Consider the following 115,343-nt stretch of genomic DNA (forward strand, 5'->3'; position numbering starts at 1 on the left):
CCAGTTCATGCAGGCACTCAATGCGGCCGGCGGGTCTTATGCATTAGCCGAAGCCGCTAGCGCCGCGCCGCTGGACGCCGCCGGACAGGCGGTCTTCGGGGTGATCAACGCACCCACCCAGTTACTGCTCGGCCGTCCGCTGACCGGTGACGGCGCCGCCGGCGGAACGGTCAACGGGATCGGGCAGGCCGGCGGTGCCGGTGGCTTGCTGTTCGGCAACGGCGGCGCCGGCGGAGACAGCACTGCCACCGGAGTGGCCGGGGGCTCGGGTGGCAGCGCAGGTCTGCTGGGCAACGGCGGAGCCGGCGGCCGGGGCGGGCTGGGTGCTGTGGGCGGCGCCGGCGGCGCCGGCGGCTTGCTCTACGGCAACGGTGGCGCCGGCGGCACCGGTGGGGCCGCGGTTGCCGGTTTCAACGGCGGTCTGGCCGGGATGGGCGGCAGCGGCGGCAACGCCGCGGTGTTCGGCAGCGGGGGTCACGGTGGTCAGGGCGGCCAGGGACTGGCCGGAACCAGTGGCGTGAACCCCACGCCCACCGGACAGACGGCAGCGACCGGCGCCTTCGGCACCTTCAATTCAACCGACGGCGGAACGACCATCATCAGCGGCGGCGGCACCGGCGGCACCGGCGCAGCGGGAGGCCCCGGAGTCGGCGGCGGCACCGGCGGAGAGGGTGGTCGAGGCATCGCCACGAGCAGTTCAGGCAGTGGAAAGGTCATGATCGGGCTAGGCGGCGCCGGTGGTAACGGTGGCGAGGCTGGCGCCGGTGCAGCTGGCGGTGCGGGGGGCGACGGTGGCCTTGGCTTCATGAATGACAACGCCGGCACGTCGGGTCTCGCCGTGGCGACCGGCGGTCGGGGCGGATTCGGCGCACCGGGCGGGGTATACGGCGGCCAAGGTGGTGACGGCGGGGCCGGCGGCGACGCGACGGCTACGGCGAATTACTTCACGCGGCCGACCGGCGGCGACGGCGGTGACGGCGGTTTCGGCGGGACGGGCATGTCCGGCAGCGCCGGCGGCGTCGGCGGCACCGGAGGCAGTGGCGGTCGCGGCGGACTGTTGATCGGCAACGGTGGCAACGGGGGTGCGGGCGGCCTCGGCGGTAGCGGAGGTGGTGGCGACTTCGGCGGCAACGGCGGCAACGGTGGCAACGGCGGTGCCGCCCAAATCAGCACCACCGGCAACCCGGTGGCAGGTGACGGCGGCGATGGTGGTGACGGCGGCGCCGGTGGAGCGGGTGGCGACGGCGGTGCCGGCGGAGCGGGAGGTCAGGGCGGCGGCGCCGGACTGCTCGCCGGCAGCGGCGGCGCGGGCGGAATCGGGGGCGTTGGCGGTAATGGAGGAACCGGCGGGGTGGGTGGCGACGGCGGCAACGGTGGTGCCATCGGCACCAACGGCACCGGCGCAACCGCCGGAAGTGGCGGCGATTTCGGCGCGGGCGGTCGCGGTGGCGCGGCGGGTGCGGCCGGCAGCGGCGGCAGCGGCGGAGCCGGTAGCGCCTTGAGCGGCAGCACCGGCGCGACGGGCGGCACGGGTGGGCCGGGTCAGGTCGGCGGCGACGGACAGAATGGCTCGCCTGGCAACAACGGCTAGCCAAGGACCGCCGTCGCCAAGAATCCTTTGAGGATCCGCCAAGGATGCGGTCCGAGGCTATGCCGCATGCTGCGTCATGACCACGGCACCTCGCTCGCCGTCGACATCTTGTTGCACTATCCGATCGGTGGTGACGGCGCACCACCCGCCGAAGTCGATCTCGAACTGGTGCGCCCGATCCCGTTTCATTCCCTGTGCGAAGAGCACCTGCTGCCGTTCCACGGTGCCGTGCACATCGGCTACCTGCGCAGCGGAAAGCCGTTGAAGCATCCGGAATTCACCCGGATCGTCGATGCGTGCTCGAGTGGGATCCAGGTCCAGCAGCGCATGGCGACGCGGATCGGCCTGTGGGTGCACCACGAACTCGCCCCGTACGGGGTGGGCGTGTTGGTCGAGGGCGCCTACGCGTGCGCTGCGCCGCACGCCGACACCACCACCCTGGCGTTTTACGGCGCATTGCGGCACAGCGCCGAGCGCCAGCGCGACTTCCTCACCCGCACCAGACAAGAGCTCGTCAAATTAGCGGCCGAATGACCATGACCGATCTAGCTGTTGCTGAAACCGTCCATACCGCCACGATGCATCGTGACGACGCCCCGATCGGCCGGGTGGCGCGGTCTCATCTGCGGAAGCGGTTCGGTGCCTTGTCGTGCTGCCGTCGTTCCTGGTCCGACGACGGCAAGCACCTGTTCCTGCACGGTTTCGAGCTCGCGTTCGACATCGAATTCGCTTGCGCTGGAACCGAACCGGCACTTGACTGGCAGGTGCTCCAACACATCCGCGCCGCGCTGCGACGGCAGTTCGGCCACACCACCCTGATCGCCGCCAACGACCCGCAACGCGACTTGTTCGAACTGCTGGCCGACCGCGGTGTGGTCGACATCCGGATCGTGGAAAGCACCGCCACCGAAGCCTCGGCAGCCTGGACGTTCGACACCGTGGAGCGGACCCTCGCGCACGCCACCGGCGGCCGGACCTGGGTGTCGCGCATCGCCGCCCGGGAGAGCGGCAACGAGGTGATCACGCTGACGGCGCTGCCTGCTCAGAACGCTCAGCGCTAGCCAACGGGTTCCCTGCCGCGCGGAATACCAGTGACGGCCGGGATAGTTGTGGTGTATCACTGAAAGCCACAAATCTCCGACGGCACTTCACAGGGCGAAAAGGCGGCGCAGGTGAGCGAGGAAGCCCAGTCAACTGACCTGGCAGCAGCGGCGCGCGACAACCTCGCTGCCGAACTGGACCGGCTCAGGCAGCGGCGCGACCGGCTGGAGGTCGAGGTCAAGAATGACCGCGGCATGGTCGGTGACCACGGCGACGCCGCCGAGGCCATCCAGCGTGCCGACGAACTGGCCGTGCTTGCGGATCGGATCAACGAACTGGACCGACGGTTGAAGGCCGGGCCGGCCGACACCGATCCGTCGGATGCGTTGCCGGCCGGAACCGAGGTGACCCTGCGGTTCGCCGACGGTGAAGTGGTGACGATGCACGTCATCTCGATCGTCGAGGAGACGCCGGTGGGTCACGAAGCCGAGACGTTGACCGCCCGCAGCCCGCTGGGCCAGGCACTGGCCGGCCGCCAAGCCGGCGACACGGTGACTTATTCCACCCCGCAGGGCCCCACCCAGGTGGAGCTGATCTCGGTGAAGTTGCCCAGTTGACGACGCTCCCGCCCGAACCTGACGCCGTGCCGGCCAGTGAGGACCAGCACAAATATCTGCACCTGACCACCCAGGCGCTGCGCTTCGTCATCACCGGCGTGTTCGCGGCCATCGTCGACTTCAGCGTCTACGTGGCGCTCTACAAGGGTGTGGGTCTGCAAGTTGACCTGTCCAAGTTCATCAGCGTGGTGATCGGCACCATCACCGCCTATCTGATCAACCGGCGGTGGACGTTCCAGGCCGCGCCGAGCCGTTCCCGGTTCGCCGCCGTCATGGCCTTGTACGGAGTCACCTTCGCCGTGCAGGTCGGTCTGAACCACTTGTGCCTGGCGCTGCTGCACTACCGCAGCTGGGCGATCCCGGTCGCGTTCGTGATCGCCCAGGGTGTCGCGACGGTCATCAACTTCGTGGTGCAGCGCACCGTGATCTTCCGCGTTCGCTGAGCCGGCTTCAGCGTTCGATTCGCCGCCGCACCCGGACGCTCGCGTCCCGCATCGTCGTCACCCGGGCTCGCGGTACCCTCTTGGACGATGTTCAGCGCTGATATCCCGACCACCCCGACCCGGCTGACCGGGTTCGGCCGCACCGCGCCGTCGGTGGCCGATGTGCTCTCGACCCGTGATCCCGAAGTGGTGGCCAAGGCAGTCGCCCGCGTCGCCGAAGCCGGCGGCCGCGGCGTGATCGCCCGCGGCCTGGGTCGGTCCTACGGCGACAACGCACAAAACGGCGGCGGCCTGGTGATCGACATGACGGGGCTCAACCGCATCCACTCGATCAGCGCCGACACTCGGATCGTCGACGTGGAGGCCGGCGTAAGCCTCGATCAGCTGATGAAGGCGGCGCTGCCGTTCGGGCTCTGGGTCCCGGTACTGCCCGGAACCCGACAGGTCACCGTCGGCGGGGCGATCGGTTGCGACATCCACGGCAAGAACCATCACAGCGCGGGCAGCTTCGGCGACCATGTGCGGTCGATGGACCTGCTCACCGCGGACGGGCAGATCCGCCGCCTCACTCCCGACGGCGAGCAGGCCGAGTTGTTCTGGGCGACCGTCGGCGGCAACGGCCTGACCGGCATCATCCTGCGGGCCACCATCGAGATGACACCGACCGAGACGGCGTACTTCATCGCCGACGGCGTGGCGACCAAGGACCTCGACGAGACCGTCGCCGTGCACCTCGACGGCAGCGAGAACAAGTACACCTATTCCAGCGCCTGGTTCGACCTGATCAGTCCGCCGCCGAAGCTCGGCCGGGCTGCGGTCAGCCGCGGCAGTCTGGCGACGCTGGATCAACTGCCCCCGAAGCTGGCCAAGAATCCGCTGAAATTCGATGCACCGCAACTGCTTACGGTGCCGAACGTGTTTCCGGTCAGTGCGATGAACAAGCTGTCCTTCATGGCGATCGGCGAGGTGTATTACCGGCTGGGTGGCACCTACAGCGGCAAGATCATGAACCTGTCGCAGTTCTACCACATGCTGGACCTGGTCAGTGGCTGGAACAATGCTTACGGGCCAATGGGTTTCGCGCAGCATCAGTTTCTGGTCCCACCTGATGCGATGGACGAGTTCAAAGCGATCATCCGCTGGATCCAGACCCAGGGCCACTACTCGGCGCTCAACGTGTTCAAGCTGTTCGGCCCCGGCAATCGCGCACCGCTGAGCTTCCCGATGGCCGGCTGGAACGTCGCGATGGACTTCCCCAACAAGCCCAGCATCAATGAGTTCCTCAACGAACTCGACCGCCGGGTACTGCAATTCGGTGGCCGCGTCTACACCGCCAAGGATTCCCGCGTGAGCGCCGAGACGTTCCACGCCATGTATCCACGCATCGACGAATGGATTGCGGTGCGCCGCAAGGTTGACCCGTCAGGGGTGTTCGCCTCTGACATGGCCCGACGTTTGGAGCTGCTCTAGATGGTGCTGGACGCTGTCGGTAATCCGCAGACCATCCTGCTGCTCGGAGGCACCTCCGAGATCGGGTTGGCCATCTGCGAACGCTATCTGCGCAACGCTGCCGCGCGAATCATATTGGCGGACTTGCCCGACCATCCCCGCAAGGCGGAAGCCACCGCCGCGATGACGGCGGCCGGCGCCAAATCCGTCGAATGGATCGACTTCGACGCCACCAGCACCGACAGCCATCCCGGAGTCATCGACCGAGCCTTCGCCGGCGGCGACGTCGACGTCGCCATCGTGGCGTTCGGCCTGCTCGGCGACGCGGAGGAGCTGTGGCAGAACCAGCGCAAGGCGGTTCAGATCGCCGAAGTCAACTACACCGCAGCGGTTTCGGTGGGTGTACTGCTGGGCGAGAAGATGAAGGCCCAGGGCTTCGGCCAGATCATCGCGATGAGCAGCGCCGCCGGGGAGCGGGTGCGGCGGTCGAACTTCGTCTACGGCTCCACCAAGGCCGGCCTGGACGGTTTCTATCTCGGGCTCGGAGAAGCACTGCGCGAGTTCGGCGTCCGGGTGCTGGTGATCCGTCCCGGCCAGGTTCGCACCACCACGACGATCGCATACTGGCAGGCGACCGGCGCCAAAGAAGCGCCGCTGACCGTCGACAAGGAGTACGTCGCCGACCTCGCGGTCACCGCTGCCGCTAAAGGTAAGGAATTGGTTTGGGCGCCGGCAACATTCCGCTACGTGATGATGGTGTTGCGGCACGTCCCGCGGAGCATCTTCCGCAAGCTGCCCATCTGACCATGCGCAATGCGCTGGCCACCGTGGGCCAGATGGCCGCTGCGGCCTTCGTGGCGATTGTGATAGCGGTCGTGTCGCTGTCGGCCATTTCGCGGGTGCAGTGGCCGGCGTTCCCGTCGTCCAACCAGCTGCACGCGTTGACCACCGTCGGCCAGGTCGGCTGCCTGGCCGGGCTGCTTGCCGTCGGGCTGGTGTGGCGGCACGGCCGGTTCCGCCGGCTGGCCCGGTTGGGCGGATTGGGGTTCGTCTCGGCGTTCACCGTTGTCACGCTCGGCATGCCGTTGGGAGCCACCAAGCTGTACCTGTTCGGGATCTCCGTCGACCAGCAGTTCCGCACCGAATACCTGACCCGGCTGACGGACAGTCCGCAGCTGCGCGACATGACCTACCTCGGGTTGCCGCCGTTCTACCCGCCGGGCTGGTTCTGGATCGGCGGACGGGCGGCGGCACTCACCGGGACGCCGGGCTGGGAAGCGTTCAAGCCGTGGGCGATCACCTCGATCACTGTCGCGGTTGCTGTCGCGCTGGTGTTGTGGTGGCGGATGATCCGCTTCGAGTACGCGCTGCTGGTCACCACCGCCACCGCGGCGGTGACGCTGGCCTACAGCTCCCCGGAGCCCTACGCCGCGATGATCACCGTGCTGCTGCCGCCGGTGCTGGTGTTGACCTGGTCGGGATTGCGGGCGGCTGCCCGCCCCTCGGTCGAGCGTCACGCTGGCGTGACGTTCGACGACGACAGCCACGCTGGCGTGACGCTCAGCGGGACAGCCGGCGGGACAGTCGACGGGAGCCACGCTGGCGTGACGCTCGACGACGAAAGCCACGCTGGCGTGACGCTCGGCGGGACAGCCGGCGGGACAGTCGACGGGAGCCACGCTGGCGTGACGCTCGACGGCGAAAGCCACGCTGGCGTGACGCTCGGCGGGACAGCGGGCTGGGCGGCCGTCGTCGGCGCCGGATTGTTCCTCGGCTTCACCGCCACCTGGTACACCCTGCTGTTCGGCTACACCGCATTCGCGGTAACGCTGATGGCGCTCGGCCTGGCCGCTGCGCGATGGCGCACCGACAAGAGAGCCGCCCTGGACCCGCTGTACCGACTGGCCGTCATGGCCGTCATCGCGGCGGTGATCGGATCCATCACCTGGGTGCCCTTCCTGTCGCGCGCGCTGCGCGACCCGGTCAGCAACACCGGCAGCGCCCAGCACTACCTGCCGGCCGACGGCGCCCAGCTGACCTTCCCGATGCTGCAGTTCTCGCTGCTGGGCGCGATGTGCCTGCTGGGCACGCTGTGGCTGGTGATCCGGGCCCGCAGCTCGGTGCGGGCCGGCGGGCTGGCCATCGGCGTGCTGGCGGTTTACCTGTGGTCGCTGCTGTCGATGCTGACCACCCTGGCGCGGACCACCCTGCTCTCGTTCCGGTTGCAGCCCACCCTGTCGGTGCTGTTGGTCGCGGCCGGAGTCTTCGGATTCATCGACGGCGTGCACGCGCTGACCAGGCGCCGTCGCGCGTGGTTCCCGGTCGCCGCGGCGATCGGGCTCACCGGGGCCATCGCCTTCAGCCAGGATATTCCCGACGTGCTGCGGCCCGACCTGACCATCGCCTACACCGACACCGGCGGCGACGGCCAGCGCGGCGACCGGCGCCCGCCCGGCGCGGAGAAGTACTACGCGGCCGTCGACGCCGCCATCCAGCACGTGACCGGCAAACCGCGCGATCAGACCGTGGTGCTCACCGCCGATTACAGCTTCCTGTCGTTCTATCCCTACTGGGGCTTCCAGGGTCTGACGTCGCACTATGCGAATCCGCTGGCGCAGTTCGACAAGCGGGCCGGCGCGATCGAAAGCTGGTCCCAGCTCAAGACCGCGGACGAGTTGATCCGGGCACTGGACACGCTGCCCTGGCCACCACCGACCGTCTTCCTGATGCGCCGCGGCGCCGGCAACACCTACACGCTTCGCCTGGCCGAGGACGTCTACCCCAACCAGCCCAACGTCCGTCGCTACACCGTGGACTTCAAAGCGGCGCTGTTCAGCGATCCGCGCTTCGCCGTCGAGACCATCGGCCCGTTCGTGGTGGCCGTCCGCAAGCCGAGCGGCTGATGGCGACCGACACGGCACCCGCCGCCGCTCAACAACTAGCATCTACCTCCGTGAGCGAACCGGGAGCAAACTACCGAATCGCTCGGCTCGTCGCCGTCGTCGCGGGTCTGCTGGGAACCGCCCTGGCCCTGGCAACGCCGCTGCTACCGGTCAAGCAGACAACCGCCCAGCTCAACTGGCCGCAGAACGGCACCTTCGGCAGCGTCGATGCGCCGCTGATCAGTTACGTGGCCACCGACCTGAACATCACCGTGCCCTGCCAGGCCGCCGCCGGGCTGGCCGGTCCGCAGAACGCCGGCAAGACGGTCCTGCTGTCCACAGTGCCCAAACAGGCCCCCAAAGCCATCGACCGGGGGCTGCTGCTGCAACGCGTCAACGACGACCTGGTGCTGATCGTGCGCAACGTGCCGGTGGTCACCGCCCCGATGAGCGAGGTGCTGGGACCGTCCTGCCAGCGCATGACGTTCACCGCGCACGCGGACCGGGTCATCGGCGAATTCGTGGGACTCAAGCAGGGTCCGACGACCGAGCATCCCGGCCAGCCGCTGCGCGGCGAGAAGAGCGGGTACGACTTCCGGCCGCAGATCGTGGGGGTGTTCACCGACCTGTCCGGGCCGGCGCCACCGGGTCTGAGCTTCTCGGCGACCGTCGACAGCCGCTACAGCACCAGCCCGACGACGCTGAAGATGGCCGCGATGGTCCTGGGGCTGCTGATGACCGCGGCCTCGCTGATCGCGCTGCACATTCTGGACACCGCCGACGGCACCCGCCACCGTCGGTTCCTGCCGTCGCGGTGGTGGTCGGTCGGCGGGCTGGACGTGCTGGTCATCGCGGTGCTGGGGTGGTGGCACTTCGTCGGCGCGAACACCTCCGACGACGGCTACATCCTGACCATGGCCCGGGTGTCCGAACACGCCGGCTACATGGCGAACTACTACCGCTGGTTCGGCACGCCCGAGGCGCCGTTCGGCTGGTACTACGACCTGCTGGCGATCTGGGCGCACGTCACCACGGCCAGCATCTGGATGCGGCTGCCGGTCCTGGTGATGGCGCTGACCTGCTGGTGGGTGATCAGCCGGGAAGTCATCCCCCGACTGGGTCACGCCGTCAAGAAGAGCCGGGCCGCAGCGTGGACGGCGGCCGGGATGTTCCTGGTGGTGTGGCTGCCGCTGGACAACGGCCTGCGGCCCGAGCCGATCATCGCCCTGGGCATCCTGCTGACCTGGTGCTCGGTGGAACGCGCGGTGGCGACCAGCCGGCTGCTGCCGGTGGCGATGGCGTGCATCATCGGCGCGTTGACGTTGTTCTCCGGACCGACCGGTATCGCCTCCATCGGTGCGCTGCTGGTGGCGATCGGCCCGCTGCGCACCATCCTGCACCGGCGCTCCAAGCAGTTCGGGATCCTGCCGCTGGTGACGCCGATCCTGGCCGCCACCACCGTCACCGTGATCCTGATCTTCCGCGATCAGACGCTGGCCAGCGAGATGCAGGCCAGCCTGCTCAAGCAGGCGGTGGGGCCGAGCCTGAAATGGTTCGACGAGCACATCCGCTACGAGCGGTTGTTCATGCCCAGCCCGGACGGTTCGGTGGCGCGCCGTTTCGCGGTGCTGGCGCTGCTGGTCGCGCTGGCGATCGCGGTGGCGATGTCGCTGCGCAAGGGCCGCATCCCCGGCACCGCGGCCGGCCCGAGCCGCCGCATCATCGGCATCACCATCATCTCGTTCCTGGCGATGATGTTCACCCCCACCAAGTGGACACACCACTTCGGGGTGTTCGCCGGGCTGGCCGGTTCGCTGGGCGCGCTGGCCGCGGTGGCGGTGACCGGCGCGGCGATGCGGTCTCGGCGTAACCGCACCATGTTCGCGGCCGTGGTGATCTTCGTGATGGCCATGTCGTTCGCCAGCGTCAACGGCTGGTGGTATGTGTCGAACTTCGGTGTGCCGTGGTCGAATTCGTTCCCGAAGTGGCGCTGGTCGCTGACCACCGCGCTGCTGGAACTCACCGTGGTGGTGTTGCTCATCGCCGCGTGGTTCCACTTCAAAACCACCGACGACGACCGGCCCGGCAAATTCCAGCAGACCCGCGTCGGCGCTCCGATTTCGCGAATCCTGCAGTCCCCGTTGGCAGTTGCGACGTGGTTGCTGGTGTTGATGGAAGTCGCCTCGCTCACCTCGGCGATGATCTCGCAGTACCCGGCCTGGACGGTGGGCCGCTCCAATCTGCAGGCGCTGACCGGCCGCACCTGCGGATTGGCCGAAGACGTACTGGTGGAACTGGACCCCGTGGCCGGGATGCTGGAACCGGTGAGTGCGCCGGTCGCCGACGCGCTGGGTGCGGGTCTGTCGGAAGCCTTCACGCCCAACGGAATTCCCGCCGACGTCTCTGCCGACCCGGTGATGGAACGGCCGGGCGACCGTAATTTCGCCAGCGACGACGGTGTGGTCACCGGCAGCGACCCCGGCACCGAGGGCGGCACCACCGCCGCGCCGGGCATCAACGGTTCCCGGGCGAGCCTGCCGTTCAACTTGGAACCGGCCCGCGTCCCGGTGCTGGGCAGTTGGCGCTCCGGAATCCAGGTGCCCGCCACGTTGCGCTCGGGCTGGTACCGGCTGCCACCGAAGGATCAGCGCAGCAAGACGCCGCTGCTGGTGGTCACGGCGGCCGGCCGGTTCGACCCGCGCGAGGTCCAGGTGCAGTGGGCCACCGATGAACAGGCTGCCGCCGGAAAGCACGGTGGCTCAATGGGATTCGCGGATGTGGGCGCGGTCCCGGCCTGGCGCAACCTGCGTACGCCGTTGTCCGCGATCCCCGACTCCGCCACGCAGATCCGCCTGGTGGCCGACGACGACGACCTGGCCCCGCAGCACTGGATCGGCCTGACCCCACCCCGGGTCCCGAAGCTGCGCACGCTGCAGGACGTGGTGGGCCCCAACGATCCGGTGTTCCTGGACTGGCTGGTCGGGCTGGCGTTCCCGTGCCAGCGGCCGTTCGGCCACCAGAACGGCGTCGTCGAGGCGCCCAAGTGGCGCATCCTGCCCGACCGGTTCGGCGCCGAAGCCAACTCCCCGGTGATGGATCACCTCGGCGGCGGCCCGCTGGGAATCACCGAACTGCTGGCCCGCGCGACCACGGTGGCGAGCTATCTCAAGGACGACTGGTTCCGGGACTGGGGCGCGCTGCAGCGGCTGTCGCCGTTCTACCCCGACGCCGTGCCCGCCCGCCTCGAACTCGGCACGGTCACCCGCAGCGGCCTGTGGGATCCGGCGCCGCTGCGCAAGAGCTGACCGCGTTCACGCCCTCGCGCTGTCGGCGGCGTCGGACGGCTTCGGCTGGTCCGCACGGTGCAGGTGCAGGCTTCCGCCGCCGGACCGCTTCGCTTCGTACATGGCTGCGTCGGCTTTCCGCAGCAGATCATCGAGGGAGAAGTACGGATCCTGGGCGGCCGCGTGCGCCGCGACGCCGACGCTCGCGCTCAGGGAGACCGCGTCGATCCGGGTGAACGTCATAGCGTCGAGCCGGTGCAACAGCGCAGCCATGTCATCGGTCTCGTTTCCGAAAACGACGAGTACCAGCTCGTCGCCGCCGATCCGTGCGGTGATCTCCTCGGCTCGTGCGATCGACCGCAGCTTCAGAGCCAACGCGATCAGGGCGGCATCGCCGACCGAGTGGCCGTGCGCGTCGTTGAGGGCTTTGAACCGGTCGATGTCACACACCGCGACGGCCACCGTGGCGCCCGGCGGCTGTCGTCGAACCGCGACCTCGAACGAGGCATTCAGTCCGCGTCTGTTGCGCAGCCTGGTCAGCGGATCGTAGTGCGCTGAGCGCGCCGTGCGGCGGATCGCCCGGCGACCACCTTCGATCAACACCACGCCGGTCAGGGGCACAACGACCACCCAGGTCAGCGCGGGCATGTAGTAGACGAACAGGCCGAAGGCGTCGGCGTCGTCGACGATCACCGCCCAAACGGTGATCCCCCCGATCACCCCGGTGGCGAATCCGCAATGCCATAAGAGCGCAGCCGTACCCAGCAGGAACGCGGCGAAGACAGCGATCAGACCCAGATACAGCGTGGCGCACAGGCGCGATTCGGGCGTCGCCATGGTCGCGGCCGCAACGGCAATCGCCACGTCCCCCCACATCGCGAAGGCCAGCGCCTGCCGGTATCTCGGCCAGTGGCCGAGCAGCCACACCACGCCGTAGGCGACACCGGTGCAGGCGATACCGAGTTGCACCCAGCTGGCGAGCGGCCCCGCGGGACCGCTCGGCACGAACTGAACCGCCACGACCAGACCGGCCAGACAGAAGCAGCACGCCGCGGCGGCCGCTCGGAACGGCCTCATCAAGCGTCCTTCACGCAGCGCACGCGTGGCGAAACGGTATTCGCTCCTGCCCACGTCGTCCCCCAGGGTGCTCTGCCGGTAACCGAAGACTAGCGGTTAGCCGTCGACGACGAGGCCGCATTGGCGTCAGGCACAGAGCCCCCCAGCGGCCCTGCATCCTCAACGCACTGACCGGCGTCGCCTACGATCGAGCCTCGTGTCCCCCGACGGTAATGAGCGATCCCACCGGATCGCCAGGTTGATCGCCGTCGTCGCCGGGGTCACCGGTCTGCTGTTGTGCCTGCTGGTCCCGCTGCTGCCGGTGCGGCAGACCACCGCGACCATCCGGTGGCCGCAGGGCACCCAGGACGGCAACATCAGTCAGATCACGGCGCCGCTGGTCTCCGGCGCACCTCGGGCACTCGACATCTCCATCCCCTGCTCGGCGATGGCCACCCTGCCCGCTGACGGCGGGCTGGTGTTGTCCACCTTGCCGGCGGACGGCTTCCAGACCGGCAAGCACGGCCTGTTCGTCCGGGCCAACAAGGACACCGTCGTCGTCGCGTTTCGCGACACCGTGGCCGCCGTGGCGCCGCGGGCGGCCATCGCCGCCGGCGGCTGCCAAGTGCTGCATGTCTGGGCCGACGCCGGCGGCGCGGGCGCGGACTTCGTCGGAATCCCCAACGCGGCGGGCAAGCTGCCCCCGGAGAAGAAGCCGCAGGTGGGCGGTATCTTCACCGACCTGAAAGTGCCGCCCCAGCCCGGTTTGTCGGCCCGAGTGGACGTCGACACCCGGTTCATCCTGGCGCCCACCGCGCTGAAAACCGTCGCGATGGTGTTGGGAGTGCTGGCCGTCCTGGTAGCCATCGGCGCGCTGGGCGCGCTGGACCGGCTCGGCCGCGGCGATTCGGTACGGCATTGGCGCTCGTCGGTCGCCTGGTTGGCGCGCTACCGCCCACGCGGGCAGCGGCCCCGGACCGGGCGGGTCGGGCTGGCCACCTGGATCGCCGATGCCGGGGTGATCGCGACGCTGCTCGGCTGGCATCTGATCGGTGCCATCACCTCCGACGACGGCTACAACCTGACCCTGGCCCGGGTGGCGCCGAAGGCCGGTTACGTCGCCAACTACTACCGCTACTTCGGGACGACGGACGCGCCGTTCGACTGGTATCTGAGCGTGCTGTCCACGATGACGCAGGTGAGCACGGCGGGGGTCTGGATGCGGCTGCCCGCCACCCTGGCCGGCATCGCCTGCTGGCTGATCATCAGCCACTGCGTGTTGCGCCGGCTCGGGCCGGGCGCCGGCGGACTAGCCGCCAACCGGGTTGCGGTGTGGACCGCGGGCGCGGTGTTCATCGCCGCGTGGTTGCCGTTCAACAACGGCTTGCGGCCCGAGCCGCTGATCGCCCTGGGTGTGCTGATCACCTGGATGATGGTGGAACGGTCGATCGGCCTGGCCCGCCTGGCGGCGGCCGCGGTGGCCATCATCGTCGCGGTGTTCACGGTGACGCTGGCCCCCCAGGGGTTGATCGCGGTCGCACCGCTGCTGACCGGAGCCCGCGCCATCGCGCAGACCATTCGCCGGCGCCGCGCCGTCGACGGCGTGCTGGCCCCGCTGGCAGTGCTGGCGGCGGCGTTGTCGCTGATCACCGTGCTGGTGTTCCGGTCGCAGACGTTGGCCACGGTGGCCGAGTCCGCCCGGATCAAGTACACGGTCGGGCCGACGATCGCCTGGTACCAGGACTTCCTGCGCTACTACTTCCTCACCGTGGAGAGCAACGCCGACGGTTCGATGGCGCGCCGGTTCGCCGCGTTGATCCTGCTGCTGTGCATGTTCGGGATGTTGTTCGTGCTGTTGCGGCGCGGCCGAGTGCCCGGACTGGCCTCCGGACCGGCCTGGCGACTGATCGGCAGCACGGCGATCGGCCTGCTGCTGCTGACGTTCACCCCGACCAAGTGGGCGATCCAGTTCGGCGTCTTCGCCGGGCTGGCCGGCGCGCTGGGTGCGGTCACCAGCTTCAGCGTGGCCCGGATCGGCCTGCACAGCCGCCGCAACCTGGCCCTGTACGTCACCGCGCTGCTGTTCGTGCTGGCGTGGGCTACGTCGGGCATCAACGGCTGGTTCTACGTCGGCAACTACGGCGTGCCGTGGTACGACATTCAACCGGTCGTGGCCAGCCACCCGGTGACGTCGATGTTCCTGACGTTGTCGATTCTCACCGGCCTGCTGGGCGCCTGGTACCACTTCCGGATGGACTTCCGGAAAGTCTCAGCCGGACACACCGAGGTCAAGAACAACCGGCGCAACCGGGTGCTGGCCTCCACACCGCTGCTGGTGGTGGCGGTGATCATGGTGCTGGGTGAGGTCGGTTCGATGGCCAAGGGCGCGGTGTTCCGCTATCCGCTCTACACCACGGCCAAAGCCAACCTGCGGGCCTTGGAGTCGAGCAGCAGCTGCGCGATGGCCGACGACGTGCTGGCCGAACCCGACTCCAACGCCGGCATGCTGCAGCCCGCGCCGAACCAGCAGTTCGGGCCGGACGGTCCGCTGGGCGGGCTCAACCCGTTCGGCTTCAAACCCGACGGCGTGGGCGAGAATCTGCAATCCGACCCCGTGGTCAGCAAGCCCGGGGTGGTCAATTCCGACGCCTCCCCCAACAAACCCAACGCGGCCATCACCGACTTGGCGGGCACCGCCGGCGGCAAGGGACCCGTCGGCGTCAACGGCTCCCACGCCGCGCTCCCGTTCGGGCTGAACCCCGCGACCACCCCGGTGATGGGCAGCTACGGCGAGAACAACCTGGCCGCGCGCGCCACCTCAGCCTGGTACCAGCTGCCGGCACGCAGGCCGGACCGGCCGCTGGTGGTGGTCTCGGCCGCCGGGGCCATCTGGTCTTACAAGGAGGACGGCGACTTCATGTACGGCCAGTCGCTGAAACTGCAGTGGGGTGTGGCCAAACCCGACGGCAACATCGCTCCACTCGGTGAGGTGTTCCCCATCGATCTCGGGCCGCAACCGGCCTGGCGTAACCTGCGCTTCCCGTTCGCCTGGGCCCCGCCGGAGGCGAACCTGGCGCGCATCGTGGCCTACGACCCGAACCTGAGCTCCGAACAGTGGTTCGCGTTCACCCCGCCCCGGGTGCCGGAACTGCAGCCCCTGCAGCAGCTGATCGGTTCGCAGCGGCCGGTGCTGATGGACATCGCGACCGCCGCCAACTTCCCCTGCCAGCGGCCGTTCTCCGAACATCTCGGCATCGCCGAACTCCCGGATTACCGGATCCTGCCCGACCACAAACAGACCGCGGTGTCGTCGAACCTGTGGCAGTCCGCCCAGACCGGCGGGCCGTTCATGTTCACCCAGGCGCTGCAGTGGACGTCGACGATCTCGACGTACCTGAGCGGTGACTGGTATCGCGACTGGGGATCGGTGGAGCAGTTCCACCGGCTGGTCCCGCCGGACCGGGCGCCGGATGCCGTCGTCGACCAGGGTGTGGTCACCGTCCCCGGCTGGAGCCGGCAGGGACCCATCAGGGCGCTGCCATGACCGCCGCGAACCCCGGCGCAGACCCGGGCGCGAGCCACGTGAAAGCGACCCGGTGGGTGGCGACCATCGCCGGGCTGATCGGGTTCGTGTTGTCCGTCGCGACACCGCTGCTGCCGGTGGTGCAGACCACCGCGATGCTCAACTGGCCGCAGAACGGTCAACTGAATAGCGTCACCGCACCGCTGATCTCACTGACACCGGTCGACTTCAAAGCCTCGGTGCCGTGCAGCATCGAACGCGACATGCCAGCTGAGGGCGGCGTGATCCTGGGCACCGCGCCCAAGCAGGGTAAGGACGCCAACCTCAACGCGCTGTTCGTGGTGGTCAGCGCCAAGCGGGTGGACGTCACCGACCGCAACGTGGTGATCCTGTCGGTGCCGCGCGAGCTGATGCGTTCCCCCAACTGCGAGCGCATCGACATCTCCTCCACGCACGCCGGCACCTTCGCCCAGTTCATCGGGCTCAAAGATCCCGGTGGCGGGCCGCTGCGAGGCGGTTTCCCCGACCCGAACCTGCGCCCGCAGATCGTCGGGGTGTTCACCGACCTCAGCGGGCCGGCGCCGCCGCAGCTGAAACTCTCGGCGACCATCGACACCCGGTTCTCCACCACCCCGACCACCTTAAAGCTGCTGGCGATGGTCGGCGCCATCGTGGCCACCATGGTCGCGCTGATCGCGCTGTGGCGCCTCGACCAGCTGGACGGTCACCGGATGCGCCGCTGGATACCGGCGAACTGGCGCACGTTCACTCTGCTCGACGGCGTGATGATCTTCGCGTTCCTGCTGTGGCACGTGATCGGGGCCAACTCCTCGGACGACGGCTACATCCTGGGCATGGCCCGCGTCGCCGACCGGGCCGGTTACATGTCCAACTACTTCCGCTGGTTCGGCAGTCCGGAAGACCCGTTCGGCTGGTACTACAACCTGTTGGCGCTGATGACCCACGTCAGCGACGCCAGCATCTGGATGCGGCTGCCCGACCTGTTCGCCGGGCTGGTGTGCTGGCTGCTGCTGTCCCGCGAAGTGCTGCCCAGGCTCGGTCCGGCGGTGGCGGCCAGCAAACCCGCCAATTGGGCCGCAGCGATGGTGCTGCTGACCGCGTGGATGCCGTTCAACAACGGCCTGCGGCCGGAGGGCATCATCGCACTCGGCTCGCTGGTCACCTATGTGCTGATCGAGCGGTCGATGCGCTACAGCCGGTTGACCCCGGCGGCGCTGGCCATCATCACCGCGGCGTTCACCCTGGGTGTGCAACCCACCGGGCTGATCGCGGTAGCCGCACTGGTGGCCGGTGGCCGGCCGATCCTGCGGATCCTGGCCAAACGCCGGCGCATGGTCGGCGGCACCCTGCCGCTGCTGGCGCCGATGCTGGCCGCCGGCACCATCATCCTGACGGTGGTGTTCGCCGACCAGACGCTGTCAACGGTGTTGGAAGCCACCAGGGTTCGCAGCAAGATCGGACCGAGCCAGGCCTGGTACACCGAAAACCTGCGCTACTACTACCTGTTCCTGCCGACGGTGGACGGGTCGCTGTCGCGTCGGTTCGGGTTCCTGATCGCCGCGCTGTGTCTGTTCACCGGGGTATTTATCATGTTGCGCCGCAAGCGGATTCCCGGTGTGGCCCGCGGGCCGGCCTGGCGGCTGATGGGCGTCATTTTCGGCACCATGTTCTTCCTGATGTTCGCCCCCACCAAGTGGGTGCATCACTTCGGCCTGTTCGCTGCGGTGGGTGCCGCGATGGCCGGGTTGACGACGGTGCTGGTGTCGCCAACGGTGCTGCGCTGGTCGCGTAACCGGATGGCTTTCCTGGCTGCGGTGTTGTTTGTGGTGGCCCTGTCCTTCGCCACCACCAACGGGTGGTGGTATGTGTCCAGCTACGGCGTGCCGTTCAACAGCACCATGCCCAAGATCGCCGGAATCACCGTCAGCACAATGTTTTTCGTGCTGTTCGCGCTGGCCGCGGTGTACGCGGCATGGCTGCATTTCGCGCCCCGCGACAGCGGCGAGGGCAAGCTGGCCCGGTTGCTCACCACCGCTCCGGTGTCCCTGGCAGCCGGCTTCATGGTGCTGGTGTTCGTCGCGTCGATGGGCATCGGGATCGTGCGCCAGTACCCCACGTACTCCAACGGCTGGTCCAACCTGCGTGCCTTCACCGGCGGTTGCGGACTGGCCGACGACGTACTCGTCGAGCCGAATCCCAACGACGGTTTCATGACGCCGCTACCCGGCGACTACGGACCGTTGGGTCCGCTGGGTGGCACCGATCCCGTCGGCTTCTCGCCGAACGGGGTGCCCGAACACACCGTCGCCGAGGCGGTGGTGATGAAGCCCAACCAGCCCGGCACCGACCATGACTGGGACGCGCCCACCAAGCTCAAGACCCCCGGCATCAATGGTTCGACGGTGCCGTTGCCCTACCAACTCAATCCGGCGCAGGTGCCGCTGGCCGGCACCTACACCACCGGCGCCCAACAGCAGAGCAAACTCGCTTCGGCGTGGTACTCGCTACCCAGACCCGATGATGGTCATCCGCTGGTGGTGATCACCGCGGCGGGCAAGATCACCGGCAACAGCGTGCTGCACCACTACACCACCGGCCAGACGGTGGTGCTGGAGTACGCCCGTCCCGGCGCCGGCCCGCTGGTCCCGGCCGGGCGACTGGTGCCCGACGACCTGTACGGGGAGCAGCCCAAGGCGTGGCGCAACCTGCGGTTCGCCCGCGACAAGATGCCCGCCGACGCCATCGCGGTGCGGGTGGTGGCCGAGGACCTGTCACTGACCCCGGAGGACTGGATCGCCATCACTCCGCCGCGGGTGCCCGAACTGCGCTCCCTGCAGGAATACGTCGGCTCAACGCAGCCGGTGCTGCTGGACTGGGCGGTCGGGCTGGCGTTCCCCTGCCAGCAGCCGATGCTGCACACCAACGGCGTCACCGAGATCCCGCGGTTCCGCATCACCCCGGACTACAACGCCAAGAAGCTGGACACCGACACCTGGGAGGACGGCACCAACGGCGGCCTGCTCGGCATCACCGACCTGCTGCTCAACGCGCACGTGATGGCCACGTACCTGTCCCGGGACTGGGCGCGGGACTGGGGGTCGCTGCGCAAGTTCGACACTCTGGTCGACGCGCCGCCGGCACGGCTGGATCTGGGGGAGGCGACGCGCAGCGGGTTGTGGTCGCCGGGACAGATCCGGATCAAGCCGTAGCCCGGACTGATCCACCGAGCCTGTACTCAGGTCATGCGCCGTCCGCGTGTCGGCGCCGTGAATTCAGGCTCGGCGCCGTGGATTCAGGCTCAGCGCCAGACCAACGCGCCTAACGTCCCCGCGGGAGCGGCGGCGACTCGCCGACGACGGCGCCGGCCGCGTCCAGCGCCGCAGCCGGTAATACCCGTCAGCCTTGGCGCCTAACGGAATCGGTGTGTCGTAGCCGGTCCAGTCCACGGTGGCCACCTCCATCATCGCGTCACTCAGCGGCCCGTGCAGCAGTCGCCACCGCGCCACCCCGGTGGCGCCGTTCCAGCTGGCGCGGACGCCGCTGTCGGTGAAGATCAACTGCGGCGGGCCGACGGGGTCGCCCATCCAGACGTCGAGGAAGGCGCGATAGGTGCCATCCAGCAGCGTGGCGTCGTAGATCAGCTCCCCGGTCGGCCCGAACTCGGCGAGGTGTCCGGCGGTACCCCAACCGGAGAAGGTGTTGCCGCCGGGCAGTTGCTGCAGGTTGCCCATGGCGCCGGCGCTGAGGTTGCCGGGGTGTGGCTGGGCGCGGATCAGGCTGGCTTTGCGCGCGGCGAAGTCCAGGTGGATCCACTTGAGGCTGCTCGGGACCGATCCCCCGCCGGGTTGGGCGCGGCTACCTTCGAAGTGGTTGTCGAACAAGGTCAGCGTCTCCGCGTCCGGCATCTCGGCGTCGTGCTGGAAGGCGAACTCGACACCGTCGCCGAGTTCGAAACTCGAGTGCTTGCCGCCGAGTTGCCAGTTGATCGCCCCGGTGCGCGGGTCGACGTTGAATACGGTGGACAGCGCCCGCATGCTGAGCAGCAGGTTGCCCGCGGGATCCAGCGCGATCGAGTTCAGGTGGTAGGGGTCCAGCACTTGGCCGGCGGTGTATTTGGCGGGTGAATCGGCCACCGGCACGCGGCTGAGCGCGTCCCACCGGAACAGCGTCCGCTTGGACTCCACGTCGACCACTGCGGCGACGCAGTTGTAGATCCTGCCGTCTTTGGGACCGCCGATGGCGGTGAGGTCGGTGGTCACCTCCTGGTAGCAGCTGATCAGGGCATGGCCGTCCGGGGTGAGCCGAAATTCGTGAATGTCCGACGCGAGGTCTCCGCCGGGGGTGAGAGTGTCGATTACGTTGTAGTGCTCGTCGGCGATGTAGTTGACGCCGGCACCGTGGCTGCCGACTCGGGTGCCCTGCCACCAGGTGAGCACCGGCCGCCCCCGCCAGGTCTGCACCCGTAGGTTGCCCGCGGTCTGGTCGGGCGGCAGTTCACGGTGCCAGACCACCTTCCCGCTGCGATCGGCGACGACGAGCACCACGGTGCGGCCGGCTCGGGCGCCCGGGTCAGCGGCCGTGGTGCCGGCGACGAAGAACAGGTAGCCGGGTGCGCCGCCGGGCTTGTTCACGGTGACGGTGTAACCCAATGATCGGGCCGAGACCTCGGCGCCGCCGGGCGGCGGTGGCGTGGACGGTGTGGCCGTCGGCTCGTCCTGATCGGACCCGCACGCTGCGACGCTGCCGGCGGCCATGACGCCCGCCGCGACACCGAACCGCCGCCTCGATATCCCGTAGCGCACCCGGTCATTACACCAGGGGTGTTGATCGGGTCCGGATGTAACACTGGGCTGCATGTGGTCCGCTCGCCTGGTCATCGCCGCACTGGTGGGCTGCGTGTGCCTGGGTTGCGCCCCGCCGCCGCCGGCCGGCCCCGGTTCGGCCGCACGGTCGCGGTACGTGGCTTTGGGCGACTCGTTCGCGGCGGCGCCCGGCGTGCCGGAGCAGGCCGCACCGCTGCGCTGCCACAAATCGACCAACAATTACCCGGCCGTGTTGGCGCGACGGCTGCGTGCCGCCACATTTCGCGACGTCACCTGCAGCGGGGCGACGACCGACGACATCTACAGCCGGTCCCAGCAGACCGCCCAGGGTCCGGTCGACCGTCAGCTCGATGCCGTCGCCCCCGATACGGAACTGATCACGATCACGGTGGGCGCCAACGACGTCGGACTGGCGGGCGACGCGGAATCCTGCGAGGCGACCGGCGCGAATCCGAGTCCGTGTACCGGCAAGTTCGTCGTCGGCGACGTCGACCGCATCTCCGGTCTGATCAACGCCCAGATACCGGTATGGGCGGCGATGATCGACGCGGTGCGGACCCAGGCGCCCCGAGCGCGGATCATCCTCGTCGGATACGGGCTGTTGATGCGGGCCGGTGGTTGTTATCCCGAACAGCCCATCCTGCCGCACGACGCCAACTATCTGCAGGCCAAAATCGACGAACTCGGCGACCGGCAACGACGCCTCGCGGCGGAGAAAAGAATTGAATATTTCGACACCCGTCAACTTTCGGCCGGGCACGACATGTGCGCAGTGCCGGCCGAACGATACGTCGAGGGTTACGTGACCCGGAATCGGGCGGTGCCGCTACATCCCACCGCCCTGGGCGCCATGACGGTGGGGAATGTCCTTACCGATTATCTGGTGCTGTCCGAAAATCGTTAAATTGACGGACCCGGCAAAAAGCCACATTAAGTTAGTTTTGTAAAGCAAATTCCAGGGACCGTTTACCTATCGAAGCCGCAGTTCAGCGCCCTGATTTTGCTCGAAAAACGTTGAGATCCCACTGAATTGGATATGTGCGACGCCGGAAAATCAGGACCGCTGCCACAATTGCGCCGAACCGCCAGAAATTGCAGGATTGAACTGGACGAATCTGGTCAATAGATAAGTCCTGGATCGGGCTCATCGGGTACGACATGGTGGTGGCAAATTGCGCATACTGAACCGGTTGGGTTTTTCCGCCGCGACAATAACGATTCTGGGCGCTTCGCTCGTGTCGCTGGGGACAGGAACGGCGTCGGCCGCCTCACGCGTACCACTTAACCCTGACCTGCGTAATTGCGATTTCAGCCTCATCTCGACCGCCTTGATCAGGCCGAAGACAATACTCGGGCACGGCGTCGCCAACTTCAAAACCTCCGGGTCCACCACGGTCGCCGATATCGACATGGTGATCGCGACCGCTCCGGGCACACATTTCGACGTCGGCCTGATCCAGGCGCCGAGACCGTCGTCGGCTACCTGCGGTCCGGGCGACCCCGGCACCACATTCGCCGGTCTGGACACCGACGCATCGGGTCAGGGGCACGTGACCATCACCGCTCCCCTGCGACCCGGCACCACCGGCGTGTGGGTCATCGTCGAGACGGCGAATCCGCACGATCAGATACCAGGCGAGTTCTACACCAGCGAGTTCGTGTCACCCGTGTAGGCGGCGCCGGCGAGTTTCTGTAATACGGTCGCGGCATGACCGAATACGACCTCGAGGCCGTGGACCGGCTGCCGTTCTGGACACCGGAGAAGTCGCAGCGGTATCGGACCGAAAACTACAGCGGGGCAACCGGACTCAACTGGTATCTGACCGACCCCACGCTGCAGTTCACCATGGCGTACTACCTCACGCCGGACGAACTGGCGATCGCCGAGCCACACCTGGCGAGCATCGGCGCGCTGATGGGCGGCCCGGTGACCCGCTGGGCCGACGAAACCGACCGCAACCCGCCGCGGCTGGAACGTTACGACCGGTGGGGCCACGACGTCAGCCGGGTGGTCATGCCCGAATCGTTCCTGCAGTCCAAGCGGGCGGTGCTGGATGCCCAACGGGCACTGCGCACGGCCTCGCGTGGGGCGGGGTTCAATTCGTCGCTGCCGATGTTTGCCGCCAACTACTTGCTCGACCAGGCCGACATCGGCATGGGTTGCGCGCTGGGCACCGGCGGCGGGATGGTGCAGTCGCTGGTGGCCGCCTACGCGCCACCGGATGTGCGCGATCATGTGCTGGCCAAGTTCGACTCCGGTGAGTGGGCCGGCGAAACCGCGCAGTTGCTCACCGAACGCACCGGCGGCTCGGATCTGGGTGCGCTGGAGACCACCGCCCGCCGGGCCGGTGACGCCTGGCTGCTGAACGGTTTCAAGTGGTTCGCGTCGAACTGTGCCGGCGAGGCGTTCGTGGTGCTGGCCAAGCCCGACGGCGCACCCGACTCCAGCCGGGGCGTCGCCAACTTCCTGGTGCTGCGCACCCGTCGGGACGGTTCCCGCAACGGGGTCCGGGTGCGGCGACTGAAGGACAAACTCGGCACCCGGTCGGTGGCTTCGGGCGAGGTCGAGTTCGTCGACGCCGAGGCCTTCCTCCTGTCCGGGGAACCCGCCGACCACGCCGGCCCATCCGACGGCAAGGGCCTCGGCCGGATGATGGAGTTGACCAACGCGGCCCGCCTCGGCATCGCACTGTTCGCGCTCGGCAACGCGCGTCGCGCCCTGGTCGAATCCCTGTGCTACGCCACGCAGCGCCACGCCTTCGGCGGCCCGCTGATCGACAAGCCGCTGATGCGCCGCAAACTCGCCGAACTGATCGTCGATGTCGAAGCCGCTCAGGCGCTGGTGTTCGACGGCATCGGCGCCGCCAATCACCGCCAGCCCCGCCGCATCCGGCAGCGCATCGCGGTGCCGGTCACCAAACTGAAAGTCAGTCGGCTGGGCATCACCGCCGCCTCGGATGCCATCGAAATCCACGGCGGCAACGGCTACATCGAAACCTGGCCGGTGGCAAGGCTTTTGCGCGACGCGCAGGTCAACACCATCTGGGAGGGCCCGGACAACATCCTGTGCCTGGACGTGCGGCGCGGGATCGTGCAGACCCGCGCCCACGAAGCCCTGCTGACGCGGCTGCGCGACGCGGTGTCGGTGTCCGACGACGATGCGACGACGGGTCTGGTCGCCGAGCGGATCGACGACCTGGACGGCGCGATCACGGCGTGGGAGAAGTTGGACGCGCCGGTGGCCGAGGCGCGACTGTTCCCGCTCGCGCAGTTCATGGGTGACGTGTACGCGGGTGCGCTGCTCACCGAGCAGGCGGCCTGGGAACGGGAGACCCGCGGCGCCGAGCGCAAGGCACTGGTGGCGCGGTTGTACGCGCAGCGCTACCTGGCCGATCGAGGGCCGCTGCGTGGCCTCGACTCCGACACCGACGAAGCGCTGGACCGCTTCGACGAACTGGTGGACGGCGCCCTGGCACGCTGAGCCGTTGCCGGGTCCGGCATGTCGCTCAGCTGGGCAGCACAGCACCCACTGGCTGCTGCTCGGGCGAGGGCGAAGGCGAGGGCGAGGGCGAGGGCGCGCGCCGGGTCTGAACCGCTCGGGAGCGGACCACCTGCGGCCACCAGAACCACCGGCCCAGCAGCGCCGCGATAGCCGGCGTCATGAACGACCGGACGATGAGGATGTCCGACAGCAGCCCGATCATGATCGTGGTGCCGATCTGCCCGATGACGCGCAGATCGCTGCTCACCATCGCGCCCATGGTCACCGCGAACACCAGTCCGGCGGTGGTGACGACCCGGCCGGTGCCGGCCATCGATCTGATGATGCCCGTGTTGATGCCGGCACCGATTTCTTCCTGGAAGCGCGCCACCAGTAACAGGTTGTAATCGGAGCCGACCGCGAGCATGACGATCACGGCCATCGCAAGAACGAACCAGTTGAGCGGCATGTGCAGGATGTGTTGCCAGACAAGGACAGAAAGTCCACACGATGAGGCCAGCGAGAGCGTGACCGTGCCGATGATGACCGCGGCGGCCACGACGCTCTTGGTGATGGCCAGCATGATGATGAAGATCAGGCACAGCGACGCCACCACGACGATGAGCAGGTCGTAGGTCGAGCCGTCCCGAATGTCCTTGTAGGTGGAGGCGGTGCCGGCCAGGTAGAAGTCGGCCTCGGCCAAGGGAGTTCCCTTCACGGCTTCGGTCGCGGCCTGCATGATCGGGTCGATGTGTGAGATGCCCACAGCCGTTGCGGGGTCACCCTGGTGGGTGATGACGAACCGCGCCGCGTCACCGTCGGGCGACAGGAACAGGGTCAGACCGCGCTGGAAGTCCGGGTTTTCGAAGGCCTCCGGCGGCAGATAGAACGAGTCGTCGTTCTTGGCGTTATCGAATGCCTCGCCCATCACGGTTCCGTTGCGCGCCATCTTCTCCATCTGGGTGACCATCCCGGAGAAGCTGCTCGTCAGAGTTTGCGCAAGGTCTTTGACCAGTCGCATGGTCGCGATCATCGGAGCAACCTGGCTCAGCAGCTGCGGCTGGAGAGTGTCGAATTGCGCGAGACTGTCGGCGAAGCTCCCGAGGTCTTCGGTGAGCTTGTCGACGCCGTCGGTGGCGTCGTAGAGAGAGCGCAGCGACGAGCACACCGGGATGTTGAAACAGTGTCGGTCCCAATAGAAATAGTTGCGCACCGGCCGCCATACGTCATCGAAATCGGCGAGCCGGTCGCGCAATTCGTTGGCGGTTGCCCGCATCCGCTGGCTGCGCAGGTTCATCTCGTGGGTGGTGTCGGCAAGCTGGCGCTGCAAGCTTTCGGTGCGCTCAGTGATCTCGATCATCTGCTGCATCGCATCGGTCAACTTGGTCATGTCGGCCACCCGGTCTTTGAGCCCCTTCAGGTTCTGCTGCGTCATCGCGCTTTCCATGCCGATCTGGAACGGGATCGAGGTGTGGTCGATCGGTCCGCCCAGCGGCCGGGTGATGCTTTGCACGCGAGCGATACCGGGCAGGTGAAAGACGTTCTTGGCGATCCTGTCCAAAATCAGCATGTCAGTGGGATTCCGGAGGTCGTGATCGGCTTCGATCATGAGGACCTCCGGTTCCATGCGTGCCTGCGCGAAATGGCGGTCCGCCGCGCGGTAGCCGACACTGGACGGCGCCGCCCCGGGGATGTAATAGCGGTCGTTGTAGTTGGTCTCGTATTTCGGCAGCGCGAGCAGTCCGACCATCAACATCAGCACCGTCGCCACCAGAACCGGCCCGGGCCAGCGGACCACGATGGTGCCCACCCGGCGCCACCAGCGGGTCCGGTTCGTCGTTCTGGATTCGAATGCCCCGAAGCGGCTGGCTATCCAGACCACGGCGGGAGCCAGCGTCAACGACGCCACCACCGCTACCAGCAGCCCGATCGAGCAAGGCCATCCGAGGCTCTGAAAGTAGGGCAGCCTGGCCAGGCTCAGGCAGAACAGTGCTCCGGCGACCGTGGTGCCCGATCCCAAGATCACGTAGACAGTCCCGCGAAACATGCTGTGATAGGCCGCTTCTCGGTCCGCGCCGGCAGCCCTGGCCTCCTGATAGCGCCCGACCAGGAAGATGACGTAGTCGGTGGCGGCGGCGATCGCCACCGGGATGAGCAGACTGGTCGCGAACGTGGTGAGGGCGAAGAATTTATTGCTGGCCAGCACAGCAATGACGCCGGTGACCGCCGCCAGTTCGATGCCGACCGTCGCGAGTATCAGCACGACGGTGGAAATGGAACGGTAGACCAGCAGCAGCATGATCGCGATGACCACGACGGTCGCGATGGTGATCTTCTGCAGGCTGCGGTCTCCGTACGCGTCCAGATCGACCGACAGCGGAGCCGGACCTGTCACGTAAGCCCGCAGCCCCGGCGGCGGCGGTAGGCCGTCCACGATTTCGCGGACGGCCAGGATGGAATCCCGGGCCCGCGATCCACCGATATCGCCGGCCAGATACAGCTGCGCATAGGCGGCTTTGCCGTCGACGCTCTGCGAACCCGCGGCAGTCAGCCGGTCGGCCCAGAAGTTGTCGATGTGTTCGACGTGAACACGGTCCTGCGACAGTCTGGCAATCAACCGGTCGTAGAACCGGTGCGCTTCGTCGCCCAGCTTCTGCTGGCCCTCGATCACGACCATAGCGGTTGCGTCGGAATCGAATTGGCGGAAATCCCTGCCGATGCGCTTCATGGCGATCATAGACGGTGCGTCGGGGGGATTCAGCGACACCGACTCCGTCTTGGACAGCTCCTGCAACTCGGGTGCCACGACGTTGGCGACAGCGGTCAGGGCGATCCAGAACAACACCACCGGCACGGCAAACCGGCGAAGGATCCGCGCGAAGGCATCCAGTCGGCCGGGCGAACCGTCGCCGCTCACGCCGATTTCACCAGGCAACTGGCCTGAGCGTGATGAGCTGAGACCATCTGTTGATCTCGAATCTGACCATTGACCGTGATGCGACAACCGAGGTTGTCACTGTCCCCCTGCGCGACCACATTGGCCACCACCGCGGTCAAGGTGGTCACGATCGGCAACGACCACGGCAACGTCGCGTCGTCGACCTCATGTGAGTGGCCGCTGGCATCCAGATAGTTGACCGTCACGGTTCGCCCTGTCGGACCGAGGATTTCATACAGCACGTGTTTCTGGTTGAACTCGACGATTGCGTCGACGTCGCCGGCGTTCGAGACGCGGTGCTGCGACCCGAAAACACCGTGCAACCGAAGGACCGTAGCCGTCCCGGCGACCGCCACCAGCACCACAACGATCGGTATCCACATGCGTCGGAGGAAGCGGATCATCGAGGCCCCTATCGATAACTACACGTAACCACTCGTGCGCTGCGCGGACGAATCACGACTCCGGACGATCCTTTATACGCAAAACAACCGTGAAATGTTGCGCATTGGCGCAGGGACCTAAATCATTTGTTTCTCGGCGAAAGAGATACGAATCCATGCTGAAGCTCGTACAGTCCTTCATGCTTGCACGGACGGCAATCCAACCGACCAGATTGGATGGGTGAGTGGCATACAGGAGTAGGCGTCTCAGGTTCGGTTTCCCCCAAACCGGCTTCGACGGTGCGGGTTTCGACGGTGGACGGCTGCCCGACACCGGGCACTGGTCGTGACCGGCAACGTCGGGTCTGCCGCCGCGGCCCCGGACCGCCCGCGTGCCGGCAACGAGCGTCAGAGTTCGCGACTCGGTATTCATCCGCGCGCCGAACGAGATAGCCGATTGGCCAGTATGCGGTCCTACGAAGCAGGTAATAGGCTGCCGTTCTTTCGGCTGATGGAATCCACCCCGGGTGCCACGTCCACCATCGGGGGAAAGTCCCGGATCATGCTCGGCTCGAACAATGCGCTGGGCCTGGGCGGTGACCCCCGCTTGATCGAAGCCGCGAACCGGGCGACGGTGAAGTACGGCTCCTCGTGCGGCGGTGCCCCGCCCTTCTGCGGCACGCTGGGCGTCAAGGTCGAGCTGGAAGAAGTGCTGGCCGACTGGTACGGCACCGAAGCGGCGCTTGTCTACAACAGCGGCTTTCTGGCCAACGTCGGTGCGATCACCGCGCTGGTCGGTGCCACCGATCTGGTGTATCCGGACAGTGAGGCGCACACCTCTATTCACGCCGGTATCCGCTTGTCCGGAGCCAGTTCCCGGTTCTTCGACCACAACGACCTGGGTTCGCTGGAGAAGAACCTCATTCGCACCGCGGACCGCGGCGGAACGAAGATGATCGCGATCGACGGCTTGTACTCCATGCGTGGCGATGTGGCGCCGATGGCAGAACTCGTCGCCCTGGCCGACCGGTACAACGTCGGACTCTTCGTCGACGAAGCGCACAGCCTCGGTGTCTTCGGGCCACGGCGCACCGGCATCGCCGAGGAGTACGGCTGCCTGGCAGACGTCGACGTGGTGATGGGCAGCATGTCGAAGGCGATCTCGTCCACCGGTGGTTTCATTGCCGGCTCACGCGACCTGATCGATTTCCTCCGATTGCACTCCAGCTCACACACATTCACCGCCACAGCCGCCCCGGCGGCGCTGGCGGCGAGCCTGGCCGCAGTGGAGATCATTCGCAGCCCGGAAGGCGCCCAGCGCGCCGAGGCTGTCCTGGCCAACGCCCGTCGGCTGCGCGACGGCCTGATGTCGCACGGCCTGTCGGCGGGCAGCAGCATCACGTTGTCGGACGGGTCGCAGGCGGTGGCGCCACACGTCTCGGTCTGGATCGGTCGCGAGGACCACGCCATCGCGGCGTGGAACGAGGTGTACGACAACGGCCTCTTCTGTGCGCTCGCGGTCGCCCCGGCCGTGGGCGAAAACGACAGCCTGCTGCGCTGCAGCGTGTCGGCGGCGCACTCGCCCGCTCAGATCGACCAGGCGGTAGCTGTCATCGCCGCGGCGGTACTCGGCGCCACGAGTTAGGAACCTGGAGCTGACATGAGCAGATTCACCGACCAGATCGGTGTGGTGGCAGCACATTCCACAACTGGATTGCGTTCCGGCACCGTGACCGATCTGAGGTTCACGAGCTGGCGCGATATCCATCGCACGGCAGGCAACGTGGCGGGCATGCTGGCCGCCGCAGGGGTGACGCACGGCAGCAGGGTCAGCGTGCTGGCTGCCGACCCGCTCGACGTCGCCGCCATCCTGCAGGGCGTCTGGCGACTCGGCGCCGCGGTGACCATGCTGCAGCAGCCGACTTCCCAAGCCGGCCTCGCCGACTGGCACGCCGGTATGGAACGTGCCTTGAGCATGCTCGACTCCCAGTGCGTGCTCGTCGGCGAACCTTTCGGCATGGCTGCCGCGACGCTGCGTGCGGCGGGCTTCCGGGTGGTCGAGATACCGCCGCAATGGCCGGATTTCGAATTCCGCGACGAAGACGGCCTACCCGGCGAGGACGACATCGGCCTCTACCAGCTCACCTCCGGTTCCACCGGTGAACCGAAAGCTGTTGCCATCACCCATCGCAACCTGTACGCGAATATCGCGTCGATGGTGGCTGAGGTGAAGTTGGATGCACAGTCCGACACCACCGTGAGCTGGCTGCCGCTGTCGCACGACATGGGTCTGATCGCCTACCTGCTGGCGCCGATGTTCTTCGGCACCCACGCCGTCATCCTGCCGCCGACCGAGTTTGTGAGATCGCCGTTGAACTGGCTACGGGTCGCGAGCGAGCAGCGGGCCACCGTCACTGCGGCACCGAACTTCGCCTACCTCATCGCCAGTCGCCGACTGAACGCCGTTCCGGACGGTACCTACGATTTGAGCAGCCTGCGCTGCGTCGTCACCGGGGCGGAACCGATCGACCCCGAGACCATGGTGGAGTTCGCGCGGCAAGCGGGACGCTTCGGCATGCCCGCCTCGGCGGTCGGAGCAGCCTACGGGCTCGCCGAAGCCACAGTGGCGGTGTCATTTTCGCCGGTCGACGAACCGCTGTCCTACGACACGGTGTCCTCCGAAGAGCTGGAGAATCGTGGGCTGGCCGTACCGGCGGATGCCGGTGACACCGCGACCAAGCGACTGGCGGTGCTGGGACCACCGATCAGCGGTATGGAGGTCCGGATCGCCGGCGCGGCCGGGACCGCGCGGCAACCGCGCGAGATGGGCGAGATCGCGATCCGCAGCGAGTCCGTCACGCGGCACTATCTCACCGTGGCCGGTGAAGTCGCCGCGGTGGACGACGACGGCTGGTTCCACACCGGTGATCTCGGCTACCTGACCGAGGACGGCCAGATCGTGGTGTGCGGCCGGCTCAAAAACGTCATCATCGTCGCCGGGCGCAACATCTTTCCCGCCGACATCGAGCGTCTCACCGCATCGGCCGAAGGCGTCCGACGCGGCGGCGTCGTCGCGTTCGGCGTGACGCTGCCCGACCGGCGGGAGGAGATCCGGATCGTCGCCGAGACCGTCGCGGACTACCCCGAGGACATCTGTCAGAACATTCGTCGGCAGATCACTCAACGAGTGCGCGGCGCAACGGGTTTGAGCCCCACGGTGCTGCTGGTCGGCAAGGGTCGGGTACCTAAGACACCGTCGGGCAAGATCCGCCACGTCGCCGCCCGGGAAATGTTCGGAGAGGTCGTACCGCTATGAGTGTGCTGGAACAACAGATCATTTCGGTGGTGGCATCGCTGGCCCCGGACCGCCTGGCGCCGGTGACGATCGATTCGCACCTCGTCGACGATCTGGGCTACGACTCGCCCCGCAAGATGGAACTCGTTGCCACGCTGGAGAACCACTTGCAGACCCCGCTGGAAGAACCCGATGCCCCCATCGAGACAGTGCGCGAGGTTGTCGACTGGGTGTCGCTGCACATCAACGGCGCGCGTTCATCGGGCTGATCGACCCCCTAGATCGGGATCAGGCCGTGCTTGCGCGCCAGCCGCGCCCAATTCTGCTTGTCCCGCAACAGGTGTAGCGACCGGCGCAGCAACAGCCGCGTCTGGTGCGGGTCGATCACCGCATCGATGAAGCCGCGTTCGGCCGCCGTCCACGGAATCGCCATGTTGAGGTTGTAGCCCTCGATGAAGTCCTTCTTGATCTGCTGCGCCTCGGGCGTGGTGGGGTCGGGGAAGCGCTTCATCAGCAACTGCGCGGCGCCCTCGGCGCCGATCACCGCGATGCGCGCGGTGGGCCAGGCGTAGTTGAAATCGGCGGTCAGCTGCCGCGAGCCCATCACCGCGTACGCGCCGCCGTAGGACTTGCGGATCGTGATGGTCACCTTCGGCACGTCGGCCTCCACCACGGAGTACAGGAACCGGCCGCCGCGCTTGATGATGCCCCGTTTCTCCTCCTCGGCGCCGGGCAGGAAACCGGGGGTGTCCACCACGAACACCAGCGGCAGCTGGAAGGAGTCACAGAACCGGATGAACCGCGCCGCCTTGTCCGAGGCCTCGTTGTCGATCGCGCCGGACAGGTGCATGGGCTGGTTGGCGATCACGCCGATCGGGCGACCGTCCACCCGGGCGAACCCGGTGATGATGGCCGGCCCGTGCTGGGCCGCGACGTCCAGGAAGTCGCCGTCGTCGAAGATCCGCAGCAGGATCTCGTGCATGTCGTAGGCCATGTTGTCCGAGTCCGGCACGATCGCGTCGAGCTCGAGGTCGGTCGAGGTGACCTCCGGTTCCAGCCCGGGATTGATCACCGGCGGATTGTCGAAGCAGTTGGACGGCAGGAACGACAGGAACTCCCGCACATACTGGAACGCCTCGGCCTCGGAGTTCACGACCTGGTGAATGTTGCCGTACCGGGCCTGCGCGTCGGAGCCGCCGAGCTCGTCGAGGGTGACGTCCTCCCCGGTCACTTCGCGGATCACGTCCGGCCCGGTCACGAAGAAGTAGCCCTGGTCGCGCACCGAGACCAGCAGGTCGTCCTGGATGGGCGAATAGACCGCTCCCCCAGCGCATTTGCCGAAGATGAGGGAGATCTGCGGCACCACCCCGGACAGCGCCTCATGCCGCTGGCCGAGCTCGGCGTACCAGGCCAGCGAGGTGACCGCATCCTGGATCCGGGCGCCGCCGGAGTCCTGGATCCCGATGATCGGGCAGCCGACCATCGCGCACCACTCCATCAGCCGGGCGACCTTGCGGCCGAACATCTCCCCGACCGTGCCCTGGAACACGGTCTGGTCGTGCGAGAACACCCCGACCGGGCGACCGTCGATCAGCGCGTGTCCGGTGACCACACCGTCGCCGTACAGGGCGTTGGGATCGCCCGGGGTCTTGCACAGCGCGCCGATCTCGAAGAACGTCCCCGGATCGACCAGGGCATGCACCCGGGCGCGGGCGCTGGGGATGCCCTTCTTGTCCCGCTTGGCCACGGCCTGCTCGCCGCCGGGTTCCTTGGCCAGCTCCAGCCGTTGGTGCAGTTCCGCCAACTTCTCCGCGGTCGTGTGTATCACCGGAGTCGGTTCTGTACCCGTCACTACGCGCCTACCTTGCTCGTCCGGCTGGATCTCGTCAGATCTCTTTCAGGGCGCGACTCATGTGCTCGCCCACCTTGGCGATGATCGGTTCGTCGATGGCCTGAATGTGCTCGCCACCGATCGGCACGACCTCGAGGTCGGAAACGAACTCGCCCCAGCCGCCGTCTGGTTTGCGGACGGCATACCGCGGCTCGAACATGATCGCGTCGTCATGGTAACGATCGGCCATGTAGAGCGTGACGTGGCCGTCGAAAGGCTGGATCTCCGCGGTGTCGATCGCGCGGTTGTCCAGGTACGACGTGCGCTGGTGCTCGATGATCCCGGCCGGGATCTGCACGCCGCTCTGGCTGATGGCTTCGAGCACGAACCGCACCTGGCCGTCGTCGTCGAGTTCCTCGAGGTGCTCGTAAGGGATCGCCGGGATGGTGACGTTGAACGTCTTCTCGGCGAATTTGGCGTAGCGGTCCCAGCGCTTGCGGACCTCTTCCTTGGTCTGCGGGATCTCCTCACCGGCGCGCACCGCGTCGATCAGACCCACGAATCGGACGTCCTTGCCCGCCCGTTTGAGCCCGATCGCGCACGCGTAGGCCAGCACCCCGCCCAGCGACCAGCCGACCAGAATGTAGGGCCCGTCGCCCTGCATCTCGATCAGCTTCGGCACGTACTGCGCGGCACGCTCTTCGATGGACCCTTCGACGCGCTCGAACCCGTACATGGGGGTGTCGGGAGGTAGCCGGTTCAGCAGCGGCTCGTAGACCACGGTGGAGCCTCCGGCCGGGTGGAAGACGAACACCGGCGGGGTGGAGCTGCCCTCGGGCCGCGCGCGCAGGGTGCGCACGAAGCCGTCGATGACCCCGGCCTCGAGGTAGTTACGCACCTTGTCGGCGAGCTCTTCGATGTTCGCCGAGCTCAGCACGTCCTCGACGGTGATCGGGCCTTCGGCCCGCTCGGACAGCCGCTGCGCCATCTTGGCCGCTTTGTCCTCGTCGAGCTTGGGCAGCGGGTTGAAGATGCCGCCCGCGGACTTGCCGGTGACGATCGCCCACGTGGCGAAGGTGACCCGCTCGGCGGCGTCGCGCGGCGGCACGTCGGAGTTCAGTGCTTTGGCGACGGCTTCCTGGCTCAGCGCCTCCGACACCGCGGCCACGTTCGCACCCTTCGGTCCCGACGGGTCGGTCGGGGGCGGCGGGATGGGCACATCCGACGGCGGCGGGACCGATGCGGCCTCGGCCTGGGTCGCGGGCTCGGCCTGGGGCGCGGGCTCGGCCTGCGTCTCGGGCTCGGCCTGCGGATCCGGCGCGGGCGCGGTCACCGACATCGGCGTCGCGCCGCTGAGCATCTCAGCCTGCGCCCGGGCGATCTCCTCGGCCGTCTGCGACTTCTGATGCTCGTGCAGCGCCGCGACCTCTTCGCGGTGCTCGATCGCGTACTCGATCAGCTTCTCGACGTTGTACAGGTTGGCGTCGCGCACCGCCGTCAGCTGGATCGGCGGCAGGTCGAAGTCGTACTCGACGCGGTTCTTGATCCGCACCGCCATCAGCGAGTCCAGGCCGAGCTCGATCAGCGGCACCTCCCACGGCAGGTCCTCGGGCTCGTAACCCATGGCCGCCGCCACGATGGTGCCGAGGCGTTCGGCGATGGTCTCCCCGGAATCCGGCGACCACCGGCCCACGGTCGACGGCAGGTACCGGTTGGTCAGGCTGTCCGTCAGCGTCTCGGCGTCCTCGTCGGCCGGCGCCTCCGGGACCGCGGTCTCGGCGGCCACCACGGCCGTGCCCGCGCCGACCGCCGCGGGCAGTACCGACTGCGCACCGCCGCGGGTCACCAACGCGTCGTAGACCAGCGTGAACGACTCGTCGATCCGGGCGTGCACCTGCACCGAGGCACCGCCGGGATGGCGGGTCAACGTCGTCACCAACCGGGCACCCGGACCGGGTACCGCACGCTGCTCCGAGGCGGTCAGTTGCGCATCCGGCAGCACCGCCGTCGCGGCGGATCGCACCAGCGCGGCCAGATCCGTCGTGTCGCGCGGCGCGTACTCCCAGACGTGCCGACCGTCGGGCAGCGCGACGTGGTTGCCCGGCATCAGCACCGAACTGTCGCCGGCGAAGTGCGCGTCCAGCCAGTGTTCCTTGCGCTTGAACCGCGTCGGGGGGATGTTGGCGAAGTCGTCGGGTCCGGCGGGCCCGGCCGGCCGCGGGAACAGGGTGCGCACGTCCAGGTCGTGGCCGTACACGTAGAGCTGGGCCATGGCCGAGATCATCGACTCGACCTCGTCCTGCTTGCGGGCCAGCGTCGCGATCAGCTGGGCGTCGTGCAGACCCGCCGCGGCGGTGGTCAGCCCGATCTGCATCAGCGCGACCGGGTTGGGGGCCAGTTCCAGGAAGGTGGTGAACCCGCTGTCCACGGCGTTGCGGATGCCGTGGGTGAAGTACACCGAGTGCCGCATCCCCTTCATCCAGTACGCGACGTCGTGCACGGGTTCGCCGCCGGGCTTGATGAAGGTGCCCTCGTGCACGGTGGAGAAGATGCCGACGGTCGGCGACATCGGCGTGATGCCCTGCAGCTCCGCGGCGAACTCACCGAGCAGCGGATCCATCTGGGAGGTATGGCCCGCACCCTTGGTCTGCAGCTTGCGGGCGAACCGGCCCTCGGCTTCCGCCCGGGCGACGATCTCGTCGATCTGCTCGGGCGGGCCGCCGATCACGGTCTGGCTGGGGGCGGCGTAGACGCACACCTCCAGGCCGGGGAAGTCGGCAAACACCGTCTTGAGCTCGTCGGCGGAGTATTCGACGATCGCCATGAACCGGATGTACTCGCCGAACAGCATCGCCTCGCCCTCGCCCATCAGGTGCGAGCGCGAACAGATCACCCGGGTGGCATCCGCCAGCGACAGACCGCCGGCGAAGTAGGCCGACGCGGGCTCGCCCAGCGACTGGCCCACCACCGCGGCGGGCTTGGCGCCGTGGTGCTTGAGCAGCTCACCCAGCGCGATCTGGATCGCGAAGATGGTGACGTTGCTGGTCTCGATGCCGTACTCGTGCGAGTCGTCCAGGATCAACTCGAGCACCGAGTAACCGCGCTCGTCCTGGATCAGTGCGTCGACCTTCTCGATCCATTGGGCGAACACCTCGTTGCGCAGGTACAGGCTCTTGGCCATCTTGCGGTGCTGCGCACCGAAACCGGCCATCGCCCACACCGGACCGTTGGTCACCGGCCCGTCGGCGCTGAACACGTTCGGCTTCTGTTTGCCTTCGGCGACCGCGCGCATGCCCTGGATCGCCTCGTCGTGGTTGCGGGCCAGCACCACAGCCCGGGACCGCCCGTGGTTGCGCCGCGACAGCGCACGACCGATGGACTCCAGCGACGACGCCTGGCCCTCGGGCGATTCCATCCAGTCGGCCAGTTCGGCGGCGGCCGCCTTCTTGCGCGAGGTCAGGAACGCCGACACCACCAGTGGATAGAGCGGCTCCGGAAGGTCTTGTGCCGCAAGCTCTTCCAGCGCGGCCGCCTTGAGCGCCAGCGCTTCCTCGGTGATGCCCGGCAGTTCGTACTCCACCTCGGCGGCCGACGTTTCGTCGGAGATGATCTCGCCGAACTCGTCGAAACGCAGCGCGTGACCCTCACCTTCGGCGAGGTCGCCGCCGGCGGAGACGACGGGAACCTGGGGCGCGGCCGGCTCCGGCTCGCGCGACTCCCGTTCCATCACGTCGCGGGGCAGGACTTCGCGCACCACCAGGTGCGCGTTGGCGCCGCCGAAGCCGAAGCTGGACACCCCGGCCAGGGCATACCCGCCGTACCGCGGCCAGTCGGTCGCGGTGTCGACGAACTTCAACCGCATCCCGTCGAAGTCGATGTACGGGCTGGGACCGGCGAAGTTGATCGACGGCGGCAGTTTGTCGTGCTGCAACGCGAGCACGACCTTGGCCATGCTGGCCGCACCGGCCGCCGACTCCAGGTGTCCCACATTGGTTTTGATCGCACCCAACAGGGCCGGACGGTCCGCCGGACGTCCCCGGCCGACGACCCGGCCCAGCGCCTCGGCCTCGATGGGGTCGCCCAGGATGGTGCCGGTGCCGTGCGCCTCGATGTAGTCGACGGTGCGCGGATCGATGCCCGCGTCCTTGTATGCGCGGCGCAGCACGTCTGCCTGCGCGTCCTGGTTCGGCGCGATCAGACCGTTGGACCGGCCGTCGTGGTTGACCGCGCTGCCGGCGATGACGGCCAGGATCTGGTCACCGTCGCGGCGGGCGTCGTCGACCCGCTTGAGCACCAGCATGCCGCCGCCCTCGGACCGGGTGTAACCGTCGGCGTCGGCGGAGAACGACTTGATCTTGCCGTCGGGCGCCAGCACCGCGCCGATCTCGTCGAAGCCGAGCGTCACCGCGGGGGTGATCAGTGCGTTGACACCTCCGGCGACGACGACGTCCGCCTCACCGTTGCGCAGCGCCTGCACGCCCTGGTGCATGGCCACCAGCGAACTCGAGCAGGCGGTGTCGACGCTGACCGAGGGGCCGCGGAAGTCGTAGAAGTACGACACCCGGTTGGCGATGATCGCACTCGAGTTACCGGTGATCGCGTAGGGGTGGGCGACGGTCGGGTCCGAGATGGCCAGGAAGCCGTAGTCGTTGTTGGAGACGCCGACGTACACGCCGACGGACTCGCCGCGCAGGCTGGACGCCGGGATGCGGGCGTGCTCGAGCGCCTCCCAGGTCAGTTCCAGCGCCATCCGCTGCTGCGGGTCGATGTTGTCGGCTTCGGTCTTGGCGACGGCGAAGAATTCGGAGTCAAAGCCCTTGATGTCCTTGAGGTAGCCGCCGCGGGTGCGCGCCTTGCCGATGCGCTCGGCCAGCCGAGGCTCCTCCAGGAACTCCGACCAGCGGCCCTCGGGCAGGTCGGTGATGGCGTCGCGGCCCTCCATCAGCGCCGCCCAGGTCTCGTCGGGCGAGTTCATGTCGCCGGGCAGCCGGGTGGCCAGACCCACGATCGCGATGTCGACGCGCTCGGCGGGTCCGTTACGCGTCCAGTCCGCGTCGTCGCCGCCCTGGTCCGCGGTCTCGGGCTCGCCTTCGATGATCCGGGTCGCCAGCGACTCGATAGTGGGGTGCTGGAATGCGACCGCGACCGACAAAGTGACACCGGTCAGGTCTTCGATGTCGGCGGCCATGGCGACGGCGTCGCGCGAGGCCAGCCCCAGCTCCACCATCGGCACCGACTCGTCGATGTCGTCGGGAGACTTCCCGACGGCCCTGCCCACCCATTCGCGCAACCAGCGGCGCATTTCGGGGACGGTCATTCCTGCGGCAGGCGTGTTCTCCTGAGACTCGTTCAGATCAGACATGGCTACCTTCAGTCGGAGGTGGCGAACGCCGTCGGCGATCCGACGCCGCTGCGCAGGCTGCCGTCCAGGTAGGCGGTGCGGCACGCGCGGCGACCGATCTTGCCGCTCGAGGTTCGGGGGATGGTTCCGGCCGATACCAGCAGCAGGTCACGCACGGTCACGCCGTGGCGCACCGCGATGGCCGCCCGGATGTCGTCGGCGATGGGCTGGTAGTCGAGCTTGTGCGTCCCGGCGGCACGCTCCGCGACGATCACCAGCTGCTCGGAGGTGTCCTCGGGGTCGGCGGTCAGGCCGGTGTGCGGGTCGTCGAACACTTTCTGTGGCAGCTGGTTGGCGGGGACGGAGAACGCGGCCACGTAGCCGGTCCGCAACGCCTTGCTGGCCTCCTGCGCGGAGTACTCGAGGTCCTGCGGGTAGTGGTTGCGGCCGTCGATGATGACCAGGTCCTTGATCCGGCCCGCGATATAGAGGTGCCCGTTGTGGTAGGTGCCGTAGTCGCCGGTGCGTACCCAGAGCCCGTCGTCGGCGGCGCCCTCGGCGTGGGACTGGCTGATCCGCGACTTCAGGATGTTCTTGAACGTCTCGGTGGTCTCGGCTTCCTTGTTCCAGTAGCCGATGCCCAGGTTCTGGCCGTGCAGCCAGATCTCGCCAATCTGGCCGTCCGGCAGCTCACTGGCGGTGTCGGTGTCGACGATCACCGCCCACTCGTCGACGCCGACCTTGCCCGCGGACACCTGGGCGACGGCGCTGGGAGCGTCGGGAGACACCTCGACGAAGCGCTGGTTGTTCAGCTCGTCACGGTCGACGTGGATGATCGTCGGCGGCTCGTCGCTGGGGGTGGTGGAGACGAACAGCGTCGCCTCGGCCAGGCCGTAAGAGGGTTTGACGGCGGTCTCGGGCAATCCGTACGGCCGGAAGGCGTCGTAGAACTTGCGCATCGACGCCGGCGACACCGGTTCGCTGCCGTTCAGGATCGCCTTGACGTTGCTCAGGTCCAGCGGCGGTTCGCCTTCCTTCGGCAGCCCGCGGACCGCGGCGTGCTCGAACGCGAAGTTCGGTGCGGCCGAGAAAACACCGCCGGTCTCACCGGGCTTGCGGGCGAGTTCGCGGATCCAGCGGCCGGGACGCCGCACGAATGCGGCCGGCGTCATGAAGGTGAAGCTCTGCCCCAGCACCGGCGCGCACAGCGCGGTGATCAAGCCCATGTCGTGGAAGAACGGCAGCCAGCTCAGACCGCGGTCGCCTTCTTCGCCTTCCAGGGCGACCAGCGTCTGCAGCACGTTGGTCGGCAGGTTCAGGTGGGTGATCTGCACACCGGTCGGGGTGCGGGTGGAACCGGAGGTGTACTGCAGGTACGCGATGGTGGTCTCGTCGGCCTCGGTCTCCTGCCAGGTGGCGGCGACCTCGTTCGGCACCGCATCGACGGCGATGACGCGGGGCCGTTCCTTGGCCGACCGGGCCCGAATGAACTTGCGCACTCCTTCGGCGGCGTCGGTGGTGGTGAGGATGGTCGAGGGGGTGCAGTCGTCCAGCACCGCGTGCAACCGGCCGACGTGCCCGGGCTCGGCCGGGTCGAACAGCGGTACCGCGATGCGGCCCGAGTACAGCGCGCCGAAGAACGCGATCAGATAGTCCAGGTTCTGCGGGCAGAGGATGGCGATGCGGTCACCGGGCTGGGTGACCTGTTGCAGCCGGGCCCCGACGGCGCGGTTACGGGCACTGAACTCCGACCACAAGATGTCGCGTTCGACGCCGTCGCGCTCGGTGGAGTAGTCCAGGAAGCGGTACGCGAGCTTGTCGCCGCGCACTTTGGCCCACTTCTCGACGTGCCGAACCAGGTTGGTGTTCTGGGGGAACCTGATCTTGCCGTTCACTACGAAGGGGTTGTGGTACGCCATGCCGCACTCTCCTGTCGAAAACCTTCTAAGGTCGGCCAAGCCGACGAACTGTTCTCGGCCAACTACGCCGACTATCGCTACGCGCGCGGGCCGGCACCGACTGACGCTTGGGCGCTCGTCGTTGCCAACTCTGACCCGATCGGGTCAACCACATGCTCTTAATTTTCTCTTAATGTTAAGGGGCGGCGCACAGCTGACCAAATCACAAGGTACGCCTTATCCTGCTCGGTGCCGCCGCACTAGAGAGTGTGTCTAACTGCCCGCCGTGCGGGACCGGTCAGCCGTGCTTGGGATGGGGTGCTTTGTCCAGCACACCCTGCGCCCAGTTCAACGTCCACTGGGTGGCCGACAGACCGTCGGAACTCCAGAAATCGGTGGTGGCGTACATCGCGTGGACGGGCTGCCCGGCGCCGCCGGCCAGCGTATTCAGCGTGGTCGGGAGGTTGGCCGGGCTGAACGCCTCCTTCGGCGCCGCGCAGATCAGATCGCCCTGAGCGCAGATCTCATTGGTCCGGGCGTTGAGTGCACCGAAGCCGCCGGGCCGCGCACCGGTCATGGTCAGGCCGAGCCCGGCCAGCACCGGGACCTCGTGCAGGGTGACCTCGGCGCCCACCCCCGGTGGGGTGGGCGGAATGTTGTTGCCAACATCACCCTGACGCCGGCCGTCGGCGATCAACGTCACACCCAGGACCAGGTCCTCGTCGACGGGTCCCAGCCCGTTGCCGATGTCGCCGGCCACGTCGCCGGCAATCACCGCGCCCTGCGAGAAGCCGATCAACACATAACTGGTCAGCGGGCATCTGTTGTTCATGTCGGTCAGCGCCTTGACCGTCGCGCGGGTGCCTTCGGCGCGGCTGTCGTTGTAGGTCATCTGACCGTCGTTGCTGAGCGGATTGCGGAACTGCGCCGTGTACGGGACGGTGTACGCCTGCACCCGGCCGGCCGGGAGCTGCTGGCTGATCGGGCCGGTCACGTTGAGCAGCAACGCCCGCGGAAACTGCACCGGGTTCAGCGGGTCATCGGTCGGCCACGATTCCCAGGTGCCCGGCACCGACACCAGCTGCACGTCGGGGCACGACGCGTCCTGCGTGGCGGGCCGGGGTTTGCGGTGCTGGGAGGTCGTCGGACCGGTCGGCAGCACGCCGGGCGGGACGGCGCTGGGCGCGGTGTCCCGATGCCGCAGCAGCATCACCCCGGCCACGATGACCAGCGCCACCACCAATGCCATCGAACCCGCCGCCAACCAGGCAAGGCGGCGGTGTCGGCGGCGGCGGGCAGCGTTGTTGGCCATGTTCTCCTGCTAACAGAGTCCGGGTCGGGGCTGGGTGAGTCTGCGCGCGGCATGCGCAGCGTCGCGCTCTACCAGTCACCCGCGCGGCGTGCGGAACGACCGCCCTCCGCCGCGCTCCCTACACGGTACCGGCTGCCCTACGGCCCGAAGATCGTCAGCGAATGGCGCCGACGATGTCGCCGGACATGGCGCCCAGCTGGCCCGCCCAGGAGCCCCATCCGTTGTCGCCGCCGCCCGGGAAGTCGAAGTGCCCGTTGTGGCCGCCGACCTCGCGGTAGTGCTGGTAGAAAGACCGGCTGTTGCCCATCGCTGCATCCTGGGCGCCGAGCATGGCTGCGGGGTTGCTGGCGCCGCCCATGGTCGGACTCCAGACCCACACGCGGGTGTTGTTCGCGGCGAGCAGCGCCTCGTGCACCCACGGGTCGTGCCACTTCCACCGACCCAGCTGCGGGGCTCCCCACATGCCGTTGCCGTCCACGCCACCGAATTGCTGCAACCCGGCCAGGATCGCGCCGTTGGTGAAGGTCTCCGACGGGTAGAGGAACCCGGACAGCGAGCCGGCGAAGCCGAAGCGATCGGGGTGGAAGGCCGCCAGCGCCATCGCGGCGTACCCGCCCTGAGACGCGCCCACCACGCCGTGTCCGCCGGGCGCCAGGCCTTTGTTGGCGGCCAGCCAGTCCGGCAGCTCACTGGACAGGAAGGTGTCCCACTGCTTGCTGCCGTCCTGCTCCCAGTTGGTGTACATGCTGAACGCGCCACCGGCCGGGGCCGCCACCGAGATGCCCTTGCCGGCCAGGGTGTTCATCGCGTTGCCCGCGGTGACCCAGTTGCTGACGTCGGGGTGGGCGTCGGCGGCGTCCAGCAGGTACACCGCGTGCGGTCCACCGGCCAGGAACGCCACCGGGATGTCGCGGCCCATCGCCGCCGACGGCACCATCAGGGTCTCGTACGGGGCAGCCGTGGCCGGGCCCACCGGGCCCAGTGCCCCTCCTGCCGTCAGACCGCCGAATGCGATTGCCAACACGGCAACGCAGAGCAGCCTCAGCAGCACCGACAGACCCCTCATGTCCACCTCCATCGAGTACGCGACAGCCAGACAGCCCGCAAGGTAGCTAACCACACCGGTATCGATCGGATAAAGGGGCGCTGACTGGCCAACGACCAACGGCGGCGACCCGGGTGGGTCGCCGCCGTCAGTTGCGTTTCGATCAGCGCGGTTTAGGTGCCCGCGGTGGGGGCGGGGGCCGCAGTGGCCGGACCCGCTCCGGGGGTGGCCCCCAGCGTCGACTGGAGGTCGCCCTTCATCGCGTTCAGCTGCGCACCCCAGTACGGCCAGTCGTGCGTGCCGTTGGCGTCGAAGTTGAACACCGCGTTGTGACCGCCGGCGCCGTTGTAGGCCGTCTGGAACTTGATGTTGCTGTCGCGGACGAAGCCCTCGAGGAACTTGGCGGGCAGGTTGTCGCCACCGAGCTCGGACGGCTTGCCGTTACCGCAGTAGATCCAGATGCGGGTGTTGTTGGCCACCAGCTTGCCCACCTGCAGCGTCGGGTCGTTGCGCGCCCAGGCCGGGTCGCTCGTGGGACCCCACATGTCGTCCTTCTTGTAGCCACCGGCGTCACCCATGGCCAGGCCGATCAGCGACGGGCCCATCCCCTGCGACGGGTCCAGCAGCGCCGACAGCGAGCCGGCGTAGATGAACTGGTTCGGGTGGTAGGCGGCCAGGATCAACGCGGACGAACCAGCCATCGACAGACCCACCGCAGCGCTACCGGTCGGCTTGACCTGCTTGTTGGCGGCGAGGTAAGCGGGCAGCTCGCTGGTCAGGAAGGTCTCCCACTTGTAGGTGGTGCAACCGGCCTTACCGCAGGCCGGCTTGTACCAGTCTGAGTAGAAGCTGGACTGCCCGCCGACCGGCATGACGACAGCCAGGCCGGACTGCAGGTACCACTCGAACGCCGGGGTGTTGATGTCCCAGCCGTTGAAGTCTTCCTGGGCGCGCATGCCGTCGAGCAGGTACAGCGCCGGGGCGTTGGCGCCACCGCTCTGGAACTGGATCTTGACGTCGCGGCCCATGGCCGCCGAGGGCACCTGCAGGTATTCCACCGGCAGGCCGGGCCGCGAGAACGCACTCGCAGTCGCCGAGCCGCCAACGAAACCGACCAGACTCGCCAGCATGGCGGCGCCGACAGCACCCACCGCGAGTCGGCGCGGCATACCTGTCACGGCGCCACGAAACTTGTCAACAAGCTTCATCCTTGCTTTCCTCATCCTCATCCTTGTGGCACGTCCTTACGCATCGATGTGCTTGGGGGCGCGTCCCGAATTGGGTCAGACTGCACGCACGCGGCGCTGCAGTGCTTCTGTAGTCAACCACACGTTGCGGGAGACGCTCTCCTCCGGGACGCCGCCACCGGCCCCTTTCGGTGCGGTTTTGACATCGTTGACGCCACTGAATCCGCGTCGGACAGCGGGGTTCACCCGTGTGCCAACTGTCGAGTGCGTGCTGGTAACGGCTCTGATTCGATTTAGCTGTCGGGTTCGGGCCCGGGGCGCCGGCCGCCGGAGTGGGGGTGGGCGAAAAAAATTCTCGGTGACCTCTACTACCGCGGTCAATCACGGGGTGGATCGGGCGGCACCTGCGGCACCTCGAGCCCGCACTTGATCAGTTCGTTCAGCGGGATCCGATCGATGCGGTACTTGGTGAACTCGTAGGCGTGCAGCACGTTGGACGCGAACCGGCGCACACTCATCGGTGCGCGGACCGAGTTCAACACCGCCTGGGTGGCCGGACAGCGCAGCGCCGCCTCCGCCTCGGCCACCCACTGCCGGCTGAGGTAGCCCGGGATCCCCGGCGGCCACTTCACCCACGGCCCGTCGGCCACCACCCAATCGGGGAACAAATTCTTGTCGTGACCGATCCTGCCGTGCTTCAACCGCTCGGTGTGCGCGGCCAACGGGTTCGCCAGTCCGATCTGGTCGAGCACCCGGACGTCGAGTCCCACGTTCATGCCCAGCATGCCCAGGTTGGTGAAGAACACCGCGTGCTGCGGTTTCTGGGTCGCCGGGATGCCCGGGGCGCTGCCCGGCGGAATCATCGGCACCAGGTCCCACTGCGTGTAGTTGCCCGACGGCAGCAGCAATGCCCCCTCCGGGGTGTTGTTCAGCGCCACCAGCACGGCGGCCATCCGCGGGTAGTCCAGGTAGTCGGCCGCGGTCAACGGGTGCGCACGACCGGTGGCCTGGGCGTAGAAGCGACGCTCGTCGACGATGCCGGAGTAGGTCACGTGGGTGGCGTCGTCGCCCATGCCCGGCGAGTTCGCCGCCCACAGCGACCATCCCGCCACGCCCAGCCACAGCACGCTGACCACCCCGGCCAGCCAGTACCCGGTCTCCCGGCTGTAATCCTTGCCGTCCGGGATCACCACCGGTATCACCGCGACCGGAGCCAGCAAACAGAACAACGGCGTCAGCAGCACTCTGGCGTGCATGAAGTCGCCACCCTGGCGGATCCAGTAGAACCCCTGCAGCAGGCCGCTGACGACGATGAAGATCACCACAGCCGTCGGGCTCTGCACCGCCCGGGCGACCCGGCCGTAGTCCGGCGCCAGCGTGGGCCGCAAGAACGACGGCCGCCGGCGCGCGGCCACCAGCACGACAGCGAGCGGGACCAGCAGCAGCAGCGGCAGCCAGAGCAGGTAGGGCTGGTTGAAATTGTCCAGATAGATCATGCCCTGGGACCATTTGTCGCCGCCGGCGTCCTTGGCGAGCGCGGTCCCGGGCACCAGTAGTGCGTAGTACCCCATCCGGAAGATCTGGTAGCCCACCGGCAGCAGGCCGCCGGCGATGACGATCAGGGCCCGGCGACGCCAGTTACGGGCCGCGATCAGCATCATGATCAGCGCCGCCCCGCCGATCAGTGCCAGCTCCGGTCGCACCAGCACGCTGCACCCCGCGACCACGGCCAGCGCCAGGATGAAGGCCCGGCTCTGCGGGCGGACCCGCAGCGGTTGAGCCCAGCAAACCATCATCCACCACAGCAGGCCCAGGTATGCCAGCACCAGCCCGTTCTCCAGACCGGAGGTGGCGAAGTCACGGGCCGGTGGCACCGCGATGTAGACCAGCGCCCCGGCCGGCAGCAGGATCGCCTGGCGACCCCGCAGGCTCGGCGCGTACAACCGGGCCGTCCCCAGCATCAGCAGCACCACCCCGAGCACCGACAGGGTCAGCGCCGCGGCCAGCGCGACGTACTCCAACCGCAGCGGCCCGCCCACCCAGCTCAGCAGGTAGAGCAGGTAGGTCCAGACCGTGGAGGTGTTGGCCTCCACCCGCTCGCCCATGTTGAACACCGGCCCGTTGCCGGCCAACAGGTTTCGCACCGTGCGCAACACGATGAGCCCGTCATCGGCGATCCAGCGGCGCTGCCAGGCCCCCCAACCGAACAACACCGCGACGACCGCCACGCTGATCCACAGGCTGACCCGCACCGTGACGGTGTAGGGGAACACCGGCCACCTGACCCGACGGACCGCAGGCCGACGGAGCTCTCCCGTCTGCCGCGCTGCGGCCTGGATGGCCCGGAAACGTTGACTAGCCGAAAGCAACAGCAGCACCCACTGTTGCGATCCACGCCAGCGCCAGCAGTTGCAGCACCCGGTCGCGCAACGCGATGTCCTCGGGTTCCCCGGCCAGACCGCCGTCGACGTCCACGGCGTAACGCAGGATCGCGATCGTGAACGGGATCATCGACACCGCGTACCAGGAGCCCTTGTCGCCGTCCCGCTCGAACGCCCACAAGCCGTAGCAGAGCACCACTGCGGTGGCCGAGAGCGTCCAGACGAACCGCAGGTAGGTACTGGTGTACCTCTCCAGCGACTTGCGGATCTGCGCCCCGGTGCGTTCGGCCAGTTGCAGTTCGGCGTAACGCTTGCCGGCCACCATGAACAGCGACCCGAAGGCGGCGGTCAGCAGAAACCATTGCGACAGATGGGTGTTGGTGGCCGCGCCCCCGGCGATGGCCCGGATCAGGTACGCCGACGACACGATGCAGACGTCGAGCACCGCCTGGTGTTTGAGGCCGAAGCAGTAGGCCAGCTGCATGGCGAGGTAGATCGCCATCACCACAGCGAGGTTCGGGGTCAACCAGTACGAGATGCCCAGGGATGCGGCGCCCAGCACCACCGCCAACGCGTAGGCCAGCCATTCGGGCACCACCCCGGCCGCGATCGGCCGGTACCGCTTAGTGGGGTGTTCGCGGTCGGCTTCGACGTCGCGCACGTCGTTGACCAGGTACACCGCCGAAGCGGCCAGGCTGAACACCACGAAGGCCACCCCGACCTTGCTGCCGATGTCCGCCCAGTCGTAGCGCTGGCCCCGGCCCGCCGCCGCCAGCGGCGCCGCGAGCACCAGCACGTTCTTCACCCACTGCCGCGGGCGGATCGCCTTGATCACTCCGGTGACCAGGTTGCCCGGCGGTCCGGCCACCTTGGTCTGCTCGCTGGTTTCGTCGGCTACGTCTTTGCTCATCACAGCCACCTCTGTTGTGCCGCGCTGTCCAGCCGGACGGCCGTCGCGGCAACGCCGGCGCCCAGTGCCACGCCGACGGCCACGTCGCTGGGATAGTGCACGCCCAGCAGTATTCGGGACAGCGCCATGGGCGCCACCAGGGCCACGCTCACCACCGCCGCCGGCAGACCCGCGGCCCGGGCCAGCAGGATTGCCGCGGCCGTCGTCGAGGTGGCGTGCGCCGACGGGAAGCTGAGGTTGCTGGGGGTGGCGACGTTGACCGCGACGGCCGGATGCCGCGGTCGTTGACGGCGCACCACCCGCTTGACCACTACGGCCGCCGCATGTGCGGCGAATGCGCCTGCCCCGGCAACCAGCCACTCACGGCGCCGGCGCGGCGACAGGAAAGCCCCGAGCACCGACACGATCAGCCAACCCAGGCTGTGTTCACCGAAATACGACAGCGCGCGCGCCGTGCCGAGCACTCCGGGTCGCTGCGCCAGCATCGACTGGACGGCCACCATGGCGGCGATCTCGCCGGACGGCGGCTCCCCTGGCGGCAGGGCTTCAGCCATGGTGCGCGGCCGCGTCCGACATCGGGAACAGCACCGACTCCCACTTCTGCTTGCTGGACAGCACCGGTAACGCGTCCCGGTACACCCGCCGCATCTCGTCGAACCGGCGAGCCAACCGACGTTGGCGGCGCAGCGACTGCCGCAGCAGCGAGAACATCTTGGCCCGGTCCCGCTGCCGGTAGACCACGCCGCACCCGTCCGCGGTGGTGACGGTGACCCCGTCGACCGTGCACAACCGGAACCAGCGCGCGTCCTGGGTGGGCACGTTGTACTGCGGACGCCGATGGGTCTGGGGGTCGGCGGCTTTCAGGTTGTGCAGGATCCCGCGGGTCAGCCGGTAGCCGATGGTCACCGGGTTCACCGGCGGCTTCATCGCCGCGGTGCGGTACATCGCCGGGGGCAACTCGGTGGCCGCCGGCAGCACCACCGCGTCGGGATACTCCTTGCGCAGGCGATGCACTTCCGGCAGCCCGGATTCCAGGATGGAGAAGATGTGTTCGGGCCCGGCCAGGAAGTCGTCGATGGCCCTGTTCTGGATCGCGACCGTCGAATATTCAAGGCAGGCAAGATGTTTCAGCGTCGCCTTGAGGTGGCTGCGGATCAGACCGGACACGTCGCCGTCCCAGTGCATCGCGGCGACCACCAGCCGGTTGCGCAGATGGAAGTAGGCCTGCCAGTCGATGGCGTCGTCCTTATCGCTCCACGCCATGTGCCAGATCGCCGCACCGGGCAGCGTGACGGTGGGATAGCCGTGCTCGGCGGCACGCAGCCCGTAGTCGGCGTCGTCCCATTTGATGAACAGCGGCAGCGGCTGACCCAGTTCCTCAGCGACCTGACGCGGGATCATGCACGTCCACCAGCCGTTGTAGTCGACGTCGATGCGACGATGCAGCAGTTTGCTCTTGTCCTCGTCGTCGTTGAGCGGGTATTCGGCGAAGTCGTGGTCGTATTCGGTGTGCGGCGCGGCGGTCCACATGAAGTTCGTCCGATCCACCACCTCGCCCATGATGTGCAGGTGCGAGGGCTCCTGCAGGTTGAGCATCTGACCGCCCACCAGCATCGGCGCCTTGGCGAACCGGTTCATCGCCAGGATCCGCAGGATCGAGTCCGGCTCGATGCGGATGTCGTCGTCCATGAACAGGATCTGTTGGCAGTCGGTGTTTTTCAGTGCCTCGTACATCACGCGGCTGTAGCCGCCGGAGCCGCCCAGGTTCGGCTGGTCGTGGATGGACAGCCGGCTGCCGAGGCGCTGCGCGGCGGCGGGGAAGTCCGGGTGGTCACGGACTTTGCGGGTGCCCTGATCCGGCACGATCACCGCGCCGATCACCTCGTCCACCAACGGATCAGAGGTGAGTTCGCGCAGCGCGTTGACACAGTCGGAGGGCCGGTTGAACGTCGGGATCCCGACGGCGACGTTGGCGATTCCCGGCGCCTGCGTCGCGGCGTGCCAACCGCCGCTCAATAGCGTCACCGCGGTGTCGGTGGTGATGTCGAACCAGATCCAGCCGCCGTCCTCGAACGGCTTGAGCGCCACCTCGATCTCCAGCAGCGCGGGGGTGTCCTCAGTGCCGGCGAACGGGTGTCCTTCGATGAAGATGCGCGCCCCGGTGGCCTTGGTGCGGTAGAGGTCGACGCGGCCGGCGCCGGTCAGTTCGACGCGCAGCACCACGGTTTCGCAGACAGACCAGCGCCGCCAGTAGCTGGCCGGAAAGGCGTTGAAGTAGGTCGCGAACGACACCTCGGACTCCGGGCCGATCTGCAGCGAGGTGCGGCTGGTCGCGTGGGCGCGCCGCGCGTTGGTGGTGGATTCCTCCAGGTACAGCTTGCGCACGTCGAGGGGCTCCCCCGGGCGCGGCAGGATGATGCGGGACAGCAGGCTGGCGGCACTCATACCGACGCTCCCTCCAGGGGTGCGCCGTCGCGCAGGTGCGGCGCGAGGACGTTGTCGTACATGCTCAGAGCGCTGGCGATGGCCATATGCATATCCAGATACTGGTAGGTGCCCAAGCGTCCGCCGAACAGCACCTTCGCTGCAGCGGTCTCGGACTTCGCCCTGGTCCGATAGGCGGCCAACAGGGCGCGGTCGGCCTCGGTGTTGATCGGATAGTAGGGCTCGTCGTCGTCTTCGGCGAACCTGGAGTACTCCCGCATGATCACCGTCTTGTCGGTCGGGTAATCGCGCTCGGCGTGGAAGTGGCGGAACTCGTGGATGCGGGTGTAGGGGACTTCGGGGTCGTTGTAATTCATCACCGGGGTGCCCTGGAAGTCGCCGATCGGCAGCACTTCCAGCTCGAAATCCAGGGTGCGCCAGCCCAACCGGCCCTCGGCATAGTCGAAGTAGCGGTCCAGCGGCCCGGTGTAGACCACGGGCGCGTCGGGGCTGGCCGCGCGCAACTCGGCGCGCACGTCGAACCAGTCGGTGTCCAGCCGCACCTCGACCCGCTCGTCGACGGCCATGTTCTGCAGCCATGCGGTGTAACCGTGGACCGGCAGACCTTCGTAGGTGTCGCTGAAGTACCGGTTGTCGAAGGTGTAGCGCACCGGCAGCCGGGTGATGTTGGCCGCTGGCAGTTCCTTGGGGTCGGTCTGCCACTGCTTTGCGGTGTAGCCCTTGACGAACGCCTCGTAGAGCGGCCGGCCGATCAGCGAGATGGCCTTCTCTTCCAGGTTCTGCGCGTCGGCGGTGGCTATCTCGGACGCCTGCTCGGCGATCAGCTCACGCGCTTGCTGCGGGGTGAAGTAACGCCCGAAGAACTGCGAGACCAGGCCGAGCCCCATCGGGAACTGATAGGCCTGCCCGTTGTGCATCGCGAACACCCGGTGCCGGTAGTCGGTGAACTCGGTGAACTGCCGCACGTAGTCCCACACCTTCTTGTTGGAGGTGTGGAACAGGTGCGCACCGTATTTGTGCACCTCGATTCCGGTCTGCGGCTCGGGTTCGGAATAGGCGTTGCCGCCGATGTGCGGGCGCCGCTCAACGACGAGAACCCGCTTGTCGAGTTGGGTGGCCACGCGCTCGGCGATCGTCAGGCCGAAAAATCCGGAGCCGACGACGAAGAGGTCGTAGCGACCGAAAGGAGAAGTCATCGGTTGCCTAGGGTATCCGACCGTGCCGCCGAAACTTGCTTTGGCGGGTCCTGCAGGCGCGGGTTTTCCCAGGTACGGCCGCGCCGCACGGCGAGCCGTCGGTTGAACGTCACACCTGTGAACCACTCACCTCACGATTAGGTCTCGTCACACCAGTCACATCAATCCCACTCGTACCATCAGTGGTGCGGGTTTCATGCCTGCACCCCGATCACATTGAGGAGACTTCCGTGCCGAACCGACGCCGACGCAAGCTCTCGACAGCCATGAGCGCAGTCGCCGCCCTGGCGGTCGCGAGTCCGTGCGCGTACTTCCTTGTCTACGAATCGACCGCCACCACCACGCCGGTGGAACACCACGAGTTCAAGCGCGCAGCCAGCGTCGCCGACCTGCCCAGCGAGCTGATATCGGCGCTGTCGCAGGGGCTCTCGCAGTTCGGGGTCAACCTGCCGCCGGTTCCTGCGCTGGGCGGCACCTCCGCCAGCAGCGGGCTGGGCACCACGCCCGGTCTGGCCAGTCCCAGCCTCGGTGGCACCGGCCTGAGCCCGGGCCTGTCACCGACCACACCCGGATTGCCGGGCACCTCGTTGTCACCGGCCACCGGTTTGGCACCGACCCTCGGTGCAACCGGAGCGGGCGCCAACCCGGCACTGAGTGACCCGGGGCTGACCAGCCCGACCGGGGTGGCACCGGGACTGTCCGGCACGACCGGTCTGAGCCCGGCCACCGCCGCCGGCACCGGTGAGGTGCCGATCGCGGCACCGGTCGGGTTGGACCCCGGCGCCGACGGCACCTATCCGATCCTGGGCGACACCTCGGGGCTCGGCGGCGGCGGCGGTGGGACCGGCCTCTCGCCGGTCAGCCCGGCGGCCACCGGCAGCAGCGGAGGCGGCGGACTGGTCAGCGACCTGATGCAGGCGGCCAACCAGCTGGGTGCCAGCCAAGCCATCGACCTGCTCAAGGGCCTGATCATGCCGGCCATCATGCAGGGTGTTCAGGGTGGCGCCGCTGGCGCTCCGGCGGCCGCCGGCGCCACACCCGCACTTCCCTCGATTCCCGGCATTCCCGCCGCTGCCGCTATTCCCGGTGCCGCGTCTGCGATTCCGGGGGCGGCATCGGCGATACCTGGCGCCGCATCCGCGATACCCGGTGCCGCGGCGGCCGTGCCCGGTGCCGCGGCGGCCGTGCCCGGTGCAGCGGCTGCCGTGCCTGGCGCGGTAGCAGCGGTGCCCGGCGCCATCCCGGCAGCGGCCGCCGCCGTACCACCGGTGTAACAACCGTCCGAACCTGTCACCAGACGACACCGCAGAGTCCCACCCAATCCTCTGCGGTGTCGTCGACAGTTTCTGGCGGGTAAAGCCGTGTCGCCTCAGTAGAAACATTCGTCACACACGTAACATCGCCTGGTGGCCCGCAGTCACGCACCGACCATGCTTGTCACCGCATTCGCGGCGACGGTCGTCATCGTGTCCTGGGTCTTGCTCGGGATGCCCACCCGATCTCCCGTCGAACCACCCGCCGCGGACACCCGGCTGGCCGAGCAACCGTTGATCGGGCTCGGCGGCGGGGTGACGGTCCGCGAACTCACCCAGGACGTGCCGTTCGCCATGGTCGCCTTCACCGGCGACCTGGCGGGCACGTCCGCCCGGGTGCGGGCGAGGCGAGCCGACGGGTCCTGGGGGCCCTGGTATCAAACGGAGTACCAGACTGCGGCGCCCGCCGGATCGGGTTCGGCCGACGACCCGCGCAGCACCGACCCGGTCTTCGTCGGCACCACCACCGCCGTGCAGATCGCCGTCACCAGGCCGGTCGACGCACCGGTGACTCAGGCGCCGCCGGCGCCCGCCGACCGAACCGGGCTGGGCTACCGGCCGGTCACCAAGGAACAACCGTTCGGGCAGAACATCACCGCGGTCCTCATCTCGCCGCCGCAGGCGCCCGCCGAGCAGCACTGGAATCCCCCGGCGGGAGTGCTGATGCCGGGCCAGGCGCCGCCCATCATCAGCCGTGCCCAGTGGGGCGCCGACGAATCGTTGCGCTGCGGCAGTCCGCAATACGACCGCGCGGTCCGGGCCGGAGTAGTGCACCACACCGCCGGTAGCAACGACTATTCGCCGCTGGAATCGGCCGGCATCGTCAAGGCGATCTACACCTACCACAGCAAAACCCTGGGCTGGTGCGACATCGCGTACAACGCACTCGTCGACAAGTACGGTCAGGTGTTCGAGGGCAGTGCCGGCGGCCTCACCAAGGCGGTCGAAGGATTCCACACCGGCGGTTTCAATCGCGAGACCTGGGGCGTGGCGATGATCGGCAACTTCGACGACGTGGCACCCACCCCGATCCAGCTGCGCACCGTGGGCCGACTGCTCGGCTGGCGGTTGAGCATGGCTGAAGTCGACCCCAAGGGCACGGTGGACCTCGAATCAGAAGGCGGCTCCTACACCGTCTTTCCGGCCGGCGCGGTGGCGAAACTGCCTGCCGTCTTCACCCATCGCGACGTCGGGAATACCGACTGCCCCGGCAATGCGGCGTATGCGTTGATGGACGAGATCCGCGACATTGCAGCACATTTCAACGATCCGCCCGAGGAGCTGATCAAGGCTCTGGAGGGTGGCGCGATCTACCAGCACTGGCAGCAGATGGGCGGCATGAGCAGCGTGCTGGGCGCCCCGACATCACCGGAGGACGACGGGGCCGGCGGATCGCGGTTCGCCACCTTCGTCAAGGGCGCGATGTACTGGTCGGCCGCCACCGGCGTGCAGCCGGTCACCGGCGCCCTCTACGACGCATGGGCGGCGCAGAGTTACGAGCGCGGGCCGCTCGGTCTGCCCACCAGCGCCGAGATTCACGAACCGCTGCAGATCACGCAGAACTTCCAGCACGGGACGCTCAACTTCGAGCGCCTCACCGGCAACATCACCCAAGTGATGGACGGGATCACCACGCCGCTCTCGACGCAACCGCCGAGCGGTCCGAACGTTCCGCCGGAACACTTCTCCCTGCCCGCCCATCCGCCCAACTAGTCTGGCCGGGTGCCCGAGACCCCGTACCTGACGATCGATCTGGATCGGGTACGCGACAACTTCCGGGCGCTTCGGGTGGCGTTGCCCGATGCGCAGATTCGCTACGCCGTCAAAGCCAATCCCGCCGCACCGATTCTGCGGGCACTGGCCGGCCAGGGCGCCGGGTTCGACGTCGCCTCCACGGGGGAGATCGACGCCTGCATCACAGCCGGAATCGAGGGTGCGCGGCTGGCGTTCGGGAACACGATCAAGAAGTCGGCCGCGGTGGCCCGCGCACACGCGCGCGGGGTCCGTCGGTTCGCGTTCGACACCGCAACCGATCTGGTGACGATCGCCGAGCACGCGCCCGGCGCGGAGGTGGAATGCCGTATCGCGCCGGTCTTTCCGCCGTCGGTGACGCCATTCGGTGACAAGTTCGGGTGTGCGCCGGATGCCGCGTCTGACTTGCTGCATCGCGCCGGTGAACTGGGGTTGGCGGCTCGGGGTGTCTGCTTCCATGTTGGTTCACAACAACTCGACGTCGGCGCGTGGGAACTTGGGATTGCTTGTGCTGCTCAGTTATTCGATGAAGTCCCCGGTCTCACGACAATCAATGTGGGCGGCGGGTTTCCCATCGGTTACCTGGCGCAGGCACCCTCGCTCGAGGCTGTCGCGCTCGGCATCAGATCGGCGGTGCAACGACACTTCGGTTCGCGTGCAGTACAACTCGTCGTGGAACCGGGGCGTGGAATCGTCGGCACCGCCGGCACCCTCGAATGCGAGGTGGTGTCGGTGCGCACCGGTACCGACGGACGGCGCTGGGTGTATCTGGACGTCGGCCGCTACGGCGGACTCGCCGAAACCGAGAACGAGTACATCCGCTACCGGTTCCGCACCGTGCGTGACGGCGACCCGGTCGAGGATGCCGTGGTCGCGGGCCCGACGTGCGACGGCGACGACGTGCTCTACCAGCGTTGTCCGCTACCGGTCACGCTCGAGCCGGGTGATCGGGTCCGCATCGAGCACGCCGGTGCGTACACCGCCAGTTATGCATCGGTGAACTTCAACGGATTCTCGCCGTTGCCAACCTATTTCGGCGCTGCTACCGATGCGGGCCAGACGATCGTGGAGCCACTGGCGCCCGGGCTGACTCGCCACTGGCAGCTGTCCGGCGTCGTCTGCGACGTACACACCGACTATCAGCATCTGGTGATCGGCCGCACCCGGCAGGGCATCGCGTTGTTCAGCGACGGTGACCGGCAGAGCACCGAATTCAGTCAGCTGGTCTATCACGAGGCGCTCCTGGTGCCGGCGCTGTTGCTGGCCGACAAGATCGATCGGGTGCTTGTCGTGGGTTCCGGCGAGGGGGTGGTGAGCCAGCTGGCCGTCGCCGCCGGTGCTACCCAGGTCGACCACGTCGATATCGACCGTGCGGCGGTCCGGCTATGCGCGCAGCACCTACCCTACGGCTACTCGGTGGACGAATTGCGCAGGGCAGAGCGAGGACTGGGCCCGATCGCCGTTTACTACCGGGACGGCTGGGACTTCGTGGAGCACGTCACCGAGCCGTACGACATTGTGGTGATCGACCTTCCGGACGAGCACGCCGAACCCGCCCAGCACAATCGGTTGTACGAGCAGAGCTTCCTGCAGCGGTGTCGCGAGATCGGCCGTGTCGTCGTCGGTCAGGCCGGCTGTCCGACGCTGTGGCGCAACGAGACGCTGCGGCAGTCCTGGCGGCGGTTCCACGAAACGTTCGGCACGGTGGTCTATTTCGGCAGCGTCGAACACGAGTGGGCATTCCTGTCCGGCTTGTCCGGGCCTGTTCAGGACGATCTTGTCGCGACGATGACAGCGCGGTTGCCGACGCTGGGTTACCGACCGCTTACCATCGATGCAGCCTCCTTGGTGACTTCCACGATTCCGCCGAAGTCTCTGCGCGGGTAGGTTTTTCCGCGTCTTCAGGGTCAGGTTTTCGTTCGGCATGATGCATGCAGTTGGTGCGGGGTTGGCCGTAGTCGAGGTGTTCGGGTGGGTGCCATTCGGTGTCGCCGAGTTTGTTTTTGCAGGTGTAGTAGTTGAGTAGTTCGACCATCCTGTTGGGCGGCCCACAGGCCAGCGTGAGATTGTCGATTTCGGTGCGTCGGGTTTCCAGCCATGATTCGACATGGTGGACTTGGGTCCAATATCCGGGCACGGTGCAGCCGGGTGCGGTGCAGCCGCGGTCTTTAGCGAGCAGCACCAGGCGTTGTTCCGGGGAGGCCAGGCGCTTGCCGTGGTAGAGCGCCAGGGTCTTGTCCTTATCGAACACCGCGAGATAGTTGTGTGCGTGCGAGGCCAAGCGGATCACGTCGGCCATCGGTAGCAGGGTGCCCCCGGCGGTCAGGGCGCCGTCCGGCGCCGGCCTCCAACTCGGCCAGCGTGGTGGTGATCACGATGCTGGTCGGCAGACCGTGATGTTGACCTAAGGTCTTGGACTCCAGCAAGATCCGCGCCGCGGTCTGCAGGGCGTCGTGGTAGCGCTGGTCGCGGTTGCGGGCGTCGCGGCCCACCGCCTCTTCAGAGGCTCGGCCTTCGATGATCGGGGACGCGTCGTCGGGGTTGCACATTCCCGGAGCGCCGAGTTTGGCCAAAACCGGTTCCAGGGTCGCACGGCATTCCGGGGTGATCATGCCGCTGATCTTCGACATTCCATCGGCTTGTTGGCGGCCGAGAGTGATGCCGCGTTTGCGAGCGCGTTCGGGCTCGTCGGGCATGAAGTCGCCGTCGGGTTTGAGGCAGTCTTTGTAGACGCGGGCGTAGTCGGTCAGTTGGTCGGGGCGAAACCCCGTGGCGATCACCACCAGTTTGTATTCGGCTTCGGTGCGCGCGGCGGCATCGACGCTAGTGGGCAGTTTGGTGAAGAACTTCTGAATGATCTCCACCTGTTCGGTCCCGATCAGCCCTTTACGTTCGGCGGTGGCAACCTCGGGCAGCGCCGGCCCCAAGGGTTCACCGGTCAGCGCCCGGCGCGGACCCAGATCCGCGGCTTGGTTGATCATCCGATTGGCTTCAGACTTGCTGACCCGCAGCCGGTTGGACAACGCCTGACCCAGCGTGCCGCCGAGTTCAGCGTTGGTGGCCACCACCGCCAACTGGTTGATGACGGCATGCCCGGGCACCCGCAACTTTCGGGTGATGCGCTCCAGGCGCTCCCGGGTCACCAACAGCTCCGTGGTACCTGGCGCCTCAAAGGTCAACTCACACAGTCGATCCGCGAACGATTCGAGACCGTCGAGAGCCTCGACGATCTCCGTACACGTACTGCCCGACATACCCCGCATTCTATGGAGGGGCACCGACAACAACTGGCCAAGAGCAAGCAGCGCAGCCGATTTCACCTATGCCGACTAGGCGGATGCCCACACCACCGGGTATGGGCGCGGGTGAATGCGGCCGTCTCGGCATAGCCGAGGCGGCGTGCGGTCTCCCCGACCGTCAGCCCAGACCGGAGCAATTCAGTCGACAACGCGGCACGGACCTCGTCGATCAGCGCGCGGTAACTCGTACCTTCCGCGGCCAACCGACGATGCAGGGTTCGCTCGGTGATGCACAGATCCTTCGCGACGGCACTCATCGGCGGAATTGCCCTGGAGTCCTGAATGATTCGCGTGCGGACGGCCGCGGAAACCCCGGTGCGGACACGACGCCGGTTCAGCAGGTCCTCACACTGCCGGATGCAGATCGCCGCGGTCTGCGCGTCGGCCGCTGGCATCGGCAGATCGATGAGGGCCGCCGGCATCACCAAGGCACTGCGCGAGGTGTTCTCCACCATTACGGTCAGCTTGTCGAGTTGCACCGTCTCGACCGGCAACTGCAGGTCCGCGAACTCCACTCGCACGGCGAAGGGCGGGTGGTTGACGCCCAGCAGAAGTGGCAACAGCCGCAACATGATCGCGAAGTCCCGCTCCAGCATGAATCGCCGAACGTCCCGGGGCACCCGCGCGTCATCGAAGACGAGGACCGCCTCGACGTCATCGACCGCCGGGGCGACCAGGCGCAGATAGGTATCCGTGAGGGCGGCGTAGCGGCACGCGACGTCGATCGCGTCCCCGAAGGTTGGACTGGCCATCAACGCGTAGCCGAAGATGCCGGTGTCGGCCAAGTTGTACTGCATTCCGGTTTCCATGCCGAGACCGGGTTGGTCACCCAATCGCGCAATCAGATTGCGGATCATCGTCAGCTCCTGGGAGGCGTACACCTCGGCTGCCGGATCGGCGAGGTCCGCAGCGGTGAGTCCGGTACCCGCCAGACAGACGGCCGGGACAAGTCCGTGCCGTCGTGCGGTTTCCAGAACATGCCGCCCCGTAGCGGAGGACAGGGCGACATCCCAGTTCGCCGACGAGGTCGCCACGTGTCTGAAAATATCAAATACCTGTCCGGTTCGGGCCTTCCCGCACTGTTGAGCTGGGCATAACGTCGTCGTTGTGGCAACCGATCTCCTCAGACCTAGCCCGCGCGCCCTCATGTCGGCTGCGTACAGTTCCGTCGGCGATCTGTGGCGTCCCGTCGCCACCGGTGGATACCGGGACCTGCGGCGACCGCGGCCGAATTCAGCGCCTGCCGCGGTGCCGCGCACCTCGTTCGATCCAACCCTGCCGGCGAACATCGCCGACCCGTACCCTGCACTGGCGCGTCTGCGCGAGCATCCTGTTGTCGTCAACGAGCGGCTCGGCGTCTGGATGCTCGGGCGTTATGACGACGTGCACTCCACGGTGCGGTGCAGTGACATCTTCTCGTCGCGGGATGGCATCATGTTGCGCTCGTTCGTAGCCAACATGGTGATCTTCAGCAACCCCCCGGATCACACCCGACTGCGGCACGTCGTCGCGCCCTTATTCAGCAAACGTGCCGTTCAGACCTGGACGGCCGAGATCCGTGCGTTGGCGAATGAGGCGGTCGCCGGCCTGAATGCGGGACGAACCGTCGATCTGGTTCCGGCACTGACGGTTCCGATGCCGATCAACGTGATCGCCAGAATCCTGGGCATCCCGCGGGAGCAATGGCCCGGATTTCGGGCGGTCTCGGAAAAGTTCGCACAGATCTTCGGTCCCCAGAGTCTGTCGGAGATCGTGCGCTTGATGGGATCGGCGATGCAGGCCTATCTGCGGCTGCGCTGCTTCTCTGACACCGAAATGCGCAGTCGGGCAACGCAACCCGCTGAAGATTTGATGACCCTCCTGCAGGCGGCGACGGCCGCCGGTCAGCTGTCCGAACAGGAGGCGTTCCTCTACGTGCTGGTCCTGCTGGTGGCCGGCAACGAAACGACGACCAACCTGCTCGGCATGCTGCTCGTGAGGCTGGCCGAAGAACCAGACCTGTTCGCCGAATTGAAAGCAGATCGCAGCCTGCTACCAGCCGCCGTGGAGGAGACAGCGCGGTGGGGATCGCCGGTGCAGTGGGTGACCAGAACCGCCACCGTCGACTATCAGGTGGGCGACACGTTAATACCCAGAGGCGCAAGGACATTGCTGTTCTACGCTTCAGCCAATCGGGATCCGGAGAAGTTCGCGGACCCCGACCGATTCGACCTTCATCGCAACACGACGGGGCATCTGGCATTCGGCCACGGTCTGCACTTCTGCCTGGGCGCACATCTCGCCCGGCTCGAAGCCGTCACCGCCATCGACTGCCTGCTCGACGAGGTCGACGGGCTGGAGTTGGCCGGACCGGTGCGGTGGTGCACCACCCCGTCGCTTCGAGGTCCGGTGTCGGTGCCGTTGCGCCTACAACGCTGAGGTTTCGCGAATTCGCACCGTAGGCAGGCGCCGCGACATAGGCTCCGTTCAACGAGCGCGAGTGGTCTGCGGGAGGAAGCCTGATGTCAGTCGTGTACACAGTGCCGGACTTGATGGTCGCAGCGTCCGACAGTCTTGCTGACCTCCGCTCCAGTCTGCAGGCAGCAACCGGGGCCGCCGCCGGCCCCACTGCCGAGGTTGCCGCCGCGGCGTCCGACGAGATTTCGGCCGCCGTCTCGGCCCTGTTCGGCAGCTTCGGCCAAGAGTTCCAGGCCGTCCACAGCCAGGCGGCGGCCTTCCATGCGGACTTCGTGCGGTTGCTGAACACCAGCTCGGCCGCATACCTCAGCGCCGAAATCGCCAATGCCGAACAGACTTTGGCCGGTGCGGTCAATGTGCCGTTCCAGTCGCTGCTGGCCGGTGGTGCCGCTGCAGCTCCGGGCGGGGCCTATGCGCAACTGTTCACCAATACGGTCACCAACCTGCAGTCCCTGGGTAGTGCATGGGCCGCGAACCCGTTCCCGTTCCTGCGGCAGTTCCTCGCCAACCAGCAGGGCTATGCCCAGCAGATCGCGGCTGCCATTGCGAACTTCCCGGCCAACCTGCCGAATCTGCCGGCGGCCATCGAGGCCGCCATTCGGCAGGCGCTGTCCTTCAACCCGGCGGCCTTCCTCCAGCAGTTCATCGCGGTACAGACCGGGTTCGCTCAGACGTTCGTCAGTGCGGGCATCAGCGGGATCACCGGGCTCGTCACGGGCTTGCCGAACTTCGTATCGGGCTTGGGGGTTGCGACGCAGAGTTTGTTGGCAGGCAACTTCACCGGTGCGGTGAGCGACTTCGGCAAGGCCGCCTTGGGGCTACTGGTCACGGGTGTCGCCCCCGGCCAGGTCGCGATCGGTGGCACTGTTCCCGACATCACTGCGACGTTGCATCCCACGCTGCTCGGTCCGCTCGGGGATCTGTTCACCATCATGAACATTCCCGGACAAGAGGCGCAGTACCTGACCGATCTGATCCCGCCGTCCATTCCGCGGCAAGTGGCGCAGAACATCACCAACGTGATCAATACGCTGACCGTCCCGAGCATCTCGGCCGAAGTGGAGTTGCATCTACTGAACCTGCCCGCATCAACGCTTGAAGCATTCTTCGGATTGCCGCTCGTCGCTACCTACGCCGCGGCAGGTGCACCGCTGGCGACGCTGAATGCGGTAGCGACCAGCGCAGAGACTTTCGCGCAGGCACTGGCAGCGGGCGATTATCTCGGGGCGGCAGCCACGCTGTTCGATGCGCCGGCAATGGCCTTGAACGGCTTCCTCAACGGCCACACGGCTATTGATACAACGATCAACGTCCCGATACCGCTGCTCGGCATCGACGTGAGCGTCGTGCTGCACTTGCCGTCCGACGGGCTACTCGTTCCGCCCCATCCGGTCACTGCGTCCATCAATGTGCCCGATATCAATGTGCCCGATATCCCGACGCCTCTGCTGACCATTCCGGGGACCACCATTCCAGTCACCATTTTCGGCACACCGTTCTCCGGCCTCATACCGCTGCTGGTGAACTACGCGCCCCAGCAACTCGCCCTGGCCATCACACCGTCCTAGATAATCGCTACCGACACCACAATCCCGAGTGCGAACTGCGCGGCGGCGACCATCAACGCGTCGTAGCTGAACGCGTCGTCGTAGAACAAGCCGTGCATGTCGATGCCGATCACCAGGGCCGCGATGCGCATCATCACCACCTGCGCCGTGATTCCGACGAGCCCGAAGACCGCCGAGGCGAGCAGACCTCCCGCCAGATTGCCCGACGACGAGTAGATCGCCACCACCACAATGAATGCCATGCTGACCATTCCGGCCGCCGACACGATGATCGCGTTGGGCTTTCCCGCATTGACCATCTTTCGCAGCGGCCCCGGCGTGGTCAGATCGATCGCGTAGAACCCGATGATCATCAGCACCAACCCGAGGATCGAGTACAGGATGATGGCCGCGGCACCACTACCGAGCCAGCTCCAGTAGTCCGAATGCGGCAACGCCACAACGCTTGTCGTCATCGGTGATCTCCGTTCACTTCAGAGGGATTCGGTGGGGGACGAAGGCCGCGCCGTCGTCGGTGATCAGGCCGGCGGTCTCCCGGATGCCGAGCCCCGCCGAGGTGTCACCGACGACCCACGCGCCCAGCGCGGGCCGCATGTCGTCGAATTCCGGTAGCGGGTCCAGCAACTGGTAGACGAAACCCTCTTCGCCGTAGAAGCCGCCGGTGGCGGTCTCCATCCCGGCGCCGACGACGGTGACGTTGGCGCCCTCCCGACCCAGCTTGGGCTTGCGCACATACTCGGTGAGCTCGTGCGGATCATCGAGGTAGGCGGGCAACAGGTTCGGGTGCCCCGGATACATTTCCCACAGCACCGCCAGGATCGCCTTGTTCGACAACAGGGTCTTCCACAACGGCTCTATCCACATCGTCTGCGGCAGGCTGGACACCACGTGCTTGCCGAATTGGTCGTCGAGCACCCACTCCCAGGGATGCAGCTTGAAGATGGCCCGGATCGGATCCTCCGCCAAGTCCACGAACCGTTCCAGCGCCGAATCCCAGCCCACGTCCTCAACCAGCAGCCCGACCGCCTGGAAGCCGGCTTCGGCCGCTGTCTCCATCATGTAGGTTGTGGTGATCTGGTCCTCTCCGGTGGCCTCGACACCGGACCAGGCGAAGTGTAATTCGTTGCTGGGCAACAGATCCCGGACTGTCTTCCAGCGGTCGACCAGTTGTTCATGCAAGGAATTCCACTGGTCATCCTGGGGGAATTTGTCTTTGAGCCAATACCATTGCACGATCGCCGCTTCGAGCAGCGTGGTGGGCGTATCGGCGTTGTATTCGAGCAGCACCGCCGGCCGTCGTCCGTCGTATCGTAAATCGAAGCGGCCGTAGACATGTGGGTCGGAACGACGCCACGACTCGGCCACATGCGGCCAACTCCATTCCGGCAGGCCGAAATCCGAGTACCGCTCCATCAGCACCACTTGCTCGACGGCATTCAGGCACATCGAATGCAGCAGTTCGACATCGGCTTCCAGTGCCAGGATCTCGTCCATCTCGAATTCGTAGTAGACCGACTCGTCCCAGTACGGCCGGTCGGCACCTCCCGCGTCACGCGCCGGCGTCCCATAGACCAGGCCCTGCGATTGCACCGTCTGCTGCCAGTTCGGGCGCGGCTGCGTCCTGCCGCGCTTCACGAACCACCGCTCCCGGCCTTGCCGCCGCTGCCACCGATTCCGCCACGCTGAATTGTGCTGCCCGACTTGGTGGTGACGTGCGCCCCCTTCGGAATGCTGGTGGTCCCACCGGTGGGCCGCTGGCCGACCGAACCCGAGCTGCCGTAGTAGTAGCGGTACTGGTGGCCACCCCAGAAGAAGAAGCCGTTCAGGCCGGCGGTGTGACCGGTGCAATAACTGTCCGGGACGATCACGGGCTGACCGCTCGGATCGTCCTGAACACATTGAGCTGTCACGTGATCCGGCGTCAGCAGCCAGTAACCGACACCCGCGACGAGTCCCACCACCCCGACGGCGGCCGCGGAACCCATCAGAATGCGCTTCTGCCGCTTGCGCTTAGCCTCGGCCGCCAGCCGTGCCTGTTCCGCTTCGCGCTGCTGGTCTTCGTATTTCTGGCGGGCCCGCAGTTCCGCCGGGGTCGGTGGTCGGGGCTTCGCGGTGGCCGCGTCCTGGAAGTGCATGCCGCCGACGGGTTTCGGCGGCATGGCGGACCGCTCCCGCGGCGGCTTGGCCGGACGGTTCGCACCGAAGGCGCTCTTGCGCGGCCCGTCCGGGGGACTCGGCGGGGTATTCGGCAGCAACTTCGGCGGCCCTGGCGGCTTACCCGCCGCAGGCGGCTCAATCTTCCCGTGCGGCAGCAGCTTTGGCGGCGGCTGCGGGTTCGGCTCGTCGGGTCCGAGCGGACCGGATTCGCGTTCTTCGGACCCACCGCCGTCCGGTGGGTCTGCCTCTGACCCCACTAGCTGCCCTCCGGTCCCCGAATCGCGACCACGCGGGCAGTCTCCCACATCGCAGCGGAAATCAAGACCACCAACGTTCCAGCACGCGGGCGACACCGTCGTCGGTGTTGGACGCGGTGACTTCGTCGGCCGCGGCCAGCGCTTCCGGATGCGCGTTTCCCATGGCGATACCCCGGCCGGCCCGCAGCAGCATCGGTACGTCGTTGGGCATGTCGCCGAAGGCGATCGCGTCCGCGACGCTGATTCCCAGCGGCTCGGCCACTGCGGCCAGGCCGGTGGCCTTGCTGATGCCGCGCGGCACCACCTCGAGCAGACCGTTGTTGGTGGAATACGTCAGGTCACCTTCGTCGCCGACCTGCCCGGCCAGCGCGGCCGCCATCTCCGCGCTGGAGGCGCCGGCCTTGCGGATCAGCAGCTTGACCGCGGGCGCGCTGAGCAGGTCCTCGAACGAGACCTCGGTGTTGTCCGGGTTGAGCCACGCGTGTTCGTAACCCGGTGAGCTGATGAACTGCGGGGTCGCCGAGTCGTGTGCGCGTTCGCCGATCCGCTCGACCGCGAGCCCGGCTCCGGGTATCACCCGTCGGGTGATGTCGGCCAGCGCCGCCAGCGTCTCGACGGACAGCGTGCGTGCCGAGATAACCCGATCGTGTTCGGGGTCGTAGATGACGGCGCCGTTGGCGCACACGGCGGTCGGCGCGAAACCGAGGGCCTCGACGACCGGCCTGATCCAGCGCGGCGGACGACCTGTCGCCAACACGAAGTGGGCGCCGCCGGCGACTGCGGCCTGCACCGCGGCACGGGTGCGGGGGGTGAGGGTCTCGTCCTCGTTGAACAGGGTGCCGTCGACGTCGCACCCGATGAGCCGGGGTGGGTTCAGCAAGGGGATCCGGGTGTCGTCAGCGTGGTCCGCCTTCTTTGCGCTTCTTCGACGCCGCACCGCTCTGCTCGCGCTTCTGTGCGCGCTCGGCCAGTTCGGCGATGCGGAATTCTTTCGATTCGTCCGGGGTCGGCGCACTGCCGCCGAGGCGCCGCGGCACCCAGTACTCGCCTTCGGGGTGCGGGTACTGCTCTTGCACCCAGTACAGCATCGACTCCATCGCCTGCCGCAGCGTGGCGTTGTATTCATCGACACTGCCCATCGGCCACAGCGGCGGGCCGATCGCCGCGGTGATCGGGACCTTACTGCGCACCAGTTTCTTGGGGTGGTCCTTGGGCCAGATCCGGTGGGCGCCCCACACGATCATCGGGATGATCGGCACGTTCGCCTCCATCGCCATCCGCACCGCGCCGGTCTTGAACTGGCGCAGTTCGAAACTGCGGCTGATGGTCGCCTCGGGGTGCACCCCCACCAGTTCGCCTTCTCGCAACCGCTGCACCGCCACCGCGTACGCCTCAGATCCCTGGCTACGGTCCACCGGGATCAGGTGGATGTGCTTGATCACGTAGTTGACTGCCTTCACTTCGGCCATCTCGGCCTTGATCATGAACCGCAGCCGACGTTTGCGCTCTTTGGCGGCCAACGACGCGGGTATCCAGTCCACGTAGCTGGTGTGATTGAGGGCGATGATCGCACCGCCGCGTTCGGGAATGTTCTCCAGGCCGTAGTAGGTGATCTTGTTGCCGTTCAGCGCCATGGCCGACGGCACGAGATACTCAAGAAACCGGAAGACTGGCTCAGCCATGATCGACTTCTCCCTTCACCCCGAGCGCGGCCGCTGGGACTTGCGCCCGGCGGCACGCGCCGCGTCGTCAGCATCCATCTGCGCAGCCTCCTGCAAGGTCGGCGCCGTACCGCCGAGGCGGTGTGGCACCCAATTTTCGCCAGTTGGATGAGAATAGTTCTGCTGCACCTGGTGCAACAGTGACGTCATCGCCTCGTGCAACAGTTCGGTGGTTCCGGTGACGTCCGGCAACGGCTGCAACTGCGGGCCGATCGCCACGGTGATAGGCACCTTCTTGCGGCCGATCTGCCTCGGCAGGCCTTTGGTCCAGATGCGCTGGGAGCCCCAGACGACGATCGGGACGATCGGCACGTCGGCCTCGATGGCCATCCGGGCGGCGCCGCTCTTGAAGTCCTTGAGCTCGAAGCTGCGGCTGATGGTGGCCTCCGGGAAGACGGCAACCGCCTCACCCTCGCGCAACCGTTCCACCGCGGCCGCGTAGGCGTCGGCACCGGCGCTGCGGTCCACCGGGATGGCTTTGTTGTGCTTCATCATGAAGCCGACAATCCTGACCTGCTGCAGTTCGATCTTGACCATGGGCCGCACCCGCCGCCCCCCGGGCCTGCGGAAAGCCAGCGCGGCCAGCGCCCAGTCGATGTAGCTGGTGTGGTTGATCGCCACCACACACCCGCCCTGGGCCGGCACGTTCTCGTCGCCGAGGTAGGTGACGCGGCTTCCGGTGAGCCGGAGGAACGTCCTGGCTACGAATTCGCTGGCGCGGTAGACGGGTTCGGCCACGGGTCAGTGCTCTGCGGAACCGGTGGGATGAGCTCGCTCTTCCCGGCGCGCCGCCTTCATCGCCGCTTCTTCGGCATCCAGCTGCGCCGCCTCGGCCATCGAAGGGGCGCCACCGCCGAGCCGATGCGGCACCCAGAACTCACCCGCCGGGTGCGGCCCGTACTGCTCCTGGGCCTGCATGAGCAGATGCTGCATCCGGGAATGCAGCAGGGCGGTCAATTCGGCGGTGGGCAGGGTGGGTTCGATCGGTTCACCGACGATGACCTGGATCGGCACCTTGGGCCGGAACAGCTTCTTCGGGTGGTCTTTGGTCCAGATCCGCTGGGCGCCCCAGATGACGTGCGGAACGATGGGCACCCCCGCTTCCACCGCCATGCGGGCCGCTCCGGACTTGAACTCCTTGATCTCGAAACTGCGGCTGATGGTCGCCTCGGGATACACCCCGACCAGCTCGCCGGCTTTCAGGTTCTCGACGGCCGCGGCATAGGAGGCGGCCCCGCTTTCCCGGTCCACCGGAATGTGGCGGAAGGCACGCATGAGTGGCCCGGTGAACTTGTGGTCGAACACTTCCTGCTTGGCCATGAACCGCACCTTGCGGCCGAGCTTCTGCCGATAGGCCGGGAGGCCCGCCAGCGTGAAGTCCAGGTACCCGGTGTGGTTGATCGCAACGACGGCACCCCCGGTGGTCGGTAGATTCTCCACCCCGGTGACAGTGATCTTCAGTCCCTGCACTCGGAATATCAGGCGGGCAATCGTGATGGCAGTGCCGTAAGCCGGTTCCACAGCAATCCAGCCTAGTGCGCCGAGCTGGCACAGAGGTGGCGAGCCCTGACTTGGGACGCGCACTCCTGACCGGCCACGGCGGTGCCGCCGACCCGCTGCGCATCCACTACCACTAACGGCTGTGGCAGGACCCGACCCGGTGATTCACGTAAGCTCGTGACGAAAGAAACCGCCCCCCGAGAGGTATCTGTGCAGGTCACAAGCGTCGGCCACGCCGGCTTTCGGATCCAGACCCGCGCGGGCAACATTCTGTGCGACCCGTGGGTCAACCCGGCGTACTTCGCGTCGTGGGTGCCGTTCCCGGACAACAGCGGGCTGGACTGGGACGCCCTCGGCGACTGCGACTACCTGTACGTGTCGCACCTGCACAAAGACCACTTCGACGCCAAGCTGCTGACCGCCCACGTCAACAAGGACGCGGTGGTGTTGCTGCCCGACTTCCCGGTGCCGGACCTGCGCAACGAGTTGGAGAAGCTGGGCTTCCGCCGGTTCTTCGAGACCACCGACTCCGTGCAACACCGATTGTCCGGGCCCAAGGGTGACCTCGACATCATGATCATCGCCCTGCGGGCCCCCGCCGACGGTCCGATCGGCGACTCGGCGCTGGTGGTCTCCGACGGCGACACCACCGTGTTCAACATGAACGACGCACGCCCGGTCGATCTGGACGTGCTGGCCGCTGACTTCGGCGACATCGACGTGCACCTGCTGCAGTATTCCGGCGCGATCTGGTACCCGATGGTCTACGACATGCCGGCGCGCGCCAAGGAGGCGTTCGGCACCCAGAAGCGGCAGCGGCAGATGGACCGGGCGCGCCAGTACATCGCCCAGGTGGGAGCGACCTGGGTGGTGCCGTCGGCCGGCCCGCCATGCTTCCTGGATCCGGAACTGCGTCACCTCAACGACGACCGCGACGATCCGGCGAACATCTTCCCGGATCAGATGGTGTTCCTGGACCAGATGCGCCGCCACGGGCACGACGGTGGTCTGTTGATGATGCCCGGGTCGGTCGCGGATTTCACCGGCGCGACCCTCGATTCGCTGACTCATCCGCTGCCCACCGAGCAGGTCGAGGCGATCTTCACCACCGGCAAGGCGGCCTACATCGCCGACTTCGCCGAGCGCATGGCGCCGGTGCTGGCCGCCGAGAAGGCCACCTGGGCGCCGCCGACGGGTGAGCCGCTGCTGGAGCCGCTGCGGGCGCTGTTCGAACCGATCATGTTGGCCAGCAACGAGATCTGCGACGGTATCGGCTATCCGGTGGAGCTGGTGCTCGGCCCCGAGACCGTGGTACTGGATTTCCCGAAACGTGCGGTGCGAGAACGCATTCCCGACGAGAAGGTGCGCTACGGTTTTGCCATCGCGCCCGAACTGGTACGCACCGTGCTGCGCGACGACGAACCCGACTGGGTGAACACCATCTTTTTGTCCACCCGGTTCCGGGCCTGGCGGGTCGGCGGCTACAACGAATACCTGTACACGTTCTTCAAGTGCCTGACCGAGGAGCGGATCGCCTACGCCGACGGCTGGTTCGCCGAGTCGCATGACGACTCCGCTTCGATCACCATGGACGGCTGGGAGTTTCAGCGCCGCTGCCCGCACCTGAAGGCAGACTTGTCCAAATTCGGTGTGATAGAAGGCAATACGCTGACCTGCAACCTGCACGGGTGGCAGTGGCGGCTGGACGACGGTCGCTGTCTGACCACGCGCGGTCACGAGCTGAGGAGTTCTCCGGCATGAGCACGATGGCGGACCTGTGCTACGACGACGGCGTGGTGCAACTGGACGAAATGGCGATCGCGTTGCGCCGCTACCATTTTCCGTCCGGCACCGCCAAGGTGATCAGCCTCGACCAGATCCGGTCCTACAAGGTCGAGTCGCTGGGCCTGTTCACGGTGCGCTTCAACGTGTGGGGCAGTCCGGACTTTCGCCGCTGGTTGCCGTTGGATCTGTACCGGCCGCTGAAGTCGGTGTTGATCACGCTGGACATACCGGGCTCGAAGCCGGCTTTCACCCCGGCGCGTCCTGAGGAGTTCCTGGCCTGCTTCGAGGAACTGCTGAACGCTCGCGGCTAGCGATCGGCCAGGGCTGCCCGACCGGCGTTGTAGCCGGGGGTGAAGGTGATGCCCGGTCCGCCGTGGCAGCCGGCGCTACCCAGGTACAGCCCCTCGACCGGAATGGGTTGCCCGATGAATCCTCTGGGTCCGGGCCGGTTCTGCCCCACCTGATCCGAGTGCAGCAGCCCGTGACAGTAGTCGCCGCCGGGTGCGGAGAACATCACTCCCATGTGCCTGGGCGTGAAGGTGGTGTGCCGGATGATGCTGCGTTCGAAATTGGGCGCCAGCCGGGTGATCTTGTCGATCACCCGCTGCCCCATCTCGACCTTGGCCTGCCCGTAATCGACGCCGCCCTCGATCGGGAACCACAGCGCGAACGCCGACGCCGCGTGCTTGCCGTCCGGCGCCAGGTCGGGATCGTGCACCGACGGTATCTGCAGCACCAGCGTGGGATCGGCCGGCACGATCCCGCGACGGCAGTCCTCCCATTGCTGCTGAACCTCTTCCGGCGTACAGAAGATGCCGATCGATGCCTGCAGGCTCGGGTCGTTGAGCGCCTCGTACGGCGTCGCGAACTGTGGCGCCTCGTCCAGCGCGAAGTGCATCTGCAGATAACTGCCCCGGTGGTCGATGCGCGCATACCGGTCCCGGATGTCGGCGGGCAGCAGTGCGGGGTCGATCAGGTCGTTGACCGTGGCGTCGGGTGCGATGGACGAGACGACGATCGGGGCGGACAGCGTATCGCCGGACTCGGTGCGCACGCCGGTCACCCGGCCGGCTGCGATGAGGATCTCGGTGACCTTGGTCCGCAACCGCACTTCACCGCCGGCCGCCTCCAGCACGTGGGCCAGATGCGCGGTGAGCGCGCCGATGCCGCCACGCAGCTTCTTCATCTGCACGAAGTCGCCCTCGGGGATGCCGAGCCCGAAGGCCAGCGCGGCGGCGCTGCCCGGGGTGGACGGGCCGCGATACAGGGTGTTGACCGCCAGCATGGTCATCGAACCCCTGATCGCGCCGTGCTTTTCGCGATCCGGGAAGTAACGGTCCAGCACCTCGGTCACCGAACCGAACAACATGTCGTCGATCGCGGACCGCTCGAATTCGTTTGTGGCGCAGGCATACATCTCGTCGAAGGTCTTGGGCAGGGTGCCCGCCTCGAACCGGCCCAGCGCCCGCGTCGGCGCCTGGGCCCACATCAGCAGTCCCCCCATCCCGGCGACGGCGTCGGCGCCGTGCACCTCGTTGAGGTGGGCGAACATCTTCATCGGGTCGGAATACTGGACCAGCGGATCGTCGCCGATGCCACGCAGCGCGACCGACATGACTTCCAGGTCGACGGTCGGGAGGGCATCCAGCCCCAGTTCGCTGATCACCTGCGCCGAGGTGGGGAACTGCACCGAACCGGCGATCTCGAACTGATACCCGTCGAACAGTTCCACGGTGGCGGCCATCCCGCCGGCGTAGAGCTTGCCGTCCAGGCAGACCGTCCGCAGCCCGGCCCGCTGCAGCAGCACCGCCGCTGTCAGCCCGTTATGCCCGGCGCCGATCACGATCGCGTCGTAGTCACTACCCGTGTCAGACATGGCGACCTCCCGCACCGGAGGCTGTCACGCGGACAAAGTTTTGTCAATTATGACGAAACAGACGGTAACCAGGACGCCCAGGTGTCGTCGAGGCCGGCGCGCACCGTCGCCAGCGCCAGTTGGCTCATCCTGGCGAGTTCGCCGAGCGACCGGTCGTCCCCGACCATCCAGGCTTCCATCGCGCCGAACACCGCGGCGGCGATGCAGCGGGCGGTCACGGTGGTCCGCAGTTGAAAATCACGCGGCTGGTCGGCGGCTCGGCTGCGGCGCTGTAGCTGCACCTGGATGGCGTCGGCGAAGTCGGCCTGGACCTCGCGGATGTGGCGCACGATGCGGCCGGGGTCGATCTCGCCACCGCGCAGCGCGGCGATTTTGGTCACCGCTTCCACGTCGTACGGGAACGCGAAGATGGCTGCCTGCACGGAGTCGATGACGGGTTCGTCGACGGGCCGGGCGTCCAGGGCCGAGCGGAACCAGTTCAGGCCGGTGTAGTCGGCGAACAGCAGGTCGTGCTTGGAACTGAAATGTCGGTAGAAGGTGCGTAGCGAGACACCGGCGTCCGCGGCGATCTGTTCGGCGGAGGTGTCCTGCACGCCCTGGGCCAGGAAACGCACCATTGCGGCCTGGCGCAACGCTTCGCGGGTGCGCTCGCTGCGCACCGTCTGCGCGGGTCTCACCATTTGAGCAAGATACCTGAATTGGTTCTGTCAATATTGACAAAACTTTGACGGCGGGGTGAGACTGCGCCCATGGTGTCGCTCCTCGCCCACGCTGTCCTCGGTATCGCCGTCATCTGGTGGATCGTCAGATCGAATCCTGCGGTCTACGCCAGACCGGCCGCCGGGCCGTCCTTATCGCCCCTCGAAATCGTGTACTACGTCGTCGGTATCGCCTCGATCGCGCTGGGCTGGTACTTCAACTTCCGCTTTGTCCAGGGTTACGCCCCGCACGGGATCACCGGAGTGCACAACCCCCTCTGGGGTCCCGGCAGCTGGACCCAGTACATCCAGTTGATGTTCGTCAACCCCGCCGCGGGTTCGGCCGGGCAGGACTACACGATCGCCAATGTCATTCTGCTGCCGCTGTTTTCGATCATCGACGGTTACCGGCGCGGCCTCAAGCGGCCGTGGCTGTATTTCGTCAGCAGCCTGTTCACCAGCTTCGCGTTCGCCTTCGCGTTCTACTTCGCCACCATCGAGCGCCAGCACCGCCACCAGCGCGCCGCGGAAAGAGTAGCGGTCTAGGCACTGAGTTCGTCGCTGCGGTATTGGGTGCCGTGGTGACAGATCTGATTACCCCCACGGCGTTTCGCGACATACATGGCGGCGTCGGCCGCACAGATCAGCTCGTTGATCCGGGCCGGAATGTCCAGGGCGGCGGGTACCCGCCGTGCGGTGTCGACCGCAGCCGTACCGAGGCTGGCGGTGATGCCGAAGGGCAGCGCGGCGATGGCGTCGCACAACCGCTGCGCTCGGCGGTCCACTTCGGCCGGCCGCCAGATATCGGCGATGACAAATTCTTCACCGCCCACCCGTGCAATGACGGCGGTGTCGTCGGTGTGCGCCCGCAACGCCTGTGCCACCGCGACCAGTGCGGCGTCGCCGGTACTGTGCCCGAACCGATCGTTGAGCTGTTTGAAGCGATCCAGATCGATCACCGTGATCACCAGCTGGCCGGGCAACGGACGGCCCCCTTCCAAGTGTCGCCGGGTGCGCCGATGAAAAGCGCGGCGATTCAACAGCCCGGTGAGCTGGTCGTGCTCGGCCCGCATCGCATCGATGCCGAGCACATGCGCGACGGCCTGGATGCCGAACGGCACCCCGAGGTTGAGCATGATCACCAACGAGAACGCGCCCGCAGCCGAGACAACGCCGTAGATCGGGACCATTAGCCACGCCTCGACGATCCCGGTGGCAGCGGCGACCACGAAGTTGTAGACCATCAGCGGCGCTGCATGGAACAGCGCGATGTAGCCGGCCATCGTGACGAAGGTGGTGCAGGCCAGCATGGCGCCGAGGGGCTCGCTCTGGGCCAGCACGGCCAGCGCGATGCTGGCATTGGCCACCAGGGTGAAACACACCGCCTGGGTGCGGGTAGGCCATCGCCACACCCAGAGCAGCGCCCCCGTGGCGGCGGCGGCGGCCGCGACCAGCGCACAGGTTGTCTGAACTGGCCCGCGCGGTCCAGTCGTGCTGAAGAAGGTCACGAATATCGCGGCGACCAGCGCCAATCCGATCGCCGCGATCGCGGCCCGGGTACGGCCAGCCATCCCGCGCACCTGCAGAAGGAGTCCGAGCTGGTCGTAGTGATCCGGCTGCCGCCACCACGCAGTCAACCAGCCCATGCCGCTCACCTCCCCGCGGATCATAACGACATATCCGCAGCTAGCTGAGGGGTTTGCGCAGTTTAGGCAGGCTCCAGCAGCTCGACCCCGACGTAGGGCACCAGCGCCGCCGGCACCCGCACGCTGCCGTCCGGCTGCTGGTGGTTCTCCAGCACCGCAACCAACCACCGGGTGGTGCCCAACGTGCCATTGAGGGTGGCGGCCACCTGGGGTTTGCCGTTCGCGTCCCGGTACCGAGTCGCCAACCGCCGCGCCTGAAAGGTGGTGCAGTTGGACGTCGACGTCAGTTCGCGGTAGGTGCCCTGGGTCGGTACCCACGCCTCGCAGTCGAACTTGCGCGCGGCCGAGGAGCCCAGGTCGCCGGCGGCCACGTCGATCACCCGGTACGGCACCTCGATGTGCGCCAGCATCTCGCGCTGCCAGCCCAGCAGGCGCTGGTGCTCGGCCTCGGCCTCCTCGGGCCGGCAATAGACGAAGCCTTCGACCTTGTCGAACTGATGTACCCGGATGATGCCGCGGGTGTCCTTGCCGTAGCTGCCTGCCTCCCGACGGAAACACGACGACCACCCCGCATAGCGCAACGGACCGGCGCTCAGGTCGAGGATCTCGCCGGCGTGGTACCCGGCCAGCGGCACCTCCGAGGTGCCCACCAGGTAGAGGTCGTCGGCTTCGAGCCGGTACACCTCGTCGGCGTGGGCACCCAGGAATCCGGTGCCGCTCATCACCTCCGGACGAACCAGCACCGGCGGGATCATCGGGATGAAGCCGTTCTCCACCGCCACCCGCAGTGCGAGTTGCAGCAGACCCAGTTGCAGCAGCGCCCCGCGACCGGTCAAAAAGTAGAACCTGGACCCGGCGACCTTGGCGCCGCGCTGCATGTCGATCAGGCCCAACGACTCGCCGAGTTCCAGATGATCCCTGGGGCTGTCCAACGCCGGGGTTTCGCCGACGACGTCGAGGACGGCGAAGTCGGCCTCGCCACCGGCCGGGACACCGTCGATGACGACATTCGAGATGGCCATGTGGGCCGCGGTGAACGCCGCCTCGGCCGCGACCTGGTCCGCCTCGGCGGCCTTGACCTGCTCGGCGATCTCCTTGGCACGCTGCAAGAAGGCGGGGCGTTCCTCCGGTGACGCCTTGCCCACCGATTTGCTGGCGAGCTTCTGTTCGGCGCGCAACGCGTCCGCGGTCGAGATCGCCGCCCGGCGGGCCGCGTCGGCATTCGCCAGAGCGTCCACCAGCGCGGGGTCTTCACCCCGGCTGAGTTGGGAACGGCGCACGACGTCAGGGTCTTCCCGGAGCAGCTTCAGGTCGATCACGGCCGCAAGACTACTTTTGCCGGCACACCGCGGTCGCAGCAGATCGTCGCAGTTCGCCCCGGGTCTCACATCTGCAACATCGGTAACAGTCCCAGCGCGGTCCTGTCAGAATGGAGCCGATGCTCGATCTGCGAAAGAAACAACCGCCACCCGCCGACGGGCTCGAGGAGTCGCCGGCCGACGAACCGGTGGCCGTCGAGGACTCCGAGGAAGCGGCACCCGCCAGCGAGTCGCCGGAGTCGTCCAGGGGCTTCCGCTGGCCGCGCGGCTTGCAGGCGACCGCGACCCGGCGGGCCCTGCTGCTCACCGCGCTGGGCGCCCTGCTGATCGCCGGACTGGTGACCGTACTTCCGTCGGTGGGCAGCGGGGGACGCCTCGCCGGTTACCTCAACAGCGATCCCGCCCCCAGCACCGGCTCCAAGAGCAATGGGGCGTTCAGCCGGGCCGACAGTGGCGACTGCCTGAACTGGCCGGACGGCACTCCGGAATCCGCATCCATCGTCAGCTGCGCCCAGGACCACCGTTTCGAGGTCGCCGAAGCCGTGGACCTGCGCACCTTCCCCGGATCGGAATACGGGCCCAGCGCCGCTCCCCCGTCCCCGGCGCGGATCCAGCAGATCAACACCGAGCAGTGCGAGCCGGCAGTGCGCCGCTACCTGGGCCCCAAGTTCGACCCGAACAGCAAGTTCACCGTGAGCATGCTGTGGTCGGGTGACCGGGCCTGGCGTCAGGCGGGCGAACGCCGCATGCTGTGTGGACTGCAATTGCCCGGCCCGAACAACCTGCAGGTCGCGTTCAAGGGCAAGGTCGCCGACATCGACCAGTCCAAGGTCTGGCCCGCTGGCACCTGTGTGGGCATCGACTCGGCCACCAACCAACCGGTCGACGTTCCGGTCGACTGCACGGCGCCGCATGCCATGGAAGTCACCGGCACCGTGAACCTCGCCGAGAGGTTCCCCGACGCGTTTCCCGCCGAGGCCGACCAGGACGGGTTCATCAAGGACACCTGCACCCGGATGACCGACGCCTACCTGGCGCCGGTCAAGTTGCGCACCACCACGTTGACCCTGATCTATCCGACCGTGTCGTTGCCCAGCTGGGCGGCCGGCAGCCGCGAGGTCGCCTGCAGCATCGGCGCCACGCTGGGCAACGGCGGCTGGGCGACGCTGCTCAACAGCGCCAAGGGCCCGCTGCTGATCAACGGTCAGCAACCGGTGCCGCCACCCGACATCCCGCAGGAGCGACTCACCCTCCCGCAGATCCCCGTGCAGGTGCCCAGCCAACCGTCGTCGGCACCCACGCAACAACAGCAGGCACCCACCGCGCCGCCGGGCAACCAGCACCTGCCCAACCAGCAGCCCGTGGTGACGCCCACCCGGGCGCCCTCCTCACCGGCCACCCAGGCTCCGCCGGCCCAGGCTCCCCCGCCGGTGGACGGAGGCGGACCGCCGCCGGCCCCGGCACCCGACGGTCCGGCGCCCGCCGAGCCGCCCCCGAGCTGACCGACGTGGCCGTCCGGATGGACCCGCAGCGATTCGACGAACTGGTCTCCGACGCCCTCGACCTGATTCCCGCCGAGCTGACGGCGGCGATGGACAACGTCGTCGTCCTGGTCGCCGACCGCCATCCCGACGATGACGACTTGCTCGGCCTCTATGAAGGGGTGGCGCTGACCGAGCGGGATTCGGACTACGCCGGGGCGCTGCCGGACACCATTACGATCTACCGCGACGCGCTGCTGGACGTCTGCGAATCCGACGACGACGTGGTCGACCAGGTCGCGATCACGGTGATCCACGAGATCGCCCACCACTTCGGGATCGATGACGACCGGCTCGACGAGCTGGGCTGGGCTTGATTTTCTGGCCGCTGATTCGGCGGGGTGTCCGACGTTTGTCGGCACCCGGTGTTATGAACGACGTATGACCGCTGGCTGCCGCGACTGCCGGGCAGGCTTGGACCACTGCCACGGCACCTTGATCGTCCACTCACTGGCCCGCTCGGAATGCACCGAGAACGACTGTGCGATACCCGAGTTGTTCACGCACGCCTTCGTGGTCGACTGCGATGTGGTCGGCTGCGCCTGCGCGCAGGCCGACGATGTCGGCAGATCAGCCCATTGGATCGGGGCCTGACGCGGTACTGGCCTGGCAGGCCTGCCCGACGGGCGTGTCCGGCGTCTCCGGGTAGAACGGCGGGGTGCTCACACCCCACTGCACACAGCTCCACCGCCCGTCGGTGATCGGAGTCAATACCACCGACTCGGCGTTGTTGAGCGGATTGTCCAGCACGAACGAGCCGTCCACGCCGGCCAGCACAGCCGCGGCCAGCCGGATCGCCGCGCCGTGGCTGACCACCACGATGTCGCCGTCCCAGGCGTCGTCGTCCAGATAACGCATTCGCAGATCGCTGAGCACGGGCACATACCGGTCCAGCACGTCGTGGGCGGTCTCGCCGCCGGGCAGCGCCACGTTCAGCTCGCCCCGGTGCCAGCGCCGGTAGGTGGCGTTGAATTCGGCGATCGCCTCGTCGTCGCTGCGATTCTCCAGTTCGCCGACCTGTACCTCGTGGATGCCGGTCAGCTCGAGCGCGGCCAGGTCGAGTTCAGCACCGATCACCGCGGCTGTTTCCGACGCCCGGACGGCGACCGAGTGCGCCAGGATGGCCGGGGGGCGCCGCGCGGCCCAGCCGCTGCGCGCGAATGCGCGCGCCTGGTCGCGGCCCAGCGGGGTCAACGCCGCCCCCGGGGGCAGCGTGTCCAGCCGGCGCTCGACATTGCCGAAGGACTGGCCGTGGCGCACCAACACCAGCCGGCCACTCATGGTGCTCCCTCGCCCCGGCCGTCGCGCAATCGCGCGAGCCAGCGCGACGCCTCGTCCGACACCGGTGGCAGCACCCCCGCAGGCTGGCCCGTCGGCCAGGAACCCAGATAGCGCACATCAGCACAACGGCGGTGCAGCGCCTTGAGTGCCTCGGCGACGGCGTCGTCTTCGAGGTGACCCACACAGTCGACGAAGAACATGTAGGTGCCCAGCCCGGTACGGGTGGGCCGGGATTCGATGCGGGTCAGGTCGATGCCGCGAATCCCGAACTCGGTCAGCGCCATCAGCAGGGCGCCCGGCGCGTTCTGCACCCGCAACACCACCGACGTCCGGTCGGCCCCGGTACGGGCCGGCGGCGGCCCCGGCGGTCCGATCAGCACGAACCGGGTGCGCGCACCGGACTCGTCGACCACCCCGTCCGCCAGGGTCGGCAGTGACCAGTGCGCGGCAGCCAGCGGCGAGGTCACCGCGGCGTCGACCCGGCCTTCGGCCACCTGCCGGGCGGCGTCAGCGTTCGAATACGCGGGTCGCTGGTCGACGCCGGGCAGCTGCGCGGTGAGCCATCGCCGCACCTGCGCCGCGGCGACCGGGAACGCCGCCAACGTCCGGACGTCGGCCGCGTCCAGGCCCGGCCGGACCACGATGGAGAAGGCCACCTCCAGCGTGGTCTCGGCGAAGATCTGCAGCGGCGATCCGATGGCCAGGCTGTCCAGGGTGGGCGCCAGGGATCCGTCGATCGAGTTCTCGATCGGGGCGCACGCATAGTCGGCGGTGCCGTCGCGCACCGCGTCCAGCGCGGCCGGGGTGCTCTCGACCGGCAGCCTCGTTGCCCTGTCAGACCCGGGGATCAACCCGGTGTCGGCGATTCGGAGCAGCGCGGCCTCGGTGAAGGTTCCTTCCGGTCCGAGGTAAGCGATGCGGGCCACAGAGACAACCCTAACGGCGCGTCGGCGTGGGCCACCGACTCTTGCGAGTTATCCGACCCTAAGTTACCTTAGGCTTACCTAAAACTACGGAGGTAACTGTGCTACCGGTCACACACCCTACGCCCACCACGGCAGAGCGCATTCGCAGCGCCTGCGTCCGGGCCGGGGGCGCGCTGTTGGCGGTCGAGGATGCCGATCCGGTGTCCACGCCCATGCACCACCTGCTGTACGACGGCACATTCGCCGTCGCAGTTCCCAGCAGCATGCCGGAATGCCAGGTGGAGTCCGGGTCGCAGGCACTGCTGGAACTGACCGACTACGCGCCGTTGCCGGTGCGGGAGCCGGTCCGGTCGCTGGTCTGGGTGCGTGGCCGGCTGCACCGGATCCCCCCCGGCGCGGTGGCCAAACTGTTGGACCTGATCGCCACGGAAAATCCGAACCCCGCGCTGCTGCAGGTCCAAACGCCGAAATCCGCTCCGCCCAGTGCGGACGATGTCAGCTACACCCTGCTGCGCCTGGAGATCGATTCGGTGGTGGTCACCGACGCGACCGGCGCCGAGCCCGTGAGCGTCGCCGATCTGCTGACGGCACGCCCCGACCCGTTCTGCGAGATCGAGTCCACGCTGCTGTGGCATCTGGCCACCGCCCACAACGACGTCGTCGCGCGGCTGGTGTCGCGGCTACCGGCGCCATTGCGGCGCGGACATGTCCGTCCGCTGGGACTGGACCGTTACGGCGTACGGTTCCGCGTCGAAGGCACCGACGGGGACCGCGACATCCGGTTGCCGTTTCACAAGCCGGTGGACGACATGAGCGGTCTCAGCCAGGCAATCCGCGTCCTGATGGGCTGTCCGTTCGTCAACGGGTTGCGCGCGCGCCAATAACGCCGCCGGTTCGCTATCCCCGCGGGTGCCCGCCCCGTAAGTTGTCCCGGGTGAACGGGGATCGACCAGAGCAGCGACCGATTCAGCCGGAAGCTGCCCCGGTGTTGCGCCGCCGACCCCTGCCGCCCCCGGTGACGCCGCCCCCGCCGGCCGCGCCGCGACGGCCCCCGCCGGCCGCGCCCAGCCCCCCGCGATCACGCCGCACATCCGGACGCCGCTGGTTCCGGACGCTGGCGCTGGTCCTGCTGATCGTGTCGCTGCTGGTGGTTGCCGGTGTGCTGGGCCTGACCCTCTGGTTCGACTCCGCAGTGCACCGCGCGACCGTGCTGGTCGACTACCAGGAGCGGCCGACTCCCGGCCGCGGCACCAACTGGTTGCTCGTCGGCTCCGACAGCCGCCAGGACCTGACCGCCGAACAGCAGCAGGACCTCGCCACCGGAGGCGACGTGGGCTCCGGCCGCACCGACACGATCATGCTGGTTCACCTCCCCGGCTTGGGGTCCGGGAGTCCGGCCACGCTGATCTCCATCCCGCGCGATTCCTATGTGCCGATTCCCGGCCACGGCCGCGACAAGATCAATGCCGCATTCGCGATGGGCGGTGCGGCGTTGCTGGCGCAGACGGTCGAACAGGCCACCGGCCTGCGCCTCGACCACTACGCGGAAGTGGGTTTCGGCGGATTCGCCGAACTGGTCGACGCGCTCGGTGGCGTGACTGTGTGCCCCGCCGAGCCGATCAGCGATCCACTGGCCGGCCTGGACCTGCCGGCCGGGTGCCAACAACTGCACGGCCGCAGCGCGCTGGGCTACGTGCGGTCCCGGGCCACCCCGCGGGCGGATCTGGATCGAATGGTCCATCAACGGCAGTTCATGTCCGCGGTGCTGCAACGCGCCGGTAGCCCGGCGGTGTGGCTCAACCCCTGGCGCTGGTACTCGGTGCCGCGCGCCGCAGCCGCCGCCCTGACGGTGGACCGCGGCGACCACGCCTGGGACCTGGCCCGACTCGGCTGGGCGCTGCACGGCCGCACCACGGCCACGACCGTGCCGATCGGCGAGTTCAGCGACAGCGGTGCCGGCTCGGTGGTGGTGTGGAATCGCGACGCGGCCCGCGCCCTGTTCGACGCGCTGTCCACCGATGCACCGGTGCCGACGTCCGCGCTGGACCCGCAGCCGTGAATCCGTCCGGCCGAACCGGGGTTCAGCCGCCGTTGTCGGCCGCGGTGTCCAGCCACGCCTTGGTGCGTCCGGGATGGTTGGTGGCGATCCAGGCCACCCCGACCTCCCGGCAGAACTCGACGTCGGCACGCTCGTCGACGGTCCAGCAATACACCGAGCGGCCTTGCGCGGCCGACCGGTCGACCAGCTGGGGGTAGTCGCGCAACGCCGCCAGCGACGGTCCGACCGCCGTCGCACCCACCGCGGTGGCCGCGCTGCTCGTCAGGTAGCGACCCGTCTTGCCCAGTAGCACCGTCGGCAACATCGGTGCGGCGCGCCGGATCCGCCACACCGCGGCGGCAGAGAACGACATCACCACCGCCCGGGACCGGTCCGCAGAGGCTGGGGCGGCGATGCCGAAGCGGTGCAGCAGCGCCAGCAGCTTGCTCTCCACCAGCGAGCCGTAGCGCACCGGATGCTTGGTCTCGATGAAGATCTTCACCGGCCGGTGCCAGTCCAGCACCAGCCCCACCAGCGCGTCCAGGGTCAGCAGGCTGGTGTCGCCGTGCGCGCCGTCCGAGCGCCAGCTGTCGTGCCAGGCGCCATAGTCGAGCTCGCGCATTTCGGCCAGCGTCGCAGTACTCACCGGGCCCTCCCCCGAGGAGGTGCGGTCCAGACGGCGGTCGTGCACGCAGACCAGGTGACCGTCGCGGGTCAGCCGCACGTCGCATTCCACGCCGTCGGCGCCCTCTCTGAGGGCCTGATCGTAAGCGGCCAGCGTGTGCTCCGGACGGACAAATGATGCGCCGCGGTGGGCCACCACGAAGGGGTGCCCGGCGAGGACCTCATCCGCCCGCGTCATGCGCTTATGCCGCCGGTTCCTGTCCCTCTGGCTCGACCGCTGCGGGCTGGTGCGGTGGATCGGATTCGACGATCAGCCAGCGGTGGATCGGTCGCTCGACCGGCTTGCGCTCGAAACCTTCGAACACCCGCGCCACCGCGGCCACCGTGATCGCCGCGACGAGGTAGCCGACCACCACCATGATGTTGTTGTTCGCGATGCCCTGGGCGTCGCTGGAGAGCGATGTCGCGATGGTGAACACCGAGACGGCGTAACTGACGACCCAGGCCAGCCACCAGAAGGTGAGCGGCTTGCGCACCCGGTCGTAGTGATCCTCGACCAGGGCGAGTTCGATGACGTACACCGGCGCCAGCACCAGGTTGGCGAACGGCAGCAGGCAGCCGGCCCAGATCCGGCGCGGCGAGCGGTGCTCGGCCAACCCGTGGTGGGCGAACGCCGCAGCCCGGCGGGCGATCAGCCAGCGGACCAGCACCGCGAAGCAGCACGACAGCGCGACCAGGGCGGCCACGCTGGCGGCGATGCCCAGCCAGTCCGCGGCACCGGCCACCAGGGAGTTGAGCAGCGCGTTGCGGTTGTAGATCAGCAACCCGTAGCGCACCGCGTACATCAGCGCCGCGCCGGCGAGCACCAGTTGCGTGGCGAACATGACCACGCGCACCACGTCCGCCTTCGGGCCCGCCTTGGCCGGGGCCTCGGACGTAGCCGGGACCAGCTGCGGCACCCGGTCGGTCAGGCCCCATCGGGGAATCGCGGTATAGCGCGGGGTGGGACCGAGCGGGCGGCGGCCCCTGCGCATCGGGGGCGCGGCGCCCGGACGCACCGCTATCCAGCGGAAACCGGGTGGGAGGCGGGGTGGAGTGCGCGGCGCGACGGGAGCGGCGGGCAGCTGCGGTGCGACCGGCGGACGCCACCCGGAATCCGCGGCTGCCGCGTCCGGCAGCGGCGCCATCAGGGCACCTCGACAACGGGGGCACCACATGCGCTGGCGTTCGCGCACGTTCCACCGGGTGCCGCACTGGGAGCACACCTGAATCACCGCACCAGCGTAACCGGGGGGCTGCGGGGTCGCCGCCCGGTGAGTGACGCAGGCCACAGCTAAAAATGGCTATCCACAGTTTCCACAGGTTTATCCCCAGCTGGGCGGACCGGCAGCGGGCGCTTCTATCGGCCAGCTTTGGCCGTGACTGTGGATAACATTGCGATAACAACGGGCGCGATAGACAGGCCCGGAAGTGGTCAGAGCGAATACACCGACGAGTACTGTTACCCGGATGCGCGACGGTCCAAACGTGCCTCTTCGCATTCGCGTAGGTTTTGCTACCTGTGCGCGTGGCGTATGATCGCGAGCGCACAATGATTGTGACTCACCTCACTGACGGTTCCGGCAACGCGAGGTGAACATGCAGTTTGGAAGGCGTTCGATGGCGACACATTCGTTCGGCCCGGGCTCTACCCAGTCGAGTTCGTACTCGGGGTCACCCGTGTGGAATCACGCCTACGTCGTCGCTGCCCTGCGTGCCGGTTTGATCGCGCTGGCGCTGCTCAGCATCTTGGCGCTGATCGCGCTGTCCTGAGCCCGGGATCCGCAGAAACCGTTCGGGCATCCTTGCGGCATCCGCAGTCTTGGAGCAGGGTTGAATGGGTGAGGCCGCCGCGCGGCGGGATCGCGCGAACTACACGTCAGATGAGTCGCTCATCGAGGAAGGAATGCCGTGGCTGAATACACCCTGCCCGACTTGGACTGGGACTACGCAGCACTGGAACCGCACATCTCGGGTCAGATCAACGAGATCCACCACAGCAAGCACCACGCCACATACGTCAAAGGTCTCAATGACGCGGTCGCCAAGCTCGAGGAGGCCCGCGCCAAGGACGACCACTCCGCGATCTTCCTGAACGAGAAGAACCTCGCCTTCCACCTGGGCGGTCACGTCAACCACTCCATCTGGTGGAAGAACCTGTCCCCCAACGGCGGTGACAAGCCGACCGGTGACCTCGCCGCGGCCATCGACGACCAGTTCGGATCGTTCGACAAGTTCCGCGCCCAGTTCAGTGCAGCAGCCAACGGTCTGCAGGGATCCGGCTGGGCGGTGCTGGGCTACGACACTCTGGGTGGCCGGCTGCTGACCTTCCAGTTGTACGACCAGCAGGCCAACGTGCCGCTCGGCATCATCCCGCTGCTGCAGGTCGATATGTGGGAGCACGCGTTCTACCTGCAGTACAAGAACGTCAAAGCGGACTACGTCAAGGCGTTCTGGAACGTCGTGAACTGGGCCGACGTTCAGGACCGGTACGCCGCTGCCACCTCGAAGAGTTCGGGGCTGATCTTCCCCTGATCGGCTGACACCACGGCAGGGCGTCGCGCGGCAACGCGCGGCGCCCTTGTCGTTGCGCGGCAACGCGCGGCGCCCTTGTCGTTGCGGCTGCGCAGTTGCGCGCCGTGTCGAGTTGCACGGCGTCAAAACCCCGCGCATCCTTGGATATTCGAGCTACATTTCAGCTGCGGTGCTGTTGCGATTTTTCGAGCTACCAACGTGGTTACTTCGGGTGGAGGCGGTTCGGAGGACAAGATGGACGCTGGGTCCGGTTCACCTATCGGGGTTGCCCCCTTTCATTCTCGTGGCGACCTGAAGGGGTTCGTGATCTCAGGGCGATGGCCCGATTCCACCAAGGAATGGGCGCAGCTGCTGATGGTCGCGGTCCGGGTCGCGTCATTGCCCGGGTTGCTGTCCACCACAACCGTTTTCGGCGCACGCGAAGAATTGCCCGACGAACCCGAACCGGGCACCGTCGGCTTGGTCCTGGCCGAGGGTACGGTTTTCGGCGACAAGGCCATCCAGCCGGGCTATTTCGCGGAACACCAGCCGCCCGCCCTGCTGATGTTGCACCCGCCCTCGGAGACCATGCCGTCGTTGCCGGAGTGCAAAGGCGCCGCGTCCGGCTGTGTGCTGCTGCCCGGGCTGCCGTACCTGGGGTTGGAACACCGGGCGGCATGGGTCGAGGCGGAGGCCGACGGCACCGTCACCTCGATGGTGAGCCGGGTCGGGGTCGACCCGATCAGCCACCCGGACACCGCCATCCTGGCCATGCTGCTTGCCGCCTGACGGCGCGGCCCCGGCGTCGCGGGACCGCGGCGCAAACTCTGCGGCGCTGACCGCACCCGTCCCGGCGGTTCCCCGAACAGACGCGCACGCCGACCACCCAGGTCCGGTGCGTCGAGGCCCGGGCGCGGACCGCACCGGTGGTCTTGCCGCGGCGTCCCGCGGCCCTGCCAGCAGGTGTGTACCGGGCGCCACACGCCCCTGCGCGGCACCGGGCAGCAAAGTGATCAGCCGAAACGTTCGCGCCGGCCGCTGGTTGCCCGAGATCGGCGGGGCGCGTCGCTGCAGGACTGATCGCGCTGTACTTCGCGCGCGCGCGGACGGCAGCGCTGCGCCCGTTCTGAGCGTGTATTCTGCGGATAACCTGTGAAATCCGGTCAATTCATGGACACCTGACCCAATCGTTTGGATGCTCGTCGGGGGTGTCCTGCATGGTCGCCCGGAGTGCTGGTTCCGAATACGCCCACGTTTGCACTTGGTTGTTGGCTGACAACGTCGCTACCATGATCAGCAAATACCTAGTGATAACCGATTGGTCCGATTGCCCCGGTGGAGGTCATATCGATGAGCACGACGTTCGCTGCCCGCCTGAACCGCCTGTTCGACACGGTGTATCCACCTGGCAGGGGGCCGCACACCTCCGCGGAGGTGATCGCCGCGCTCAAGGCGGAGGGCATCACGATGTCGGCTCCCTACCTCTCGCAGCTACGTTCCGGCAACCGCACGAACCCGTCGTCCGCGACCATGACAGCGCTGGCCAACTTCTTCCGCATCAAGCCGGCCTACTTCACCGACGACGACTACTACGAAAAGCTCGACAAGGAGTTGCAGTTCTACGCGTCGGTGCGGGACGACGGTGTTCGCCGTATCGCGATTCGCGCGCACGGCCTGCCGGTGGAGGCTCAACAAAAGGTGCTGGACCGGATCGAGGAGCTCCGCCGCGCCGAAGGCCTCGGCTCCTAGCTGACCTGGCGGACCGCCGGCAGCCTGCTCGGATTAGGGTTGGCCCAGAGCTCGCGCGCACACGCGATAGCCCACGAGAGATAGCGGGAGGCGGCCGGGAATGGGCCTGTTCGGCAAGCGAAAGAGCCGCGCGACACGTCGCGCCGAAGCCCGCGCCATCAAGGCCCGCGCCAAGCTGGAAGCCAGGTTGGCGGCCAAGAACGAAAGACGCCGCATCAAGACGGCCCAGAAGTCCGCTGACAAAGCGTTCAAGGCCCAACTGAAGGCCCAGAAGGACAGCGACCGGGCGGCGTTGAAGGTCGCCGAAACCGAGTTGAAGGCAGTGCGCGAAGGCAAGCTGTTGTCGCCCACCCGGATTCGCCGCACGTTGACGGTGTCTCGCCTACTGGCCCCGATATTGATGCCGCTGATCTACCGCGCGGCCGTCGCGGCCCGCGGGTTGATCGATCAGCGGCGTGCCGACCGGCTCGGGGTCCCGCTGGCGCAGATCGGGCAGTTCTCCGGCCACGGTGCCCGGTTGTCGGCGCGCATCGCGGGCGCCGAGCAATCGCTGCGCAGCGTGCAGGCTAAGAAGCCGAAAGATCCGGAGACCAAACAGTTCGTCGCGGCGATCAGTGAACGGCTCGCCGAACTGTCGTCGGCAGTCACCGCCGCAGAGCACATGCCGACGCAGCGGCGCCGCGCTGCGCACGCTGCCATCTCCTCGCAACTCGACGGCATCGAGTCCGACGTCCTGGCCCGTCTCGGGCTGGGCTGACCCCGGTGGTGTCGATATTGTCGCGGCTGAGTCTGCTGTGCGCCGTGCTGGCGGCCATCGCGATGTTGACGGCCGGCGGTGCGGCGGCCCAGCCCGCTCTGACCACGGCCACCGCTACCGACCCGAGTTGGGTGTCCGCCCGTGACCCCGACGCCGACATGCCGATCTGGCCATTTGCGGCCGGGACGGTCGCGGCCGTCGGCGTCGCCGCCATCTGGGCGACGCGGCGCAGGCCGTAGCCGGTCCCGGCCCGGCTGGCATGATGGGACCCTGAGCGACCCCGTACGCGTACGCAACGAATTGCTGCAAAGGAGCGGCCGCATGGCAGATCCGCAGGACCGACCCGAGGGCGAAGCCGCCGCCACGCCACCGGCCAAGAAGCAGCCGGCCAAGAAGGCGCCCGCCAAGAAGGCACCGGCCAAGGCCACCAAGGCGCCCGCCAAGAAGGCGCCCGCCAAGAAAGCCCCGGTCAAGAAGGCGGCCGCCAAGAAGATCGCACCCGCGCCGGAACCGGTCGAGGCACCGGCGGCGCCGCCCGTGGACCTGCCGCAGCACGCCGAAACCAACGGACAGCTGGCCGCTGCGAAAGATGTTGCGGCGCAGGCAAAGTCGACTGTCGAGCGGGCCCGTAACCCGCTGCCCGCCGACGAGCCCGCACCGTCTTCGCTGCAGTCGCCCGTCCCGTATGCGGTGGCGCTTGCCCTGAGCCTGCTGGCGCTGTTGTTGGTCCGCCAATTGCGCCGCCGTTGACAGCGCCCGTGTCCTTTCAGCCGACGGCCGATCTGGTGGACGACATCGGTCCCGATGTGCGTAGCTGCGACCTGCAATTCCGCCAGTTCGGTGGCCGGACGCAGTTCGTCGGTCCGATCAGTACCGTGCGCTGCTTCCAGGACAACGCGCTGTTGAAGTCGGTGCTGTCGCAGCCGGGCGCGGGCGGGGTGCTGGTGGTCGACGGCGACGGTTCCCTGCATACCGCGCTGGTGGGTGATCTGATCGCGGAGCTGGCCCGATCCAACGGCTGGGCGGGGCTGATCGTCAACGGCGCAGTGCGCGATTCCGCCGCGCTACGCGGGATCGACATCGGCATCAAAGCGCTGGGCACCAACCCCCGCAAGAGCAGCAAGAACGGCACCGGTGAGCGCGATGTCGAGGTGACGTTGGGCGGGGTGACTTTCGCGCCAGGTCACCTGGCCTACAGCGACGACGACGGCATCGTCGTCGTCGCAGCAGGAGAACATCCGCTGCCGGGTTGAGGCCGTCGCCAGGTGTGCGGCCGGCCGGAATCCGTTGCGTCGACATGCTGTCGACTATCTCAACGCGGTGTAAGCTGCCCGCGTGGCGACCTTCTCCGGCACCAAGACTGCGCTCCCCCGCGGCCGGCGCGGCGCACGACCCTCGGGAGACGACCGCGAACTGGCCATCCTGACCACCGCCGAGGGACTGCTGAAGGGCAGGTCGCTGGCGGACATCTCTGTCGACGATCTGGCCAAAGGCGCCGGAATCTCCCGCCCGACGTTCTATTTCTACTTCCCGTCCAAAGAAGCTGTCCTGCTGACGCTGCTGGACCGCGTGGTCAAGAAGGCCGATACCGCGCTGCAGGGACTCTCCGACAAGTTGGCCGAGGACGGGGACAACCGGTGGCGGACCGGCGTCGCCGTGTTCTTCGAGACGTTCGGTGCGCACAAAGCAGTGACGCGCGCCAGCATGGCCGCCCGCGACACCAGTCCTGAGATCCGGGAACTGTGGTCGACGTTCATGCAGAAGTGGATCACCTTCACCGCGCTGGGCATCGAGGCCGAACGCGATCGCGGAGCGGCGCCCCGAACTCTGCCCAGTGACCAACTGGCGACCGCGCTCAACCTGATGAACGAGCGGACATTGTTCGCGTCGTTCGCCGCCGAGGCGCCGTCGGTGCCGGAAGAGAATGTGCTGGACACGCTGGTCCACATCTGGGTCAGCAGTATCTACGGCGAGCGCCGGTAGCCCGGCTCCGCCGGCGCGCGGGCTCACCACCCTGTCGGTGCCCCGTGCGAACATATGTTCGTGCGGTGTGAGGCGTCCATCCTGCATGCGGACCTGGATTCGTTCTATGCGTCCGTCGAGCAGCGCGACGACCCGGCACTGCGGGGCCGCCCGGTGATCGTCGGGGGCGGCGTGGTGCTGGCCGCCAGCTATGAGGCCAAGGCCTACGGAGTGCGCACCGCGATGGGCGGGGCGCAAGCCCGGCGGCTGTGCCCACACGCCGTGGTGGTGCCGCCGCGGATGCGCGCCTACTCCCAGGCCAGCGACGACGTGTTCCGAGTGTTCGGCGATTGCAGCCCGATCGTGGAGCCGTTGTCGGTGGACGAGGCCTTCCTCGACGTCCACGGGCTCGGCCGGGTCAGTGGGACCCCGGTGCAGATCGCGGCGCGACTGCGCGCCGATGTGCGCGAGCGGGTGGGTCTGCCCATCACCGTCGGGATCGCGCGCACCAAATTCCTGGCCAAGGTGGCCAGTCAGGAAGCCAAACCGGACGGGCTGCTCCTGGTGGCACCCGATCAGGAGCTGGCCTTCCTGCATCCGCTGCCGGTGCGGCGACTGTGGGGTGTGGGCACGGTGACCGCGGACAAGCTGCGCGCGCACGGCATCACCACGGTGGCCCAAGTGTCCGAGCTCAGCGAATCGATGCTCGGGTCCATGGTCGGGCACGCGATGGGCCGCCAGCTCTACGCGCTGTCCCGCAACATCGACCGCCGCCGGGTGAACACGGGGGTGCGGCGGCGATCGGTCGGCGCCCAACGCGCGCTGGGCCGCGCCGGTGCCACCATGTCACCCGCCGAGGTCGATGCTGTGGTGGTCAATCTGATCGACCGGATCACCGGCCGGATGCGCGCCGCCGGACGCACCGGACGCACGGTGGTGCTGCGACTGCGGTTCGACGACTTCGGTCGGGTGACACGGTCCCAGACCATGCCGTGGGCTACCGCCGCCACGCAGCCGATCCTGGCCACAGCGCGGCGACTCGTGACGGCAGCGGATCCGTTGATTGCCGAAAAGGGTCTGACGCTCATCGGTTTCGCCGTTTCGGGCATCGACCGCAACGGCGCCGAACAACTGGCCTTGCCCTTCGCCGGCGATTCTGTGTCAGTCGATGCCGCGGTGGACGAAGTCCACCGTCGCTACGGCAGGTCCGCACTCACCCGCGCGGTGCTGGTCGGCCGCGACCCTGGGCTGGAAATGCCGCACCTCCCGGATTGACGGCCGGGCGCCGGCGTTTGTATTCGTTCCGGCCATGTCACCCGTCGCCGGTAAGTTGCCAGGCATGCGCATTACTTCGATTCTTCAGGTCGGCGTGGTTCTCGCCGGCAGTGTCGCGGTGTGGTTCGCGGTCCCGGCTGCCCACGCCGACTGTCAGGACGGTGCGGTCACGCCGGCATCGGGCGGCACGTATTCGCTCTGCTCCGGGGGTCAATGGACGCATGTGGACCGGCAACTTTGCGTCGACTATCCACAGTCGCAGTATTGTCCGGCGGCGTCGCGCACCCCGTCGTCCACTCCGTCCTCGTCGACATCGGCCAGTCCGTCACCCGCCGCCACGCCACCCGCGGTTCCATTGCCGCCGACCGATGTCAATCTGCCTAATCCGCCGAATGCACCCGGAGTCGGTTGCACCTGGGTCAACGGTTACACGAAGAAGAACGGGACTCACGTGAACGGCTATTGGCGATGCTGAGGACCAGCTTCAGGACTTAGTCCACTCCAGTAATCGTTCCACTGGCCAGGTGTTGACGATGCGCTCGGCGTCGATACCGGCGTCCAAGGCCCGCTGCGCGCCGTAGCCGAGGAAGTCCAACTGGCCGGGTGCGTGCGCGTCGGTGTCGATGCTGAACACACAGCCCATGTCCCGGGCCAGCTCGAGCAGCCGCGTCGGTGGATCCCGCCGTTCGGGTCGCGAGTTGATCTCAACGGCGGTGCCGTGCTCGAGACAGGCAGTGAACACCTTCTCTGCGTCGAACTTCGATTCCGGCCGGATCCCGCGCCCGCCGGAGACCAGTCGCCCTGTGCAGTGGCCCAGTACGTCGGCGTGACCGTCGGACACGGCACGCACCATGCGCCGGGTCATCGCGCCGGCATCCATGGACAGCTTCGAGTGCACGCTGGCCACCACGATGTCCAGGCGGTCGAGCAATTCGGGCTCCTGGTCCAGGCTGCCGTCGTCAAGGATGTCGACCTCGATGCCGGTCAGGATTCGCATCGGCGCGAACCGGTCCCGCAGCTCGTCGATCACATCGAGCTGCTTACGCAACCGGTCCGGGGACAGCCCGTTGGCGATCGTCAGCCGCGGCGAATGATCGGTCAGCGCACAGTATTCGTGGCCCAGCGCCGCGGCGGCCGCCATCATCTCCTCGATCGGCGCCGAACCGTCCGACCAGTTCGAATGCAGATGCAGATCTCCCCGGAGCGCCGCACGTATCTCGCCACCGCCGAGATCCTCTGCGCTAGCACGCAATTCGACGAGTTGTTCGGGTACATCGCCGGCCCAGGCCTGCGCGATCACCTTGGCGGTTTTGGGCCCGATTCCCGGGATCGACTGCCAGCTGTTGTCCTGGCCGTGGCGCTCCAGCGTGGCCTCGTCGAGCTTCTCCAGAATGTCGGCGGCATTGCGGTAGGCCATGACCCGTCGGGAATCCTGACGGCTTCGGTCCTTGTAGTACGCGATCTCGCGCAGCGCGGCCACCGGGTCCATCAGAGCAGTTGCTTCACCACAAAGCCGGCGAGTACCACGGCGAAACCGCCCATCTCCCCGACGATCAGCAGGGTCATCGCCAATCGTGTACCCGGCACGGGCGGGTCGAACTGGTTCTCCGTGTCGCGTCGCGCGCCGTGCAGGATGTAGCTGGCTATGGCGGCCACGAAGAAGAACACCGCCACGCCGGTCGCGGCAAGGTTCACCCAGGCCGGCCACGCGCTGAGTTCGACGAACACCGCGAACAACAGCGTGGCGAAGCTGTACAGCAGCGCCGCGCGGTGCGCGATGTCGACGTACGGGTGCGCGCGGTGCTCTTCGGACACCATGACCTGCTGGTACTTCCACACCCCGAGGCCCAGTGCCAACAGGAAGATCAGGCCCGCCGCTAGCAGGGTGAGTGTGGTGTCGAGTCCGAGGGTCATCGTTCGGACGAGTCTAGTTGCCGGACTACCTTCGGACTCATGCGATTCGCCTTCAAGACCTCACCGCAGAACACCACCTGGTCGGACATGCTGGCTGTCTGGCAGGCCGCCGACGACATCGACGTCTTCGAGTCCGGCTGGACCTTCGACCACTTCTATCCGATCTTCTCCGACTCCACCGGTCCGTGCCTGGAAGGGTGGACCACGCTGACGGCGCTGGCCCAGGCCACCACGCGGCTACGGCTGGGCACCCTGGTCACCGGTATCCACTACCGCCACCCCGCGGTGCTGGCCAACATGGCCGCCGCCCTCGACGTCATCTCCGGTGGGCGGCTCGAGTTGGGTATCGGCGCCGGCTGGAACGAAGAGGAGTCAGGCGCGTACGGGATCGAACTGGGCGGTCTCAAAGAGCGTTTCGACCGGTTCGAGGAGGCCTGCCAGGTGCTGGTCAGCCTGCTCAGTCAGGAGACGACCACCTTCGACGGCAAGTTCTACCAACTCAGGGACGCCCGCAACGAGCCGAAGGGACCGCAGCGGCCGCACCCGCCGATCGCCATCGGGGGCAGCGGAGAGAAGCGGACCCTGCCGATCACTGCGCGCTATGCGCAGCACTGGAACTTCGCCGGCGGCACCGCCGAGGAGTTCGCCCGCAAACGCGACGTGCTGCATGCGCGCTGTGCCGACATCGGACGGGACCCGACAGAAATCACGCTCTCGGCGCACCTGGGATTGGGGCCCGACCGCGACTACCACCAGGTGATCGAGACGGCGGCCGCGCTGGGTGCCGAGGGGTTGGATCTCGGCATCGTCTACATCGCTCCGCCGCACGACGCCGCCGTGATCGAGCCGCTCGCCCAAGCTATCCGGGAGTCCGGGTTGCTGAGCTGAGCAAACACTCGGCGGCTAGACAGCGAAGCGCAGCAGATCCTCGGTGGTCACCAGCCGCTCACTGCGCGCCGGAAACTCGCGGCTCTTGACGGGGTGGCGAAACAGCGACCACGCGATTCGACCCATCTTTGACCTGGGAACTGGGTTCATATGCACGATAACTACTCCTGCGATCGGGTTAACGCGATAGGGGCTCAAGGCGACCCGAAATGTGCCTTATGTATTGGGACTGTGTGATGCGGCCCACAGTCAGTTATTAGACACCTGAGGCTCTGGCAAACGCCGGAAGGCACGCCGACGATTTATCAAATGTTTCAGATGTGACTGGTGTGGTTAGCGCAGTGGCGCAGCGGTCGGCTTGATGGGCGCCGGCAGGGCGGTGGATCCCATCAGGAAACGGTCCACCCCGGCCGCCGCGGCACGACCCTCGGCGATCGCCCAGACGATCAGTGACTGACCCCTGCCCATGTCGCCGGCCACGAACACACCCGGCACCGAAGTGTCGAAATCGTCGCCGCGGGCAACGTTGCCACGCTCGGTGAGCTTGACCCCGAGGTCGGTCAGCAACCCCGGCTGCTCGGGGCCGACGAAACCCATCGCCAGCAACACCAGGTCCGCTTCGAGCACGAAGTCGGAGTCCTCGACCTTGACGAACTTGCCGTCCTGCATCGTCACCTCGTGCACCTTGAGCGCGGTGACGTGCCCGTCCTTGCCGATGAACTCTTCGGTGTTGACCGAGAACACCCGTTCGCCGCCCTCTTCATGGGCTGAGGCGATCCGGTACATCAACGGATAGGTGGGCCAGGGCGTCGACTCGGCGCGGGTCTCCGGCGGACGCGGCATGATCTCGAACTGGTGGATGCTGGCCGCGCCCTGACGGTGGGCGGTGCCCAGACAGTCGGCACCGGTGTCGCCGCCGCCGATGATCACCACCTTCTTGCCCTTGGCGGTGATCGGCGGCTCGCCGTCGGGGCCTAGTACGTCGTCCCCCTCCTGGACCCGATTGCCCCACGGCAGATACTCCATCGCCTGGTGGATGCCGTCCAGGTCCCGGCCCGGCACCGGCAGGTCGCGCCAGGCGGTGGCGCCCCCGGCCAGCACGACCGCATCGAAATCGGCCAGCAACTGCTCGGCGGTGAGGTCCTCCCCGACGTTCACGCCGGCCTTGAACTCGGTGCCCTCGGCCGCCATCTGCTCCAGCCGCCGGTCCAGCACACGCTTTTCCATCTTGAACTCGGGGATGCCGTAACGCAGCAACCCGCCGATCCGGTCCTCCCGCTCGAACACCGTGACATGATGCCCGGCCCGCGTCAGCTGCTGAGCCGCCGCCAAACCGGCGGGGCCCGAACCCACCACCGCAACGGTTTTGCCGGTATCGCAGTGCGGCAGCAGCGGTTTCACCCAGCCCTCGTCGAAGGCCCGGTCGATGATCTCCAGCTCGATCTGCTTGATCGTCACCGGCTCCTGATTGATGCCGAGCACGCACGCCGGTTCGCATGGCGCCGGGCACAGCCGACCGGTGAAGTCGGGGAAGTTGTTCGTCGCGTGCAGGCGCTCGATGGCATCGCGGAAGTGGCCCCGTCGTACCAGGTCGTTCCATTCCGGGATCAGGTTGCCCAACGGACAACCGTGGTGACAGAACGGAATTCCGCAGTCCATGCAGCGAGTCGCCTGATGCCGCAAGGTGTCGACGTCGAACTCCTCGTACACCTCGTGCCAGTCCTTCAACCGCAACGGGACCGGCCGCCGCTTGGGCAGCTCGCGGTGCGTGTACTTCAGGAAGCCGGTCGGGTCAGCCATGAGCCGCCGCCATGATCGCCTTGTCCACGTCCACACCGTCGCGTTCTGCTTCGGCGATCGCCGACAGCACCTTCTTGTAGTCCCGCGGCATCACCTTCACGAAGTGGCGCTGCTGGCCCCGCCAGTCAGCCAGAATGCGTTGGCCCACAGCGGAATCGGTGGCATCGACGTGCGCCTCGATGATGCCCTTCACGAACTCGGCGTCCTCGTCGTCCAGTGTTTCCGGGTCCACCATCTCGATGTTCAAGTTGTTCGGCAATTCCTCGTCGGGATCGTAGACATAGGCCACACCACCGGACATGCCGGCGGCGAAGTTGCGGCCGGTACGGCCCAGGATGACCACCCGCCCACCGGTCATGTATTCGCAGCCGTGGTCGCCCACACCCTCCACCACGGCGTGCGCACCGGAGTTGCGGACAGCGAACCGCTCGCCGACCACACCGCGCAGGTAGACCTCGCCGCTGGTGGCACCGAACAGAATCACGTTGCCCCCGATGATGTTGTCCTCGGCCACATAGCCCTCGGGCGCGTTGTCCGACGGCCGCACCACGATCCGGCCGCCGGAAAGTCCCTTGCCCACGTAGTCGTTGGCGTCACCGTAGATGCGCAACGTGATGCCCCTGGGCACGAACGCGCCGAAGCTGTTGCCGGCGGACCCTTCGAAGGTGATGTCGATGGTGCCGTCCGGTAACCCTTGGCCGCCATAGGCTTTGGTCACCTCGTGGCCGAGCATGGTACCCACCGTGCGGTTCACGTTGCTGATGTTGGTGGAGAACCGGACCGGCTTCTGCGAATCCAGCGCCTCGCGGCTCATCACGATCAACTGCTGGTCCAGCGCCTTGTCCAGGCCGTGGTCCTGGCGCGAACTGCAATACAGATCCTGATTCATGAACGCCGACTCGGGCTCGTGCAGCACCGGGGTCAGGTCCAGTCGGTGCGCCTTCCACAGCGCGCGCGCCAGGGTGGTGTCCAACGCCCCGGCCTGACCGACGGCCTCGTTGATGGTGCGGAAACCCAACTGGGCCATGTACTCCCGCACTTCTTCGGCGATGAACATGAAGAAGTTCTCCACGAATTCCGGCTTCCCGGCGAACCGCTCCCGCAGCAGCGGGTTCTGGGTGGCCACCCCCACCGGGCAGGTGTCCAGATGGCAGACACGCATCATGATGCAGCCCGCCACCACCAAAGGCGCTGTGGCGAAGCCGAACTCCTCGGCGCCGAGGAGCGTCGCGATCATCACGTCGCGTCCGGTCTTGAGCTGGCCGTCCACCTGGACCACGATGCGGTCACGTAAACCGTTGAGCAGCAGGGTCTGCTGAGTTTCGGCCAGACCCAACTCCCACGGGGCACCCGCATGCTTCATCGACGTCAGCGGGGTCGCGCCGGTACCGCCGTCGTGCCCCGAGATCAGCACCACATCGGCGTGCGCCTTGGAGACTCCGGCCGCAACGGTGCCGACGCCGTTCTCGGACACCAGCTTGACGTGCACGCGCGCCGACGGGTTGGCGTTCTTCAGGTCGTGGATCAACTGTGCGAGATCCTCGATCGAATAGATGTCGTGGTGCGGTGGCGGCGAGATCAAGCCGACGCCGGGTGTGGAGTGCCTTACCGACGCGACCCACGGATACACCTTGTGCCCCGGAAGTTGGCCGCCCTCACCGGGTTTGGCGCCCTGAGCCATCTTGATCTGGATGTCGGTGCAGTTGGTCAGGTAGTGCGAGGTGACGCCGAACCGCCCGGAGGCGACCTGCTTGATCGCGCTGCGTCGCCAATCCCCGTTGGCGTCGGGGTCAAAGCGCTTGACGTCCTCACCGCCTTCGCCGCTGTTGGACCGGGCACCCAACCGGTTCATCGCGATGGCCAGCGTCTCGTGCGCCTCGGCGGAGATCGAGCCATAGCTCATGGCCCCGGTCGAGAAGCGCTTGACGATCTCACTGGCCGGTTCCACCTCCTCGATCGGTATCGAAGGACGCACGCCCGCACGGAATTTGAGCAGCCCGCGCAGCGATGCCATCCGCTCGCTCTGGTTGTCGACCAGCCGGGTGTACTCCTTGAAGATCGAATACTGGCCGGTGCGAGTGGAGTGCTGCAGCTTGAAGACGGTCTCCGGGTTGAACAGGTGGTACTCGCCCTCGCGGCGCCACTGGTACTCCCCGCCCACCTCGAGTTCGCGGTGCGCACGCTCGTCGGGGCGGTCCAGATAGGCCAGCGCGTGCCGGGTCGCGACATCGGCGGCGATGTCGTCCAGCGTGACACCGCCGGTCGGACAGGCCATACCGGTGAAGTACTCGTCGAGCACATCCTCGGAGACGCCGACCGCCTGGAACAGTTGCGCACCCGTGTAGGACGCCAGCGTCGAAATGCCCATCTTGGACATCACTTTGAGCACGCCCTTGCCGGCGGCCTTCACGTAGTTGTTCAACGCCTTATTGCGTTCGATGCCCTCGATGACGCCGCGGTCGATCATGTCCTCGATCGACTCGAACACCAGATACGGGTTGATCGCCGCAGCCCCGCACCCGATCAGCAGCGCCATGTGGTGCACCTCGCGGGCGTCACCGGATTCCACGACGAGACCCACATGCGTACGGGTCCGGTCCCGCACCAGGTGGTGGTGCACGCCCGACACCGCGAGCAACGACGGAATCGGCGCCATCGCCTCGTCGGAGTTGCGGTCGGACAAGATGATCACGCGTGCCCCGTCGGCGATGGCCGCCGACGCCTGCGCCCGCACCTCGTCCAGCGCGGCGGCCAACCCGGCGCCCCCTTCGGCGACCGGGTACAGACAGCGAATCACTGTGGACCGCATGCCATGTGGCCGCCCGTTGACTTCGTCCTCCGGGTTCAGATTGATCAGCCGGGCCAGCTCGTAATTGCGCAGGATCGGCTGCGGCAGCGCGATCTGGCGACAGGAGTTCTCGTCCGGCGTGAGCAGGTCGCGCTCGCCGCCGGTGGTGCCCTGCAGACTGGTGACGACCTCTTCCCGGATCGCGTCCAGGGGCGGGTTGGTCACCTGGGCGAATAGTTGGTGGAAATAGTCGTAGAGCATCTTCGGACGCTTGGACAGCACCGCGATCGGCGTATCGGTACCCATGGAGCCCAGGGGCTCGGCGCCGGTGCGGGCCATCGGCGCCACCAGCAGGTTGAGTTCCTCATAGGTGTAGCCGAAGGCCTGCTGCCGCATGACGAGACGGTGGTGCGGCATGCGCACGTATTTATTGGCCGGCAACTTGTCGAGCGGAACCAGACCTTTGTCCAGCCACTCCTGATAAGGGTGCTCGGCGGCCAGCTGGGCCTTTATCTCCTCGTCGGCCACGATCCGGCCCTGGGTGGTGTCCACCAGGAACATCCGGCCCGGCTGCAGCCGCATCCGCTTGACCACCTTGGACGGGTCGACGTCCAGCACACCGGCCTCTGAGGCCATCACGACCAGGCCGTCGTCGGTGACCCAGATTCGCGACGGGCGCAGACCGTTTCGGTCCAGCACGGCGCCGACGATGGTGCCGTCGGTGAACGTGATCGACGCCGGGCCGTCCCACGGCTCCATCAACGAGGCGTGGTACTCGTAGAACGCCCGCCGGGCGGGATCCATCGACTCGTTGCGTTCCCAGGCCTCGGGAATCATCATCAACACGGCGTGCGGCAGCGACCGGCCGCCCAGGTGCAACAGCTCGACCACCTCGTCGAAGCGCGCGGTGTCGGACGCCCCGGGGGTGCAGATCGGGAACAGCTTCTCCACGTCGTCTTCCGAACCGAAGACGTCGGTCTTGATCAGCGCCTCTCTGGCCCGCATCCAGTTTTCGTTGCCGGTGACGGTGTTGATCTCTCCGTTGTGCGCCACCCGCCGGAATGGGTGCGCCAACGGCCACGACGGGAACGTGTTGGTGGAGAACCGGGAGTGCACGATGCCCAGTGCGCTGGTCACCCGGTTGTCCTGCAGGTCGAGATAGAAGGCCTTGAGCTGCGGGGTGGTCAACATGCCCTTGTAGACCAGCGTCTGGCCGGACAGGCTCGGGAAATACACCGTCTCCCGGCCCGGTCCGTCCTGGCCGGGGCCCTTGGTGCCGAGTTCGTGTTCGGCCCGCTTGCGGACGATGTAGGCGCGACGTTCGAGCGTCATGCCCGAGGCGCCGGCCATGAAAACCTGCCGGAAGGTGGGCATCGCATCGCGTGACAGCGCGCCCAGCGACGAGTCGTCGGTGGGCACGTTGCGCCAGCCGAGCACCTGCAGACCCTCGGACTCGGCGATCTTCTCGACCGCCGCGCAGGCGGTGGCGGCGTCCTTGGCCGACTGCGGCAAAAACGCGATGCCGGTGGCATAGCTGCCCGCCTCCGGCAGTTCGAAGTCCACCATGTCCCGCAGGAACGCATCGGGCACCTGGATCATGATCCCCGCGCCGTCACCGCTGCGCGGTTCGGCGCCGGCGGCACCGCGGTGTTCGAGGTTGAGCAGCGCGGTGATGGCCTTGTCCACGATGTCGCGGCTGCGCCGGCCGTGCATGTCCACGACCATGGCGACCCCGCACGAATCGTGTTCGTATGCGGGGTTGTAAAGCCCGACGCGCCTGGGCGTCATACCCACCTAACCCTTCAGCAGACTTTCTGCACCGCCGCTTTGCGGATCGACTTTTCCTGATCGAGGAGCCGCACCCGGAGGTTGCGGGCTAAGCCCCTGCGCTCTGGTCGATAGGCTGTCCGCCTAGCGGAGATAATCCGGTCAGGACTTCGTCCGTGCAGCGCTGAACGGTCGTCCTGTACCTGGTCTCGACAAGTCTTAAAACGATAGGACAAAAACCGCCTGACATGCCAACTTACCCATACTAACTTGCCTGCTCGCAGGGCCGTAAATTCGCCGTTACCAGCATTTGACAGCCGTGCGACACCCGGTGTCGATGGTGGACCGCTCCGGCGGCCGGCCCGGTCGCGCGTCCCGGTTTGCTGAGTGCGCGGGTTGGGCTGCCGATCCGTCGTCGTCGGCTGCCGGACCAACAGTCACACCGGCAACACCGTAGCCGAAAAGGCGTGGCAGCCAAGTCGGCCGAATCGAGATCGGCCGCGTTCGCGCCCGGCGGGAGCGGTCAACCCGTCGGGTAGGCGAGTTTGCGCAGATCTAATTGTTGCCCACGAGCGGCCGGTTGCGTCCCGGTGTGGGAGTCACCCGGTTCAGCCCGAGCTGTGGGTGGTCGATACTGGAGTGAAGCGTCCGGCACCGGCCGATCGGACCGTGGGGTTCATCACGCGGGAATCGGAAATGGCCAGGCACCGGCGTGCCGATCCGCCGCCGTCGCACCCCGAGGAGCCCATGAACGAGCCCCAGGAATTCCTGCGCAACCGCGTCGGGCCCGACCAGCCGGTGGCTGCGCGTCCGCCCGAGGCACCGCCCGCCTCCCCGCGTCCGGCGCCGACCACGGGTTTCCGGCCGCCGGTCCCGCCCCGTCCGCCGCACCCCGCCCCCAGCCCGCCGGCAGCGACCGAGACCCCGCGAGCGACATTCGCCCCGCCGCCGCCGGCCGAAGACGCCACCCCACCTGCTGCAGTGCCCGAGCCCGCGCCGCGCGCCGTGCCGCCCCCACCAGCCATGCCCGCCGCGCCGCCCGGCCCGGTGCAGCTCCGACCGCCCCCGGCACCGCATCCGACGCCGAGCCCGCACCGAAGCCCAGCGCCGCCGCAGCGCAGTGACGTTCCTCCGCCGATCTCCTGGCCGGGTACCGGGGCGGCGCCGGCGCGCCGATCCCAGCCCGCACACCGCGGCTGGCGACGCGTGGTGCAGGTGGCCACCTTCGGGCTCGTTGACCCCGGCCCATCGGCCGCGCAACGCAGCGCCGCGCAATTCGAGGCGGCCATCCGAGTCGCGCTGCACGGCAACCACAAGGTCGGCGTCCTGGGCAAGGGTGGTGTCGGGAAGACCTCTGTCGCCGCCAGCGTGGGCTCGATCCTGGCCGAGCTACGCCAGCAGGACCGCGTGGTCGCGATCGACGCCGACACCGCGTTCGGCCGACTGAGCAGCCGCATCGATCCGCGTACCACCGGCTCGTTCTGGGAGTTGACCGCCGACAAGAACCTGCAGACCTTCGCCGACGTGACGTCGCGGGTGGGCCGCAATGCCGCCGGCCTCTATGTGCTGGGCGGTGAGCCGGCGGCGGGTCCCCGCCGGGTGCTGGATCCGGCCGTGTACCGCGAGGCTGCGCTACGGCTGGACCGCCACTTCGCGATCTCGGTCATCGACTGCGGCTCCACCATGGATGCTGCCGTCACGCGGGAAGTGTTGCGCGACTTGGACGCGCTGATCGTAGTTTCCTCACCGTGGGCGGACGGCGCCGCCGCTGCGGCCAAGACGGTCGAGTGGTTGGCCGACCATGACCTTCGGGATCTGCTGCAACGCAGCGTGGTCGTGCTCAACGACTCCGACGGCCACGCCGACAAACGCACCCGGTCATTGTTGGCTCGCGAGTTCGTCGACCACGGCCAGCCGGTGGTCGAGGTTCCCTTCGATCCCCACCTGCGACCCGGTGGCGTCATTGACGTCACCGAACAGCTGGCGGCGGCGACGCGCCTGAAGTTTCTCCAGGTCGCGGCGATGATCACGGGCTATTTCGGATCGCGGAACCCGGCCGCGCCGACGGATCGCTTTCGTGACCAGCCGGTCCCGAATCGTCAGCCCGATCCGGCGAACGTCAGCACACCCCCGGGCCGGCAGGACCGCTGACCAGCATTCGTCGCATCACGCCGACTGGGCGGCGATCCGCTCCCGGACCGGGAAACCGTTGCGCTCGGCCAGCGACCGCAGTTGGTTGAGCGCGAACGTCCGCGCCCGGCCGGAGTCCGGGATCACCACGCCGGCCCAAAGGCCTTCCGCGCCAGGCAATTCCACCGCTTCCTTGGCACACAGCCACCGGCGCGGGCACGCCCGGCACAGGGTCTTGGCCTCGGCGTCGGGCGTCGTGGTCCAACGGTCGGGGTCTTGGGTGCACACGCCCAGCTGCGGGACCGAAGAGAGAGTCGTTGCGGTCATGTCTTTACGTTCCTCCATAAAGCGTTGCAGGTTGTGCCCCTCTGCCGCAGAACAGTATAGCAAGAACCGTCGCAGTGCAACAGTTTGTTTATGACCATGCTGAGGACGGCGCTACGTTTTGCGGAGGCAGCCCTCGCCTACTCGACGAAACCTGGTATCACCAGGGGTTTTTTCCTGCCAATTAGCTGTGGGTTTGCTCGTGAACGGCTGGTCCCGGCGGCCACTGCCAAAGAAGTGCGCCCGACATGTGTGCTTGGCGTTAGGCTTAACCGTAGCGGTAGACCGGTTATAGCGGGATGCGCCGCACCATCTGACCGCTGAGAAAAGCGTAGCGAAGGTATAGCAATGAAAGGGTGCAACGGTTACGATGTTGGCTAGCGGAAGGTGCGTGCGGCCGGCCGCTCTGGAATCCACGAGCGAGGACTCTCCGCAGATGCCTGACACCGAGTCGACCGTCGGTCCAGCTGCGCTGGCCGCGCTCAAGCTCGACGCCGCGCGCCCCGCCAGGATCAATATGCGCACCGTGTCCCACATCCGGTTCGGCCAACTCACTGGAGGCAAGGCGTTGACGTTCGAAGCCGTCAGGCCGTCCAATTCGCCTGAAGAGCACGCTCGGGACCGTCCGGCAGGACACGAGCCGGTCGACCAGTCCCCCGAAGTCGATCCCGGGCTGGCCCGGGCCGGCGCCGCCGCGGCGGCGCGTCGGCGCGAGCTCGACATCAGTCAGCGCAGCCTCGCCGCCGACGGCATCATCAACGCGGGTGCGTTGATCGCCTTCGAGAAGGGCCGTAGCTGGCCCCGCGACCGGACTCGCGCCAAGCTCGAAGAGGTGCTGCAGTGGCCGGCCGGGACGATCGAGCGCATCCGTGACGGCGAGGCGGTCGCCACCCAACCCGCGCCGGCCCCGCCGGTGCCGCCACCACCCCCGCCGACGGCCGACGGCCCGGCATCGCTGATCGCCCAGGCGGTGGCCGCCGCCGTGGACACCTGCAGTTTGGCGATCGCCGCATTGCCCGCGCCGGAGGATCCCGAATTCACCGAGCGCGCAGCGCCCATTCTGGCCGATTTGCGCCAGCTCGAGGGAATCGCCGTTCAGGCCACGCGGATCAGTCGGATAACGCCGGAACTCATCAAAGCCATGGGCGCCGTGCGTCGCTATCACGACGAATTGATGACCTTGGGTGCCACGGCTCCCGGCGCCACGCTCGCGCAGCGGTTATATGCCGCGCGCCGGCGTGCAAATCTTTCCGCCCATGAAACGGCCCTCGCAGCCGGAGTCAGCGAAGAAACGATCGTTCGTGCCGAGGCGGAGGAAGTGTTGCCGCCGGACGCCGCCGCTGCGATCGAAGCACTTATCAGCCAGATCAATTGAAATGAGCGGGATGGTACGGGGAACGTCGTTGTTGCCCCGGTACTCCGTGGTGCGCGGGTACCTGCCGTGCCCGCGAAACATCCACTCCCACCAGAAAATTCGTGCATTGAGCTCGGTCGCAGCGCTGTTAAGCTCGACACACGATGCGAAAGTGCATAACGAAAACCGTCCGTGCACGCCAACAGCCAACGTAAGGAACCACGCAAATGTCGGGTAGCGCGATTTGCAAGACCACCAGCAACTTCATTTACACGCAGTTGTTTCTGCTGGGCGACGGCATTCCCGACCCGGGCGACGTTTTCAACGCCGGCTCCTCACTGTTCAAAGGCGTGGCCGACAAGATCGGCCTCGCCATTCCGGGCACCAACTGGATCGGCCAGGCCGCCGATGCCTATTTGAACCAGAACACCGCGCAACAACTGCGTGCCAAGCTGATGGGTGAAATCGACGATTTGACCGGCAACCTGATCTCGAATCAGGCCGAACACGTCGAAAGCACGCGCAAGGTGCTACGCGCGATGAAGAGCATGGTCGACGGCGTGTACAAGGCCTGCAAATGGTGTGAAGACAACCTCTGGATCGTCGGCGACGCCCTTTCGGTGGCGATGGCGATCCCGGCCTGCGCACTGGCGATGACGGTTGTCGGCGGCGCCCTGCTCTACCTGACGATCATGACCGCCATGAACGCGTTCAACATGATCGGACTCGGCGGCCGGCTGCTCGACATCTTGACGAACCTGCCCAAGCTGGCCGGGCTGATTCCCGACATCATCGGCGGCATCATCGACACCATCTGGCCGCCGAAACTGCCCGACCTCCCGATCCCCGGCCTGCCCAACATCCCGGGCCTGCCCGAGTTCACCTGGCCGCCGCAGGTCGGTGTCCCGGACTTCAACCTGCCGATCCCGGGGCTGCCCGAATTCCAGTGGCCGTCCATCCCCGGCCTGCCCGACTTCGGCGGCGTCATCCCCGACCTCGGCGGCCTCATCCCCGGCTTCCCCAACCTGCCCGGCCTGCCCAGCATCCCCGACGTGTTCCCCGGCCTGCCTGGGCTGGGCGACCTCTTCCCGGGCGTGGGCAACTTGGGCAAACTACCCACCTGGACCGAACTGGCCGCGCTGCCGGACTTTTTGGGCGGCTTCGCCGGCCTGCCCGTGCTGAGCTTCGGAAACCTGCTCAGCTTCGCCCAACTGCCGGGCGTCGGGCAGATCAGCTCGACCATGGGCCAGCTCCAGCAACTCATGGCTGCCGGCGGCGGCCCGGGTCAGATGGGCAACATGGCCAGTCAACAGGCGCAGATGATCTCCTCGCAGGCCCAGCAAGGGGGCCAGCAGGACGACCGGGACGACCAGGGTGCGGGCGCGGCGGCCGGGGTTGCCGGCGGCGAGCGTGCGCCCGTCGATGTGGGAACCGGCGGCCAGAGCCAGTCGGGCACCGTCCTGTAGTCCAAGCAGTCGGCCTCAACTCGGCCAAACCCCTAACAAGCCAATGCCATAGCGAGTAAAAAAGTTAAACGTAGAGGAAGGTTCTGCCCCATGTCAGTTCTCGAAGTCGTACCTTCGTTCCTGAAGGTGCTCTCCGGCATGCAGACCGAAATCGCCGGACAATTCGGCACCGCCACCAATTCGGTCACCGGGATCAGCGGACGCGTCTCGATGACCCACGGTTCGTTCACGTCGAAATTCAACAACGCGTTGCGTGACCTGGAAACCAGCCGCAGCAACACCGGTAAGGGTGTGCAGGGCGTCAGCACCGGGCTGGCCACCAATCTGATCTCGGCTGCGACCGCCTACCTCAATTCCGACCAGGGGCTGGCCGGCGTCATCGACAAGATCTTCGGCTGATCATGTCCGGTCCGCTCGCTTCCGGCCGCGCGGGCCTCGTTGACGATGTCGTCGGCGTGGAGGTCACCATCGACGGGATGCTGGTCATCGCCGATCGGTTGCACCTGGTCGATTTCCCGGTCGCACTTGGCATTCGGCCCAACATCCCCCAAGAGGAGCTGCGGGACGTGGTCTGGGACCAGGTGCGGCGCGACCTCACCGCGCAGGGGGTGCTGGACCACAACGGGCAACCGCACCCGGGGGTGGCGTCGATGGTTGAGACCATCAGTCGCGCCGACCGCACGCTGGAATGCCGTTGGTGGCGCCGCGACAGAGCCGGCGCGGGTGCCGCCGGCGTGATGGTCCGATTTGTGGTGTGCCGCAAGGGTGATACCCACGTGGTCGCGGCCCGCGACGACGACATGCTGGTGTTGCAGTTGGTGGCGCCGCAGGTCGGGTTGGCCGGCATGGTGACGACCGTGCTGGGCTCAGCGGAGCCGGCGCCCGTCGAGCCGCTGACCGGGGTCGCCAGCGAGCTCGCCGAGTGCACGACGGCCGCACACCTGACGCGGCACGGCGTTCCGCCGGCGCAGGCGCGCATCTATAGCGAGATCGTCAGTAACCCGACCAGCTGGGTCGAGATCGTCGCCAGCCAGCGCCATCCCGGGGGGACCACCACCACCACCCCCGCAGCCGCAGGCGTTCTGGACTCCGAGCACGGGCGTCTGGTCTCGCTGCCCCGCCGGGTGGGCGGCGAGCTGTACGGGAGTTTTCTCGCCGGCACCCAACAGAATCTGCAACGCGCGCTGGACGGCCTGCTCGAGCTGCTGCCCGCCGGATCTTGGTTGGACCATGCCGAAGCCTCCGCGTAACGCCCGCGAACTTTCCCGATACCAGTCCAGAAAGGGACGCCATAGTGGACCTGCCCGGTAACGACTACGACAGCGACGACCTCGGGGCGCTGGATTTCTCCGGCGGTGCCGTCGTCGAAGAGTCCTCGCTCGACGTGCTCGGTGACTATGCCCCACCGACCGAAACCGACGGCTCCGGAACCGAACTCGATGCACTGAGCGGGCTGACCGAGCAGGAGGAGGAACCCGAGCTGGCGTTGTTCACCGTCACCAATCCGCAGGGTTCGGTGTCGGTGACGGCGTTGATGGACGGCCGCGTGCAGCAGATCACCGTGACCGATCGGGCATCGAGCATGTCCGAATCGGGGCTTGCCGAAGAAATTTTCGTCATCGCCGACCTGGCCCGGCAGAAGGCGCGGGCCGCCCAACACACCTTCATGGTCGAGAACATGGGCGAGATGACCGGCGGCGACGCGCAACAGAACGCGCTGCTGCACGAATTCGTCGGCATGACACTGAATCTGCCGACGCCGGAAGAGGCGGCCGCCCGGGAAGCAGAGGTGTTCGCCTCCCGCTACGACGTGGACTACACCGCCCGGTACAACGGTGATCAATGACTGATCGCCTGGCCGGTCTGTTCGACAGTGCCGTCGGCATGCTGCCGTTGTCGGAGGCACGGTCACTGGACCTGTTCACCGAGATCACCAATGACGACGAGTCGGCGTGCGATGCGTGGGTGGGCAGGATCCGCTGCGGTGACACCGATCGCGTGACGCTGTTCCGGGCCTGGTACTCGCGCCGCAATTTCGGCCGGCTTTCCGGGGCCGCGCAGATTTCGATGAGCACGCTCAACGCCAGGGTCCCGATCGGGGGTCTGTATGGCGACATCACCTATCCGGTCACCTCACCACTTGCGGTGACGATGGGCTTCGCGGCATCTGAAGCAGCGCAAGGTAATTACGCCGACGCGCTGGAAGCTCTGGACGCCATGGCCCCCGGGGCGGCGGGCGGGTCCGAGCATCTGGTCGCGTGGCTCAAGGCGGTGATCTACGGCGCGGCCGAACGCTGGACGGACGTGATCGACCAGGTGAAGGGCGCCGGCAAGTGGCCGGACAAGTTCCTGACCGGTGCCGCCGGGGTGGCGCACGGTGTGGCGGCGGCGAATCTGGGTTTGTTCACCGAGGCTGAACGCCGGCTGACCGAAGCCAACGACTCACCGGCCGGTGAAGCGTGCGCCCGGGCCATCGCGTGGTTCCTGGCCCTGTCGCGGCGCAGCCAAGGCAACGAGGACGCCGCGGTGGCGCTGCTGGAATGGCTGCAGACCACCCATCCGGATCCGAAAGTCGCAGCGGCACTGAAGGATCCGTCGTACCGGTTGCAGACCACCACAGCCGAGCAGATCTCCTCCCGATCGGATCCGTGGGACCCGGCCAGTGTGGTGACCGACAACTCCGGCCGCGAGGCGCTGCTGGCCGACGCCCAGGCCGAGTTGGACCGTCAGATCGGGCTGACCCGGGTCAAGACGCAGATCGAGCGCTACCGCGCGGCGACCCTGATGGCGCGGGTCCGCGCCGCCAAAGGCATGAAGGTGGCCCAGCCCAGCAAGCACATGATTTTCACCGGTCCGCCGGGTACCGGCAAGACGACGATTGCGCGCGTTGTCGCGAACATGCTTGCCGGGCTCGGGGTGATCTCCGAACCCAAGCTGGTCGAGACCTCACGCAAGGACTTCGTCGCCGAGTACGAGGGTCAGTCGGCCGTCAAGACCACTAAGACCATCGATCAGGCCCTGGGCGGGGTGCTGTTCATCGACGAGGCGTACGCCCTTGTGCAGGAACGGGATGGCCGCACCGACCCGTTCGGGCAGGAGGCGCTGGACACCTTGCTGGCGCGAATGGAGAATGACCGCGACCGGCTGGTGGTGATCATCGCCGGCTACAGCAACGACATCGACCGGCTGCTGGAAACCAACGAGGGCCTGCGGTCGCGCTTCGCCACCCGCATTGAGTTCGATACCTACAGTCCCGACGAACTCCTCGAGATTGCGAAGGTCATTGCCGCCGCCAATGATTCGACGCTGAGCGGGGAAGCGGCCGATGCCTTCCTGGCGGCGGCCAAGGTGCTGCACGATCGGACTTTGCGTGGCCGGCCGGCGCTGGACATCGCCGGAAACGGCCGTTACGCACGGCAACTGGTCGAGGCTGCCGAACAGTGCCGGGACATGCGCCTGGCGCAGGGCCTGGACATTGAAGCTCTGGATGTGGACCGACTGCAGGAGATCAACAACGCGGACATGGCCGAGGCAATCGCCGCGGTGCATGCCCACCTCAACATGAGAGAGTGACACATGGGGCTTCGCCTGACCACCAAGGTTCAGGTCAGCGGGTGGCGCTTCCTGCTCCGCCGCGTCGAGCACGCGATCGTGCGACGCGACACCCGCATGTTCGACGACCCGCTGCAGTTCTACAGCCGTTCGGTGTGGCTCGGCGTCGTCATCGCGGTGGTGATCCTGGTGGGCGCGGGGCTGCTGGCGTACTTCAAACCGCAGGGAAAGCTCGGCGGCACCACACTTCTCACCGACCGCGCCACCAACGAGCTCTATGTGATCGTCTCGGGGCAGTTGCACCCGGTCTACAACCTGACCTCGGCGCGGCTGGTGCTGGGCAATCCGGCCAACCCGGCCACCGTGAAGTCCTCCGAACTCACCAAATTGCCACTGGGCCAGACGCTGGGCATCCCCGGGGCGCCGTACGCAACGCCGGTGTCCGGGGACAACAACTCGGTGTGGACGTTGTGCGACACGGTCTCTCGCGCCGACACCGCCACGCCGCTGATCCAGACCTCGGTGATCGCGATGCCGCTGAAGATCGATCCGACGGTGGACCCGGTCGATGCGAACGAGGCGCTGCTGGCGACCTATCAGGGTCAGCAATGGATTGTCACCGAAAAGGGCCGTCACTCAATTGATCTCAACGATCGTGCCCTGACTTCGGCGATGGGCATACCCGTCACCGCCAAGGCTGTGCCGATTTCGGAGGGCATGTTCAACGCACTGCCCAGCCAGGGCACCTGGCAGCTGCCACCGATACCCGGGGCGGGCGAACCCAATACCGTCGGGCTGCCCGATGAACTGGTGATCGGGTCGGTGTTCCAGATCCACGCCGAAAAAGGTCCGCAGTACTACGTGGTGCTGCCGAACGGCATCGCGATGGTCAACGCCACCACCGCGACCGCGCTGCGCGCCACCCAATCGCACGGGCTGGTCGCTCCTCCCGCGGTGGTGCCGAGCGTCGTGGTCCGCATCCCCGAGCAGGTGTACCCCTCACCGTTGCCCGACCAGCAGCTCAAGATTCTGGCCCGCCCCGACGAGCCCACCCTGTGCTGGACCTGGGAACGGGCCGCCGGGGACCAGGCGCCCAAGCAGACCGTCCTCTCCGGGCGGCATCTGCCCATCGCACCGTCGCTGATGAACAGCGGTATCAAGCAGATCCAGGGGGCGGCAACTATTTTCATCGACGGCGGCAAGTTCGTCCGGTTGCAGTCCCCGGATCCGCGCTACGGGGAATCGATGTATTACGTCGACCCCGAGGGGGTGCGTTACGGGGTGCCCAACGCCGATTCGGCCAAGGCGCTCGGTCTGAGCTCACCGAAAACCGCGCCGTGGGAGATCATTCGGCTGCTGGTCGACGGGCCGGTGTTGTCCAAGGACGCCGCAATGCTCGAGCACGAGACGTTGCCGGCCGATCCGACTCCCCGAAAAGTTCCCGGCGGCACCCCTGGAGCGCCCTCATGACGACGAAGAAGTTCACCCCGACCATCACCCGCGGGCCGCGGCTGACCCCCGGTGAGATCAGCCTGACCCCGCCAGACGATCTCGGCATCGAGATTCCGCCGTCGGGTGTGCAGAAGGCACTTCCGTATGTGATGGGCGGCTGCATGGTCGGCATGATCGCGATCATGCTGGCCGGCGGGACCAAGCAGTTGTCGCCGTACATGCTGATGATGCCGTTGATGATGATCATGATGATGGTCGGCGGCATGGCCGGCGGCACCGGCGGTGGCGGCAAGAAGGTGCCGGAAATCAACGCCGACCGCAAGGAGTATCTGCGCTATCTGGCCGGGCTGCGCAGCCGGGTCACCTCCTCGGCCAGTTCGCAGGTGGCGTTCTTCTCTTACCACGCACCACATCCCGAAGATCTGCTGTCGATCGTCGGGTCCCAGCGGCAGTGGTCGCGGCCGGCCAACAGTGACTTCTATGCGGCCACCCGCATCGGGATCGGTGACCAGCCCGCGGTGGACCGGTTGCTGAAGCCGGCGGTCGGCGGCGAGCTGGCCGCATCCACGGCGGCGCCCCAGCCGTACCTGGAGCCGGTCAGCCACATGTGGGTGGTGAAGTTCCTGCGCACCCACGGTCTGATCCACGACTGCCCGAAGCTGCTGCAGCTCCGCACATTTCCGACGATCGCGATCGGTGGTCACCGGCCCGGCGCCGACCGGCTGTTGACCGCGATGCTCTGCCATCTCGCGGTGTTCCACCCGCCGGACCTGTTGCAGATCCGGGTGCTCACCGAGGATCCCGACGACCCGGACTGGTCCTGGCTGAAATGGCTTCCGCACGTCGCGCATCAGACCGAGACCGACGCGGCGGGCCCGGTCCGGATGATCTACGCCCGTCCCGACGGGCTGGCCGATCTCGCCGCGCGCGGACCGCACGCCCCCGACACGCTGCCGACCGGTCCCTACGTCGTCGTCGTCGACCTGACCGGCGGCAAGGCGGGATTTCCGCCCGACGGCCGGGCCGGAGTCACGGTGATCACGCTGGGCAACCACCGCGGGTCGGCCTACCGCATCCGGGTCAACGACGACGGCAAGGCCGACGACCGGCTACCCGGCCAGCAGTTCCGGCTGGTGGTCTCGGCCGCGGACGGGATGTCCCCGGCCGAGGCCAGCCGGGTGGCCCGGAAACTGGCCGGCTGGTCGATCACCGGAACCATCCTCGACCGGACGCAACGCGTCCAGAAGAAGGTGGCCAGCGAGTGGCACCAACTGGTGGGCGCCAAGAGTGTCGAGGAGGTGACTCCGAGCCGCTGGCGGATGTACACCGACACCGACCGGGACCGGTTGCGGATTCCCTTCGGCCACGAACTCAAGACCGGCAATGTGATGTACCTCGACATCAAGGAGGGCGCCGAATTCGGTGCCGGACCGCACGGGATGCTGATCGGCACCACCGGCTCGGGCAAATCGGAGTTTCTGCGCACGCTGATCCTGTCGCTGGTCGCGATGACCCATCCCGATCAGGTGAACCTACTGCTCACCGACTTCAAGGGCGGGTCGACTTTCCTTGGTATGGAGAAACTTCCGCACACCGCCGCTGTCGTCACCAACATGGCCGAAGAAGCCGAGCTGGTCAGCCGGATGGGTGAGGTGTTGACCGGCGAGCTGGACCGGCGGCAGAACATCCTGCGTCAGGCCGGCATCCAGGTCGGTGCGGCGGGCGCCCTGTCCGGGGTGGCCGAGTACGAGAAGTACCGCGAGCGGGGTGCCGATCTGGCGCCGCTGCCAACGCTCTTTGTGGTCGTCGACGAGTTCGCCGAACTGCTGCAGAGCCATCCCGACTTCGTCGCGCTGTTCGACCGCATCTGCCGGGTGGGCCGCTCGCTGCGGGTGCACCTGCTGCTGGCCACCCAGTCGCTGCAGACCGGCGGCGCCCGCATCGACAAACTCGAACCGAACCTGACCTATCGAATAGCGTTGCGCACCACCAGTTCTCACGAATCGAAGTCGGTGATCGGTACGCCCGAGGCGCAGTACATCACCAATAAGGAAAGCGGCGTCGGGTTCCTGCGGGTCGGCATGGAGGATCCGGTGAAGTTCAGCACCTTCTACATCGGTAGTCCGTACATCCCGCCGGCCGCCGCCGACACCAACGGGGACAGCGGGCGTGCCGGCGCGCAGGTCGGCAGGCAGTCCATGCGGATCCGCCAGTTCACCGCGGCGCCGGTCGTCGAGGAAGAGGTGGTGAAGTCATGACGAACACCGAGACGCGGGCCCTGCGCGAAGTGATCCTCGACCAACTGGGCACCGGCGAATCCCGGGCGTACAAGATGTGGCTGCCGCCGTTGACCGATCCGACGCCGCTGGACGAACTGATCGCCCGGGACCGGCGACAACCGTTGCGATTCGCCCTGGGGATCATGGACGAGCCGCGCCGGCACCTGCAGGAAACCTGGGGTGTCGACGTGTCCGGTGCCGGCGGCAACATCGGCATCGGCGGCGCACCGCAGACCGGAAAGTCCACCCTGCTCCAGACGTTGGTGATGTCGGCGGCCGCCACCCACTCCCCGCGCGACGTGCAGTTCTACTGCATCGACCTCGGTGGCGGCGGGCTGATCTATCTGGAGAACCTGCCGCACGTGGGCGGCATAGCGAGCCGCTCCGAACCCGACAAGGTCCACCGCGTGGTCGCCGAGATGCAGGCCGTGATGCGGCAACGCGAGCAGATGTTCAAAGAGCACCGGGTCGGCTCGATCGCGATGTACCGGCAGCTACGCGCCGACCCGAACCAGCCCGTCGCGGCCGATCCCTACGGCGACGTGTTCCTGATCATCGACGGGTGGCCCGGCTTCGTCAGTGAGTTCAACGAACTGGAAGCGCCGGTGCAGGATCTGGCCGCGCAGGGCCTGGCGTTCGGCGTGCACGTCATCATCTCCACGCCACGGTGGACGGAACTGAAGTCACGTGTCCGCGACTACCTGGGCACCAAGATCGAGTTCCGGCTCGGCGACGTCAACGAGACCCAGATCGACCGCATCACCCGGGAGATCCCGGCCAACCGGCCGGGCCGCGCGGTGTCCATGGAGAAACACCACCTGATGATCGGGGTGCCCCGCTTCGACGGGGTGCACAGTCCGGAGAATCTCGTCGACGCGATCACCGCCGGGGTCGAACGCATCGCCTCGCAGACCACCGAGAAGGCGCCCCCGGTCCGGGTGCTGCCCGAACGCATCCACCTCTACGAGCTCGATCCGAACCCGCCCGGGCCGGCTGCGGATTACCGCACCCGCTGGGAGATTCCCATCGGGCTGCGCGAAGCGGACCTCACGCCGGCCTACAGCCACATGCACACCAACCCACACCTGCTGATCTTCGGTGCGGCCAAGTCCGGCAAGACGACCATCGCCCACGCGATCGCGCGCGCCATCTGCGCCCGCAACAGTCCCGACCAGGTGCGGTTCATGCTGGCCGACTACCGCTCCGGCCTGTTGGACGCGGTCCCGCAGAGTCACCTGCTGCAGGCCGGTGCGATCAACCGCAACAGCGCGAGCCTGGACGAGGCGGTTCAGGCGTTGGCGGTGAACCTCAAGCGGCGGTTGCCGCCGACCGATTTGACGACGGCGCAATTGCGTTCGCGTTCGTGGTGGACCGGATTCGACGTCGTATTACTGGTCGACGACTGGCACATGATTGTTGGTGCCGCAAGCGGCATGCCACCAATGGCTCCGCTGGCACCACTATTGCCGGCGGCGGCCGATATCGGGTTGCATATCATTGTCACCTGCCAGATGAGTCAGGCATACAAGGCCACGATGGACAAGTTCGTCGGCGCCGCGTTCGGGTCGGGTGCGCCCACCATGTTCCTCTCCGGGGAGAAACAGGAGTTCCCGTCCAGCGAGTTCAAGGTCAAGCGGCGGCCTCCTGGCCAGGCGTTTCTCGTGTCGCCCGACGGAAAGGAGGTCATCCAGGCGCCCTACATCGAACCGCCCGACGAGCTCTGAGAATAAGTGTGCGGAGCACCCCTCAACCCCGGTTAGGATTATTGCAACGCACGAAGAAAGCCTCCGAGGAGAACGAGAAATCGGGCCTACGGAATTCCGGCGGTGACGACGAAGTTTGGGTCCGGAACGCAAATATTCGCGGGCCCGTCCAACCAAAATAGAAAACTATTTCCAGCAATTGGCCGAATCGGGAACAGAGGGGAGTTGACCACATGTTCTGGCACGCAATGCCACCGGAGTTGAATACCGCTCGGCTGATGGCCGGCGCCGGCCCCGCCCCGATGTTGGCAGCGGCCCTCGGGTGGGAGACGCTGGCAGCCGCGCTGGACGCCCAGGCCGCGGAATTGACCGCCCGGTTGAACTCACTCGGCGAGGCCTGGACGGGCGGCAGCAGCGACAAGGCGATCGCGTCGGCCCTCCCGATGGTGACCTGGTTGCAGACCGCCTCGACCCAGGCCAAGACGCGCGGGATGCAGGCCACAGCACAGGCCGCGGCCTACACCCAGGCGATGGCGACCACACCGTCGCTGCCCGAGATCGCGATGAATCACATCACCACCGCGGTCCTGACTGCGACCAACTTCTTCGGCATCAACACCGTCCCGATCGCGTTCAACGAGATCGACTACTTCGTCCGGATGTGGACCCAGGCGGCGGTGGCGATGGACATCTACCAGGCCGAAACGCTCGCCAACACCATGTTCGACAAGATCGAGCCGATGACGGCCATCCTCGACCCGGGGGTGAGCCAAGGTGCCATGGCGACGAACCCACTGCTGGGGATGCCCGCCCAACTCGGCAGCGTGACGCCGGGCCAGTTGTCCGCGACGGCCGGCCAGGTCGCGGAGTTGAGCGGCCCGATGCAACAACTCGCCCAGCCCGCTCAGCAGATGACCTCGATGTTCAGTCAACTGGGCAGCAGCTCAGGCACCGGTACGGGTCTGGGTGACGAGGAAGCGCAGATGGGTCTGCTCGGTGCCAGCCCACTGTCGAACCACCCCCTCGCCGGCGGCTCGGGCGCCAGCGTTGGCTCGGGATTGCTACGCGGGGAAGCACTCCCGGGCGCGGGTGGGACATTGACCCGCACGCCGCTAATGACCGGGTTGATCGACAAGCCCGTGGGTCCGGCGATGATGCCGGCGGCCGCTGCCGGCGAAACCGCGACCGGAGGTTCGGCGCCGGTGGGTGCCGGCGCGATGGGCCAGGGCGCCGGCTCCGGCGGCGGCACCAGGACCGCGCTGGCGGTCCCGGCCGCGGCGAGCGACGAACACGACGAACCAGAAGAACAGCTGTGGGATGACGACGACGAATGGTGATCGCACCACAGCCACCAGGAACTTCCCGGTCAACCGGGCCGGAAGACTTGCCAACCACGGCGAGGATTGGAAAGAGAGAAAGTAGTCCAGCATGGCAGAGATGAAGACTGATGCCGCTGCCCTCGCGCAAGAGGCAGGTAACTTCGAACGGATCTCCGGTGATCTGAAGACTCAGATCGACCAGGTCGAATCCACCGCAGCGTCGCTGCAGGGTCAGTGGCAGGGTGCCGCCGGCCAGGCCGCCCAGGCCGCCGTCGTGCGCTTCCAGGAAGCCGCCAACAAGCAGAAGGCCGAACTCGACGAGATTTCGACGAACATCCGTCAGGCCGGCGTCCAGTACTCCCGGGCCGACGAAGAGCAGCAGCAGGCGCTGTCCTCGCAAATGGGCTTCTGAGCCGATCCCCCCACATACCACCAGAAACGGAGCAAACGACATGACAGAACAGCAGTGGAATTTCGCGGGCATCGAGGCCGCGGCCAGCACCATCCAGGGAAACGTTTCCAGCATCCACTCCCTGCTCGACGAGGGAAAGCAGTCGCTGACCAAGCTCGCGGCGACCTGGGGCGGCAGCGGTTCGGAGGCCTACCAGGGCGTTCAGCAGAAGTGGGACAGCACCGCGCAGGAGCTGAACAACTCGCTGCAGAATCTGGCCCGGACCATCAGCGAGGCCGGTCAGGCCATGCAGTCCACCGAGGGCAACGTGACCGGGATGTTCGCCTGACAAAGGGCGCTCTGCGCGTAGAATCTGCAAGCACGAGATCGGGCGAGCTGACCCCTTCGGGGGGATCTCGCCCCTTCTCGTGCTTCTTTCATGTGACGAACTTCTGAGAGGTTCTGATGCCGGCCGACTACGACAAACTCTTTCGGCCCGCGCCAGAATCCGATTCCCCCCCGGACGAGACCGGGCAAACATTTTTCGATCCGAATTCGTTGTCCACACCCGGCCGTTCAGCAACCGGCAATGGCGACGCCGGAAATACCCCGCCCGTCGATTGGTCGCAGCCCACCGGTCCGGCCCCCGGCGCACCGCCGCCCCGCATGCCGATCGGGGCACCTCCGCCAGAACCACCTGAACCCCCACCGCCACCGCCCGCGATGCCGGCCGCGCCGCCACCGGCGTCGGCCGCACCGGCCGCACGGCCCACGTCACCGTTGCCGCCCATGCCGATCGGCGGACCGCCGCCGCCACCGCCCCCCGAGCTCCCGACGTACTCGGCCAAACCGCCCCCGGTGGCGCCCGAACGCATCGCAGCACCCGAACCGCCGCCGGCCGCGCCACCGCAAGAGGCCGCTCCGGTCGAGCGGCCGCCGGCACCTCACCCGCCCATGCCGATCGGCGGGCCGCAGCCCGAGCCGGAGCCGGAGCCCAACCCACCGCCGCCCCCGGTTCGCGTCGCCGGCCCCCCTCCCCCGCCGCCCGGCCCGGCACGGGTCCCGCCCGACCGGCCCGACGCAGGTTCGAATCCTCGGGTGCGGCTCGGCACCCACCAGCGCCCCCCGCAGCCGCCGAGCCCACCGGCGCCCGAGCAGCCGCCGACACGTCGCAGACACCGGTACCTGCCTGACCCGGAGTCCGGCGAGCCCGACCCGGCGGGCGCCACCTACTTCCGGGTTCCGATGCCCGAGGCTCGCCCGGCCGCGTCACCCGGACAGCCCGGCCAGACGGGTGACCGCCCCGGCAAGCGGCGAGCGCCATCAGGGCCGTTGCCGGCGCAGCCGCCGCCCGCGCCGGCCGACCCGCCACCGGCAGCGTCGCAGCGGGCACCCGCGCCCCCACCCGCTACCCCGCAGCAACCTCCACCTTCAACACCGCCCCGAGCGCCGTCACCGGCCGCCGCCAAGCCGATTCCGCAACGGGGCTGGCGGGGGCTGGTCTACAGGTCGACGCGGATCAATCTCGGCCTGTCCCGTGACGAGCAGTATGAATTGGACCTGCGCACCCGAGTTGCGCGCAAGCCGCGCGGGTCGTATCAGATCGGGATGCTGGGTCTCAAGGGCGGCGTCGGCAAGACGACGACGACGGTCACGTTGGGCACCATGCTGGCGCAGGTGCGCGGCGACCGGATCCTGGTCCTCGACGCCGACCCCGGCTGCGGCAATCTGGCCGAGCGGGCGGGCCGCACCTCGTCGTCGTCCATCGTGGACCTGGTGGCCGACAAGA

92 protein-coding genes and 1 pseudogene (2 of these 93 only partly in view) are annotated in these 115,343 nt (G+C 67.4%); 55 read left to right on the forward strand and 38 right to left on the reverse strand.

Features of this window, described 5'->3' with window-relative positions:
- The 9 genes from ACZYZ9_RS10290 to ACZYZ9_RS10330 all read left to right on the forward strand — a co-directional run.
- A protein-coding gene (locus tag ACZYZ9_RS10290; RefSeq protein WP_463826161.1) for a PE family protein crosses the window boundary here: on the forward strand, positions 1–1,591 show its 3' portion. 221 nt of this gene lie to the left of the window's left edge; 1,591 of the gene's 1,812 nt are visible here — the last part of the coding sequence; its start codon lies off the left edge, out of view; its stop codon occupies positions 1,589–1,591.
- 66 nt (positions 1,592–1,657) lie between these two features.
- Positions 1,658–2,125 (forward strand): GTP cyclohydrolase I, encoded by a 468-nt coding sequence (locus tag ACZYZ9_RS10295; protein WP_463826162.1) that lies wholly within the window; start codon positions 1,658–1,660, stop codon positions 2,123–2,125.
- Positions 2,122–2,652, forward strand: coding sequence for a 6-carboxytetrahydropterin synthase (locus ACZYZ9_RS10300; RefSeq protein WP_463826163.1), 531 nt, complete (start codon positions 2,122–2,124; stop codon positions 2,650–2,652). Before ACZYZ9_RS10295 ends, ACZYZ9_RS10300 begins: the two co-directional genes overlap by 4 nt.
- Before the next feature lie 111 nt (positions 2,653–2,763).
- Positions 2,764–3,249, forward strand: a complete 486-nt coding sequence (locus ACZYZ9_RS10305; protein ID WP_463826164.1) for a GreA/GreB family elongation factor — start codon at positions 2,764–2,766, stop codon at positions 3,247–3,249.
- Between the two features lie 77 nt (positions 3,250–3,326).
- Positions 3,327–3,692 (forward strand): GtrA family protein, encoded by a 366-nt coding sequence (locus tag ACZYZ9_RS10310; protein ID WP_463826422.1) that lies wholly within the window; start codon positions 3,327–3,329, stop codon positions 3,690–3,692.
- An 87-nt stretch (positions 3,693–3,779) separates the two neighbouring features.
- Positions 3,780–5,162, forward strand: coding sequence for an FAD-binding oxidoreductase (locus ACZYZ9_RS10315; protein ID WP_463826165.1), 1,383 nt, complete (start codon positions 3,780–3,782; stop codon positions 5,160–5,162).
- Positions 5,163–5,945: a decaprenylphospho-beta-D-erythro-pentofuranosid-2-ulose 2-reductase gene (locus ACZYZ9_RS10320; RefSeq protein WP_463826166.1), complete on the forward strand. Its 783-nt coding sequence runs from the start codon at positions 5,163–5,165 to the stop codon at positions 5,943–5,945.
- 2 nt (positions 5,946–5,947) lie between these two features.
- Positions 5,948–8,044: a galactan 5-O-arabinofuranosyltransferase gene (locus ACZYZ9_RS10325; RefSeq protein WP_463826167.1), complete on the forward strand. Its 2,097-nt coding sequence runs from the start codon at positions 5,948–5,950 to the stop codon at positions 8,042–8,044.
- A complete protein-coding gene (locus ACZYZ9_RS10330) occupies positions 8,044–11,328 on the forward strand; it encodes an arabinosyltransferase domain-containing protein (RefSeq protein ID WP_463826168.1) in 3,285 nt (1,094 codons plus the stop codon). The genes ACZYZ9_RS10325 and ACZYZ9_RS10330 overlap by 1 nt, the downstream gene beginning before the upstream one ends.
- Positions 11,329–11,334: 6 nt before the next feature.
- Here the strand turns inward: ACZYZ9_RS10330 and ACZYZ9_RS10335 are convergent, their stop codons facing one another.
- On the reverse strand, positions 11,335–12,384 hold the full coding sequence (locus ACZYZ9_RS10335) for a GGDEF domain-containing protein (protein WP_463826169.1): 1,050 nt from the start codon (positions 12,382–12,384) through the stop codon (positions 11,335–11,337).
- Between the two features lie 196 nt (positions 12,385–12,580).
- On the opposite strand from ACZYZ9_RS10335, the gene ACZYZ9_RS10340 reads away from it, so the two are divergent.
- Positions 12,581–15,907, forward strand: coding sequence for an arabinosyltransferase domain-containing protein (locus ACZYZ9_RS10340; protein ID WP_463826170.1), 3,327 nt, complete (start codon positions 12,581–12,583; stop codon positions 15,905–15,907).
- Complete coding sequence (gene embB, locus ACZYZ9_RS10345) at positions 15,904–19,116, forward strand: arabinosyltransferase EmbB (RefSeq protein ID WP_463826171.1); 3,213 nt, start codon at positions 15,904–15,906, stop codon at positions 19,114–19,116. Before ACZYZ9_RS10340 ends, embB begins: the two co-directional genes overlap by 4 nt.
- A gap of 63 nt (positions 19,117–19,179) precedes the next feature.
- On the opposite strand, the gene ACZYZ9_RS10350 is transcribed toward embB, so the two are convergent.
- A complete protein-coding gene (locus tag ACZYZ9_RS10350) occupies positions 19,180–20,661 on the reverse strand; it encodes an arylsulfotransferase family protein (protein WP_463826172.1) in 1,482 nt (493 codons plus the stop codon).
- Positions 20,662–20,761: 100 nt separating this feature from the next.
- Here ACZYZ9_RS10350 and ACZYZ9_RS10355 point away from each other — a divergent pair, with 100 nt between their 5' ends.
- From ACZYZ9_RS10355 to ACZYZ9_RS10365, 3 genes are all read left to right on the forward strand, one after another.
- Complete coding sequence (locus ACZYZ9_RS10355) at positions 20,762–21,634, forward strand: SGNH/GDSL hydrolase family protein (RefSeq protein ID WP_463826173.1); 873 nt, start codon at positions 20,762–20,764, stop codon at positions 21,632–21,634.
- Between the two features lie 424 nt (positions 21,635–22,058).
- Entirely contained in the window at positions 22,059–22,403 is a 345-nt protein-coding gene (locus tag ACZYZ9_RS10360) for a hypothetical protein (protein WP_463826174.1), read from the forward strand.
- Between the two features lie 35 nt (positions 22,404–22,438).
- Positions 22,439–24,211, forward strand: coding sequence for an acyl-CoA dehydrogenase family protein (locus ACZYZ9_RS10365; RefSeq protein WP_463826175.1), 1,773 nt, complete (start codon positions 22,439–22,441; stop codon positions 24,209–24,211).
- Positions 24,212–24,236: 25 nt separating this feature from the next.
- Here the strand turns inward: ACZYZ9_RS10365 and ACZYZ9_RS10370 are convergent, their stop codons facing one another.
- Together ACZYZ9_RS10370 and ACZYZ9_RS10375 are read right to left on the reverse strand one after the other, a co-directional pair.
- Positions 24,237–27,128, reverse strand: coding sequence for an MMPL/RND family transporter (locus ACZYZ9_RS10370; protein ID WP_463826423.1), 2,892 nt, complete (start codon positions 27,126–27,128; stop codon positions 24,237–24,239).
- Complete coding sequence (locus ACZYZ9_RS10375; RefSeq protein ID WP_463826176.1) at positions 27,125–27,553, reverse strand: MmpS family transport accessory protein; 429 nt, start codon at positions 27,551–27,553, stop codon at positions 27,125–27,127. Before ACZYZ9_RS10375 ends, ACZYZ9_RS10370 begins: the two co-directional genes overlap by 4 nt.
- Before the next feature lie 325 nt (positions 27,554–27,878).
- Between ACZYZ9_RS10375 and ACZYZ9_RS10380 the strand changes: the two genes are divergently transcribed.
- The 3 genes from ACZYZ9_RS10380 to ACZYZ9_RS10390 are packed head-to-tail and all read left to right on the forward strand — an operon-like array spanning position 27,879 to position 31,096.
- Positions 27,879–29,177 (forward strand): aminotransferase class I/II-fold pyridoxal phosphate-dependent enzyme, encoded by a 1,299-nt coding sequence (locus ACZYZ9_RS10380; protein ID WP_463826177.1) that lies wholly within the window; start codon positions 27,879–27,881, stop codon positions 29,175–29,177.
- 15 nt (positions 29,178–29,192) lie between these two features.
- Positions 29,193–30,848, forward strand: coding sequence for a fatty acyl-AMP ligase (locus tag ACZYZ9_RS10385; RefSeq protein ID WP_463826178.1), 1,656 nt, complete (start codon positions 29,193–29,195; stop codon positions 30,846–30,848).
- Positions 30,845–31,096 carry an acyl carrier protein gene (locus ACZYZ9_RS10390; protein WP_463826179.1) on the forward strand — a complete coding sequence of 84 codons (252 nt, stop codon included), beginning with the start codon at positions 30,845–30,847 and terminating at the stop codon, positions 31,094–31,096. The genes ACZYZ9_RS10385 and ACZYZ9_RS10390 overlap by 4 nt, the downstream gene beginning before the upstream one ends.
- An 8-nt stretch (positions 31,097–31,104) precedes the next feature.
- Here ACZYZ9_RS10390 and ACZYZ9_RS10395 read toward each other — a convergent pair whose 3' ends face one another.
- The 11 genes from ACZYZ9_RS10395 to glf form a co-directional block, all read right to left on the reverse strand.
- Positions 31,105–32,679 (reverse strand): acyl-CoA carboxylase subunit beta, encoded by a 1,575-nt coding sequence (locus tag ACZYZ9_RS10395; protein ID WP_463826180.1) that lies wholly within the window; start codon positions 32,677–32,679, stop codon positions 31,105–31,107.
- A 34-nt stretch (positions 32,680–32,713) separates the two neighbouring features.
- On the reverse strand, positions 32,714–38,020 hold the full coding sequence (gene pks13, locus ACZYZ9_RS10400; protein WP_463826181.1) for a polyketide synthase Pks13: 5,307 nt from the start codon (positions 38,018–38,020) through the stop codon (positions 32,714–32,716).
- Between the two features lie 8 nt (positions 38,021–38,028).
- On the reverse strand, positions 38,029–39,918 hold the full coding sequence (gene fadD32 / locus ACZYZ9_RS10405; RefSeq protein ID WP_463826182.1) for a long-chain-fatty-acid--AMP ligase FadD32: 1,890 nt from the start codon (positions 39,916–39,918) through the stop codon (positions 38,029–38,031).
- A 277-nt stretch (positions 39,919–40,195) separates the two neighbouring features.
- Entirely contained in the window at positions 40,196–41,209 is a 1,014-nt protein-coding gene (gene culp6, locus ACZYZ9_RS10410) for a carboxylesterase Culp6 (protein WP_463826183.1), read from the reverse strand.
- 154 nt (positions 41,210–41,363) lie between these two features.
- Positions 41,364–42,275, reverse strand: a complete 912-nt coding sequence (locus tag ACZYZ9_RS10415) for an esterase family protein (RefSeq protein WP_463826184.1) — start codon at positions 42,273–42,275, stop codon at positions 41,364–41,366.
- Between the two features lie 152 nt (positions 42,276–42,427).
- On the reverse strand, positions 42,428–43,462 hold the full coding sequence (locus tag ACZYZ9_RS10420; protein WP_463826185.1) for an esterase family protein: 1,035 nt from the start codon (positions 43,460–43,462) through the stop codon (positions 42,428–42,430).
- A gap of 356 nt (positions 43,463–43,818) precedes the next feature.
- A complete protein-coding gene (gene aftB / locus ACZYZ9_RS10425) occupies positions 43,819–45,810 on the reverse strand; it encodes a terminal beta-(1->2)-arabinofuranosyltransferase (RefSeq protein ID WP_463826186.1) in 1,992 nt (663 codons plus the stop codon).
- Positions 45,797–46,732, reverse strand: a complete 936-nt coding sequence (locus ACZYZ9_RS10430; protein ID WP_463826187.1) for a decaprenyl-phosphate phosphoribosyltransferase — start codon at positions 46,730–46,732, stop codon at positions 45,797–45,799. The genes aftB and ACZYZ9_RS10430 overlap by 14 nt, the downstream gene beginning before the upstream one ends.
- Positions 46,732–47,286: a phosphatase PAP2 family protein gene (locus ACZYZ9_RS10435; RefSeq protein WP_463826188.1), complete on the reverse strand. Its 555-nt coding sequence runs from the start codon at positions 47,284–47,286 to the stop codon at positions 46,732–46,734. Before ACZYZ9_RS10435 ends, ACZYZ9_RS10430 begins: the two co-directional genes overlap by 1 nt.
- Entirely contained in the window at positions 47,279–49,177 is a 1,899-nt protein-coding gene (locus ACZYZ9_RS10440; RefSeq protein ID WP_463826189.1) for a glycosyltransferase, read from the reverse strand. Before ACZYZ9_RS10440 ends, ACZYZ9_RS10435 begins: the two co-directional genes overlap by 8 nt.
- Entirely contained in the window at positions 49,174–50,373 is a 1,200-nt protein-coding gene (glf, locus tag ACZYZ9_RS10445) for a UDP-galactopyranose mutase (protein ID WP_463826190.1), read from the reverse strand. The genes ACZYZ9_RS10440 and glf overlap by 4 nt, the downstream gene beginning before the upstream one ends.
- Before the next feature lie 230 nt (positions 50,374–50,603).
- Here glf and ACZYZ9_RS10450 point away from each other — a divergent pair, with 230 nt between their 5' ends.
- The 3 genes from ACZYZ9_RS10450 to ACZYZ9_RS10460 all read left to right on the forward strand — a co-directional run bounded on the left by ACZYZ9_RS10450 (position 50,604) and on the right by ACZYZ9_RS10460 (position 55,325).
- Complete coding sequence (locus ACZYZ9_RS10450) at positions 50,604–51,647, forward strand: hypothetical protein (protein WP_463826191.1); 1,044 nt, start codon at positions 50,604–50,606, stop codon at positions 51,645–51,647.
- A 156-nt stretch (positions 51,648–51,803) separates the two neighbouring features.
- Positions 51,804–53,399 (forward strand): N-acetylmuramoyl-L-alanine amidase, encoded by a 1,596-nt coding sequence (locus tag ACZYZ9_RS10455; protein ID WP_463826424.1) that lies wholly within the window; start codon positions 51,804–51,806, stop codon positions 53,397–53,399.
- 9 nt (positions 53,400–53,408) lie between these two features.
- On the forward strand, positions 53,409–55,325 hold the full coding sequence (locus ACZYZ9_RS10460; protein ID WP_463826192.1) for a spermine/spermidine synthase domain-containing protein: 1,917 nt from the start codon (positions 53,409–53,411) through the stop codon (positions 55,323–55,325).
- On the opposite strand, the pseudogene ACZYZ9_RS10465 reads toward ACZYZ9_RS10460, so the two are convergent.
- Positions 55,264–56,692, reverse strand: a pseudogene (locus ACZYZ9_RS10465) (HNH endonuclease signature motif containing protein). The gene ACZYZ9_RS10460 and the pseudogene ACZYZ9_RS10465 sit on opposite strands and share 62 nt — an antisense overlap.
- 62 nt (positions 56,693–56,754) lie before the next feature.
- Complete coding sequence (locus ACZYZ9_RS10470) at positions 56,755–57,771, reverse strand: AraC family transcriptional regulator (protein WP_463826193.1); 1,017 nt, start codon at positions 57,769–57,771, stop codon at positions 56,755–56,757.
- Between the two features lie 112 nt (positions 57,772–57,883).
- On the opposite strand from ACZYZ9_RS10470, the gene ACZYZ9_RS10475 reads away from it, so the two are divergent.
- On the forward strand, positions 57,884–59,155 hold the full coding sequence (locus tag ACZYZ9_RS10475; RefSeq protein WP_463826194.1) for a cytochrome P450: 1,272 nt from the start codon (positions 57,884–57,886) through the stop codon (positions 59,153–59,155).
- Positions 59,156–59,238: 83 nt separating this feature from the next.
- Entirely contained in the window at positions 59,239–60,762 is a 1,524-nt protein-coding gene (locus ACZYZ9_RS10480) for a PE family protein (protein WP_463826195.1), read from the forward strand.
- On the opposite strand, the gene ACZYZ9_RS10485 is transcribed toward ACZYZ9_RS10480, so the two are convergent.
- From ACZYZ9_RS10485 to ACZYZ9_RS10515, 7 genes are all read right to left on the reverse strand, one after another.
- Positions 60,759–61,217, reverse strand: a complete 459-nt coding sequence (locus ACZYZ9_RS10485) for a DUF350 domain-containing protein (protein WP_463826196.1) — start codon at positions 61,215–61,217, stop codon at positions 60,759–60,761. The genes ACZYZ9_RS10480 and ACZYZ9_RS10485 overlap by 4 nt on opposite strands.
- Positions 61,218–61,230: 13 nt before the next feature.
- A complete protein-coding gene (locus ACZYZ9_RS10490; RefSeq protein WP_463826197.1) occupies positions 61,231–62,397 on the reverse strand; it encodes a glutathionylspermidine synthase family protein in 1,167 nt (388 codons plus the stop codon).
- Complete coding sequence (locus ACZYZ9_RS10495; RefSeq protein ID WP_463826198.1) at positions 62,394–63,176, reverse strand: hypothetical protein; 783 nt, start codon at positions 63,174–63,176, stop codon at positions 62,394–62,396. The genes ACZYZ9_RS10490 and ACZYZ9_RS10495 overlap by 4 nt, the downstream gene beginning before the upstream one ends.
- Before the next feature lie 61 nt (positions 63,177–63,237).
- Complete coding sequence (locus ACZYZ9_RS10500) at positions 63,238–64,056, reverse strand: HAD family hydrolase (protein WP_463826199.1); 819 nt, start codon at positions 64,054–64,056, stop codon at positions 63,238–63,240.
- Between the two features lie 16 nt (positions 64,057–64,072).
- The gene (locus ACZYZ9_RS10505) at positions 64,073–64,858 is read right to left on the reverse strand and encodes a lysophospholipid acyltransferase family protein (protein ID WP_463826200.1); all 786 of its coding nucleotides are present in this window, start codon (positions 64,856–64,858) and stop codon (positions 64,073–64,075) included.
- Positions 64,859–64,873: 15 nt separating this feature from the next.
- Positions 64,874–65,635 (reverse strand): lysophospholipid acyltransferase family protein, encoded by a 762-nt coding sequence (locus ACZYZ9_RS10510; protein WP_463826201.1) that lies wholly within the window; start codon positions 65,633–65,635, stop codon positions 64,874–64,876.
- A gap of 3 nt (positions 65,636–65,638) precedes the next feature.
- Positions 65,639–66,418, reverse strand: coding sequence for a lysophospholipid acyltransferase family protein (locus ACZYZ9_RS10515; RefSeq protein ID WP_463826202.1), 780 nt, complete (start codon positions 66,416–66,418; stop codon positions 65,639–65,641).
- Between the two features lie 189 nt (positions 66,419–66,607).
- Here ACZYZ9_RS10515 and ACZYZ9_RS10520 point away from each other — a divergent pair, with 189 nt between their 5' ends.
- Positions 66,608–68,158, forward strand: coding sequence for a Rieske 2Fe-2S domain-containing protein (locus ACZYZ9_RS10520; protein WP_463826203.1), 1,551 nt, complete (start codon positions 66,608–66,610; stop codon positions 68,156–68,158).
- 5 nt (positions 68,159–68,163) lie between these two features.
- A complete protein-coding gene (locus tag ACZYZ9_RS10525) occupies positions 68,164–68,493 on the forward strand; it encodes a hypothetical protein (protein WP_463826425.1) in 330 nt (109 codons plus the stop codon).
- On the opposite strand, the gene ACZYZ9_RS10530 is transcribed toward ACZYZ9_RS10525, so the two are convergent.
- Both ACZYZ9_RS10530 and ACZYZ9_RS10535 read right to left on the reverse strand, forming a co-directional pair.
- On the reverse strand, positions 68,490–70,058 hold the full coding sequence (locus tag ACZYZ9_RS10530) for a phytoene desaturase family protein (protein WP_463826204.1): 1,569 nt from the start codon (positions 70,056–70,058) through the stop codon (positions 68,490–68,492). The genes ACZYZ9_RS10525 and ACZYZ9_RS10530 overlap by 4 nt on opposite strands.
- Positions 70,059–70,105: 47 nt before the next feature.
- On the reverse strand, positions 70,106–70,738 hold the full coding sequence (locus tag ACZYZ9_RS10535; RefSeq protein ID WP_463826205.1) for a TetR/AcrR family transcriptional regulator: 633 nt from the start codon (positions 70,736–70,738) through the stop codon (positions 70,106–70,108).
- A gap of 69 nt (positions 70,739–70,807) precedes the next feature.
- Here ACZYZ9_RS10535 and ACZYZ9_RS10540 point away from each other — a divergent pair, with 69 nt between their 5' ends.
- The gene (locus ACZYZ9_RS10540; RefSeq protein WP_463826206.1) at positions 70,808–71,302 is read left to right on the forward strand and encodes a DUF2834 domain-containing protein; all 495 of its coding nucleotides are present in this window, start codon (positions 70,808–70,810) and stop codon (positions 71,300–71,302) included.
- On the opposite strand, the gene ACZYZ9_RS10545 is transcribed toward ACZYZ9_RS10540, so the two are convergent.
- Positions 71,299–72,402 carry a GGDEF domain-containing protein gene (locus ACZYZ9_RS10545; protein WP_463826207.1) on the reverse strand — a complete coding sequence of 368 codons (1,104 nt, stop codon included), beginning with the start codon at positions 72,400–72,402 and terminating at the stop codon, positions 71,299–71,301. The genes ACZYZ9_RS10540 and ACZYZ9_RS10545 overlap by 4 nt on opposite strands.
- Positions 72,403–72,464: 62 nt before the next feature.
- Positions 72,465–73,721, reverse strand: a complete 1,257-nt coding sequence (gene serS / locus ACZYZ9_RS10550; RefSeq protein ID WP_463826208.1) for a serine--tRNA ligase — start codon at positions 73,719–73,721, stop codon at positions 72,465–72,467.
- Positions 73,722–73,831: 110 nt separating this feature from the next.
- Here serS and ACZYZ9_RS10555 point away from each other — a divergent pair, with 110 nt between their 5' ends.
- From ACZYZ9_RS10555 to ACZYZ9_RS10565, 3 genes are all read left to right on the forward strand, one after another.
- On the forward strand, positions 73,832–75,223 hold the full coding sequence (locus ACZYZ9_RS10555) for a septum formation family protein (RefSeq protein ID WP_463826209.1): 1,392 nt from the start codon (positions 73,832–73,834) through the stop codon (positions 75,221–75,223).
- Between the two features lie 5 nt (positions 75,224–75,228).
- Positions 75,229–75,579 (forward strand): metallopeptidase family protein, encoded by a 351-nt coding sequence (locus ACZYZ9_RS10560; RefSeq protein ID WP_463826210.1) that lies wholly within the window; start codon positions 75,229–75,231, stop codon positions 75,577–75,579.
- A 64-nt stretch (positions 75,580–75,643) separates the two neighbouring features.
- Entirely contained in the window at positions 75,644–75,856 is a 213-nt protein-coding gene (locus ACZYZ9_RS10565) for a hypothetical protein (RefSeq protein WP_463826211.1), read from the forward strand.
- Here ACZYZ9_RS10565 and ACZYZ9_RS10570 read toward each other — a convergent pair.
- On the reverse strand, positions 75,833–76,543 hold the full coding sequence (locus ACZYZ9_RS10570; RefSeq protein ID WP_463826212.1) for a histidine phosphatase family protein: 711 nt from the start codon (positions 76,541–76,543) through the stop codon (positions 75,833–75,835). The genes ACZYZ9_RS10565 and ACZYZ9_RS10570 overlap by 24 nt on opposite strands.
- Positions 76,540–77,469, reverse strand: a complete 930-nt coding sequence (pheA, locus tag ACZYZ9_RS10575; protein WP_463826213.1) for a prephenate dehydratase — start codon at positions 77,467–77,469, stop codon at positions 76,540–76,542. The genes ACZYZ9_RS10570 and pheA overlap by 4 nt, the downstream gene beginning before the upstream one ends.
- A gap of 98 nt (positions 77,470–77,567) precedes the next feature.
- Between pheA and ACZYZ9_RS10580 the strand changes: the two genes are divergently transcribed.
- Together ACZYZ9_RS10580 and ACZYZ9_RS10585 are read left to right on the forward strand one after the other, a co-directional pair.
- The gene (locus ACZYZ9_RS10580; protein WP_463826214.1) at positions 77,568–78,353 is read left to right on the forward strand and encodes a DUF2470 domain-containing protein; all 786 of its coding nucleotides are present in this window, start codon (positions 77,568–77,570) and stop codon (positions 78,351–78,353) included.
- Positions 78,350–79,528, forward strand: coding sequence for an LCP family protein (locus ACZYZ9_RS10585; RefSeq protein ID WP_463826426.1), 1,179 nt, complete (start codon positions 78,350–78,352; stop codon positions 79,526–79,528). Before ACZYZ9_RS10580 ends, ACZYZ9_RS10585 begins: the two co-directional genes overlap by 4 nt.
- 22 nt (positions 79,529–79,550) lie before the next feature.
- Here ACZYZ9_RS10585 and ACZYZ9_RS10590 read toward each other — a convergent pair whose 3' ends face one another.
- The gene (locus tag ACZYZ9_RS10590; protein WP_463826215.1) at positions 79,551–80,369 is read right to left on the reverse strand and encodes a glycerophosphodiester phosphodiesterase; all 819 of its coding nucleotides are present in this window, start codon (positions 80,367–80,369) and stop codon (positions 79,551–79,553) included.
- A 4-nt stretch (positions 80,370–80,373) separates the two neighbouring features.
- Positions 80,374–81,405: a DUF4328 domain-containing protein gene (locus tag ACZYZ9_RS10595; protein ID WP_463826216.1), complete on the reverse strand. Its 1,032-nt coding sequence runs from the start codon at positions 81,403–81,405 to the stop codon at positions 80,374–80,376.
- Positions 81,406–81,790: 385 nt separating this feature from the next.
- Between ACZYZ9_RS10595 and ACZYZ9_RS10600 the strand changes: the two genes are divergently transcribed.
- The 10 genes from ACZYZ9_RS10600 to dinB all read left to right on the forward strand — a co-directional run bounded on the left by ACZYZ9_RS10600 (position 81,791) and on the right by dinB (position 88,427).
- Complete coding sequence (locus ACZYZ9_RS10600; RefSeq protein WP_463826217.1) at positions 81,791–81,943, forward strand: hypothetical protein; 153 nt, start codon at positions 81,791–81,793, stop codon at positions 81,941–81,943.
- Positions 81,944–82,081: 138 nt separating this feature from the next.
- Entirely contained in the window at positions 82,082–82,705 is a 624-nt protein-coding gene (locus tag ACZYZ9_RS10605) for a superoxide dismutase (protein WP_463826218.1), read from the forward strand.
- 234 nt (positions 82,706–82,939) lie between these two features.
- The gene (locus tag ACZYZ9_RS10610) at positions 82,940–83,473 is read left to right on the forward strand and encodes a peptidase (protein ID WP_463826219.1); all 534 of its coding nucleotides are present in this window, start codon (positions 82,940–82,942) and stop codon (positions 83,471–83,473) included.
- A 561-nt stretch (positions 83,474–84,034) separates the two neighbouring features.
- Entirely contained in the window at positions 84,035–84,433 is a 399-nt protein-coding gene (locus ACZYZ9_RS10615) for a transcriptional regulator (RefSeq protein ID WP_463826220.1), read from the forward strand.
- Positions 84,434–84,533: 100 nt separating this feature from the next.
- The gene (locus tag ACZYZ9_RS10620) at positions 84,534–85,190 is read left to right on the forward strand and encodes a DUF6474 family protein (protein ID WP_463826221.1); all 657 of its coding nucleotides are present in this window, start codon (positions 84,534–84,536) and stop codon (positions 85,188–85,190) included.
- Positions 85,191–85,195: 5 nt separating this feature from the next.
- A complete protein-coding gene (locus ACZYZ9_RS10625) occupies positions 85,196–85,429 on the forward strand; it encodes a hypothetical protein (RefSeq protein WP_463826222.1) in 234 nt (77 codons plus the stop codon).
- Between the two features lie 82 nt (positions 85,430–85,511).
- Positions 85,512–85,940: an Rv3852 family protein gene (locus ACZYZ9_RS10630; RefSeq protein ID WP_463826223.1), complete on the forward strand. Its 429-nt coding sequence runs from the start codon at positions 85,512–85,514 to the stop codon at positions 85,938–85,940.
- An 8-nt stretch (positions 85,941–85,948) separates the two neighbouring features.
- On the forward strand, positions 85,949–86,443 hold the full coding sequence (gene rraA, locus ACZYZ9_RS10635) for a ribonuclease E activity regulator RraA (RefSeq protein WP_463826224.1): 495 nt from the start codon (positions 85,949–85,951) through the stop codon (positions 86,441–86,443).
- 82 nt (positions 86,444–86,525) lie between these two features.
- A complete protein-coding gene (locus tag ACZYZ9_RS10640; protein ID WP_463826225.1) occupies positions 86,526–87,173 on the forward strand; it encodes a TetR/AcrR family transcriptional regulator in 648 nt (215 codons plus the stop codon).
- Between the two features lie 54 nt (positions 87,174–87,227).
- The gene (dinB, locus tag ACZYZ9_RS10645) at positions 87,228–88,427 is read left to right on the forward strand and encodes a DNA polymerase IV (RefSeq protein WP_463826226.1); all 1,200 of its coding nucleotides are present in this window, start codon (positions 87,228–87,230) and stop codon (positions 88,425–88,427) included.
- 246 nt (positions 88,428–88,673) lie between these two features.
- On the opposite strand, the gene ACZYZ9_RS10650 is transcribed toward dinB, so the two are convergent.
- The 3 genes from ACZYZ9_RS10650 to ACZYZ9_RS10660 all read right to left on the reverse strand — a co-directional run bounded on the left by ACZYZ9_RS10650 (position 88,674) and on the right by ACZYZ9_RS10660 (position 90,341).
- Positions 88,674–88,802: a hypothetical protein gene (locus tag ACZYZ9_RS10650; protein WP_463826227.1), complete on the reverse strand. Its 129-nt coding sequence runs from the start codon at positions 88,800–88,802 to the stop codon at positions 88,674–88,676.
- 109 nt (positions 88,803–88,911) lie between these two features.
- A complete protein-coding gene (locus ACZYZ9_RS10655) occupies positions 88,912–89,916 on the reverse strand; it encodes a PHP domain-containing protein (RefSeq protein WP_463826228.1) in 1,005 nt (334 codons plus the stop codon).
- Positions 89,916–90,341: a hypothetical protein gene (locus ACZYZ9_RS10660; protein WP_463826229.1), complete on the reverse strand. Its 426-nt coding sequence runs from the start codon at positions 90,339–90,341 to the stop codon at positions 89,916–89,918. The genes ACZYZ9_RS10655 and ACZYZ9_RS10660 overlap by 1 nt, the downstream gene beginning before the upstream one ends.
- A gap of 39 nt (positions 90,342–90,380) precedes the next feature.
- Here ACZYZ9_RS10660 and ACZYZ9_RS10665 point away from each other — a divergent pair, with 39 nt between their 5' ends.
- Positions 90,381–91,229, forward strand: coding sequence for an LLM class F420-dependent oxidoreductase (locus ACZYZ9_RS10665; RefSeq protein ID WP_463826230.1), 849 nt, complete (start codon positions 90,381–90,383; stop codon positions 91,227–91,229).
- A 333-nt stretch (positions 91,230–91,562) separates the two neighbouring features.
- Here the strand turns inward: ACZYZ9_RS10665 and ACZYZ9_RS10670 are convergent, their stop codons facing one another.
- Positions 91,563–93,029, reverse strand: coding sequence for a glutamate synthase subunit beta (locus ACZYZ9_RS10670; protein WP_463826231.1), 1,467 nt, complete (start codon positions 93,027–93,029; stop codon positions 91,563–91,565).
- Positions 93,022–97,605: a glutamate synthase large subunit gene (gene gltB, locus ACZYZ9_RS10675; protein ID WP_463826232.1), complete on the reverse strand. Its 4,584-nt coding sequence runs from the start codon at positions 97,603–97,605 to the stop codon at positions 93,022–93,024. Before gltB ends, ACZYZ9_RS10670 begins: the two co-directional genes overlap by 8 nt.
- A 726-nt stretch (positions 97,606–98,331) precedes the next feature.
- Between gltB and ACZYZ9_RS10680 the strand changes: the two genes are divergently transcribed.
- Complete coding sequence (locus tag ACZYZ9_RS10680) at positions 98,332–99,735, forward strand: MinD/ParA family ATP-binding protein (RefSeq protein WP_463826233.1); 1,404 nt, start codon at positions 98,332–98,334, stop codon at positions 99,733–99,735.
- Positions 99,736–99,750: 15 nt separating this feature from the next.
- On the opposite strand, the gene ACZYZ9_RS10685 is transcribed toward ACZYZ9_RS10680, so the two are convergent.
- Positions 99,751–100,041 (reverse strand): WhiB family transcriptional regulator, encoded by a 291-nt coding sequence (locus ACZYZ9_RS10685; RefSeq protein ID WP_463826234.1) that lies wholly within the window; start codon positions 100,039–100,041, stop codon positions 99,751–99,753.
- A 514-nt stretch (positions 100,042–100,555) separates the two neighbouring features.
- On the opposite strand from ACZYZ9_RS10685, the gene ACZYZ9_RS10690 reads away from it, so the two are divergent.
- The 13 genes from ACZYZ9_RS10690 to ACZYZ9_RS10750 form a co-directional block, all read left to right on the forward strand.
- A complete protein-coding gene (locus ACZYZ9_RS10690) occupies positions 100,556–101,413 on the forward strand; it encodes an ESX-1 type VII secretion system transcriptional regulator EspM (RefSeq protein WP_463826427.1) in 858 nt (285 codons plus the stop codon).
- Between the two features lie 206 nt (positions 101,414–101,619).
- On the forward strand, positions 101,620–102,858 hold the full coding sequence (locus tag ACZYZ9_RS10695; protein ID WP_463826235.1) for an EspA/EspE family type VII secretion system effector: 1,239 nt from the start codon (positions 101,620–101,622) through the stop codon (positions 102,856–102,858).
- Positions 102,859–102,948: 90 nt separating this feature from the next.
- Positions 102,949–103,257 carry an ESX-1 secretion-associated protein gene (locus tag ACZYZ9_RS10700; RefSeq protein ID WP_463826236.1) on the forward strand — a complete coding sequence of 103 codons (309 nt, stop codon included), beginning with the start codon at positions 102,949–102,951 and terminating at the stop codon, positions 103,255–103,257.
- Positions 103,258–103,259: 2 nt separating this feature from the next.
- On the forward strand, positions 103,260–104,108 hold the full coding sequence (locus ACZYZ9_RS10705; RefSeq protein ID WP_463826237.1) for an ESX secretion-associated protein EspG: 849 nt from the start codon (positions 103,260–103,262) through the stop codon (positions 104,106–104,108).
- Positions 104,109–104,152: 44 nt separating this feature from the next.
- Positions 104,153–104,704, forward strand: a complete 552-nt coding sequence (locus tag ACZYZ9_RS10710; protein ID WP_463826238.1) for a DUF2694 domain-containing protein — start codon at positions 104,153–104,155, stop codon at positions 104,702–104,704.
- Positions 104,701–106,431 carry a type VII secretion AAA-ATPase EccA gene (gene eccA, locus ACZYZ9_RS10715; protein WP_463826239.1) on the forward strand — a complete coding sequence of 577 codons (1,731 nt, stop codon included), beginning with the start codon at positions 104,701–104,703 and terminating at the stop codon, positions 106,429–106,431. The genes ACZYZ9_RS10710 and eccA overlap by 4 nt, the downstream gene beginning before the upstream one ends.
- A gap of 3 nt (positions 106,432–106,434) precedes the next feature.
- Complete coding sequence (gene eccB, locus ACZYZ9_RS10720; protein WP_463826240.1) at positions 106,435–107,880, forward strand: type VII secretion protein EccB; 1,446 nt, start codon at positions 106,435–106,437, stop codon at positions 107,878–107,880.
- On the forward strand, positions 107,877–110,120 hold the full coding sequence (gene eccCa, locus ACZYZ9_RS10725) for a type VII secretion protein EccCa (RefSeq protein WP_463826241.1): 2,244 nt from the start codon (positions 107,877–107,879) through the stop codon (positions 110,118–110,120). The genes eccB and eccCa overlap by 4 nt, the downstream gene beginning before the upstream one ends.
- A complete protein-coding gene (eccCb, locus tag ACZYZ9_RS10730; protein WP_463826242.1) occupies positions 110,117–111,865 on the forward strand; it encodes a type VII secretion protein EccCb in 1,749 nt (582 codons plus the stop codon). The genes eccCa and eccCb overlap by 4 nt, the downstream gene beginning before the upstream one ends.
- Before the next feature lie 212 nt (positions 111,866–112,077).
- On the forward strand, positions 112,078–113,181 hold the full coding sequence (locus ACZYZ9_RS10735; protein ID WP_463826243.1) for a PPE family protein: 1,104 nt from the start codon (positions 112,078–112,080) through the stop codon (positions 113,179–113,181).
- A 91-nt stretch (positions 113,182–113,272) separates the two neighbouring features.
- A complete protein-coding gene (gene esxB, locus ACZYZ9_RS10740) occupies positions 113,273–113,575 on the forward strand; it encodes a type VII secretion system ESX-1 WXG100 family target CFP-10 (protein WP_065144405.1) in 303 nt (100 codons plus the stop codon).
- 40 nt (positions 113,576–113,615) lie between these two features.
- Positions 113,616–113,903 carry a WXG100 family type VII secretion target gene (locus ACZYZ9_RS10745; RefSeq protein WP_463826244.1) on the forward strand — a complete coding sequence of 96 codons (288 nt, stop codon included), beginning with the start codon at positions 113,616–113,618 and terminating at the stop codon, positions 113,901–113,903.
- A gap of 116 nt (positions 113,904–114,019) precedes the next feature.
- Positions 114,020–115,343: the 5' portion of a MinD/ParA family ATP-binding protein gene (locus ACZYZ9_RS10750; protein WP_463826245.1), read on the forward strand. Its footprint extends 560 nt past the window's final position; 1,324 of the gene's 1,884 nt are visible here — the first part of the coding sequence; the start codon lies at positions 114,020–114,022; the stop codon falls past the right edge of the window.

The sequence above is a fragment of the Mycobacterium sp. IDUB_28 genome (assembly GCF_055419285.1).

Excerpts from the sequence above, each read along its gene's own strand:
- ACZYZ9_RS10295 (WP_463826162.1), top strand. The coding sequence starts at position 1,658 with ATGCTGCGTCATGACCACGGCACCTCGCTCGCCGTCGACATCTTGTTG.
- ACZYZ9_RS10300 (WP_463826163.1), top strand. The coding sequence starts at position 2,122 with ATGACCATGACCGATCTAGCTGTTGCTGAAACCGTCCATACCGCCACG.
- ACZYZ9_RS10315 (WP_463826165.1), top strand. The coding sequence starts at position 3,780 with ATGTTCAGCGCTGATATCCCGACCACCCCGACCCGGCTGACCGGGTTC.
- ACZYZ9_RS10320 (WP_463826166.1), top strand. The coding sequence starts at position 5,163 with ATGGTGCTGGACGCTGTCGGTAATCCGCAGACCATCCTGCTGCTCGGA.
- ACZYZ9_RS10325 (WP_463826167.1), top strand. The coding sequence starts at position 5,948 with ATGCGCAATGCGCTGGCCACCGTGGGCCAGATGGCCGCTGCGGCCTTC.
- ACZYZ9_RS10330 (WP_463826168.1), top strand. The coding sequence starts at position 8,044 with ATGGCGACCGACACGGCACCCGCCGCCGCTCAACAACTAGCATCTACC.
- ACZYZ9_RS10335 (WP_463826169.1), bottom strand. The coding sequence starts at position 12,384 with ATGAGGCCGTTCCGAGCGGCCGCCGCGGCGTGCTGCTTCTGTCTGGCC.
- embB (WP_463826171.1), top strand. The coding sequence starts at position 15,904 with ATGACCGCCGCGAACCCCGGCGCAGACCCGGGCGCGAGCCACGTGAAA.
- ACZYZ9_RS10350 (WP_463826172.1), bottom strand. The coding sequence starts at position 20,661 with ATGGCCGCCGGCAGCGTCGCAGCGTGCGGGTCCGATCAGGACGAGCCG.
- ACZYZ9_RS10355 (WP_463826173.1), top strand. The coding sequence starts at position 20,762 with ATGTGGTCCGCTCGCCTGGTCATCGCCGCACTGGTGGGCTGCGTGTGC.
- ACZYZ9_RS10365 (WP_463826175.1), top strand. The coding sequence starts at position 22,439 with ATGACCGAATACGACCTCGAGGCCGTGGACCGGCTGCCGTTCTGGACA.
- ACZYZ9_RS10375 (WP_463826176.1), bottom strand. The coding sequence starts at position 27,553 with ATGATCCGCTTCCTCCGACGCATGTGGATACCGATCGTTGTGGTGCTG.
- ACZYZ9_RS10385 (WP_463826178.1), top strand. The coding sequence starts at position 29,193 with ATGAGCAGATTCACCGACCAGATCGGTGTGGTGGCAGCACATTCCACA.
- ACZYZ9_RS10390 (WP_463826179.1), top strand. The coding sequence starts at position 30,845 with ATGAGTGTGCTGGAACAACAGATCATTTCGGTGGTGGCATCGCTGGCC.
- pks13 (WP_463826181.1), bottom strand. The coding sequence starts at position 38,020 with ATGTCTGATCTGAACGAGTCTCAGGAGAACACGCCTGCCGCAGGAATG.
- fadD32 (WP_463826182.1), bottom strand. The coding sequence starts at position 39,918 with ATGGCGTACCACAACCCCTTCGTAGTGAACGGCAAGATCAGGTTCCCC.
- culp6 (WP_463826183.1), bottom strand. The coding sequence starts at position 41,209 with ATGGCCAACAACGCTGCCCGCCGCCGCCGACACCGCCGCCTTGCCTGG.
- ACZYZ9_RS10415 (WP_463826184.1), bottom strand. The coding sequence starts at position 42,275 with ATGAGGGGTCTGTCGGTGCTGCTGAGGCTGCTCTGCGTTGCCGTGTTG.
- ACZYZ9_RS10420 (WP_463826185.1), bottom strand. The coding sequence starts at position 43,462 with ATGAAGCTTGTTGACAAGTTTCGTGGCGCCGTGACAGGTATGCCGCGC.
- ACZYZ9_RS10430 (WP_463826187.1), bottom strand. The coding sequence starts at position 46,732 with ATGAGCAAAGACGTAGCCGACGAAACCAGCGAGCAGACCAAGGTGGCC.
- ACZYZ9_RS10435 (WP_463826188.1), bottom strand. The coding sequence starts at position 47,286 with ATGGCTGAAGCCCTGCCGCCAGGGGAGCCGCCGTCCGGCGAGATCGCC.
- ACZYZ9_RS10440 (WP_463826189.1), bottom strand. The coding sequence starts at position 49,177 with ATGAGTGCCGCCAGCCTGCTGTCCCGCATCATCCTGCCGCGCCCGGGG.
- glf (WP_463826190.1), bottom strand. The coding sequence starts at position 50,373 with ATGACTTCTCCTTTCGGTCGCTACGACCTCTTCGTCGTCGGCTCCGGA.
- ACZYZ9_RS10455 (WP_463826424.1), top strand. The coding sequence starts at position 51,804 with ATGCTTGTCACCGCATTCGCGGCGACGGTCGTCATCGTGTCCTGGGTC.
- ACZYZ9_RS10475 (WP_463826194.1), top strand. The coding sequence starts at position 57,884 with ATGTCGGCTGCGTACAGTTCCGTCGGCGATCTGTGGCGTCCCGTCGCC.
- ACZYZ9_RS10480 (WP_463826195.1), top strand. The coding sequence starts at position 59,239 with ATGTCAGTCGTGTACACAGTGCCGGACTTGATGGTCGCAGCGTCCGAC.
- ACZYZ9_RS10485 (WP_463826196.1), bottom strand. The coding sequence starts at position 61,217 with ATGACGACAAGCGTTGTGGCGTTGCCGCATTCGGACTACTGGAGCTGG.
- ACZYZ9_RS10505 (WP_463826200.1), bottom strand. The coding sequence starts at position 64,858 with ATGGCTGAGCCAGTCTTCCGGTTTCTTGAGTATCTCGTGCCGTCGGCC.
- ACZYZ9_RS10525 (WP_463826425.1), top strand. The coding sequence starts at position 68,164 with ATGGCGGACCTGTGCTACGACGACGGCGTGGTGCAACTGGACGAAATG.
- ACZYZ9_RS10530 (WP_463826204.1), bottom strand. The coding sequence starts at position 70,058 with ATGTCTGACACGGGTAGTGACTACGACGCGATCGTGATCGGCGCCGGG.
- ACZYZ9_RS10535 (WP_463826205.1), bottom strand. The coding sequence starts at position 70,738 with ATGGTGAGACCCGCGCAGACGGTGCGCAGCGAGCGCACCCGCGAAGCG.
- ACZYZ9_RS10540 (WP_463826206.1), top strand. The coding sequence starts at position 70,808 with ATGGTGTCGCTCCTCGCCCACGCTGTCCTCGGTATCGCCGTCATCTGG.
- ACZYZ9_RS10545 (WP_463826207.1), bottom strand. The coding sequence starts at position 72,402 with ATGGGCTGGTTGACTGCGTGGTGGCGGCAGCCGGATCACTACGACCAG.
- ACZYZ9_RS10555 (WP_463826209.1), top strand. The coding sequence starts at position 73,832 with ATGGAGCCGATGCTCGATCTGCGAAAGAAACAACCGCCACCCGCCGAC.
- ACZYZ9_RS10565 (WP_463826211.1), top strand. The coding sequence starts at position 75,644 with ATGACCGCTGGCTGCCGCGACTGCCGGGCAGGCTTGGACCACTGCCAC.
- ACZYZ9_RS10570 (WP_463826212.1), bottom strand. The coding sequence starts at position 76,543 with ATGAGTGGCCGGCTGGTGTTGGTGCGCCACGGCCAGTCCTTCGGCAAT.
- ACZYZ9_RS10590 (WP_463826215.1), bottom strand. The coding sequence starts at position 80,369 with ATGACGCGGGCGGATGAGGTCCTCGCCGGGCACCCCTTCGTGGTGGCC.
- ACZYZ9_RS10600 (WP_463826217.1), top strand. The coding sequence starts at position 81,791 with ATGGCGACACATTCGTTCGGCCCGGGCTCTACCCAGTCGAGTTCGTAC.
- ACZYZ9_RS10610 (WP_463826219.1), top strand. The coding sequence starts at position 82,940 with ATGGACGCTGGGTCCGGTTCACCTATCGGGGTTGCCCCCTTTCATTCT.
- ACZYZ9_RS10615 (WP_463826220.1), top strand. The coding sequence starts at position 84,035 with ATGAGCACGACGTTCGCTGCCCGCCTGAACCGCCTGTTCGACACGGTG.
- ACZYZ9_RS10620 (WP_463826221.1), top strand. The coding sequence starts at position 84,534 with ATGGGCCTGTTCGGCAAGCGAAAGAGCCGCGCGACACGTCGCGCCGAA.
- ACZYZ9_RS10630 (WP_463826223.1), top strand. The coding sequence starts at position 85,512 with ATGGCAGATCCGCAGGACCGACCCGAGGGCGAAGCCGCCGCCACGCCA.
- dinB (WP_463826226.1), top strand. The coding sequence starts at position 87,228 with ATGTTCGTGCGGTGTGAGGCGTCCATCCTGCATGCGGACCTGGATTCG.
- ACZYZ9_RS10655 (WP_463826228.1), bottom strand. The coding sequence starts at position 89,916 with ATGGACCCGGTGGCCGCGCTGCGCGAGATCGCGTACTACAAGGACCGA.
- ACZYZ9_RS10660 (WP_463826229.1), bottom strand. The coding sequence starts at position 90,341 with ATGACCCTCGGACTCGACACCACACTCACCCTGCTAGCGGCGGGCCTG.
- ACZYZ9_RS10665 (WP_463826230.1), top strand. The coding sequence starts at position 90,381 with ATGCGATTCGCCTTCAAGACCTCACCGCAGAACACCACCTGGTCGGAC.
- ACZYZ9_RS10670 (WP_463826231.1), bottom strand. The coding sequence starts at position 93,029 with ATGGCTGACCCGACCGGCTTCCTGAAGTACACGCACCGCGAGCTGCCC.
- gltB (WP_463826232.1), bottom strand. The coding sequence starts at position 97,605 with ATGACGCCCAGGCGCGTCGGGCTTTACAACCCCGCATACGAACACGAT.
- ACZYZ9_RS10680 (WP_463826233.1), top strand. The coding sequence starts at position 98,332 with ATGAACGAGCCCCAGGAATTCCTGCGCAACCGCGTCGGGCCCGACCAG.
- ACZYZ9_RS10685 (WP_463826234.1), bottom strand. The coding sequence starts at position 100,041 with ATGACCGCAACGACTCTCTCTTCGGTCCCGCAGCTGGGCGTGTGCACC.
- ACZYZ9_RS10690 (WP_463826427.1), top strand. The coding sequence starts at position 100,556 with ATGCGCACCGTGTCCCACATCCGGTTCGGCCAACTCACTGGAGGCAAG.
- ACZYZ9_RS10695 (WP_463826235.1), top strand. The coding sequence starts at position 101,620 with ATGTCGGGTAGCGCGATTTGCAAGACCACCAGCAACTTCATTTACACG.
- ACZYZ9_RS10700 (WP_463826236.1), top strand. The coding sequence starts at position 102,949 with ATGTCAGTTCTCGAAGTCGTACCTTCGTTCCTGAAGGTGCTCTCCGGC.
- ACZYZ9_RS10705 (WP_463826237.1), top strand. The coding sequence starts at position 103,260 with ATGTCCGGTCCGCTCGCTTCCGGCCGCGCGGGCCTCGTTGACGATGTC.
- eccA (WP_463826239.1), top strand. The coding sequence starts at position 104,701 with ATGACTGATCGCCTGGCCGGTCTGTTCGACAGTGCCGTCGGCATGCTG.
- eccB (WP_463826240.1), top strand. The coding sequence starts at position 106,435 with ATGGGGCTTCGCCTGACCACCAAGGTTCAGGTCAGCGGGTGGCGCTTC.
- eccCa (WP_463826241.1), top strand. The coding sequence starts at position 107,877 with ATGACGACGAAGAAGTTCACCCCGACCATCACCCGCGGGCCGCGGCTG.
- eccCb (WP_463826242.1), top strand. The coding sequence starts at position 110,117 with ATGACGAACACCGAGACGCGGGCCCTGCGCGAAGTGATCCTCGACCAA.
- ACZYZ9_RS10735 (WP_463826243.1), top strand. The coding sequence starts at position 112,078 with ATGTTCTGGCACGCAATGCCACCGGAGTTGAATACCGCTCGGCTGATG.
- esxB (WP_065144405.1), top strand. The coding sequence starts at position 113,273 with ATGGCAGAGATGAAGACTGATGCCGCTGCCCTCGCGCAAGAGGCAGGT.
- ACZYZ9_RS10745 (WP_463826244.1), top strand. The coding sequence starts at position 113,616 with ATGACAGAACAGCAGTGGAATTTCGCGGGCATCGAGGCCGCGGCCAGC.